Source organism: Streptomyces sp. NPDC002853 (assembly GCF_053591915.1).
The window spans coordinates 168,775-268,510 of sequence record NZ_JBSFUS010000015.1 but is presented as its reverse complement, the minus strand read 5'-3'; the positions used below and the strand labels follow the sequence as shown (position 1 = coordinate 268,510).

Annotated in this window: 100 protein-coding genes and 1 riboswitch (1 of these 101 cut by a window edge); of the genes, 59 read left to right on the top strand and 41 right to left on the bottom strand. The window is 71.3% G+C overall.

Annotation, left to right across the window (positions count from 1 at the left end; genetic code table 11):
• Positions 1–225: 225 nt before the first annotated feature.
• The 10 genes from ACWD02_RS36540 to ACWD02_RS36495 all read left to right on the top strand — a co-directional run bounded on the left by ACWD02_RS36540 (position 226) and on the right by ACWD02_RS36495 (position 10,274).
• Positions 226–834 (top strand): CDP-alcohol phosphatidyltransferase family protein, encoded by a 609-nt coding sequence (locus ACWD02_RS36540; protein WP_363213459.1) that lies wholly within the window; start codon positions 226–228, stop codon positions 832–834.
• A gap of 113 nt (positions 835–947) precedes the next feature.
• Positions 948–3,443, top strand: a complete 2,496-nt coding sequence (locus ACWD02_RS36535; RefSeq protein ID WP_451219159.1) for a sugar phosphate nucleotidyltransferase — start codon at positions 948–950, stop codon at positions 3,441–3,443.
• 88 nt (positions 3,444–3,531) lie between these two features.
• A complete protein-coding gene (locus ACWD02_RS36530; protein WP_451219156.1) occupies positions 3,532–4,431 on the top strand; it encodes a DUF881 domain-containing protein in 900 nt (299 codons plus the stop codon).
• Positions 4,428–4,760 (top strand): small basic family protein, encoded by a 333-nt coding sequence (locus tag ACWD02_RS36525; RefSeq protein WP_030794354.1) that lies wholly within the window; start codon positions 4,428–4,430, stop codon positions 4,758–4,760. Before ACWD02_RS36530 ends, ACWD02_RS36525 begins: the two co-directional genes overlap by 4 nt.
• A gap of 5 nt (positions 4,761–4,765) precedes the next feature.
• Complete coding sequence (locus ACWD02_RS36520; RefSeq protein ID WP_451219196.1) at positions 4,766–5,644, top strand: DUF881 domain-containing protein; 879 nt, start codon at positions 4,766–4,768, stop codon at positions 5,642–5,644.
• Between the two features lie 82 nt (positions 5,645–5,726).
• The gene (locus ACWD02_RS36515) at positions 5,727–6,695 is read left to right on the top strand and encodes an FHA domain-containing protein (protein WP_451219193.1); all 969 of its coding nucleotides are present in this window, start codon (positions 5,727–5,729) and stop codon (positions 6,693–6,695) included.
• Positions 6,696–6,737: 42 nt separating this feature from the next.
• On the top strand, positions 6,738–7,481 hold the full coding sequence (gene ftsR / locus ACWD02_RS36510) for a transcriptional regulator FtsR (RefSeq protein WP_451219153.1): 744 nt from the start codon (positions 6,738–6,740) through the stop codon (positions 7,479–7,481).
• Between the two features lie 53 nt (positions 7,482–7,534).
• Complete coding sequence (locus ACWD02_RS36505; protein WP_006123076.1) at positions 7,535–8,008, top strand: bifunctional nuclease family protein; 474 nt, start codon at positions 7,535–7,537, stop codon at positions 8,006–8,008.
• A gap of 171 nt (positions 8,009–8,179) precedes the next feature.
• Positions 8,180–8,815, top strand: coding sequence for a MerR family transcriptional regulator (locus tag ACWD02_RS36500; RefSeq protein ID WP_451219150.1), 636 nt, complete (start codon positions 8,180–8,182; stop codon positions 8,813–8,815).
• Between the two features lie 37 nt (positions 8,816–8,852).
• Entirely contained in the window at positions 8,853–10,274 is a 1,422-nt protein-coding gene (locus ACWD02_RS36495) for a DNA polymerase IV (RefSeq protein ID WP_451219147.1), read from the top strand.
• Positions 10,275–10,322: 48 nt separating this feature from the next.
• On the opposite strand, the gene ACWD02_RS36490 is transcribed toward ACWD02_RS36495, so the two are convergent.
• Complete coding sequence (locus ACWD02_RS36490; RefSeq protein ID WP_451219144.1) at positions 10,323–10,703, bottom strand: PRC-barrel domain-containing protein; 381 nt, start codon at positions 10,701–10,703, stop codon at positions 10,323–10,325.
• Between the two features lie 144 nt (positions 10,704–10,847).
• Positions 10,848–10,945, top strand: a riboswitch (glycine riboswitch).
• Between the two features lie 197 nt (positions 10,946–11,142).
• On the opposite strand from ACWD02_RS36490, the gene gcvP reads away from it, so the two are divergent.
• Entirely contained in the window at positions 11,143–14,028 is a 2,886-nt protein-coding gene (gene gcvP / locus ACWD02_RS36485) for an aminomethyl-transferring glycine dehydrogenase (RefSeq protein WP_451219141.1), read from the top strand.
• Between the two features lie 101 nt (positions 14,029–14,129).
• Here gcvP and ACWD02_RS36480 read toward each other — a convergent pair whose 3' ends face one another.
• Positions 14,130–14,321 carry a DUF5999 family protein gene (locus tag ACWD02_RS36480; protein WP_363213468.1) on the bottom strand — a complete coding sequence of 64 codons (192 nt, stop codon included), beginning with the start codon at positions 14,319–14,321 and terminating at the stop codon, positions 14,130–14,132.
• Between the two features lie 305 nt (positions 14,322–14,626).
• Entirely contained in the window at positions 14,627–15,211 is a 585-nt protein-coding gene (locus ACWD02_RS36475) for a hypothetical protein (RefSeq protein ID WP_451219138.1), read from the bottom strand.
• Positions 15,212–15,694: 483 nt separating this feature from the next.
• On the opposite strand from ACWD02_RS36475, the gene ACWD02_RS36470 reads away from it, so the two are divergent.
• Positions 15,695–17,212, top strand: coding sequence for a glutamate--cysteine ligase (locus ACWD02_RS36470; protein WP_451219136.1), 1,518 nt, complete (start codon positions 15,695–15,697; stop codon positions 17,210–17,212).
• Positions 17,213–17,230: 18 nt separating this feature from the next.
• Here ACWD02_RS36470 and ACWD02_RS36465 read toward each other — a convergent pair whose 3' ends face one another.
• Entirely contained in the window at positions 17,231–19,003 is a 1,773-nt protein-coding gene (locus ACWD02_RS36465; protein ID WP_451219133.1) for a substrate-binding and VWA domain-containing protein, read from the bottom strand.
• Positions 19,004–19,169: 166 nt separating this feature from the next.
• On the opposite strand from ACWD02_RS36465, the gene ACWD02_RS36460 reads away from it, so the two are divergent.
• A complete protein-coding gene (locus ACWD02_RS36460) occupies positions 19,170–19,970 on the top strand; it encodes a CPBP family intramembrane glutamic endopeptidase (RefSeq protein ID WP_451219130.1) in 801 nt (266 codons plus the stop codon).
• Positions 19,971–20,064: 94 nt separating this feature from the next.
• Here the strand turns inward: ACWD02_RS36460 and ACWD02_RS36455 are convergent, their stop codons facing one another.
• The gene (locus ACWD02_RS36455) at positions 20,065–20,886 is read right to left on the bottom strand and encodes a PhzF family phenazine biosynthesis protein (RefSeq protein ID WP_451219127.1); all 822 of its coding nucleotides are present in this window, start codon (positions 20,884–20,886) and stop codon (positions 20,065–20,067) included.
• A gap of 175 nt (positions 20,887–21,061) precedes the next feature.
• Positions 21,062–21,643, bottom strand: a complete 582-nt coding sequence (locus tag ACWD02_RS36450; RefSeq protein ID WP_451219124.1) for a dihydrofolate reductase family protein — start codon at positions 21,641–21,643, stop codon at positions 21,062–21,064.
• Between the two features lie 202 nt (positions 21,644–21,845).
• Here ACWD02_RS36450 and ACWD02_RS36445 point away from each other — a divergent pair, with 202 nt between their 5' ends.
• Entirely contained in the window at positions 21,846–22,466 is a 621-nt protein-coding gene (locus ACWD02_RS36445; protein ID WP_451219121.1) for a PadR family transcriptional regulator, read from the top strand.
• A 109-nt stretch (positions 22,467–22,575) separates the two neighbouring features.
• Here ACWD02_RS36445 and ACWD02_RS36440 read toward each other — a convergent pair whose 3' ends face one another.
• A complete protein-coding gene (locus ACWD02_RS36440; RefSeq protein WP_451219118.1) occupies positions 22,576–23,004 on the bottom strand; it encodes a type II toxin-antitoxin system Rv0910 family toxin in 429 nt (142 codons plus the stop codon).
• Positions 23,005–23,380: 376 nt separating this feature from the next.
• On the opposite strand from ACWD02_RS36440, the gene ACWD02_RS36435 reads away from it, so the two are divergent.
• On the top strand, positions 23,381–24,160 hold the full coding sequence (locus ACWD02_RS36435; RefSeq protein ID WP_451219115.1) for a putative protein N(5)-glutamine methyltransferase: 780 nt from the start codon (positions 23,381–23,383) through the stop codon (positions 24,158–24,160).
• A gap of 49 nt (positions 24,161–24,209) precedes the next feature.
• Here the strand turns inward: ACWD02_RS36435 and ACWD02_RS36430 are convergent, their stop codons facing one another.
• Positions 24,210–24,398, bottom strand: a complete 189-nt coding sequence (locus ACWD02_RS36430; protein ID WP_363213477.1) for a hypothetical protein — start codon at positions 24,396–24,398, stop codon at positions 24,210–24,212.
• A gap of 197 nt (positions 24,399–24,595) precedes the next feature.
• On the opposite strand from ACWD02_RS36430, the gene ACWD02_RS36425 reads away from it, so the two are divergent.
• The 3 genes from ACWD02_RS36425 to ACWD02_RS36415 all read left to right on the top strand — a co-directional run bounded on the left by ACWD02_RS36425 (position 24,596) and on the right by ACWD02_RS36415 (position 27,431).
• Positions 24,596–25,222, top strand: a complete 627-nt coding sequence (locus ACWD02_RS36425; protein WP_451219112.1) for a Clp protease N-terminal domain-containing protein — start codon at positions 24,596–24,598, stop codon at positions 25,220–25,222.
• Between the two features lie 46 nt (positions 25,223–25,268).
• Positions 25,269–26,291 carry an EamA family transporter gene (locus tag ACWD02_RS36420; protein WP_451219109.1) on the top strand — a complete coding sequence of 341 codons (1,023 nt, stop codon included), beginning with the start codon at positions 25,269–25,271 and terminating at the stop codon, positions 26,289–26,291.
• Positions 26,292–26,453: 162 nt separating this feature from the next.
• Positions 26,454–27,431 carry a DMT family transporter gene (locus ACWD02_RS36415; RefSeq protein ID WP_451219190.1) on the top strand — a complete coding sequence of 326 codons (978 nt, stop codon included), beginning with the start codon at positions 26,454–26,456 and terminating at the stop codon, positions 27,429–27,431.
• 36 nt (positions 27,432–27,467) lie between these two features.
• Here ACWD02_RS36415 and ACWD02_RS36410 read toward each other — a convergent pair whose 3' ends face one another.
• Together ACWD02_RS36410 and ACWD02_RS36405 are read right to left on the bottom strand one after the other, a co-directional pair.
• Complete coding sequence (locus ACWD02_RS36410) at positions 27,468–28,118, bottom strand: FMN-binding negative transcriptional regulator (RefSeq protein ID WP_451219107.1); 651 nt, start codon at positions 28,116–28,118, stop codon at positions 27,468–27,470.
• Complete coding sequence (locus ACWD02_RS36405) at positions 28,118–28,828, bottom strand: pyridoxamine 5'-phosphate oxidase family protein (RefSeq protein WP_451219104.1); 711 nt, start codon at positions 28,826–28,828, stop codon at positions 28,118–28,120. The genes ACWD02_RS36410 and ACWD02_RS36405 overlap by 1 nt, the downstream gene beginning before the upstream one ends.
• 35 nt (positions 28,829–28,863) lie before the next feature.
• Here ACWD02_RS36405 and ACWD02_RS36400 point away from each other — a divergent pair, with 35 nt between their 5' ends.
• A complete protein-coding gene (locus ACWD02_RS36400; protein WP_451219101.1) occupies positions 28,864–30,195 on the top strand; it encodes an aminotransferase class I/II-fold pyridoxal phosphate-dependent enzyme in 1,332 nt (443 codons plus the stop codon).
• On the opposite strand, the gene ACWD02_RS36395 is transcribed toward ACWD02_RS36400, so the two are convergent.
• A complete protein-coding gene (locus tag ACWD02_RS36395; protein ID WP_451219098.1) occupies positions 30,186–31,211 on the bottom strand; it encodes a DMT family transporter in 1,026 nt (341 codons plus the stop codon). The two genes, ACWD02_RS36400 and ACWD02_RS36395, sit on opposite strands and share 10 nt — an antisense overlap.
• A gap of 74 nt (positions 31,212–31,285) precedes the next feature.
• On the opposite strand from ACWD02_RS36395, the gene ACWD02_RS36390 reads away from it, so the two are divergent.
• Positions 31,286–32,188 carry a LysR family transcriptional regulator gene (locus ACWD02_RS36390; protein ID WP_451219095.1) on the top strand — a complete coding sequence of 301 codons (903 nt, stop codon included), beginning with the start codon at positions 31,286–31,288 and terminating at the stop codon, positions 32,186–32,188.
• Between the two features lie 24 nt (positions 32,189–32,212).
• On the opposite strand, the gene ACWD02_RS36385 is transcribed toward ACWD02_RS36390, so the two are convergent.
• Entirely contained in the window at positions 32,213–32,692 is a 480-nt protein-coding gene (locus ACWD02_RS36385) for a pyridoxamine 5'-phosphate oxidase family protein (protein WP_451219092.1), read from the bottom strand.
• A 175-nt stretch (positions 32,693–32,867) separates the two neighbouring features.
• Here ACWD02_RS36385 and ACWD02_RS36380 point away from each other — a divergent pair, with 175 nt between their 5' ends.
• The gene (locus ACWD02_RS36380) at positions 32,868–33,509 is read left to right on the top strand and encodes a cysteine hydrolase (RefSeq protein ID WP_451219089.1); all 642 of its coding nucleotides are present in this window, start codon (positions 32,868–32,870) and stop codon (positions 33,507–33,509) included.
• Positions 33,510–33,519: 10 nt separating this feature from the next.
• On the opposite strand, the gene ACWD02_RS36375 is transcribed toward ACWD02_RS36380, so the two are convergent.
• A complete protein-coding gene (locus ACWD02_RS36375) occupies positions 33,520–33,984 on the bottom strand; it encodes a Rieske (2Fe-2S) protein (protein ID WP_451219086.1) in 465 nt (154 codons plus the stop codon).
• Positions 33,985–34,074: 90 nt separating this feature from the next.
• Between ACWD02_RS36375 and ACWD02_RS36370 the strand changes: the two genes are divergently transcribed.
• The 6 genes from ACWD02_RS36370 to ung all read left to right on the top strand — a co-directional run bounded on the left by ACWD02_RS36370 (position 34,075) and on the right by ung (position 39,501).
• Positions 34,075–34,866, top strand: a complete 792-nt coding sequence (locus tag ACWD02_RS36370; protein ID WP_451219084.1) for a HipA family kinase — start codon at positions 34,075–34,077, stop codon at positions 34,864–34,866.
• Complete coding sequence (locus ACWD02_RS36365; protein ID WP_451219081.1) at positions 34,863–35,258, top strand: DUF3037 domain-containing protein; 396 nt, start codon at positions 34,863–34,865, stop codon at positions 35,256–35,258. The genes ACWD02_RS36370 and ACWD02_RS36365 overlap by 4 nt, the downstream gene beginning before the upstream one ends.
• Before the next feature lie 136 nt (positions 35,259–35,394).
• On the top strand, positions 35,395–36,156 hold the full coding sequence (fabG, locus tag ACWD02_RS36360; protein WP_363213489.1) for a 3-oxoacyl-ACP reductase FabG: 762 nt from the start codon (positions 35,395–35,397) through the stop codon (positions 36,154–36,156).
• Between the two features lie 22 nt (positions 36,157–36,178).
• Positions 36,179–36,934: an SDR family oxidoreductase gene (locus tag ACWD02_RS36355; RefSeq protein ID WP_451219078.1), complete on the top strand. Its 756-nt coding sequence runs from the start codon at positions 36,179–36,181 to the stop codon at positions 36,932–36,934.
• 263 nt (positions 36,935–37,197) lie between these two features.
• Positions 37,198–38,709, top strand: a complete 1,512-nt coding sequence (locus ACWD02_RS36350; protein WP_451219187.1) for an ABC transporter substrate-binding protein — start codon at positions 37,198–37,200, stop codon at positions 38,707–38,709.
• A 108-nt stretch (positions 38,710–38,817) separates the two neighbouring features.
• Positions 38,818–39,501, top strand: coding sequence for a uracil-DNA glycosylase (gene ung, locus ACWD02_RS36345; protein WP_451219075.1), 684 nt, complete (start codon positions 38,818–38,820; stop codon positions 39,499–39,501).
• 34 nt (positions 39,502–39,535) lie between these two features.
• Here the strand turns inward: ung and ACWD02_RS36340 are convergent, their stop codons facing one another.
• Positions 39,536–39,967: a DUF3224 domain-containing protein gene (locus ACWD02_RS36340; RefSeq protein WP_451219072.1), complete on the bottom strand. Its 432-nt coding sequence runs from the start codon at positions 39,965–39,967 to the stop codon at positions 39,536–39,538.
• Between the two features lie 122 nt (positions 39,968–40,089).
• On the opposite strand from ACWD02_RS36340, the gene ACWD02_RS36335 reads away from it, so the two are divergent.
• Entirely contained in the window at positions 40,090–41,052 is a 963-nt protein-coding gene (locus tag ACWD02_RS36335; RefSeq protein WP_451219069.1) for a helix-turn-helix transcriptional regulator, read from the top strand.
• Positions 41,053–41,149: 97 nt separating this feature from the next.
• Positions 41,150–41,638, top strand: coding sequence for a hypothetical protein (locus ACWD02_RS36330; protein WP_451219066.1), 489 nt, complete (start codon positions 41,150–41,152; stop codon positions 41,636–41,638).
• A 26-nt stretch (positions 41,639–41,664) separates the two neighbouring features.
• On the opposite strand, the gene ACWD02_RS36325 is transcribed toward ACWD02_RS36330, so the two are convergent.
• Positions 41,665–42,120 (bottom strand): hypothetical protein, encoded by a 456-nt coding sequence (locus ACWD02_RS36325; protein WP_451219063.1) that lies wholly within the window; start codon positions 42,118–42,120, stop codon positions 41,665–41,667.
• Positions 42,121–42,341: 221 nt separating this feature from the next.
• Complete coding sequence (locus ACWD02_RS36320; RefSeq protein ID WP_451219060.1) at positions 42,342–42,920, bottom strand: TetR/AcrR family transcriptional regulator; 579 nt, start codon at positions 42,918–42,920, stop codon at positions 42,342–42,344.
• Between the two features lie 103 nt (positions 42,921–43,023).
• On the opposite strand from ACWD02_RS36320, the gene ACWD02_RS36315 reads away from it, so the two are divergent.
• Together ACWD02_RS36315 and ACWD02_RS36310 are read left to right on the top strand one after the other, a co-directional pair.
• A complete protein-coding gene (locus ACWD02_RS36315) occupies positions 43,024–44,280 on the top strand; it encodes an FAD-dependent monooxygenase (RefSeq protein ID WP_451219057.1) in 1,257 nt (418 codons plus the stop codon).
• Between the two features lie 35 nt (positions 44,281–44,315).
• Positions 44,316–45,221 carry a Gfo/Idh/MocA family protein gene (locus ACWD02_RS36310; RefSeq protein ID WP_451219055.1) on the top strand — a complete coding sequence of 302 codons (906 nt, stop codon included), beginning with the start codon at positions 44,316–44,318 and terminating at the stop codon, positions 45,219–45,221.
• Here ACWD02_RS36310 and lnt read toward each other — a convergent pair.
• A complete protein-coding gene (gene lnt / locus ACWD02_RS36305; RefSeq protein ID WP_451219052.1) occupies positions 45,145–46,836 on the bottom strand; it encodes an apolipoprotein N-acyltransferase in 1,692 nt (563 codons plus the stop codon). The genes ACWD02_RS36310 and lnt overlap by 77 nt on opposite strands.
• 114 nt (positions 46,837–46,950) lie before the next feature.
• Positions 46,951–47,460 carry a nuclear transport factor 2 family protein gene (locus ACWD02_RS36300; RefSeq protein ID WP_451219049.1) on the bottom strand — a complete coding sequence of 170 codons (510 nt, stop codon included), beginning with the start codon at positions 47,458–47,460 and terminating at the stop codon, positions 46,951–46,953.
• A gap of 354 nt (positions 47,461–47,814) precedes the next feature.
• Between ACWD02_RS36300 and ACWD02_RS36295 the strand changes: the two genes are divergently transcribed.
• Positions 47,815–48,426, top strand: a complete 612-nt coding sequence (locus ACWD02_RS36295) for an HAD family hydrolase (protein WP_451219046.1) — start codon at positions 47,815–47,817, stop codon at positions 48,424–48,426.
• Positions 48,427–48,501: 75 nt separating this feature from the next.
• Here the strand turns inward: ACWD02_RS36295 and ACWD02_RS36290 are convergent, their stop codons facing one another.
• Positions 48,502–48,681: a hypothetical protein gene (locus ACWD02_RS36290; RefSeq protein WP_365822279.1), complete on the bottom strand. Its 180-nt coding sequence runs from the start codon at positions 48,679–48,681 to the stop codon at positions 48,502–48,504.
• A gap of 248 nt (positions 48,682–48,929) precedes the next feature.
• Between ACWD02_RS36290 and ACWD02_RS36285 the strand changes: the two genes are divergently transcribed.
• Positions 48,930–49,751, top strand: coding sequence for a membrane protein (locus ACWD02_RS36285; protein ID WP_451219042.1), 822 nt, complete (start codon positions 48,930–48,932; stop codon positions 49,749–49,751).
• A gap of 12 nt (positions 49,752–49,763) precedes the next feature.
• Here the strand turns inward: ACWD02_RS36285 and ACWD02_RS36280 are convergent, their stop codons facing one another.
• The 4 genes from ACWD02_RS36280 to ACWD02_RS36265 form a co-directional block, all read right to left on the bottom strand.
• Entirely contained in the window at positions 49,764–50,078 is a 315-nt protein-coding gene (locus ACWD02_RS36280; RefSeq protein WP_451219039.1) for a DUF6401 family natural product biosynthesis protein, read from the bottom strand.
• Between the two features lie 71 nt (positions 50,079–50,149).
• Positions 50,150–50,743: a DoxX family protein gene (locus tag ACWD02_RS36275; protein WP_451219036.1), complete on the bottom strand. Its 594-nt coding sequence runs from the start codon at positions 50,741–50,743 to the stop codon at positions 50,150–50,152.
• A gap of 45 nt (positions 50,744–50,788) precedes the next feature.
• Positions 50,789–51,664 carry an undecaprenyl-diphosphate phosphatase gene (locus ACWD02_RS36270; RefSeq protein WP_451219033.1) on the bottom strand — a complete coding sequence of 292 codons (876 nt, stop codon included), beginning with the start codon at positions 51,662–51,664 and terminating at the stop codon, positions 50,789–50,791.
• Positions 51,665–51,836: 172 nt separating this feature from the next.
• Complete coding sequence (locus ACWD02_RS36265) at positions 51,837–52,541, bottom strand: TVP38/TMEM64 family protein (protein WP_451219030.1); 705 nt, start codon at positions 52,539–52,541, stop codon at positions 51,837–51,839.
• Positions 52,542–52,618: 77 nt separating this feature from the next.
• Here ACWD02_RS36265 and ACWD02_RS36260 point away from each other — a divergent pair, with 77 nt between their 5' ends.
• The 3 genes from ACWD02_RS36260 (at position 52,619) to ACWD02_RS36250 (ending at position 55,742) form a co-directional block, all read left to right on the top strand.
• The gene (locus ACWD02_RS36260) at positions 52,619–53,317 is read left to right on the top strand and encodes a DNA alkylation repair protein (protein ID WP_451219027.1); all 699 of its coding nucleotides are present in this window, start codon (positions 52,619–52,621) and stop codon (positions 53,315–53,317) included.
• 331 nt (positions 53,318–53,648) lie between these two features.
• Complete coding sequence (gene tuf, locus ACWD02_RS36255) at positions 53,649–54,818, top strand: elongation factor Tu (RefSeq protein WP_451219024.1); 1,170 nt, start codon at positions 53,649–53,651, stop codon at positions 54,816–54,818.
• A 132-nt stretch (positions 54,819–54,950) separates the two neighbouring features.
• A complete protein-coding gene (locus ACWD02_RS36250) occupies positions 54,951–55,742 on the top strand; it encodes a spermidine synthase (protein WP_451219184.1) in 792 nt (263 codons plus the stop codon).
• A 458-nt stretch (positions 55,743–56,200) separates the two neighbouring features.
• Here the strand turns inward: ACWD02_RS36250 and ACWD02_RS36245 are convergent, their stop codons facing one another.
• The 3 genes from ACWD02_RS36245 to ACWD02_RS36235 all read right to left on the bottom strand — a co-directional run bounded on the left by ACWD02_RS36245 (position 56,201) and on the right by ACWD02_RS36235 (position 59,769).
• Entirely contained in the window at positions 56,201–57,532 is a 1,332-nt protein-coding gene (locus ACWD02_RS36245) for an MFS transporter (protein WP_451219181.1), read from the bottom strand.
• A 78-nt stretch (positions 57,533–57,610) separates the two neighbouring features.
• Positions 57,611–58,651: a hypothetical protein gene (locus tag ACWD02_RS36240; RefSeq protein WP_451219021.1), complete on the bottom strand. Its 1,041-nt coding sequence runs from the start codon at positions 58,649–58,651 to the stop codon at positions 57,611–57,613.
• Between the two features lie 170 nt (positions 58,652–58,821).
• Complete coding sequence (locus ACWD02_RS36235) at positions 58,822–59,769, bottom strand: hypothetical protein (RefSeq protein WP_451219018.1); 948 nt, start codon at positions 59,767–59,769, stop codon at positions 58,822–58,824.
• Positions 59,770–59,865: 96 nt separating this feature from the next.
• Between ACWD02_RS36235 and ACWD02_RS36230 the strand changes: the two genes are divergently transcribed.
• From ACWD02_RS36230 to ACWD02_RS36220, 3 genes are all read left to right on the top strand, one after another.
• The gene (locus tag ACWD02_RS36230; protein WP_363206715.1) at positions 59,866–60,303 is read left to right on the top strand and encodes a DUF4442 domain-containing protein; all 438 of its coding nucleotides are present in this window, start codon (positions 59,866–59,868) and stop codon (positions 60,301–60,303) included.
• Positions 60,304–60,509: 206 nt separating this feature from the next.
• Positions 60,510–62,216, top strand: coding sequence for a carboxylesterase/lipase family protein (locus ACWD02_RS36225; RefSeq protein ID WP_451219015.1), 1,707 nt, complete (start codon positions 60,510–60,512; stop codon positions 62,214–62,216).
• A gap of 82 nt (positions 62,217–62,298) precedes the next feature.
• On the top strand, positions 62,299–62,967 hold the full coding sequence (locus tag ACWD02_RS36220) for a DedA family protein (protein WP_451219012.1): 669 nt from the start codon (positions 62,299–62,301) through the stop codon (positions 62,965–62,967).
• Between the two features lie 2 nt (positions 62,968–62,969).
• On the opposite strand, the gene ACWD02_RS36215 is transcribed toward ACWD02_RS36220, so the two are convergent.
• Complete coding sequence (locus tag ACWD02_RS36215; RefSeq protein ID WP_451219009.1) at positions 62,970–63,500, bottom strand: gamma carbonic anhydrase family protein; 531 nt, start codon at positions 63,498–63,500, stop codon at positions 62,970–62,972.
• Positions 63,501–63,633: 133 nt separating this feature from the next.
• Here ACWD02_RS36215 and ACWD02_RS36210 point away from each other — a divergent pair, with 133 nt between their 5' ends.
• The gene (locus ACWD02_RS36210; RefSeq protein ID WP_451219006.1) at positions 63,634–64,371 is read left to right on the top strand and encodes an acyltransferase; all 738 of its coding nucleotides are present in this window, start codon (positions 63,634–63,636) and stop codon (positions 64,369–64,371) included.
• A 72-nt stretch (positions 64,372–64,443) separates the two neighbouring features.
• Here ACWD02_RS36210 and ACWD02_RS36205 read toward each other — a convergent pair whose 3' ends face one another.
• Entirely contained in the window at positions 64,444–65,307 is an 864-nt protein-coding gene (locus ACWD02_RS36205) for an EamA family transporter (RefSeq protein WP_451219003.1), read from the bottom strand.
• Between the two features lie 94 nt (positions 65,308–65,401).
• On the opposite strand from ACWD02_RS36205, the gene ACWD02_RS36200 reads away from it, so the two are divergent.
• Together ACWD02_RS36200 and ACWD02_RS36195 are read left to right on the top strand one after the other, a co-directional pair.
• Entirely contained in the window at positions 65,402–65,986 is a 585-nt protein-coding gene (locus tag ACWD02_RS36200) for a helix-turn-helix domain-containing protein (protein ID WP_363206611.1), read from the top strand.
• Between the two features lie 29 nt (positions 65,987–66,015).
• Positions 66,016–66,573: a YbaK/EbsC family protein gene (locus ACWD02_RS36195; protein ID WP_451218999.1), complete on the top strand. Its 558-nt coding sequence runs from the start codon at positions 66,016–66,018 to the stop codon at positions 66,571–66,573.
• Between the two features lie 48 nt (positions 66,574–66,621).
• Here ACWD02_RS36195 and ACWD02_RS36190 read toward each other — a convergent pair whose 3' ends face one another.
• From ACWD02_RS36190 to ACWD02_RS36180, 3 genes are read right to left on the bottom strand one after another with little or no spacing between them, the layout of a single operon-like run.
• Positions 66,622–67,839 (bottom strand): CaiB/BaiF CoA transferase family protein, encoded by a 1,218-nt coding sequence (locus tag ACWD02_RS36190; RefSeq protein WP_451218997.1) that lies wholly within the window; start codon positions 67,837–67,839, stop codon positions 66,622–66,624.
• Positions 67,840–67,896: 57 nt separating this feature from the next.
• Positions 67,897–69,489 (bottom strand): sensor histidine kinase, encoded by a 1,593-nt coding sequence (locus ACWD02_RS36185; RefSeq protein ID WP_451218995.1) that lies wholly within the window; start codon positions 69,487–69,489, stop codon positions 67,897–67,899.
• A 38-nt stretch (positions 69,490–69,527) separates the two neighbouring features.
• Positions 69,528–70,184, bottom strand: coding sequence for a response regulator (locus ACWD02_RS36180; RefSeq protein WP_451218992.1), 657 nt, complete (start codon positions 70,182–70,184; stop codon positions 69,528–69,530).
• A 234-nt stretch (positions 70,185–70,418) separates the two neighbouring features.
• On the opposite strand from ACWD02_RS36180, the gene ACWD02_RS36175 reads away from it, so the two are divergent.
• From ACWD02_RS36175 to ACWD02_RS36155, 5 genes are all read left to right on the top strand, one after another.
• Positions 70,419–71,186 carry a GNAT family N-acetyltransferase gene (locus ACWD02_RS36175; protein ID WP_451219177.1) on the top strand — a complete coding sequence of 256 codons (768 nt, stop codon included), beginning with the start codon at positions 70,419–70,421 and terminating at the stop codon, positions 71,184–71,186.
• Positions 71,183–71,974, top strand: a complete 792-nt coding sequence (locus tag ACWD02_RS36170; protein WP_451218989.1) for a lysophospholipid acyltransferase family protein — start codon at positions 71,183–71,185, stop codon at positions 71,972–71,974. Before ACWD02_RS36175 ends, ACWD02_RS36170 begins: the two co-directional genes overlap by 4 nt.
• 166 nt (positions 71,975–72,140) lie before the next feature.
• Positions 72,141–72,404 carry a hypothetical protein gene (locus ACWD02_RS36165; RefSeq protein ID WP_451218986.1) on the top strand — a complete coding sequence of 88 codons (264 nt, stop codon included), beginning with the start codon at positions 72,141–72,143 and terminating at the stop codon, positions 72,402–72,404.
• Positions 72,405–72,471: 67 nt separating this feature from the next.
• Positions 72,472–73,239: a hypothetical protein gene (locus ACWD02_RS36160; protein WP_451218983.1), complete on the top strand. Its 768-nt coding sequence runs from the start codon at positions 72,472–72,474 to the stop codon at positions 73,237–73,239.
• Between the two features lie 162 nt (positions 73,240–73,401).
• Entirely contained in the window at positions 73,402–73,995 is a 594-nt protein-coding gene (locus tag ACWD02_RS36155) for a sigma-70 family RNA polymerase sigma factor (RefSeq protein WP_451218981.1), read from the top strand.
• Between the two features lie 425 nt (positions 73,996–74,420).
• On the opposite strand, the gene ACWD02_RS36150 is transcribed toward ACWD02_RS36155, so the two are convergent.
• Positions 74,421–74,825 (bottom strand): CoA-binding protein, encoded by a 405-nt coding sequence (locus ACWD02_RS36150; protein WP_363313172.1) that lies wholly within the window; start codon positions 74,823–74,825, stop codon positions 74,421–74,423.
• A gap of 38 nt (positions 74,826–74,863) precedes the next feature.
• Positions 74,864–75,439 carry a TerD family protein gene (locus ACWD02_RS36145; RefSeq protein WP_363206712.1) on the bottom strand — a complete coding sequence of 192 codons (576 nt, stop codon included), beginning with the start codon at positions 75,437–75,439 and terminating at the stop codon, positions 74,864–74,866.
• Positions 75,440–75,625: 186 nt separating this feature from the next.
• Here ACWD02_RS36145 and ACWD02_RS36140 point away from each other — a divergent pair, with 186 nt between their 5' ends.
• Complete coding sequence (locus ACWD02_RS36140; RefSeq protein ID WP_451218976.1) at positions 75,626–76,303, top strand: thiaminase II/PqqC family protein; 678 nt, start codon at positions 75,626–75,628, stop codon at positions 76,301–76,303.
• Between the two features lie 14 nt (positions 76,304–76,317).
• Here the strand turns inward: ACWD02_RS36140 and ACWD02_RS36135 are convergent, their stop codons facing one another.
• Positions 76,318–76,962, bottom strand: coding sequence for a TetR/AcrR family transcriptional regulator (locus tag ACWD02_RS36135; RefSeq protein ID WP_451218973.1), 645 nt, complete (start codon positions 76,960–76,962; stop codon positions 76,318–76,320).
• A gap of 181 nt (positions 76,963–77,143) precedes the next feature.
• Here ACWD02_RS36135 and ACWD02_RS36130 point away from each other — a divergent pair, with 181 nt between their 5' ends.
• Entirely contained in the window at positions 77,144–78,592 is a 1,449-nt protein-coding gene (locus ACWD02_RS36130; protein ID WP_451218970.1) for an APC family permease, read from the top strand.
• A gap of 17 nt (positions 78,593–78,609) precedes the next feature.
• Positions 78,610–80,238, top strand: a complete 1,629-nt coding sequence (locus ACWD02_RS36125; protein WP_451218968.1) for an amidohydrolase — start codon at positions 78,610–78,612, stop codon at positions 80,236–80,238.
• On the opposite strand, the gene ACWD02_RS36120 is transcribed toward ACWD02_RS36125, so the two are convergent.
• On the bottom strand, positions 80,213–80,893 hold the full coding sequence (locus ACWD02_RS36120; protein ID WP_451219174.1) for a 4'-phosphopantetheinyl transferase family protein: 681 nt from the start codon (positions 80,891–80,893) through the stop codon (positions 80,213–80,215). The genes ACWD02_RS36125 and ACWD02_RS36120 overlap by 26 nt on opposite strands.
• Before the next feature lie 100 nt (positions 80,894–80,993).
• On the opposite strand from ACWD02_RS36120, the gene ACWD02_RS36115 reads away from it, so the two are divergent.
• Genes ACWD02_RS36115 through ACWD02_RS36100 form a run of 4 tightly spaced genes read left to right on the top strand, consistent with a single transcriptional unit; the run spans position 80,994 to position 86,285 of the window.
• A complete protein-coding gene (locus ACWD02_RS36115; RefSeq protein WP_451218965.1) occupies positions 80,994–81,620 on the top strand; it encodes a YigZ family protein in 627 nt (208 codons plus the stop codon).
• A 57-nt stretch (positions 81,621–81,677) separates the two neighbouring features.
• The gene (locus tag ACWD02_RS36110) at positions 81,678–84,038 is read left to right on the top strand and encodes an FHA domain-containing protein (RefSeq protein ID WP_451218962.1); all 2,361 of its coding nucleotides are present in this window, start codon (positions 81,678–81,680) and stop codon (positions 84,036–84,038) included.
• Positions 84,039–84,087: 49 nt separating this feature from the next.
• Positions 84,088–85,266: a hypothetical protein gene (locus tag ACWD02_RS36105; protein WP_451218960.1), complete on the top strand. Its 1,179-nt coding sequence runs from the start codon at positions 84,088–84,090 to the stop codon at positions 85,264–85,266.
• Positions 85,266–86,285, top strand: a complete 1,020-nt coding sequence (locus ACWD02_RS36100) for a serine/threonine-protein kinase (protein WP_451218957.1) — start codon at positions 85,266–85,268, stop codon at positions 86,283–86,285. Before ACWD02_RS36105 ends, ACWD02_RS36100 begins: the two co-directional genes overlap by 1 nt.
• Here the strand turns inward: ACWD02_RS36100 and ACWD02_RS36095 are convergent.
• Positions 86,282–87,589, bottom strand: a complete 1,308-nt coding sequence (locus tag ACWD02_RS36095; protein WP_451218954.1) for a streptophobe family protein — start codon at positions 87,587–87,589, stop codon at positions 86,282–86,284. The genes ACWD02_RS36100 and ACWD02_RS36095 overlap by 4 nt on opposite strands.
• A gap of 182 nt (positions 87,590–87,771) precedes the next feature.
• Here ACWD02_RS36095 and ACWD02_RS36090 point away from each other — a divergent pair, with 182 nt between their 5' ends.
• The 3 genes from ACWD02_RS36090 to ACWD02_RS36080 all read left to right on the top strand — a co-directional run bounded on the left by ACWD02_RS36090 (position 87,772) and on the right by ACWD02_RS36080 (position 93,290).
• Entirely contained in the window at positions 87,772–88,920 is a 1,149-nt protein-coding gene (locus tag ACWD02_RS36090; protein WP_451218951.1) for a DUF6777 domain-containing protein, read from the top strand.
• Between the two features lie 135 nt (positions 88,921–89,055).
• Positions 89,056–90,219, top strand: a complete 1,164-nt coding sequence (locus ACWD02_RS36085) for an exonuclease SbcCD subunit D (protein ID WP_451218948.1) — start codon at positions 89,056–89,058, stop codon at positions 90,217–90,219.
• Positions 90,216–93,290 (top strand): AAA family ATPase, encoded by a 3,075-nt coding sequence (locus ACWD02_RS36080; protein ID WP_451218945.1) that lies wholly within the window; start codon positions 90,216–90,218, stop codon positions 93,288–93,290. The genes ACWD02_RS36085 and ACWD02_RS36080 overlap by 4 nt, the downstream gene beginning before the upstream one ends.
• A gap of 18 nt (positions 93,291–93,308) precedes the next feature.
• On the opposite strand, the gene ACWD02_RS36075 is transcribed toward ACWD02_RS36080, so the two are convergent.
• A complete protein-coding gene (locus tag ACWD02_RS36075) occupies positions 93,309–93,755 on the bottom strand; it encodes an Lrp/AsnC family transcriptional regulator (protein WP_365822191.1) in 447 nt (148 codons plus the stop codon).
• A 94-nt stretch (positions 93,756–93,849) separates the two neighbouring features.
• Here ACWD02_RS36075 and ACWD02_RS36070 point away from each other — a divergent pair, with 94 nt between their 5' ends.
• Entirely contained in the window at positions 93,850–94,377 is a 528-nt protein-coding gene (locus tag ACWD02_RS36070) for a rhodanese-like domain-containing protein (protein WP_451218941.1), read from the top strand.
• Between the two features lie 7 nt (positions 94,378–94,384).
• On the opposite strand, the gene ACWD02_RS36065 is transcribed toward ACWD02_RS36070, so the two are convergent.
• Positions 94,385–96,103 carry a DUF885 domain-containing protein gene (locus tag ACWD02_RS36065; protein WP_451218939.1) on the bottom strand — a complete coding sequence of 573 codons (1,719 nt, stop codon included), beginning with the start codon at positions 96,101–96,103 and terminating at the stop codon, positions 94,385–94,387.
• A gap of 35 nt (positions 96,104–96,138) precedes the next feature.
• Complete coding sequence (locus tag ACWD02_RS36060; RefSeq protein WP_451218936.1) at positions 96,139–96,651, bottom strand: Lrp/AsnC family transcriptional regulator; 513 nt, start codon at positions 96,649–96,651, stop codon at positions 96,139–96,141.
• A gap of 60 nt (positions 96,652–96,711) precedes the next feature.
• Between ACWD02_RS36060 and ACWD02_RS36055 the strand changes: the two genes are divergently transcribed.
• Positions 96,712–97,953: a trans-sulfuration enzyme family protein gene (locus tag ACWD02_RS36055; protein WP_451218933.1), complete on the top strand. Its 1,242-nt coding sequence runs from the start codon at positions 96,712–96,714 to the stop codon at positions 97,951–97,953.
• On the opposite strand, the gene ACWD02_RS36050 is transcribed toward ACWD02_RS36055, so the two are convergent.
• Positions 97,892–99,337, bottom strand: coding sequence for an N-acetyltransferase family protein (locus ACWD02_RS36050; RefSeq protein ID WP_451219171.1), 1,446 nt, complete (start codon positions 99,335–99,337; stop codon positions 97,892–97,894). The genes ACWD02_RS36055 and ACWD02_RS36050 overlap by 62 nt on opposite strands.
• Before the next feature lie 153 nt (positions 99,338–99,490).
• A protein-coding gene (locus tag ACWD02_RS36045; RefSeq protein ID WP_451218931.1) for an alkaline phosphatase D family protein crosses the window boundary here: on the bottom strand, positions 99,491–99,736 show its 3' end. It continues 1,338 nt past the right edge of the window; the window shows 246 of its 1,584 coding nt (coding positions 1,339–1,584); the start codon falls outside the window, past its right edge; its stop codon occupies positions 99,491–99,493.

Genomic DNA, 99,736 nt, shown 5'->3' with positions numbered 1-99,736 from the left:
AGCGCCGATGGTACTGCAGGGGGGACCCTGTGGGAGAGTAGGACGCCGCCGAACTCAATTTATAGCCGTGGTCCCTGGACTTATTGTCCAGGGACCACGGCTTTTTGTGTTTCTGGGGGCTTTTCCGGGATCGGGTCACCCGGGTCACCCCTCTGCACCGCCGGCTGACAACTGACGGTAAGGTCAGGGGGCATCATCGGCTCGTTTCCCACAGGAGGCCCCCGGGTGGAGGTCCAGGAGACTCGCGTCCAGACGGACCGGGTCCTCACCATCCCGAACATCCTCAGCATGGCGCGCCTCGTCGGCGTACCTCTCTTCCTGTGGTTGATCCTCAGGCCGGAGTTCGGCGGTCCCAAGAGTGACCACTGGGCGCTGCTGGTGCTGATGCTGAGCGGCATCAGCGACTATCTCGACGGCAAGCTGGCCCGTCGCTGGAACCAGATCAGCAACCTCGGGCGGTTGCTCGACCCGGCCGCTGACCGGCTCTACATCCTGTCGACATTGGTCGGGCTGACGTGGCGGGAGATTCTTCCGCTCTGGCTGACCGCGGCGCTGCTGCTGCGTGAGCTGATGCTCCTGGTGATGGTCTGGATCCTCAGGCGTCACGGCTATCCGCCGCCCCAGGTGAACTTCCTCGGCAAGGCCGCCACCTTCAACCTGATGTACGCCTTTCCACTACTGCTCCTCAGTGATGGAAGTGGCTGGATCAACACTCTCGCTGCTATTTTCGGATGGGCGTTCGCAGGATGGGGTACAAGTCTGTACTGGTGGGCAGGGATCCTCTACGTGGTCCAGGTCCGCCGCCTTGTCCGTGCAGACACCACGGCCGATTGAGCTCGCTGATTTAGCAGCTGTAGAGGCTTGCAGTCCCGTGAGCGACATTCACGGGTCTATTTCGGCTGGCTAAGTCGGCTAGATCGTCGTCTATTGAGGAGGACGCTTCCGACATGAAGGCCGTCGTAATGGCCGGAGGCGAAGGCACGCGCCTTCGCCCTATGACCTCGAGCATGCCCAAGCCGCTCCTGCCTGTGGCCAACAGGCCCATCATGGAGCATGTGCTGCGGCTGCTCAAGAGGCATGGGCTCACCGAGACCGTAGTGACAGTCCAGTTCTTGGCCTCGTTGGTCAAGAATTACTTCGGCGATGGTGAAGAGCTCGGGATGGAGCTCACCTATGCCAATGAGGAGAAGCCACTCGGCACTGCCGGGAGTGTGAAGAACGCCGAGGAAGCATTGAAGGACGATGCCTTCCTCGTGATCTCCGGTGATGCATTGACCGATTTCGATCTGACCGAGCTGATCAACTTCCACAAGGAGAAGGGTGCGCTTGTCACCGTCTGTCTGACGCGCGTCCCCAACCCGCTGGAATTCGGCATCACCATCGTGGACGAGGAGGGACAGGTCGAGCGCTTCCTGGAGAAGCCGACCTGGGGGCAGGTCTTCTCCGACACGGTGAACACGGGCATCTACGTCATGGAGCCCGAAGTCTTCGACTACGTCGACGCCGATGTGTCGGTGGACTGGTCCGGCGACGTCTTCCCGCAGCTCATGAAGGAAGGCAAGCCCATCTATGGGTACATCGCCGAGGGCTACTGGGAGGACGTCGGCACACACGAGAGCTACGTCAAGGCTCAGGCGGACGTGCTGGAGCGCAAGGTCGACGTAGAACTCGACGGCTTCGAGATCTCGCCGGGCGTGTGGGTTGCCGAAGGCGCCGAGGTGCATCCCGACGCCACGCTGCGCGGACCGCTCTACATCGGTGACTACGCCAAGGTGGAGGCGGGCGCCGAGATTCGTGAACACACGGTGGTGGGATCGAACGTCGTGGTGAAGGCGGGTGCCTTCCTGCACAAGACGGTGGTCCACGACAACGTCTACATCGGCCAGCACAGCAACCTGCGGGGCTGCGTCGTCGGGCGGAACACCGACATCATGCGGGCCGCCCGCATCGAGGACGGTGCCGTCATCGGCGACGAGTGCCTCGTCGGTGAGGAATCGATTATCCAGGGCAATGTCCGGGTGTACCCGTTCAAGACGATCGAGGCCGGCGCGTTCGTCAATACCTCCGTCATCTGGGAGTCCCGGGGCCAGGCCCATCTCTTCGGGGCGCGCGGTGTCTCCGGGATCTTGAACGTGGAGATCACTCCGGAGCTCGCCGTGCGGCTCGCGGGGGCGTACGCCACGACCCTCAAGAAGGGCTCGACCGTCACCACGGCTCGTGACCACTCGCGAGGCGCGCGGGCGCTGAAGCGAGCGGTGATCTCGGCCTTGCAGGCCAGCGCCATCGACGTACGGGACCTGGAGAACGTACCGCTGCCCGTGGCGCGGCAGCAGACGGCTCGGGGCAGTGCCGGCGGAATCATGATCCGGACGACGCCCGGGGTTCCGGACTCCGTCGACATCATGTTCTTCGACGCGCGTGGGGCCGACCTTTCGCAGGGGAGCCAGCGGAAGCTGGACCGGGTGTACGCGCGCCAGGAGTACCGGCGGGCCTTCCCCGGGGAGATCGGGGATCTGCACTTCCCGTCCAGTGTCTTCGACTCCTACACCGGTTCGTTGCTGCGCAATGTCGACACCACAGGTGTGGCCGAGTCGAATCTGAAGGTCGTCGTCGACGCCTCGAACGGAAGTGCGGGCCTTGTGCTGCCGAGCCTTCTGGGGAGGCTCGGCGTCGACGCGCTGACCATCAACCCGGGACTCGACGAGTCGCGTCCGACCGAGACCCGTGAGGCCCGCAGGTCGGGTCTGGTGCGGCTGGGCGAGATCGTGGCGTCGTCGCGTGCCGACTTCGGTGTGCGCTTCGACCCGGTCGGTGAGCGGCTTTCGCTCGTCGACGAGAAGGGGCGGATCATCGAGGACGACCGGGCGCTTCTCGTCATGCTCGACCTGGTCGCCGCGGAACGCCGCAGTGGTCGGGTCGCGCTGCCGGTCACCACGACGCGCATCGGCGAGCAGGTGGCCGCGTATCACGGGACGCAGGTGGACTGGACGACCACGTCGCCCGACGATCTGACGCGCGTGGGTCGTGACGAGTCGACGATCTTCGGTGGCGACGGGCGGGCCGGGTTCATCATTCCCGAGTTCAGCAGCGTCTTCGACGGTACGGCTGCTTTTGTGCGGCTCATCGGCCTCGTGGCGCGTACGCAGCTCACGCTGAGCCAGATCGACGCGCGTATTCCGCGCGCCCATGTTCTGCGGCGTGACCTCGCCACGCCTTGGGCGGTCAAGGGGCTCGTGATGCGGACCGTGGTGGAGGCCGCTGGGGAGCGTTCGGTGGACACCACCGATGGCGTGCGGGTCGTGGAGTCCGACGGGCGGTGGGTGTTGGTGCTGCCCGACCCGGCGGAGGCCGTCACCCATCTGTGGGCCGAGGGCCCCGACGACGCGTCGGCCCAGGCGCTGCTCGACGAGTGGTCCGCGGTGGTGGACAGCGCCGGTCGCTGACCGCCGGCACCGGCCGGACGGCACCCTGCGAGGTGCCGTCCGGCGCACCGGTGGGGCCATTCGGAGGTAGCGCCCGCGACGTGCGACGATGTGCGGCATGCCGCAGCAGCCCCCCGTTCGGAGCACCCCCTCGCGCCCCCGGCGTCCGGACGCGTCCATGTCGCTGCTGAACACGGTGATGGACCACAGTCTGGACGAGGGTTACGCCGAGGCGGCGGCCCGCAAGAAGGCCGACGGTGCCGGTGGCGTGCCGCGTCCGCTGCGGGCGAAGCTCGGTCTGGCCCTCGGTCTCGTGCTCGCGGCCCTGGTGGTGACGGTGGGTGCCGCGCAGGCGCGGATAGCGGCTCCGGTCGTCGCCAAGGAGCGCGCGGAGCTCATCGACCGCATCGAGTCGGCCACCACGGACGCGGACGAGCTCGAAGGGGACGTCGAGACGCTCCGCGACGACGTGGGTGAGCGGCAGCGCGAGGCGTTGAAGAAACACGGGGGCAGCAAGGGCGAGTTGGTGTCCTTGCTCTCCGGTGCCACCAAGGTCCATGGGACCGGCGTGAAGCTTGTGGTGGACGATGCCAAGGAAGCGGACCAGGGCGGCGGCGGGCCGCGCGAGAGCGCGGGGTTCTCCGACACCGGACGGGTTCGCGACCGTGACATGCAACGGGTCGTCAACGGCCTGTGGCAGTCCGGCGCGGAAGCGATCGCCATCAACGACCAGCGGCTGACGGCGCTGTCGGCGATCAGGGCCGCGGGGGACGCGATACTGGTCGACAACAAGCCGCTGGTGCCGCCGTATACGGTGCTTGCCGTAGGCGACGGACAGCGTTTGAGCACGAGATTCCAGAACAGTCGCGACGGTCAGTATCTGCATGCTCTGCAGGAGAACTTCGGCGTCCGGACCAGCATTTCCGTCCAGGATGATGTCCGACTGCCGGCAGCACCGAGTGTGACCGTACGTACAGCAGAGCCGAAGGCAGGAAAGGGCACATCGTGATCGCCGTACTGGGCCTCGTCGTGGGAGTCGTGGCCGGATTGTTGGTCCGGCCCGAGGTTCCGGCCGTGGTCGAACCGTACCTTCCGATCGCCGTGGTGGCGGCACTCGACGCGGTGTTCGGAGGCCTGCGCGCGATGCTCGACGGCATCTTCGACGACAAGGTCTTCGTGGTGTCGTTCCTGTCGAACGTGGTCGTGGCAGCCCTGATCGTGTTCCTCGGCGACAAGTTGGGCGTGGGCGCCCAGCTGTCCACCGGTGTCGTGGTGGTGCTCGGCATCCGGATCTTCTCCAACGCCGCCGCCATCCGCCGACACATCTTCAGGGCGTGACGCGGATGGGTACGGAGGAGACGCCCGGGGGCGACAACCGGAGCAGGGAGCTGCCCCCGGAGGTGCGGGGCGGGCCCGCGGAGCCCGGGGACGGTGCGGCGCCCGAGCGGGACGAGCAGCAGGACACGCGGCACGACGAGCCGCAGGACGGGAAGGTCCCGCTCAGCGGCCGACAGCGGCTGGCCCAAGGGCTGTGGCCGCCTCGCGTCACGCGTCCGCAACTCATCGTGGCCCTGCTGCTGTTCGTGCTGGGGCTCGGTCTTGCCATCCAGGTGCGCTCCAACAACGACAGCAGTGCGTTGCGCGGGGCACGTCAGGAAGATCTCGTACGCATCCTCGATGAACTCGATGACCGTACACAGCGTCTGGAAGGTGAGAAGCAGCGTCTCGAGGACCAGCGCACCGGGCTTGAGAACAGCTCGGACCAGGCCGAGGAGGCCCGCAAGCAGACGGTCGAGAAGGAGCGTCAACTCGGCATTCTGGCGGGCACCGTGGCGGCGCAGGGTCCTGGTATCACGCTGACCATCGATGACAAGAAGGGGTCGGTCGAGGCGGACATGCTGCTTGACGCCATTCAGGAGTTGCGTGCCGCGGGTGCCGAGGCCATCCAGATCAATGATGTACGCGTAGTGGCCAACACCTATCTTTCGGATACGGACAGTGGTGGTGTCCGGGTGGACGGCCGCAAGGTCGGCAAGCCCTACCGGTTCAAGGTGATCGGCAAGCCGCAGGACCTCGAGCCGGCGCTGAACATCCCAGGTGGAGTGGTGCAGACTCTGGAGAAGGAGCAGGCCACCGCCACCGTGACGCGAGCGGAGAAGATCGTGGTGGACGCCTTGCGAGCGGCGAAGCGGCCTGACTACGCTCGGTCGTCGTCCCAGTGAGGCGGGGCTGCATGGGGGCTGCCGGTCAAGGGCATGAGGTTGCGGGGGGTCGGCGCACCGTAAGCGTGGTGCGTGGTGGAAACTGTTTGGTGGATACGGACGTTGTGAGGATGTCTGTGCTGCCGATGTACGCCGGTGTGTGCAATCAGGGTTCGTCCTGCCCCACGGGCGGGTCTGTTTCGGTCAAGGGGAATCGCCCGTGAAGTTGTTTGCGAAGTTGTTCGGCAAGAGCGCACGTGAGGACAGTGGCAATCCCGCCACCGCCCGGCACCGTGCCCCGCGCCATGGAGATGCCGAGGAGCAGGGCGGCGAGCGCCCGATGTTCCGTGACCAGGTCGGTGGGCCAGGCGGTGACATTTCGGGCGCGCAGGGCGCGTCGTCTGTTGACCCTGCCGGTCCGGGCCGCATAGGTTTCGGAGAACCGTCAACCTCAAGTACGGGTGGAGGGTTTACCCCCGATCCGTACGCATCGAATGCCCCCGCGGGGCAGCCGCGGCAGGAGGATCCGTCCATGGCCCTGGTGTGTACGAGGTGCGGGAACCGCAACGCCGAGGCGAGCCGGTTCTGCTCCAACTGCGGCGCGCCGCTGCGGGCCGGGGCCGCGCCGGAGCGTCCGTCCGAGACGACCTCGACGATCTCCATCTCGGGCCTTGAGGCCTACGACGCGGAGGTGACGGGGCAGACCGCCTCGCCCGCCCTCTCGCCGGAGGCCCAGGCCGCCGTCGACGCACTGCCGCTCGGTTCCGCGCTCCTCGTGGTGCGCCGTGGGCCGAACTCGGGAAGCCGCTTCCTTCTGGACGGCGAGCTGACCACGGCGGGGCGCCACCCGCAGAGCGACATCTTCCTGGACGACGTGACCGTCTCGCGCCGCCACGTGGAGTTCCGTCGCCTCGGGGACGGTTCCTTCACCGTCGCCGACGTGGGCAGCCTCAACGGCACGTACGTCAACCGGGAGCGCATCGACTCGGTCGCGCTGTCGAACGGCGACGAGGTGCAGATCGGCAAGTACCGGCTGGTCTTCTACGCGAGCCAGCGGGGCATCGGTATCTGATCCTCCCCCGGACTGCGTCCGGGGGGACCCCCAGGAAGGTCCATGCTTCAAACACCGAGGGGCGGTGCCGGGAACGGCACCGCCGCCGAGGACCGTCGGATGATGAGCATCGGCGCGGTGCTGAACGCGCTGCGTGACGAGTTCCCCGAGGTCACGATCTCCAAGATCCGGTTCCTGGAGTCGGAAGGGCTCATCGAGCCGGAGCGCACGCCCTCGGGCTACCGCAAGTTCAGCCCCCAGGACGTCGAGCGGCTCGGTCACGTCCTGAGGATGCAGCGGGACCATTATCTGCCGCTCAAGGTGATCCGGGAGCACCTGGATGCCCTGGAGCGCGGAGAGCGGGTCTCTGTGCCCTCCCTGGGGCAGCCTCGCGAGCCCGGTGACGCCTGGGGCGTGAGTGACGCCGTGGAGCCCACCGCGGCCCGTGTGGGCCGTGCGGAGCTTCTTGCCGCCGCCGAGATCGACGCGGAGCAGCTCGCGGACTGGGAGACGTACGGGCTCATCGTTCCCCTGCCGGGCGGCGGTTACGACGCGGAGGCCGTGACGATCGCCGCTCTCGTCGTGGAACTCGGGCGATTCGGCATCGAACCCAGGCATTTGCGCACCATGAAATCTGCGGCCGAACGTGAGGCCGGCCTGGTCGACCAGGTCGTCGCGCCGCTGCGCCGGCACCGCAATCCGCAGACCAGGGCCCATGCGGAAGCCCGTACGAAGGAACTCGCCGGGCTGACCGGAAAGCTGCATTCTGCACTGGTGCAGACGGCGCTCGGGGTCCGGTTGCCCTGACTCAGGGGGTGCCCGACTACCCAAACCGGCCGGGCACGTCCTAGGGTTGCTGTGTGAACGAGCTCGACGTCGTAGGTGTCCGGGTGGAAATGCCCTCCAACCAACCGATCGTGCTCCTGCGTGAAGTGGGAGGCGATCGATACCTCCCCATCTGGATCGGACCAGGGGAGGCGACCGCGATCGCCTTCGCACAGCAGGGGATGGCGCCCGCACGGCCGCTGACCCACGACCTGTTCAAGGACGTGCTGGAGGCGGTGGGTCAGGAGCTCACCGAGGTGCGCATCACGGACCTGCGGGAAGGTGTCTTCTACGCGGAGCTGGTCTTCGCCAGTGGAGTCGAGGTGAGCGCCCGGCCGTCCGACGCCATAGCGCTCGCGCTCCGCACGGGAACGCCGATCTACGGCAGCGACGGTGTCCTCGACGACGCGGGCATCGCCATTCCGGACGAGCAGGAGGACGAGGTGGAGAAGTTCCGCGAGTTCCTCGACCAGATCTCTCCCGAGGACTTCGGCACCAACAGCCAGTAGGCCATCGCCTTCCCGGGCTCCGGCCGACCATTCGGCTAGCCTTTCCCGGCGGTGCGGGACAGCAAACCACTCTTAGGGTGATTATCACTCGGCGTGCCGAGTGTGGCGATCGTTGACGAGCCCCTGGTGACTGCCTACCGTCGAGAAGGCAGGTCAAGGACGGAGGTCGGCGTGAGAAGCAGCGGCGACGGTACGGCGATGGGTGGGCCGTATCCGCTTCACAGCAGCACGGCCGGTCACTCTCCGCAGAGGCCGATGGTGGTTCAGGAGAGCGTTCAGGGGAGCGGGGACGCCACGTCCGGACAGTCCGAACAGGAACAGATCGGTTATCGGGGGCCGACCGCGTGTGCGGCCGCCGGGATCACGTACCGACAGCTCGACTACTGGGCCCGTACGGGCCTCGTCGAGCCCAGTGTGCGGTCCGCGGGCGGTTCGGGGACCCAGCGGCTCTACAGCTTCCGGGACGTCGTCGTCCTGAAGATCGTGCGGCGCTTCCTCGACACGGGTGTGTCCCTGCAGAACATCCGGACCACGGTCCAGCATCTGCGTGACCGCGGTTTCCAGGACCTGGAGCGGATGACGCTCATGAGCGACGGCGCGACGGTCTACGAGTGCACGTCGCCCGACGAGGTCCACGATCTGCTCCAGGGCGGCCAGGGCATCTTCGGGATCGCCGTGGGCGTCGTGTGGCGGGACGTGGAGTCGGCGCTCTCGCAGCTGCACGGGGAGCGGATCGACACCGGGGAGACGCTGGTGCGCCAGAACCCCGCCGATGAGCTCGCGAGGCGGCGCAACAGGGCCGTCTGACGCGGCGTTGTCAGTGGCGTAGGGCAGCATCAGAGATGTGAGAACCGCGCCCACGATCCTGCATCTCGACATGGATGCCTTCTACGCGTCCGCAGAGCAGGCCGCGAAGCCGAGTCTGCGCGGGAAGGCCGTGGTCGTGGGCGGGCTCGGACCGCGGGGCGTGGTGGCCACCGCCTCGTACGAGGCGCGGAAGTTCGGTGTGCACTCGGCGATGCCGATGGGGCAGGCGCGGCGCCTGGCGCCCAATGCCGCCTATCTGGTGCCACGGTTCGGGCTCTACCGCGAGATCAGCGACCAGGTGATGACGCTGCTGCGGGAGCTGTCGCCGCTGGTGGAGCCGCTCAGCCTCGATGAGGCCTTCGTGGACCTGGAGGCAGGCGGGGTGGCCGACGACCGGGCGTCCGCGCTGGAGGTGGGCGAGCGGTTGCGCGCGGACATCAAGGCGGTGACGGGGCTCGCGGGATCGGTCGGGCTCGCCGCGTCCAAGATGCTGGCGAAGATCGCCTCGGAGGAGGCCAAGCCCGACGGGCTGCGGCTGATAGTGCCGGGCACCGAGCGGGACCTGCTCGCGCCGATGTCGGTGCGGACGCTGCCCGGCGTCGGTCCCGCCACCGGGGACCATCTGCGGCGGGGCGGGATCACGACCGTGGGGGAGATCGCGGAGGCGGGCGAGGACGAGCTCGTACGGCTTCTAGGGAAGTCGCACGGCAGCGCGCTGTACGCGATGGCCCTTGCGCGGGACGAGCGGCCCGTGGTGGCGGAGCGGGAATCCAAGTCGGTCAGTGTCGAGGACACGTACGACGTGGACATCCATGACCGGGTCCGGGTCAGGGGCGAGGTCGCGCGGCTCGCCGAGCGCTGTGTGGAGCGGTTGCGGGCGGCCGGGCACTCGGGGCGGACCATCGTCCTGAAGGTGCGTCGGTTCGACTTCTCCACGCTGACGCGCTCCGAGACGCTGCGTGGGCCCACGGACGACCCCGGGGTGGTGCGTGAGGCCGCCGCGCGGCTCCTGGAGTCGGTGGACACCACCGGAGGGGTGCGGCTCCTCGGGGTGGGCGTCACGGGGCTCGCGGACTACACGCAGGAGGACCTCTTCGCGCAAGCGCAGGCCCAGGCGGAGGCCGAGGCTCAGGCCGAGGCCGCACAGGCCCTGGAGACGCAGCAGGAGGCCGAGGAGGAGACGGCCGGGGAGGCCGTGGCGCAGCCCGTGGCCGAGACGGTGGCGGAGCCGGCCGTTCCCGTCGAGCGGCGGTGGGCCGCCGGGCACGATGTGCGGCATGCCGAGTACGGGCACGGGTGGGTGCAGGGCAGTGGCCTGGGGCGGGTCACTGTGCGCTTCGAGACGCCCGAGTCGACGGTGCCGGGGCGGGTGCGGACGTTCCGTACGGATGATCCGGCGCTCGAGCCCGCGGAGCCGTTGCCCCTGGTGGCGGCTCCCGAGGCGGTGGAGCCGCGGTGACGCCGGTGGTGCCTGCCCGCCGGGGTCACCTGGGCTGCCGCGCGGGTGTCAGGGGCTCTCCTGGCCCGCGATGTTGCCGAAGTCCTTGTCCGGCGGTGGTGCGGAGGGCGGGGGCGTGATGTCCAGGCCGTAGTGGTGGTAGAGCTGCAGTTCCTGTTCGGGGGAGAGGTGGCGGCCCACACCGAAATCGGGGGCGTCCTTGATCAGTGAGCGTTCGAAGGGGATGTGCAGGGTGCCGTCGCTCCTGAGCTCGCTCGGTTCCAGGGGGACGAAGGTGTCCCGGCTGAACAGGCCCGTGCGTATGGCCGCCCACTCAGGGGCGCCGGTGGCGTCGTCGAGATAGACCTCGTCGATCGTGCCGATCTTGGCCCCGTTCCGGTCGAACGCCTTCCGGCCGATCAAATTGCGCGGATCGATGTCGGTCTGCACGGGCCCTCCAACTGGTCGAGGCGTGTCGAAGTGGGGCGTAACTCATCCTCGTTCGTTCGCAATCACTACGAAAGAGCACTTCGGGGCAGGTGGCCACTCGAGGGAACGGTCACGGTCCTCGCTGGTAGGCTGGCGCTTGGCTGCTGACCCCGTGCGGGAGAGCTCTCCGGTCGAGACACCGGAGGCGCCGAAGGAGCAACTCCTCCCCGGAATCTCTCAGGCCCCTGTACCGCACGGACGAGGTCACTCTGGAAAGTAGGGCGGGCGTCGGGCGGGCACGTCCGGTCCCCTTCCTCACCGACGGTGAAAGCCGGTGCGTCGCCTCTCGCGGGGCGTGGACCGGTGAAACTCTCAGGTTGAGATGACAGAGGGGGAGGCCGTCCGGGTACCCGCGCCGTGGTGCCCCTCGCAGGTCGCGTCAGACCAGGAGGCCTCCGCAATGACCGCCACACCTCGTATCCCGCTCTCCCAGCTCGAACAGGGCATCCCCTTCGAGCAGCGGCACATCGGTCCCGACGTGGAAGCACGGGCCAAGATGCTCGCGCAGGTCGGGTACGGCTCGCTCGACGAGCTCACCGCGGCCGCCGTGCCGGATGTGATCAAGAACGCCGAGGCGCTGAACCTGCCCGGGGCACGCACCGAGGCCGAGGTGCTCGCCGAGCTGCGCTCCCTCGCCGACCGTAACCAGGTCCTCGATTCCATGATCGGGCTCGGTTACTACGGAACCTTCACGCCGCCGGTGATCCTGCGGAACGTGATGGAGAACCCTGCGTGGTACACCGCCTACACGCCGTACCAGCCCGAGATCTCCCAGGGGCGCCTCGAGGCGCTGCTCAACTTCCAGACCGTCGTCGCCGAGCTGACCGGGCTGCCCACCTCCGGTGCCTCGCTGCTCGATGAGGGGACGGCCGCCGCCGAGGCCATGGCGCTGTCGCGGCGCATGGGCAAGGTCAAGGACGGTGTCTTCCTCGTCGACGCCGACGCGCTGCCGCAGACCATCGCCGTGATCCAGACCCGCGCCGAGCCGACCGGTGTCGAGGTCGTCGTCGCCGATCTGAGCGAGGGCATCCCGGCCGAGGTCGCCGAGCGTGGTGTCGTCGGCGTCCTGATCCAGTACCCCGGCGCCTCCGGTGTCGTACGCGAGATAAAGCCGCTCATCGAGCAGGCGCACGAGCTTGGTGCCATCGTCTCCGTCGCCGCCGACCTGCTCGCCCTGACGCTGCTCACCTCGCCCGGTGAGCTCGGCGCCGACATCGCGGTGGGCACCACCCAGCGTTTCGGCGTCCCGATGGGCTTCGGCGGCCCGCACGCCGGTTACATGGCGGTGCGCGAGAAGTTCGCGCGCAGCCTGCCGGGGCGGCTCGTCGGTGTCTCCGTGGACGCGGACGGCAACAAGGCCTACCGGCTCGCGCTGCAGACCCGTGAGCAGCACATCCGCCGCGAGAAGGCCACCAGCAACATCTGTACCGCTCAGGTGCTGCTCGCCGTGATGGCCGGAATGTACGCGGTCTACCACGGGCCCGAGGGCCTCAAGGCCATCGCGCGGCGTACCCACCGCTACGCGACCGTGCTCGCGGCGGGGCTCACCGGGGGCGGGGTCGAGGTCGTGCACGGCGCGTACTTCGACACGCTGACCGTGCGGGTGCCCGGCAGGGCCGAGGCGCTCGTCGCCGCGGCCCGCGAGGGTGGCGTCAACATCCACCAGGTCGACGCCGACCACGTCTCGCTGGCCTGCGACGAGACCACCACGCGCAAGCAACTGACCGCGATCTGGGGTGCGTTCGGTGTCGAGGCCGACATCGAGGCGCTCGACGCACAGACCGCGGACTCGCTCCCCTCGGGGCTGCTGCGCGAGGACGAGTACCTCACGCATCCGGTCTTCCACCAGTACCGCTCCGAGACCGCCATGCTGCGTTACCTGCGCAAGCTGGCCGACCGCGACTACGCGCTCGACCGCGGCATGATCCCGCTGGGCTCCTGCACCATGAAGCTCAACGCGACCACGGAGATGGAGCCGGTCACCTGGCCCGAGTTCGGGCAGCTGCACCCCTTCGCGCCCGCCCAGCAGGCGCAGGGCTATCTGACGCTCATCCGTGAGCTGGAGGAGCGGCTCGCCGAGGTCACGGGGTACGACAAGGTCTCGCTGCAGCCCAACGCCGGTTCGCAGGGCGAACTGGCCGGACTGCTCGCCGTGCGCGGCTACCACCGCGCCAACGGCGACGAGCAGCGCACCGTCTGCCTCATCCCGTCCTCCGCGCACGGCACGAACGCCGCGAGCGCCGTGATGGCCGGCATGAAGGTCGTCGTCGTGAAGACCAGCGACGACGGTGAGATCGACGTCGAGGACCTGCGCGCCAAGATCGAGAAGCACCGCGACGAGCTGTCCGTGCTCATGATCACCTACCCGTCCACGCACGGTGTGTTCGAGGAGCACGTCGCCGACATCTGCGCCCAGGTGCACGATGCGGGCGGCCAGGTCTACGTCGACGGGGCGAACCTCAACGCCCTGGTGGGCCTCGCCCAGCCCGGCAAGTTCGGCGGCGACGTCTCGCACCTGAACCTGCACAAGACGTTCTGCATCCCGCACGGCGGCGGCGGCCCCGGCGTCGGCCCGGTCGGTGTGCGCGAGCACCTCGCGCCGTACCTGCCCAACCACCCGTTGCAGCCCGCCGCGGGGCCCGAGACCGGTGTCGGTCCGATCTCCGCCGCGCCGTGGGGCTCGGCCGGAATCCTGCCGATCTCCTGGGCGTACGTACGCCTCATGGGCGGCGAGGGCCTCAAGCGCGCCACGCAGGTCGCCGTGCTGTCCGCGAACTACATCGCCAAGCGCCTGGAGCCGCACTACCCGGTGCTCTACACCGGCCCCGGCGGACTCGTCGCGCACGAGTGCATCATCGATCTGCGCCCGCTGAGCAAGGCGACCGGCGTCAGCGTCGACGACATCGCCAAGCGGCTCATCGACTACGGCTTCCACGCTCCGACCATGTCGTTCCCGGTCGCGGGGACGCTGATGATCGAGCCGACCGAGAGTGAGGACCTGGTCGAGATCGACCGGTTCTGCGAGGCGATGATCAGCATTCGTGCGGAGATCGAGAAGGTCGGCGGTGACTGGCCGGCCGATGACAACCCGCTGCGGAACGCCCCGCACACCGCTGCCGCGCTCGGCGGTGAGTGGGAGCACGCGTACAGCCGCGAGGAGGCCGTGTTCCCGGCCGGCGTGGTGGCCGCCGACAAGTACTGGCCGCCGGTGCGCCGCATCGACCAGGCGTACGGCGACCGGAACCTCGTCTGCTCCTGCCCGCCGCTGGATGCGTACGAGGACTGATATCGGGCCTTGAACATGCGTGGGGGCCGGTCCGGAGTTGTGTCTCTCCGGGTCGGCCCCTTTGTTGTCCGTTGCGTTGTCCGTGCCGTGCTGCCGTCGCTTCAGGCCGCGGTCACCAGCGGTCGATGCGGGGCGATGATCTGGCCGTCCGGCAGCAGCTCACCGGTGTCCTCGAAGAGGAGGACGCCGTTGCACAGCAGGCTCCAGCCCTGTTCCGGGTGGCTCGCCATGAGGAGCGCGGCTTCCCGGTCTGCGGAGTCGGCTGTCGGGCACGGTGGTTGGTGCTGGCACATGGATGGGTTCTTTCGCTGCGATGTGATGGCTGTGACGTCTGCCTTGCGGCTCGATGCGGTGTTCATGGCCGCCCCCCGTTGAGTCGGTCCGTTCCCAGTGTTGCCCTACGGGCGTCAATCCGCAGGGATTTAGCGGCAGCGCTCCTTACTGCTTAATGACGTATCACCCGCCCGGACGGTTCAGCCCAACTGCACTGTCTCTTCGGGTGGTTCGGGGTGGTCATACCGGGCTAGTCCGTATGGGCACATCACGCGCCGAGCCCCGCGGCCTGGACGGCGGCGGGGCACGGAGACGTACGGCGAGGTCAGGCGGGCGAGCCGAGCAGTGGTGCCGGGGTCATCCGGTGGGTGAGGACCTTCAGGAGCTCGGCGGCGCGGTGCGGGTGGTGCGCCGCGATGCCCGGGGGCGCGGGCGCAAGGGGCACGAGGACATCCGAGGGCGCGAGATGGCCGTTCGCGCCGTCCGCGGTGCAGTCGCCGTGCAACCAGAGTGTCAGCATGTAAAGCTCGGGTACGGACAACAGTCGTGGTTGGTACGGCATTGGCATCGCTTCGGCATGACGGAGGGCGCGTTCCGTGGACGCTATGTACGGACCTTCGAAGAAGTGCGAGAAGGTCCACCCGTCAGGCGTCAGCATCGTGTCCGCCGCGGCCACGGCTCGCTCGCCCGCGCGGATCAGGAAGCGCCACCCCGCGAGCCGGGTGGGCGCGGTGCCCGACGGAGTGATCCGGTCAAGTACATGGACGGGCAACGGGAGTTCGGGACTCACGGGTCCCTGCGCGGCGCGCAGGGACGGGGTGCGGGCTTCGCGTACGGCGGTGGGTGAACCGAGTGCCGCGAGGACGCTGCGCAGGGCGGGCGCGGGAGCCGGGGGGACTTGCAGCGGCATGGTGGGTCGCCTCTCTCATTCGACAGGCACGGTGGAACGAGGACAGGTGCGGACGTCGCTGTCTGCTCCGGGGCCAGAGGGGCGGGGGCTGGGGACCACGAGCGCCAACTCTCTGCCTCGTTCGCGGAGTTTATACGACACGTGTTCAGGCAGTGTTTCGTCTAACCGCACCCGATATTGCGTGCAAGGCGTTATCCGGTCGCCATTTTGCGGGATTTAACCCGATTCTGGAAAGGTCCGGACGTCTGACCTCGGCCGCCTTCCCGGAAGCGGTCGGCCGATTCTCGTCGGTGTTTTTCACCAGGCGCCGGTGCGAGGATTCCCCGGCGGACCCCATGCCCGGTGAATGTGCCGCTCGGACGTGGCATCGAGCGTACTGGGCCAGGGGCATGTGCGGGGCGTTATCGATCACATTGCAGGGCATCATCCACCGAGACACAGCGGCCGGATCATTGGCTGCCCATCCGAGGAGGGGACGCTTCGATGGGGGAGAAGGTCGTAGCGGGATCGTTTGATCTGGCCGAGCGGCGCCGGTACAGGGACAAGCTCAAGGAGTGCCTGACGGGGCTGCGGAGGCTGCTGGACGAGGAGCGGTTCGACCGGCCCAGGAATCTGATGGGCGTGGAGATCGAACTGAATCTCGCGGGACCGGACGGCATGCCGAGAATGCTGAATGCCGAAGTCCTCGAACGGATCGCGAGCCGGGACTTCCAGACGGAACTCGGAATGTTCAATCTTGAAGTCAATATTGCACCGCACAGATTGGGCGGACGCGTTCTCGACCGCCTTGCCGAAGAGCTGCGCACCGGCCTCGCCTATGCGCACCGAAAAGCCAACGAGGTGAACGCCGGAATCGTGATGATCGGCATTCTGCCGACACTCGCGCACCACGACCTGGTCTCCGGAAACCTCTCCGACGTCGACCGCTACGCGCTGCTCAACGACCAGATCGTCGCCGCGCGCGGCGAGGAGTTCGTCCTGGACATCCAGGGCGTGGAGCGGCTCACCTGCACGTCCGCGTCGATCGCGCCCGAAGCGGCCTGCACCTCGGTGCAGCTGCACCTCCAGGTCACCCCGGGCAGGTTCGCCGACGTGTGGAACGCGGCCCAGGCCGTCGCCGCGGCGCAGGTCGCCGTCGGCGCCAACGCGCCGTTCCTGTTCGGGCGTGAGCTGTGGCGCGAGTCGCGGCCCCCACTGTTCCTGCAGTCCACCGACACCCGCCCGCCCGAACTGCAGGCCCAGGGCGTACGGCCGCGGACCTGGTTCGGCGAGCGCTGGATCAGCGACGCGTACGAGCTCTTCGAGGAGAACCTGCGCTACTTTCCCGCGCTGCTTCCCCTCGTGGACGACGAGGACCCGCTGGCGGTGCTCGACGACGGCCGGGTGCCGCAGCTCGCCGAACTCGTCCTGCACAACGGCACCGTGTACCGCTGGAACCGCCCCGTGTACGGCATCGCGGGCGGCGTCCCGCACCTGCGGGTGGAGAACCGTGTCCTGCCCGCGGGCCCCACCGTCACCGACGTCATCGCCAACGCCGCCTTCTACTACGGCGTCGTACGCGCCCTCGCCGAGGAACCCCGGCCCGTGTGGACCCGGCTGCCCTTCGAGGCCGCGGCCCGCAACTTCGACACCGCGTGCCGCGACGGCATCGAGGCCCGGCTGCAGTGGCCGCGGCGGGGCAGGTCGGGCGGGATCGTGGAGGTGCCCGCGGTGGCTCTCGTACGCGACGAGTTGTTGCCGCTGGCCGCGGCCGGGCTCGACGCGTGGGGCGTGGAGCCCGCCGACCGGGACTTCTACCTCGGGGTCATCGAGGAGCGGTGCAGGCGCCGGGTGAACGGGGCGTCCTGGCAGGCGGCGACGTACCACCAGGCCCTGGAGACCGGGCTCGAACGCGAGGCCGCGCTCGCCGCGACCACCCGGCGCTACGCCGAGCTGATGCACGCGGGCGACCCGGTGCACACCTGGCCGGTGGGGCTGCCGGAACCGGCCGTCCTGAGCTGAGGCGTACGGGGGGCGGGCTCAGCCGTGGCTGCCCGCCTCCATGATGGCCTTGAGGATGACCGCGTGGATCTGCGCCGGGTCGTCGACCTGGTGGCCCGATCCGCCGGTCGCCTCCGCGATCTGCACGACCTCTTCCTTGTCCGCGTTCGGACCGACCGCGATGGCGATGAGCGGCACCGGGCGCTTGGGGTCGGAGAGGTTCTCCAGCTGCGCGATGAGGTTGCTGCGCGCGATGGAGCCGGGGTCTTGGTTCGCGCCGTCCGTGAGGACCACGAGCGCGTTGAACTTGCCGCGCGCGTAGGTGGAGGTGGCTTCCTTGTACGCCGCGAGCGTGGTGTCGTACAGGCCGGTCGCGCCACCCGGGATGGGCGCCAGGTCACCGAAGGCCTTGGAGACCTTGTCCCGCTGGGTGCCGTCGCCCTTCTGGTCGCCCAACCGTTCGGTGGGCACGAGCTTGCGGTAGTCGCGTTCGCCGTCCAGGAGGGTGGCGAACTCCCAGAGGCCGATCTCGTCCTCGTCGGTGAAGCCCGCGAGCGCCTGGAGCAGCGAGGACTTGGTGACCTCCATCCGGGTCTGGCCCCGGCCCGGCACGAACTCGCCCATGGAGTCCGAGACGTCGACGACCGTGCTGATCCGGGCGCTCTGGACGGTGATCGTCCACATGCCGAGCGTCTCCTGGAGGTCCTTCTCGGAGGGCGGCTCGCTCGCCTCGTCGCCGTACGGCTGGGGAGTGCGGCCGCCGGCCGCCGTGACGAGCCTCTCCGAGGGCTCATCGGGGCCGGCCCTGAAGCCGTGCTTCTCCAGGATCGCGCGGCCCGCCTCATCGCTGAACAGGGTCATGAAGCGCAGGGCGGCCCGGCTCTGGTCCGTGGACAGTTCGTCCTCCTGGACCAGGGTGTACGGGTAGTCGAGGCGCGGTGAGCCGTCCTTCGGATAGAACATGTCCAGGCTGTTCTCCTCGCCCGCCGTCGCGTTGTGCTTGAACGCGGCCTGCTCGGAGAGGATCAGCGCGTGGTTGCGGCGCGGGTTGCCCTGTTCGGTGCCGGAGGAGTCGCGGGCCAGGGTGTCGAGGAGCTGGCTGTCGCTGTCGGACGTGCGCGCGGACAGTGCCTTGGCCATCCCGGCCGCCTGGGTGTCGCCGTCCTTGCCGCCCGACTTCTTCGCCGACGTGCTCAGCTTCGTGAGCGCGAGCAGGCCGGTCGCGCTGCGCGCGGGATCGGCGGCGCCGAGCCGCAGCTTGTCGCCTTTCATCGCCGCACCCGTCAACTCGGGCCAGCTGTACGTCTTCTTGGGCCAGCCCAGGGTCTCGGCGGCGGCGGGGACCATGGCCATGCCAACCGGAGAGGAGGCTATGTTCCCCGCGGGCGAGACCCTGTCCTGCTTGCCGCCCAGGCCCACGCGCTGCAGCCACAGTTCGGAGTCCGGCACCCACACGTCGTACGCCGGAGCGCCTTTGCCCGTCCGTAGTTCGTCGGCGACCTTGTACGAATCACGGGCACTCACCCGTACGTCGATACAGGCCCCGTCCGACGTGATCTCCTTCTCGCGCGCGTCGTCGGCGGCCGCGCGGAGGGCGGGGGCGATGTCCGGGGCGGCCACGACGTCCAGTTCCACCGTGTCCTCACGGCACGAACCGCCGAAGCTCAGCAGATCGCTGCGGGCCGCGACCGCCGTGCCCGCCGCGACGGCCAGGACGAGTGCCGTCGCGATGGCCACGGTGCGGCCGCGGGTGCGTGGCCGAGGGCCGGGTGCGTCCGTCCCGTACTCATCGGGCAAGCTGTGACGTCCCATGGCGGTGGTGCCCCTCCTTGAGTGATGAAGCAAGGAAAGAGGGGGCGGCATGACCGCAGTCGGCGTCCGTCCCCCTCGGCCTGTCGCGCACGATCTTCGTAACTTCTTTCGAGACCCTAGCGGGGCGGGGATGGGGATGAGGCGGGATTACTCAACTGGAGGCGGAGTGCAAGCGGAGTCCGGGCCGTTGGCCGGTTCTTTTCGGGGCGAGGGGCCATCGCGACGGATCCTCCGGGACGAGACGCTGCTCGTCCTGGCGCTCTCACTGGGCGCGAGCGGTGTGTCCGCGCTGATCAGCTTTGTCGGTTCGGTCACCAGACCGGGCGGTCTGAAGGATCAGGCGGCGACCATGAACGCGTCGGCCGCTCCGGGGCGGCCGTGGCTTGATCTCGCGTGGCAATTGTTCGGAATCTCGACCGCGTTGGTGCCGGTGGCGCTGGTCGCGCACTTCCTCATCAGGGAGGGCGCCGGGATGCGCACCATCGGCTTCGACCGGAGCCGGCCGTGGCCGGACCTGGGGCGCGGGGCGGCGATCGCCGCGGTGATCGGCAGTACCGGTATCGCGTTCTATCTGGCCGCGCGAGGGCTCGGGTTCAACCTGACGGTGGTGCCGGAGGACCTGCCGGACGTGTGGTGGAAGTACCCGGTGCTCGTGCTGTCCGCGGTGCAGAACGCGGTCCTCGAGGAAGTGATCGTCGTCGGCTATCTGCTGCGCAGGTTCGGGCAGTTGGGATGGACGCCGATGGCCGCGCTGGTCGGCAGCTCGGTGCTGCGCGGCTCCTACCACCTCTATCAGGGCATCGGCGGGTTCATCGGGAACATGGCGATGGGGGTGGTCTTCGTGCTCCTGTACCGGCGGTGGGGGAGGGTCGGGCCCTTGGTGGTGGCCCATTCGCTGCTGGATATCGGCGCGTTCGTGGGGTACTCGCTGCTCGCGGGGAAGGTGGGGTGGCTGCCGACGCCCTAGGGGCGGGCGGTCGGCGGGCCGGTGGGGGCGTACGACGGCTGGGGTCGTACGTCCCCACAGCGCTGTCCGGTCGGGTTCGGCGGGGTCAGGCGCGTCAGGCGTACAGGTCGCCCTCGATGACGGTGACCGCGCGGCCCGTCAGGAGGGTGCGGTCGCCGCGCAGCTCCGTGCGGACGAATCCGCTGCGGGCCGAGGCCTGCAGCCCGGTGAGCCGCGTGCGGCCAAGGCGCTCGGACCAGAAGGGGGCCAGAGCCGTATGGGCGCTGCCGGTCACCGGGTCCTCGTCGATGCCGACGCGCGGGAAGAAGCCGCGGGAGACGAAGTCGTAGCCGCGGGTGGGGTCTTCGGCTTGTGCGGTGGCGATGATGCCGCGCTCGGAGTGCCGGATGAGGGCCTTGTGGTCCGGGGTGAGGGCGCGCACCGTCTTCTCGTCGGCGAGCTCGACCAGCAGGTCACCGAGGCTCGCCCCGGCGTCGAACACCGCGAGCGGCTCGGCGCCGAGTGCCTCCGCCACGCCGTCGGGGATCGCGGCCGGGGTGAGCGGGGCGGTCGGGAAGTCCATGGTGACGGTGCCGTCGGCGTGCGCGGTCGTGGTCAGGACGCCGCTGCGGGTGGCGAACCGTACGGGGCCTTCGGCGGAGCCGGTGACCTGGAGTACGTGGGCGGTGGCGAGCGTGGCGTGGCCGCAGAGGTCGACCTCGGTGGCGGGCGTGAACCACCGCAGCGCCCAGTCGGCTTCGCCGCCCGCGGGGAGGCGGTGGGCGAAGGCGGTCTCGGCGTGATTGACCTCCGTGGCCACGTTCTGCAGCCAGGCGTCGTCGGGGAAGGCGTCGAGGAGGAGGACGCCCGCGGGGTTGCCGGAGAAGGGGCGGTCGGTGAAGGCGTCGACGATGCGGATGCGGTGGGAAGTCGGCATACAGAGGACGCTAGCGGGCCAATGCGGGGGTGGGACAAGGCCAATCGGGGGAGGGTGGACTCGATTCACCGCGGTGGCTTCGCCGGGTGGCTCTGGTGGCTTCGCCGGGTGGCTCTGGTGGCTTCGCCGGATGGTTCCGGTGGCTTCGCCGGGGTGGTCGAAAATTTCGCGCCGGTCAGCGGAGCACGTTGAACCGCAGGTGGGTGGCGTTCGGTGTCTCGATCACCTTCGTGCGCTCCAGCGGGTACTGGCCGCCCAGGTGCTCGAACAGCCGAGTGCCGCCGCCCAGCAGAACCGGGGCCAGATGGATCTGGATCTCGTCAAGGAGCGCGGCCGCGAGGCACTGCTGAACCGCGCTCGCGCCGTGCACGGCGACCGCCTTGCCGCCCGCGGCGGCCTTCGCCCGCGCCACGGCGCTGTGAATGCCGTCCGTGACGAAGGTGAAGACCGACGGGGCCCGCACCGTCTCCCGGGCGGGGGCCTTGTGGGTGAGCACGAAGCACGGCGTCGGTCCGCCGGGCCCGCCGTCGCCCCAGCCCCCGTCGCCCTCCGCCAGGTCGTACGACACCCGGCCCATCAGGATCGCCCCCAGCCCTGCGCGCATCTCGTCCAGCAGGCCGATGTCGCGCGGGTCCGGCTGGTGCAGCCACTGGTGCAGCGGCTGTCCGCCGTCGCCCAGTTGCTGCTCGCGGGAGACATTCGGACCGGCGACGAACCCGTCAAGCGACATCGAGATGCCTGCGACGACCCTGCTCATGGCCTCGTCCCTTCGTTCGGTGCCTTCCTGAGGTGACGTCGGAGCCGTACGCGGGTTCTCGACATCGCGAGGCGGGGCATCCGGCCCCCTCGAGAGGGGGCCTTGCCATAAGACTGTTCGCGATATATCGTTGAGGCATCGCGACTGATCAATGATGGCGCGATAGATCACCTACCAGACACGTACAGAAGGAGTGGTTGTCATGCGTTCCCACGGTTACGAACATGAGCACGGACGAGGAAAGCGCGGCCCCGGTCACGAGGGTCGCGGCGGCTTCGAGGGGCGGCGCGCGGCGTTCGGTCCCTTCGGGCCCGGCTTCGGCGGCCCCGGTGGGCCCGGCGGCCCCTGGGGCGGTCGCGGCGGCAGGGGCGGTCCGCGAGGCAGGGCGAGGCGCGGTGACGTACGCGCGTCGATCCTGGCTCTCCTGAAGGACCGGCCGATGCACGGCTACGAGATGATCCAGGAGATCGCCGAGCGCAGCGGCGGGGCATGGAAGCCCAGCCCCGGTTCGGTCTACCCGACCCTCCAGCTCCTTGAGGACGAGGGGCTGATCAGCAGTGCGAGCGAGGGCGGCAAGAAGCTCTTCTCGCTCACCGACGCCGGTCGCACCGCGGCCGACGAAGGTCCCGACGCGCCCTGGGAAGAGGCCGGGCGCGGGGTCGACTGGGAGGCGCTGAGCGAGATCCGGCAGGCCGGTTTCGGTCTGATGGAGGCGTTCGGCCAGGTCTGGAAGACCGGCAGCAAGGAGCAGCGCGAGAAGGCTGTCACCGTCATCAACGACGCCCGCAAGAAGCTGTACCTGATCCTCGCCGATGAGGACTGAGGTGGTGGGGGTCGATGATCCCCATTGCCGCTGAGGCGCCCCGCACTTCACGTGTGGGGCGCCTTTTCGTGTGCGGGAGGGGCAGGGGAAGTGGGGGTGTCGGGGCGGCTCAGGTCACCAAGCCCGCCAGCTTGCGCAGGGACTCGTTCAGGGCGGCCGTCGCCGAATCCTTGAGTTTGCCGGCCATCAGGGAGACCGCCGCACCCGTGAACTCACCGTCTATGCGTACGTTCGTCGCGTCCCCCTCGGGCGAGAGGGAGTAGCGGGTGCCGACCGTGACGCCCATCGGGCCCTTGCCCTTGATCGCCAGCGTGCGCTCGCTCGTCAGCTCCTCGACCGTCCAGTTGACCTCGGCCGGGAAGCCCATCAGCTTCATGTTCTCCTCGAACGTGCCGCCCTCCTCCAGTGTGGTGGGCGCGCCTTTCGGGAAACTCGTGTGCGTGGCGTTCCATTCGCCGTACGAGGAGAAGTCGGTGAGTTGGGCCCAGACCTTCTCGGTGGGCGCCTCGATCCGTGCTTCCGCGCTGACTTCGGCCATGCGACGACCCCTTTTCTTCGGGCGCTGCGGCGGGGCGCAGCTGCGGTGTCGCGGAACGTAGCCGCAGGGCCCGGAACATTCAATACTGATGAACCGTCAGATGTTGTGCGCATTCCGGCGGCCGCTGTCCGCGACCAGGTCAGGTACTGTGGCCACCCCGCGACGGCCGCGGGAGGACGGACCCAGGAGGTGAGACCCATTACCGCAGCAGCAGGTCGGGTGCTCCCCCTTCGCGACCGCGCGGTTCACCCGGCATAGGTGACCGAGGGAGCCCCATAAGGCGTCCCGAAAGGTTTCTCTTCGCATGTCGGCTTCACCTTCGTCACCTTCCTCGCCCGCGTCACCCGCGTCGTCTTCGTCGAGCGCGTCATCGCCCATGTCGGCTCTCGCCCCTTCCGCCATCGTCACCACGCTGCGCGCCGCCGGCTGTGTCTTCGCCGAGGACGAGGCGGAGTTGCTCGTCGACACCGCGCGCGACCCCGCCGAACTGGCCGCCATGGTGGAGCGGCGCGTCATCGGTCATCCGCTCGAACACGTCCTTGGCTGGGCGGAGTTCCGCGGACTGCGGATCGCCGTGGACGCGGGGGTCTTCGTGCCCCGCAGGCGCACCGAGTTCCTCGTGCGGCAGGCCGCCGCCCTTGCCGGGCCCGGTGCCGTCGTCGTCGACCTGTGCTGCGGCTCGGGGGCGCTCGGGGCCGCGCTTGGCGCCGCGGTCGACGGGATCGAGCTGCATGCCGCCGACATCGACCCCGCCGCCGTGCGGTGTGCGCGGCGCAACGTCACCGACGTGGGGGGACGGGTGTACGAGGGTGATCTATACGAGCCGTTGCCGGACGCCCTCCGCGGCCGTGTCGGCGTACTGCTGGCGAACGTCCCCTACGTACCCACCGAGGAGGTCGGTCTGCTGCCGTCGGAAGCCCGTGTCCACGAGGCGCGCGTGGCGCTCGACGGCGGGGCGGACGGTCTTGATGTGCTGCGGCGGGTGACCGCCGACGCGGCGAGCTGGCTGGCTCCCGGCGGCAGACTGCTGTTCGAGACGAGCGAGCGACAGGTGCCGTACGCGCTGGAAGCGGTCGCCGACGGAGGTCTCGTGCCGCGATCGGTGAGCGACGAGGAGATGCACGCGACGGTCGTCATCGGGACGCGGCCCGCGTAGAGCGCGGCGGCCCCGGTCACGCGGGCGGCGCCCTTCATGCGGGCACGCGTCAGCCCACCCTGCTTATCACCGCCGCGTCGAAGAGATCGCACGCCCTGGGGAACGGACCCTCGTCGTGGCAGTGCCAGGCGTCCCAGAAAAGGTCGGCGGGCAGCGCGTTTTCGGGTGCGTACACCCGGTACACGTACTGCCTGCCGTCTATCGCCGGCAGCGCGACCATCCAGCATCTGCGCTCCATGCCTGAGAGACGAGTGACCGGTGCGCCGTGGTTGCGTGCCCGGCGCGAATCAAGGCGGCGCGCGCCCCTCGGGGAAGAACAGCCAGATCTCATCCGTAAGGAGGAGAAGCCGCTCATGCGTACCCAACCTGTGTCGGACGCGAAGATGCTTCCCGCCGCCGATGACGCCGTACTCGGGGGCTGATGGGGTGGAAGATGTGCAAAGCCGTACCCCGCAGGGCGCCGAGCCCGGCCCGATCCGAGCAGAGACCGACTCCCGACTGAGCGCAGCGCTGACCTCCGTGGTGGCCGGCGCGCGCCGGCGTGCGGTGCGCGACGGGGACCGTCAGATCGACACCGCGCATCTGCTGCACTCCCTTCTGGAGACCGACCCGGAGGTGCGGGCCGCCTTCGAGCAAGGGGCGCAGGTGGTGCGCCTGCTGGGCTATCTCGTCCAGCGCAGCATCGGGTACGGCCTGCGGTGGCAGGGGACGGTCGAGGACTCCGGAACGGTGCCGGTGGTGCGGGAGAGCGACTCCGCCCCCGTGAAGGAGACGGGCTGGTCGCCGTCCGCGAGCGCCGCCATGGAAGCGGCCATCGAGCGGGCGGACCGCCGCGGCGAACCGCAGGCCCTCGGCGTGGACCTCCTGGCGGCCCTCGTCGCCGATCCGGACTGCCGTGCCGTCGAGGTCCTGGGGCGGGCCGGGGTCGAGGCGCAGGGGATACTCCGGCGGATCGAGGCCGATCCGCGCACCGGACCGAGCACCGGGCTGCCGGCCGACGCCTTCGCCGATCGGTACGCGGAGACGTCCGTCGATCCGTACGCGGAGACGTCCGCCGATTGAGACAGGGTCTATCGGGGGTGACGCTCATGACACCTCCTGTCATGATGTGCCGGTGCAAGCGTCTCAGGGGAATCAGACCGGCTCGGGGCCGAGCCGGGGGCGAGGCGTCGGCCTGGGGCTCGCCCTGGGGTCGGCGGTCGCCTTCGGCGGTTCGGGCGTAGCGGCCAAGCCGTTGATCGAGGCGGGCCTGGACCCGCTCCACGTCGTGTGGCTGCGGGTGGCGGGCGCCGCCCTGGTCATGCTGCCGGTCGCCTGGCGCCACCGCGGTCTGCTGCTTCGCAGGCCCGCGCTCCTCCTCGGCTTCGGACTGCTCGCCGTGGCCGGCGTCCAGGCCTGCTACTTCGCGGCGATCTCGCGTATCCCCGTCGGTGTCGCGCTGCTCGTCGAATACCTCGCGCCCGCGCTCGTCCTCGGCTGGGTGCGTTTCGTGCAGCGGAGGCCCGTGACGCGCGCGGCCGCCGTGGGTGTGGTGCTCGCGGTCGGCGGGCTCGCCTGCGTCGTCGAGGTGTGGGCGGGGCTGAGCTTCGACGCCGTGGGGCTGCTCCTCGCGCTGGGCGCCGCGTGCTGTCAGGTCGGCTACTTCGTCCTGTCCGACCAGGGCAGCGACGCGGGCGACGACGCACCTGACCCGCTCGGCGTCATCGCGTACGGACTGCTGATCGGCGCCGTGGTGCTGACTGTCGTGGCGCGCCCCTGGGGCATGGACTGGTCGGTGCTCGCCGGGGACGCGGAGATGGACGGCACGGCCGTGCCCGCGTGGGCGCTCATCGCCTGGATCGTGCTCATCGCGACCGTCGTGGCGTACGTCACCGGGGTGCTCTCGGTGCGTCGGCTCTCCCCGCAGGTGGCGGGCGTCGTGGCCTGTCTGGAAGCGGTCATCGCCACCGTGCTCGCCTGGGTCATGCTGGGTGAACACCTGTCGGCGCCGCAGATCATCGGGGGTGCCGTGGTGCTCGCGGGGGCGTTCATCGCGCAGTCGTCCACGCCGACCAAGCCCCGGGAAGGGCCGACCGCGGGCGGTCGGCCGGGGGCCGAAGAGCGGTTGTCGTCCACCGGTACCGCCGTTTAGGGTGTTGATCATGCATTCACGCGCGCTCGTTCTTCCGCCCCCGGCCGCTTAGGCGCGGGCACTTCCCGGATCACACCCGGCGGTTGCCGGGTGGAACGACGTTGCCCGCAGACGGAGCCAGGGATCTTCTTCTTCTTTCTGCGGAGAATTCACGTGTCGCATGTGTCGACTGCTGTCTCCGGCCTGTCCGTCGGACGAGGCCTCTTCTATCTGATCGTCGCCGGTACGGCCTGGGGCACCGCCGGTGCCGCCGCCGCGCTGGTCTTCGACGCCAGTGACATGGGACCGGTCAGCCTGTCCTTCTGGCGCTGCGCGGGCGGCTTCGTGCTGCTCTTCGCCCTTCGACTGATGCGCTCGCGCCGACGGTCCGCCGCCGGTGCCGCCTCGGGCGCGCGGCCGCGGCGCAGGCTGCCGCGGATCGTGGCGACCGGCGTGGCCCTCGCCGTGTTCCAGACCGCCTACTTCGCGGCCGTCGAGTCGACCGGGCTCGCGGTCGGCACGGTGGTCACGATGGGGGCGGGCCCCGTACTCATCGCGCTCGGGGCGCGGTTCACCATGGGCGAGCGGCTCGGGCTCGGCGGTGTCGTCGCGGTGGCCGGTGCGCTGGCCGGGCTCGTCGTGCTCGTCCTCGGCGGCGGTGGCGCGAGCGTCCGCCCGGTGGGCGTCGGGTGGGGGCTGCTCTCGGCGGCCGCGTACGCCACGATGACGCTGCTCACGCGGTGGTGGGGGCGGGACGGCGGCGCCGACTCGTCCGACACGACGGTCTGGTCGTTCGCCGTGGTGTCCGTGTGCCTGCTGCCGCTCGCCGCGGTGGAGGGCCTCGTCCCGCACACCGCGGAACCGGCGCGGATGGGCCTGTACCTGCTCTACATCGCGGTGATCCCGACGGCGGTCGCCTACGCCCTGTACTTCGCGGGCGCCGCCGTCATCCGCTCCGCGACCGTCTCCGTGATCACGCTCCTCGAACCGCTGAGCGCGGCGGTCATCGCGGTGGTGCTGCTCGGCGAGGAACTGACCGTGTCGACGGTGCTCGGCACCCTGCTGATGCTGGCCGCGGTGACGGGCCTGGCGGTCGCGGAGACGGTTGCCGCGCGGCGGGAGGCGGTGCGGGTGCGGGAGCCGCGGCTGGAGCCGGTGTAACGACGCTCGGGCGACTCCCCGCGCTCCCGGCCGGTCCTACGAGGTCTCGCGGCGGTGCAAGTGGTGGGTGAGGGCCGCCTTGTCGTGTGGTTCCGCTCGGTCCGCGAGGCCCGTCGCTATCCGCTCCTGGACCTCCGGTGGTTTGTGGCTCGCGTACTTGAACTTCGCCCGTACGTCGGTCACTTCGAGGCACAGGGCGCGGATGCCGGAGAGCATGCGGCCGAAGGGGGCCTCGCCCACCGCGGCCGGGGCCGAGCCGCCCTCCGGCTGGAAGTGGGCGACCTGGCGGTTGAGGAGCTCGGCCTTCTCCTGAGGGTCGTCCACGACGCGGGCGGTGCAGCGGAGTTGCACGGCGGCGTAGAAGCTGGTCGGCACGCCGTGCTCGGGCGGGGTGTCCGGGGGCGCCTGCCAGGGGCCCGGCACGTATACGTAGTCGTCCACCACGCTGAGCAGCACCTCGGGGTCGGCTTCGAGCGCGGGCCAGAGCGGGTTGGGGCGCGCCAGGTGGGTGATCACCCTGCCGAGCGGGCCGTGGCCGTGGTCGGCCTCGTAGGCGAAGTGCGCAGGCTGTACGTGCGGGGGCTCTCCGGGGAGGCCGTTCACGGCGAGCTGGCCGAAGTCGTGCGTCGCGAGCCACCGCCGCCACTCGGCGTCGGAGTGCGGTGCGTCCCAGGGGTGGATCAGCATCACAGCTCGATCAGGTAGTCGGGTACGTCGATGCCGGGGGCCAGGTCGGCCGACGGGACGAGCGGGTCGTGGCCCTTGCGCAGCGGGACGACCCCGGCCCAGTGCGGGAGGCCGAGGTCCTCGGGGTCGTCGTTCGGGCCGCCGGTGCGCACCTTGGCGGAGACCGCGGCGAGGTCGAGGCTGAGTACGGCGGTCGCCGCGAGCTCCTTCGCGTTCGCGGGGCGGGAGTCGGCGGATCGGCCCGGCACCACGTGGTCGACGAGCGCGTCGAGGGCGGTGCGCTTCTCCTCGGGGTCCGTGACCTGGTGGGCGGTGCCGTGGATCACCACGGAACGGTAGTTGATCGAGTGGTGGAAGGCCGACCTGGCGAGGACCAGGCCGTCGACGTGAGTGACGGTCAGGCAGACCGCGAGGCCCGGGTCCGCTTCATGGCGGCGGGCGTCGGACGCCATCCGCAGCGGCCGGGAGCCCGTCGAGCCGTGCACATAGAGGCGCTCGCCCACCCGTCCGTACAGCGTCGGCAGGACTACGGGAGCGCCGTCACGCACGAAACCGAGGTGGCAGACGTACGCCTCGTCGAGTATCGCGTGCACCAGTTCCTGGTCGTACGCGGCTCGGTCACGGCCGCGGGTGGGGACGGTGAGGTCGGTCGGCGCGTACGAGGCGGTGTCGGTGGCGGTGGCCGTGCCGGACTCGGCTGCGACGCTCATTGCATTCTCCATTGCACTAGTGCATAATCTCGTTTGTGCTAGGAGAGTATCGGATCGAAGGCCGGCGCGCAGCCGAGATCGCTGCCAGCGTGGAGCGCGCGGTGGGCGGCGGTGACCTGGAACCGGGTCAACTCCTGCCGCCGATGCGCGAGTTGGCGCAGCGGCTCGGGGTGAATCCCAATACGGTGGCCGCCGCCTACCGCACGCTGCGCGAACGCGGCGTCATCGAGACGGCGGGGCGGCGCGGCAGCCGGGTGCGTCCCAAGCCCGCGACGACGGCGCGCGAGCTGATCAGGGTGGACGTGCCGACCGGTGTGCGTGACGTGTCGAACGGCAACCCGGACACGGCTCTGCTGCCGTCGCTCGCCGAGGTGTTCGCGGCGGCTGCCGCGGAGGGCGACCGGCGTCCCGTGCTGTACGGGGAGGAGGCGGTGGACCCCGCGATGGCCCGTCACACGCGCGTGGCTCTCGACGAGGACGGCGTTCCGGACGGCCCCGTGGCCGTCACGTCCGGTTCCCTCGATGCCATCGAGCGTGTGCTGGCCGCCCATCTCAGGCCCGGCGACGCGGTGGCGGTCGAGGATCCCGGCTGGGGCAGCCTGCTCGATCTGATGCCGGTGCTCGGTCTGCGGACGGTCCCGGTGGGCGTCGACGACGAGGGGCCGCTGCCCGCCGACACGGAGAGCGCGTTGCGCGGCGGTGTCCGGGCGCTCATCGTCACCGACCGCGCCCAGAACCCGACGGGCGCCGCGATCAGCGCCCCACGCGCGCGAGCGCTGCGCAAGGTCCTCTCCGCGCACAAGGACGTGCTGCTCGTCGAGGACGACCACGGCCACGCCATCGTCGATCTGCCGCTGCACCCGCTGGCGGGCGTGACCCGCAGCTGGGCGTTCATCCGCTCCACGGCCAAGGCCTACGGCCCCGACCTGCGCCTGGCCCTGCTCACCGGGGACGCCGTCACCGTCGATCGCGTCCAGGGCCGCCAGCGACTCGGCCCCGGGTGGGTCAGCCACATCTCGCAGCGCGCCGTCGTGCGGCTGTGGACGGAAGGGGCGGTGGACACGGGCGAGGTGGCCGCCGCGTACGGAAGGCGGCGTGAAGCCCTGATCGCCGCGCTGGCCCGGCGGGGCGTCGTGGCGCACGGGCGCAGCGGCATGAACGTCTGGGTGCCCGTGCCGGACGAGACCGGGGCGGTCGCCAGGCTGCTGCACGCGGGGTGGGCCGTCGCTCCGGGAGCCCGCTTCCGGATGAGTGCGCGGCCCGGGGTGCGGATCACGGTGTCGACGCTCGGGGACGAGGACATCGAGACGGTGGCGGACGCCGTCGCCTCCGCCACCGGGCCCGCTCCCGCGCGGCGCTACGAGTGAGCGGGCCTTCGCGTGCGATCGCGGGGCTTTGACTGGGTGAGCGCCGCGCCCGCCAGGACGATCAGCGCGCCGACCGGCGTCGACCAGCTCAGGGACTCGCCGAGTACGGCGACGCCCGCCGCGGTGGCGATGACCGGGACGAAGTACGTGACCATCTGGGCCGTCGTCGGACCGACCTCGGCGACCAGGCCGTACTGGATCAGGAAGGCGAGGCCGGTGCCCACGGCACCCAGTGCCACGATCGCGAGGAGCGGCACGACGGGGAAGTGTGTGGGCAGGGACGTGAACAGCGGTGTGACCACGGCCAGTTCGACGGTCGCGACCAGCAGTTGGGCGCCGGTCAGCGACAGGTTCGAGTGGCTGGAGCCGGCCAGGGTGCGGCGCACGTAGATCCAGCCGATCGGGTAGCTCAGCGAGGCGAGCAGCGCCAGTGACGTGCCCCGCAGGTCGAGACCGTTGAAGCCCTGCCAGGCGCCGAGCACCGTGAGCACACCGAGGAACCCGATGCCGAGGCCCGCGACCCTGCGCCGCGTCGGCCGGTCCTCGGAGAGCGCGACCATCGAGAGCGCCATGCCCCACAGGGGCGAGGTCGCGTTGCAGATCCCGGCCAGCGTGGAGGGGATCGTCAGCTCCGCGTACGCGAACAGGGAGAACGGCAGGGCGTTGAGCAGCAGCGCGGAGACGGTGAGGTGAGCCCAGGTCCGCGCCCCGCGCGGGAGCCGTTCGCGCTTGGTGACGAGGACGACCGCGACGACCGCGGTGCCGAACAGGAGCCGCCCCAGGGTGACTTGGAAGGGAGCGTAACCCTCGGTGCCGACCTTGATCAGCAGGAAGCTGAAGCCCCAGATCAGCGAGAGGATGCCGAAGCGGAGACGCCAGCCGAGAGCGCGGCGGCGCTGCGGCTGGGCGGAGCCGGCGGTGGAGGCAGGGCCGGGGTCAATGCCGGAGCCGGAGGTGGAGTCAGTGCCGGAGGGCGAGGTGGCGACGGGGGAGCCGGGAGGGATGGTGACGCGCATGTACGTCACATTGAAGCCTGCGACCTCGTAGAACAAGCGAAATTAGCTGCCCAGTACCGCGTAGCATCGCTTACATGTTGAACCTGGAGCGCCTGCGCACGCTCGACGCACTGGCCCGGCACGGATCGGTCAGCGGCGCCGCGGCCGGGCTGCACGTCACGACGTCGGCCGTCTCGCAGCAGATGACCAAACTGGAGCGCGAGGTGGGCCAGCAGCTCTTGGCCAAGAACGGCCGCGGAGTGCGCCTCACCGACGCCGGACGCCTGCTCGCCGAGCACGCCGCGCGCATCCTCTCCCAGGTGGAACTGGCCCAGTCCGACCTGGAGGAGCAGCGCGGCAAGGCCGTCGGCGAGCTGCGGATCTCCGCGTTCCCCACGGCGATGCGCGGGCTGCTGCCCGCCACGCTCACCGCGCTGCGTGCCGGACACCCCGGCCTGCGCGTCCACTCCCAGGAGATGGAGCCGCAGCACGGGGTGGCCGCCGTGGTGCGCGGCGACATCGACCTCGCGGTCGTCCTCGACTGGTACAACAAGCCGCTGCCGATGCCCGGAGACCTGGTCAAGGCGCCCCTCCTGGACGACCCCGCCGATGTCGCCATGCCCGCGGCGCACCCCCTCGCCGACCGTGCCGAGGTGGACCTGGAGGAGTTCGCGGACGACGAGTGGATCGCCTGGGCCGAGGGGGAGTTCTGCCATGAGTGGCTGATGTTCACGCTGCGCGCCAAGGGCATCGAACCGCGGATCGCGCACCGCGCGGAGGAACACCACACCCAGCTCGCGATGGTGGCCGCGGGTCTCGGCGTGTGCGTGGCACCCCAGTTGGGGCGCGATCCCATGCCGGCCGGGGTCAGGACCGTTCCGGTGCGCCACCGGGTGCGCCGCCATGTGTACGTGGTGTGGCGCGCGGACGCCGACCGCCGCCCCTCGATCAGGGCGGCGGTGGAGGCGCTCCAGGTGGCGGGGGCCGGGCTGCGCTAGCGCCGCGGGGCCGGGCCGATGGGGTCAGGGGCGGGCCGGCAACTCCGCCAGCTTCCGGAAGTCCCAGGACGTGACCGCTTCGGGCGTGAGCCGGATCCAGGCGTGCCTCCCGTCGTACGGCATCTTGTCCATCCCGAAGTACTTCTGGCTGAACAGCCGCTCGGGGGCCTCCAGTTCGGGGCAGGGGTCGCCCATGCGTGGTGACTCCGCGACGAACACCGCCGACCCGGAGAGCTCCACGCCCCGCAGCTCCCCGTACTCCACACCGGAGTCGATCACCACGGCGATCCGCTGATCGCCACGCAAGTCGGCCCAGCGCTTGCTGCGGGTGAGCGAGAACAGCCACAAGGACGTGCCGTCCCAGACGAACCAGAGCGCGCTGACGTGCGGGGCGCCGTCGCCGGACACGGTCGCGACCCGGCAGGTGCGTTCCGCGACGAGGTAGGCGTCGAGCTCCTCCGGCGACATCATGATCCTGCGGCCCCGCCGCTGTGTGACGGCCATCGGTCCTCCCGCGCGTGTGAAAGAAGTGGACGCACGAAGCAAACTGACTGAGCGTCAGTTCTGTCCGTCAGGAAAGCATGCGGTCTCTTCCGCCGTGACGCAATGGCGGCTAACCTCCGCGCATCCCGGGCGCAGCCCGCCTCGACCGGCCCGGACGACCCGGACAGGGGGAGCGATGCCGTCGTACGAACAGCTCAGGGAACTCCTCGATCCCGCCACCACCGTACTGATGACCGTGGAGTGCCAGCAGGGGGTGGTGGGGACGGAGAGCGCGCTGCCCGAACTCGCCGACGAGGCACGCTCGTCGGGCTGCCTCGCCAATGTCGCGCGGCTCGTCTCCGCCGCCCACCTGGCCGGGGTGCAGGTCCTGCACGCCGTCGCCGAACGCCGGCCCGACGGGCGCGGCGCCAACCGCAACGCCCGCCTCTTCCGTGCCGCCGGACGGCTCCCCGTGCAGCAGCTCTCCGGGACCAGGGCCGTGCGGATCGCGCCGCCCGTCGAAGTGGCCGACGAGGACCTCGTCGTACGGCGGCTGCACGGCCTCTCGCCCCTCGCCGGCACGGACGTCGACCCGCTGCTGCGCAACATGGGCTGCCGGACCCTTGTGGTGACCGGCGTGTCGGCGAACGTGGCGATACCGAACGCCGTCTTCGACGCCGTGAACCTCGGCTACACCGCCGTCGTGCCGTCGGACGCCATCGCGGGAGTCCCCTCCGACTATGCACCCGCGATGATCCGCAACACGCTCTCCCTGGTGGCCACCATCGCCACCACCGAGGAAATCCTCGGCACCTGGAAGCGCCCAAGGCCGGTGTGACCGAGACCTCCTACGCCAGAGTGATCGTGTCCCCGTCCACCTTGATCTCGGCGGCGGGCAGCGGTTTCGGTGCCGGCGCTGCCTTCACGCTTCCGTCGGCGATGGAGAACTTGCTGCCGTGGCAGGGGCAGTTGATGGTGCCTCCCTCGACACTCGTCACCGGACACTGTTTATGGGTGCAGCGGTTCGAGAAGGCCTTGAATTCGCCCTCCGTCGGCTGGGTCACCACCACCCCCTCCGCCTTGAAGATCTTGCCGCCGCCCACCGGGATCTCCGACGTCTTGGCGAGCGCGGCCCCGGCGGCGCCCTCTGTGGTCTCGGCCTCGGCGGGCGTCTGCTCGTCGGCCTGGTCGGAGCCGTAACCGTCGTCGCTCTCACCGCAGGCCGCGAGGGCGGCGGCCAGGCTGACGACACCCGCCGCGGCGACGACCGAACGGCGGGAGAGCGGGCCAATGGGTTCCTTCGAAATGGTCATGTCCGGTGGTACGAGGCCACGCGCCCCCGTGTTCAACACCTCAAGCACTTCTTGCGCGAACCGAGTTCGGACCGGCATTAACCTGGGGCAATGCTCACCGAAGTAACCGCGGTCCGCTACGCGACGCCCCTGCGGGAGGGCGGATCGCTCCCCGGCCTCGTCGAGGCCGTCGACGACCGGGGAACGTACGCGCCGTACGTCATGAAGTTCACCGGAGCCGGACAGGGCCGCAAGACGCTGGTCGCCGAAGTGATCTGCGGTCAGCTGGCGCGCGGCCTCGGCTTCCGGGTGCCGAGACTCGCGCAGGTCCGGCTCGACCCCGTGCTCGGCCTGGGCGAGCCCGACCAGCAGGTGCAGGAGCTGCTCAAGGCGAGCGGCGGCCTGAACCTCGGGATGGAGTTCCTCTCGGGCGCGCTCGGCTTCGACTCGCTCGCGTTCGGCGTCGATCCGGCCGAGGCGGGGCGCGTGGTGTGGTTCGACGCGCTCATCAACAACGTCGACCGTTCCTGGCGCAATCCGAACATGCTCATGACCGGCGGCGAGCTGTGGCTCATCGACCACGGCGCGAGCATGATCTGGCACCACAACTGGCGTACCGCCGAGACCGCGGCCACCAAGCCGTACGACGCGTCCGACCACGCCCTCGCCCCCTTCGGGCCCGATGTCGCGTCCGCCGCCGCCGAGCTCGCCCCGCTCGTCACCGAGGAGCTGCTCGCCGCAGCCGCGGCCGACGTGCCCGAGGCCTGGCTCGTGGACGAGCCGGGCTTCGAGGACCCCGACGCCGTGCGCCGCGCCTATGTGGCGGCGCTGCTGCCGCGCGCCAAGACCATTCATGAACGCATCCAGCTGCCCGAGCCGCAGCGGAAGGGCGCCACCTCGTGACCGAGCAGCCGATCCAGCGGGACGTCTTCGAATACGCCCTGGTGCGAGTCGTGCCGCGCATGGAGCGCGGCGAGCAGTTCAACGCGGGCGTGGTCGTCTACTGCCGGGCGCGGTCCTTCGTGGCCGCCCGTACGCATCTCGACGAGGGCAAGCTGCGGGCCCTTGACCCGGAGGCCGACCTCGGCGGCATCAGGGCGGCGCTCGGCGCCGTCGAGCGGATCTGCGCCGGGGGAGAGGCGGCGGGTCAGGCCGCGGGGGACGACGCCGGACGGCGCTTTCGGTGGCTCATCGCGCCGCGCTCGACCGTCGTCCAGCCGGGGCCGGTGCACACGGGACTCACCGCGGATCCTGCCGCAGAGGTGGACCGACTCCTCGACCTCCTGGTGAGGTAAAGAATCACAGGCCTCAGTGTGCCGTTGACACCGGGTGCCAGGGCTTCTAGCGTCTCGTTCAGCTGAAGGTACTAAGCGGTCGCTCACCATCGGGGCGTACCGTAGAGCCGCATCCCACAGGGCGAGGAGAACCAGCATGTCCACCACTGAGCAGCGCGTCGCGGTCGTGACCGGAGCAGCGCGAGGCATCGGCGCGGCGACCGCCGTGCGTCTGGCCGCCGAAGGCCGCGCCGTCGCGGTGATCGACCTCGACGAGGCCGCCTGCAAGGACACCGTCACGCAGATCACCGCTGCCGGTGGCAAGGCGATCGCCGTCGGCTGCGACGTGTCCGACGAGGCTCAGGTCGAGGCGGCCATCGCCCGGATCGCCGACGAGCTCGGCGCGCCCACGATCCTCGTGAACAACGCCGGTGTCCTGCGCGACAACCTCCTCTTCAAGATGAGCGCGAGCGACTGGGACACGGTCATGAACGTGCACCTGCGCGGCGCCTTCCTGATGTCGAAGGCCTGCCAGAAGCACATGGTGGACGCCAAGTTCGGCCGGATCGTGAACCTCTCCTCGTCCTCCGCGCTCGGCAACCGCGGCCAGGTGAACTACGCCGCGGCCAAGGCGGGCCTCCAGGGCTTCACCAAGACCCTCGCCAAGGAGCTCGGCAAGTTCGGCGTCACCGCCAACTCCGTGGCCCCCGGCTTCATCGTCACCGAGATGACCAAGGCCACCGCCGACCGCGTCGGCATGGGCTTCGAGGACTTCCAGGCCGCGGCCGCCACGCAGATCCCCGTGCAGCGCGTCGGCCGCCCCGACGACATCGCCAACGCCATCGCCTTCTTCACGGGCGACGCGGCGGGCTTCGTCTCGGGTCAGGTCATGTACGTGGCCGGCGGCCCGCTCAACTAGTTCTTCCCGGAGGGATGCGGAGATGACTGTGCAGGACAGCGGAAAGGCGGCGCTCATCACGGGCGCCAGCCGCGGCATCGGCTACGGCATCGCGGAGGCGCTCGTCGCCCGCGGCGACCGTGTGTGCATCACCGGACGCAACGAGGACGCGCTGAAGGAGGCCGTCGAGAAGCTCGGCTCCGACCGCGTCATCGGCGTCGCGGGCAAGGCCCACGACGAGGCCCACCAGGCAATCGCCGTCGAGCGCGCCATGGAGGCCTTCGGCCGGGTCGACTTCTTGATCAACAACGCCGGTACGAACCCGGTGTTCGGTCCGATGGCCGAGCTCGACCTCAATGTGGCGCGGAAGGTCTTCGAGACCAACGTGATCTCGGCGCTCGGCTTCGCCCAGCAGACCTGGAAGGCCTGGCAGAGCGAGAACGGCGGCGCGATCGTGAACATCGCATCCGTCGCGGGCGTCGCCCCCTCGCCGTTCATCGGCGCGTACGGCATGAGCAAGGCCGCCATGGTCAACCTCACCCTGCAGCTCGCGCACGAGTTCGCGCCGAAGGTGCGGGTCAACTCGATCGCGCCCGCCGTGGTCAAGACCAAGTTCGCCCAGGCGCTCTACGAGGGCCGTGAGGCGGAGGCCGCGGCCGCGTACCCCCTGGGTCGGCTCGGGGTGCCGGAGGACATCGGGGGCGCGGCCGCGTTCCTCACGTCCGGCCAGTCCGACTGGATCACGGGACAGACACTCGTGGTCGATGGCGGCATCTTCCTCAATGCGGGCGTCAGCTGACGAAGGCCCGGCAATCACCAGGTACGCCATCCAAAAGGGACGTACACCCGCATCAAGTGCCCCGTCGGCGCCGCAAGTTGGCCCGGCGGGGCATTGCGATATTGTCTCCCGACCCATGGCATGGCCGATCGAGGAGCGTGCGCGTGTTCAGTGAAGTTCGCCTGGTGGCGGCGGCGGGTCTCCGTGGCCTGGCCGGGCTGCCCCGCCGGGGCCGTCGGCCGGCCGCGGCGCTGGTCTCCCTGTCTCTGCTCTCGGGATGCGGAATGTTCTCGTCGGACGACTCCGACGAGGAACAGAAGATCACCGTCGGCACCATGAGTGCTCCCAGCACCCTTGATCCGGCCGCCGCCTGGGACAGCTCCTGGGAGCTGTACCGCAATGTCTTCCAGACGCTCCTCAGCTTCCCCAGCGGGGCGGCCGAGCCCGAGCCGGACGCGGCCGAGTCCTGCAAGTTCGCCGACGCGACGAACACCGTCTTCACCTGTGAGCTGCGCGAGGACCTCAAGTTCTCCGACGGCCACGCGCTCGACGCCAAGGCGGTCAAGCACACCTTTGACCGTATGCGGCGCATCGACGTGAAGGGCGGGCCCGCGGGGCTGCTCGGCTCGCTCGACACGGTCGAGACGAAGGGCGACCGCACGGTCACGTTCCGGCTCAAGAAGCCGGACGCCACCTTCCCGTTCGTGCTCTCCACGCCCGCCATGTCGATCGTCGACCCCCGCGAGTACCCGGCGGACAAGCTCCGCGAGGGCTCCTCGATCGCGGGCTCGGGGCCGTACGCCCTGGAGTCGTACAAGGCCGGTGACCGGGCCGAGCTGGTCAAGAACACGAACTACAAGGGTGCGGCCGACCGCAAGAACGACGCCGTCACGATCCGCTACTTCAAGAAGTCGGCCACCATGGTCGAGGCCCTGAAGGACAAGCAGATCGACGTCACCTTCCGCGGCCTCGCGTCCACGGACATCGTCGACATGCAGGCCAACAAGCACGCGCGCGAGGGAATCCAGCTCGTGGAGGGCTCGGGCACCGAGATCCGCTACCTGGTGTTCAACCCCGACGACCCCTGGGCCAGGAAGAAGCCGGTCCGCCAGGCCTTCGCCCAGGTCATCGACCGCCCGGCCATCGCCCACAAGATCTACCAGGACACCGTCGAGCCGCTGTACTCGATGGTCCCCCAGGGGCTCACCGGGCACGGCACGGGCTTCTTCGACGACTACGGGGACCCCAGCAACAGCAAGGCCGCGAACATCCTCAAGGGCGCCGGCATCAACGAACCCGTCCCGCTCACGCTCTGGTACACGACCGACCGCTACGGTTCGGCGACCGCCGGGGAGTTCGAGGAGATCAAGCGGCAGCTGGAGGACTCGGGGCTCTTCAAGATCACGCTCAAGAGCCGCCCCTGGACCGAGTTCGACGCGGGCACCAAGAAGCGCGAGTACCCGGTCTTCGGCCGTGGCTGGTTCCCCGACTTCCCTGACGCGGAGAACTTCATCGCGCCGTTCATCGGCGAGAAGAACGTGCTCAACACGCCCTATCCGGCACCGGAGATCACCGACGAGGTGCTGCCGCGCTCGCGCCGTGAGGCCGACCGGGGCGCGGTGGCCGACGACTTCGAGCGGGCCCAGAAGCTCCTCGTCGACGACGCGCGGCTGCTGCCGCTGTGGCAGGGCAAGCAATACATCATGGCGAGCGAGGAGATCGCGGGCGGCGAGCGTGCCCTGGACCCCTCGGCGATCATGATGATGTGGGAGCTGGAGCGCAAGACCAGCTGGTAGCGGGGTCGCGGGCAGCGAAGGGCCGCGGGTCGCGGGCAGCGGGGTGATTGTCAGTGGTCGCCGGTAGGTTCTGGGGTGAGAAGTGACCGCACACCGGAGGTTGTTGACGTGACCGACATCGCCATGCTGCCCGCGTCCTGGCGCGGAGTCCTCGGCGAGGAGCTGCAGAAGCCCTACTTCAAGGAGCTCACCGAGTTCGTCGAGCAACAGCGGGAGCAGGGCCCCGTCTACCCTCCGCGTGACGAGGTGTTCGCCGCACTCGACGCGACGCCGTACGACCAGGTCAAGGTGCTTGTCCTCGGCCAGGACCCGTATCACGGCGAGGGGCAGGGGCACGGTCTCTGCTTCTCCGTGCGGCCCGGTGTGAAGACCCCGCCCTCGCTGCGGAACATCTACAAGGAGATGAAGGAGGAGCTCGGCCACCCCGTGCCGGACAACGGCTATCTGATGCCGTGGGCCCAGCAGGGCGTCCTGCTCCTGAACGCGGTGCTCACGGTCCGCGCCGGAGAGGCCAACTCCCACAAGGGCAAGGGCTGGGAGAAGTTCACCGACGCGGTGATCCGCGCGGTCGCCGAGCGTCCGGACCCCGCCGTCTTCGTCCTGTGGGGCAATTACGCCCAGAAGAAGCTGCCCCTCATCGATGAGGAGCGGCATGTGGTCGTGAAGGGCGCGCACCCCTCGCCGCTCTCCGCGAAGAAGTTCTTCGGCTCGCGCCCCTTCACACAGATCGACGAGGCGGTGGCCGCGCAGGGTCACGAGCCGATCGACTGGCGGATTCCGAACCTGGGCTGAGCATCTTCCGGGCTGGGCTGGGCCGGGCTGGGCTTCAGCTGATCGTGTACGTGAGGCTGTACGGCACGGTGGACTCACCGTGCCGCGCAGTGAACGCGCCGGTGCCGCTCAGCCTCGTCAACTCGCCTGCCCCTGAACCTGGTTGGACGGTCAGGGTGCAGGTGATCGTGCCGTCGGCGCCGAACGAACCGCGCTGCTCGAGGACGAACGAACCCGCTCGGCCGTCGAGGGTTCCTTCGATGAACTCGTGGCCCACGAAGGCGCCGGTGGTCTCGTCGGTGTAGACGAGCGTGTACTCGCAGGAGGTGCCGGTGGCCTCGATGACGCCGGTGAAGTCGTTGGTGACGGCGGCGTGCGCGATGCGGGAGCCGCCTTCCGCTCCGGCGACGGGCTTCTCGTCCCAGCGGGTGAAGGTGAAGGTACCAGTGGCAGTGACAGAGGTGGTGTCTACGGGCTGCGTGGTCACGGGGTGCCTTTCGTTCTGGCGGTGAGGCGGCTGGGTGGGTGGTCGCCGCGTGTCGGCTTCCGGGATCAGCGTGCCGCTCAGACCTGACACCTTCTGTCAGGTACGGGTGCAGACTTGCTCCCATGCGCGCCGACCGCCTCCTCGCCCTGCTTCTGCTGCTCCAGAACAGAGGGCGCATGACCGCGCCCGAACTCGCCGGGGAACTCGAGGTCTCGGTGCGGACCGTCTACCGGGACGCGGAGGCCCTCGCCGCCTCCGGCGTGCCCGTGTATGCCGAGCGGGGTCCGGCGGGCGGCTTCCGGCTGATGGACGGCTACCGCACCCGGCTGACCGGCCTCACCGACGACGAGGCCGACTCCCTCGCCCTCGCCGGGATGCCGGCCGCCGCGGCTGATCTGGGGCTCGGTGCCGAACTGGTCACCGCGCAGCTCAAGTTGGGGGCGGCGCTGCCGGCCGGGCTCGGTGAGCGGTCACGGCGGATACAGGAGCGTTTCCACCTGGACGCGGAGGGCTGGTTCCGTGCGGCCGATCCGGCGCCGCTGCTGCCCGTGGTCGCCGACGCCGTGTGGCGGCGGCGGGTGCTGCGGGCGCACTACCGGCGGTGGGGCGGCGAAGTGCGGCGCGAACTGCACCCTTTGGGGCTCGTGCTCAAGGCGGGAAACTGGTATCTGGTGGCGGCCGCCGACGGCACCGTACGCACCTACCGGGTCTCACGGTTCCTGGAGGTGACGGCGACGGACGAGGAGTCCGCGCGGCCTGCCGGGTTCGATCTGGCCGCCTACTGGGAGAGCGCCGCGCGCGACCTGCGGGCGCGGGTGCTGCGGGGGACGGCCCGGGTACGGGTGTCGCCGACGGGGCTTCGGCTTTTGCCCGCGCTGTTCGGGGCAGCGGGGACGCGGGCCGTGGAAGCGGCAGGCGAGCCGGACGCGGACGGCCGAAGGGTGGTCGACCTGGAGGTCGAGACACTGCCCGTCGCCGTGAGCGACCTGCTCAGGCTCGGCCTGGAGGCGGAGGTGCTCGGCCCGCCCGAACTGCGCGCGGAGGTGGCACGGACCGTCACCGGGCTGGCCCAGCGGTACGCGTGAGCGCCTCGCGGCCGATCGCGCCTGACCGTGATTGTCAGTGGGGGCGGATAGCGTCGAGAGCGGTTGGCACGATGGGCGTACGAGTGTGGAGGACCCGGTGGCGGAGCAGCAGGAGCAGGCGGCGGAAGACGCCATGATGACCCGGATCGGGCAGGCGGTCATGCTGCACCACGGGGGTGACCGTGAGGAGGCGCGGGACCGCTTCCTCGGTCTGTGGTCGGAGATCGGCGAGGAGGGCGACCCACTGCACCGCTGCACACTGGCGCACTACATGGCGGACACGCAGGAGGACCCCTCGGACGAACTGGCCTGGGATCTGCGGGCGTTGTCGGCTGCGGACGAGCTCACGGACGAGCGCCTGCACGAGCACCACGACTCCATCGCGGTCCGCGGTTTCTACCCCTCGCTGCACCTGAACCTGGCCGCGGACTACGCGAAGCTGGGGCGCCCCGAGGCGGCGCGCAACCACATCCGGCGGGCGCGTGGGGCGGTCGGGGCACTGGGGGACGACGGGTACGGGGACGGGGTCCGGGCGGCCATCGGGAGGCTGGAGCTCCAGTTGGGGGAGGGCAGCGAGGTCGAGTGAGGCGGGGGGCTTCGCTCGCGTGAGGGTCAACGCCCGTAGGTGTCCTGGCAGATGAGTGCCTCGGGGCTGCCCGGCTGCCAGCCGCCGTACTGCTTGCCGAGGGTGCAGAGGTCCGCGATCGAGGGCGCGGAGGTGGGCAGAACGGCCGGTTCGGCGACCTCGGGCCGGGGAGCGCGGCGCTGCGGGGGCGGGTCCGAAGGCCGTGCGGGGGCGGCCGTACGGGGGTGTGCGGTGGGCACGGTCGGGGCGGTGCCGGTGGCGCGGGGCGCCGGGGCCCGCGGTGTCTCGATGAGCTCCAGCGCCTCGCGGGCGGGGGCTTCCACGACGCGCGGGCGGGAGTTGCCGTCGGCGCGGGGGGCCGGGGGCGGGGCGCTCGCGGCGGACGGTCCGGGCGCGGGTTGCCGCTCGACGCTCACACAGCCGGAGAGGGCGGTGACCGCCACGGAGGCCAGGAGTGTGGCGGTGGTCGTGGTTCGGTGCATTCGCGCAACTCTGAGGGGTGGGGGGTGCTTTCGGCGAGGAAACGAGGGGAAGTTGGCCCGCATGGGTGAGTCCGGGCGCCTCCGCCCCCGCCTCCGCCCCCGCACCTGCTGGCCCGCGGTACTTGTCTCCCCGGCGGTGCACCCGTGGGCCCCGCGGTTCCTGGCGCGCTTGATGGGAAGAAGTGGGGGTCCGTGCCGAGCGAGGTGAGGGTGGCCCGGTGTCATGCCCTGGGGAGCATTCCCCGTAGTAGTTCGGTGAGGCCTGTTCGTAGGGCCTGCTTGGTTGGGGGCGGGGTGCGGTACGAGCCTGCCGCGTGGGTGAACAGCAGGCCTTCGGTCCATGCCACCAGCGACAGCGCGTGTCGCTCCGGGGCTGGTGAGTCCAGGGTTCGCATCAGGGTGACCAGGGGCTCCGTGAAGCGTGGTCCCGTGGCGTCGTAGAAGGCGCGTAGTTCTGGTCGGCGGGTTGCCTCCAGGGCCAGTTCGTAGCGGGCGATCAGGAGCGCGCGGTGGTCCGTCAGGTAGCGGTGCAGGGCCTGGGCGAGTGCCGTGATCACGGGCTCGAGCCCGCCCGGCCCCGGATGTGCCGACTCCGGGAGGCCCAGCAATTCGGCCTCCCGATCCGCCAGCCTTCGCACCGCCGCTTCCAGAAGTGCGAGCCGCGTACGCGCGTGGTTTGAGGTCGAGCCCTGCGGGAGCCCCGCGGCCTCGTCCACCGCCCGGTGCGTGAGCCCCCGCATGCCTCGCTCGGCGAGCAGGGCGAGGGCCGTGTCGGCGATCAGTTCGGTGCGTGCGGGCATGCGGACCACCCTAGCCGCCGTCACTACAGGTGTAGTATCTCGGTGTGTCGGCCACTACAGATGTAGTGGCGCGTACGTCAGCTCGAGCACGAGGAGCAGAGTCATGGCACAGCCTCAGCGGCCCCAACAGCCCCCTCGCCCGCATCGGCCCTCCCGGCCCCCCAAGCCCCACGCCGTGATCATCGGCGGAGGCATCGGCGGCCTCACCTCCGCCATCGCCCTGCACCTGTCGGGCTGGCAGGTGACCGTCCTGGAAAGAGCCGCCACCTTGGAGCCCGTCGGCTCCGGGATCGGGCTCGCCCCCAACTCCCAGCGCGCCCTCGACGTCCTGGGGCTCGGTGACCGGATCCGCGCTCTCGCCGCCTGGGAGGGCGGCGGAGGCGTGCGCGCGCAGGACGGGCGCTGGCTCGTGCGGACGTCCGCGGCGGCGACCGCCGCGGAGTTCGGCGGCGCGCTGGTCCTCGTGCATCGCGCCACCCTCGTCGACCTGCTCGTCACCGCACTGCCCGCGGACGCCCTGCGTACCGGGGTGCGCGCCGACCTCGTCGATCCGGGGTCGCGGGACCGCAGGGCCGTCGTCCGTACCGGCGACGGGGACACCATCGAGGCAGATCTCGTGGTCGGCGCCGACGGCATCAACTCGGCCGTGCGCACCGCCCTGTTCCCGGCCCACCCGCAGCCGACGTACGCCGGATTCACCGCCTGGCGCCTCGTGGTCCCCGCTCCGGGCCGCCCCTTCGAACCGCACGAGACCTGGGGCCACGGCGGCGTCTGGGGCACCCATCCGCTCAAGGACGGCAGGATCTACGCGTACGCCACCGCCACCGTCCCCGAAGGCGGCTACAGCCCCGACGGCGAGAAGGCCGAGATGGCGCGCCGCTTCGCCGACTGGCACGACCCGATCCCCGGGATCATCGCCGCCGCGCGCCCCGAGGACATCCTGCGCAACGACGTGCGCCACATGAGCACGCCGCTCGCGCGGTACCACCGCGGCCGGGTCGCCCTCATCGGCGACGCCGCGCACGCCATGGCGCCCACGCTGGCCCAGGGCGGCAACCAGGCCATCGAGGACGCCGTCGTCCTGGCCCACCACGCCGATCCGGGAGGCGACCTGGCCGCCGGGCTCGCCCGCTACAGCGCGGTGAGGGTGCCGCGCACCACGGCGATCGTCCGGCAGGCGGCGCGCGCGGCCCGCATGAACCACCTGACGAGCGCCCCGCTCATCGCCGTACGCAACGAAGTCATGGCCGCCGCTGGGCGCCTCGGCCCGAACCTGATCCTGCGGAGCTTCGCCTCCATCGCCGACTGGCGGCCGCCGCAGCAGCCGTATGCTGCGGGAGCGCGACTCGCACAGAGGTAGCGCGGCACGAGCGGCAGAGGAGACAGGGGACAGTGGTGAAGGTCGGCTGTATCGGACTTGGTGACATCGCGCAGAAGGCGTACCTTCCGGTGCTCACCACCCTGCCCGGGGTCGAGCTGCACCTGCAGACGCGCACGCCCGCGACCCTGGCCCGCGTCGCGGGCACCCACCACATCACCGAGGAGCGCTGCCACACCGACCTGGACGCGCTGCTCGCCCAGGGCATCGACGCCGCCTTCGTGCACGCCTCGACCGCCGCCCACCCGGAGATCGTGACGCGGCTGCTCGAAGCGGGGGTGGCCACCTACGTCGACAAGCCCCTGGCCTACGAACTCGCCGACTCCCAGCGGCTCGTGAGCCTGGCCGAGGAGCGCGGGGTCAGCCTCGCCGTCGGCTTCAACCGCCGCTTCGCGCCCGGCTACGCGCAGTGCGTCGAGCACCCGCGCGAGCTGATCCTCATGCAGAAGAACCGCGTCGGCCTGCCCGAGGACGTGCGCACGCTCGTCCTGGACGACTTCATCCACGTCGTGGACACCCTGCGCTTCCTGGCGCCGGGGCCGATCGACCACGTCGGGGTGCGCGCCCGCGTCCAGGACGGGCTCATGGAACACGTCGTGCTGCAGCTCGCGGGGGACGGGTTCACCGCGCTCGGCGTGATGAACCGGCTGAGCGGTTCCACCGAGGAGATCCTCGAGGTCTCCGGTCAGGACACCAAGCGTCAGGTGATCAACCTCGCCGAGGTCATCGACCACAAGGGCCAGCCCAGCGTGCGGCGGCGCGGTGACTGGGTGCCGGTGGCGCGGCAGCGCGGCATCGAGCAGGTGGTGCACGCCTTCCTCGACGCCGTGCGCGCGGGCAAGGTGCTCAGCGCCCGGGATGCGCTGGCGACCCATGAGCTGTGCGAGCGTGTGGTCCGTGCGGCTCTGGAGCAGGCCGCCTGAGGCGATCTTTCGCGGGCCTTCGCAGGGACCGCAGGCCTTCCGCCGCGCACAGCACCGCGAGCACGGCCAGGGCCGTGTGCACGGGCCAGTCGCCCAGCCTGACGTACGGCGTGACGCCCTCGGCCAGCGGAATGTCGTACGTCGACGTGGCGCTCGCCGAGGTGCCGAGCGGCGCTCCCACCCGCTCGCCGCCCGCGCCGTACACCGCGGAGACGCCGGTGAGCGTGGCGTGCACCATGGGGCGGCCGGTCTCGGCGGCCCGCACCGCCGCGAGCGAGGCGTGCTGCTCGGGCGCCCAACTGGACTGGAAGGTCGAGGTGGACGACTGCGCGAGCAGCAACTGGGCGCCCTCACGCGTCAGATGGCGGCTCATGTCGGGGAACGCCGATTCGAAGCACACCAGCGGGCCGACGTGCAGGCCGTCCCCCACGGACATCACCACCGGACGCTCGCCGCGTCTGCGGTCCTCACCGGCCGCCTTGCCCACGGACGTCGCCCAGCCGAGGAGCGAGCGGGCGGGCACATACTCGCCGAAGGGGACGAGCCGCATCTTGTCGTAGCGGTCGCCGGTCGGGCCCTCGGGGCCCACGAGGACGGAGCTCTTGAAGATGCCGGGCCGGTCGGAGCGGCGCGCGTCCACGTTCACCAGGATGTCGGCGCCGAGCTCCCGGGACAGCGCGGCTATCCGCCGGGCGACGTCGGGGCGCTCCGCGAGGTCGTACCCGACGCTGCTCTCGCCCCAGACGACGAGGTCCAGATCCTGCCCCGCCAGGCCGCGGGTCAGCGTCTCCTCGCGCGCGAACCGCTTCTCGGCACCGCCCACCCCGTCGATGACGCCGGGCTGGACGACGGCCACACGCATCCGGCCCGCGGCTTCGGGCCGCGGCGCCCACGCCCAGGCGGAGGTGGTCACGGCGGCCACGGCCACGAGACCGGCGGTGGCGGGGACTGCGGCCCTGGCGATGGCGGTGCGGGCCGTCCCCGGTGGGCGTACGGCGTGGGCCGGTACAAGCGTCGCCACGAGCGCCGCGACGGCGGTGTTCACGGTCACGAGCAAGGCGCTGACCAGCCACACCCCGCCCACCGACATCAGCCGCAGGGCGGGCTCGACCTGCCACTGACTGGAGCCGAGCAGCCCCCACGGGCCCCCGAGACCCTCCCACGACCTGACCAGTTCCACCATCAGCCAGCCGGACGGCAGGACGACCAGCGCGGCCGCGGTCCGCCCCGGTGTGAGCACCCCGCCCAGCAGACGCCGTACGAGCCAGCCCCACGGCGCCCACAACAGGCCGAGCAGCGCGGCGATGACGAGGGTGAACACGTGCAGGCTCGGCAGCAGCCAGTGATGCACCGCCACCATGAACCCCAGGCCGCCGAGCCACCCGTCGATCGCCGCCCTGCGCCCGGTCCCCGCCGAGCGTGCCAGCAGGATCCAGGGCACGAGCGCGACGTAGGCGAACCACCACAGCGACGGTGCGGGGAAGGCGAGGGCCGGCAGCGCGCCGGCAAAGACGGCGATGGCGCCGCGCCAGCGGGCCGACGCGAGCAGCCCCGCGGCCGAAGCGGCGGTGAGGCGTGGCCGCCGCGGGTCCCGGTCGTCGCAAAGTGGATCCATGCAGCGCCTCCCTCGGTCCCCGACGCCCGGTCGTCCCTCCAGTGTGCGCGCCCCGGACGATCTAGGACAGTGCGTCTGCCACGCGTTTTCCCGACCTTTTCCCGGCCCGTTCCCCTAGCCGGACGGGCGCGTCACGGGCCGCTGCTGCATCTGGCGCCACTTCTCTTGCACGGTCACCTGACTGAGCCGCCAGCCCTGCTGCGTACGCAGAGCCGTGAAGGCGTAGCGGCCGCCGCAGATGAAGTCCGGCGCGGAGGATTCCGCGCCGCCCTCGCCCTTGTGCCCCGCCTCGCCCGAGGCGAAGCGCATGGGGTTCACGTAGTCGGCCTGGACCTGCGCCACGTCACCGATGTCCTGGTCGAGTGTCCCGAACCGTAGCCTCCGGTTGACGATCAGATGCTGCCGCATCGGGAAGAGCCGCATCGTCCCGGCCAGCCATACGGCCACCTCCGCGGCGCCGGCGTCCACACCGCCCGCCGAGCTGTAGTCGGCGCGGCCGTCCGGGGTGAAGAGCCGCTGGTAGGCGTCCCAGTCGCCGTCGTCGACGGTCACTGCGTACTCGGTGATGAGGGAGTCGATGGCCAACCGGTCCATCACGGCGGCCAGTTCCACGCGCTGCGTCATCGGGTCAGTGTTGGGCACGGGGGGAGCGCAGCCAAGAGGCGTGCAGGTACGTGCCGGACCGGGCGCCGGCATGCGATGCGCGTGTTGTGGTCGGAGGGGGGCCGGTTGCGGGGCAACTGCCCTACTATGAACGGCAGTTGAGCAACCGTTCCATGTCGTCGAAGTAAGCAGTCACACTCCGAGCTGGGAGACCCGGTGAAGAACGAGCAGCGCATCGCGGCGTACAAACGGCAGGGCAATCGAACGGAACTGACGGGGCGGCAGAAGCGCCGTGTGGCGCGGAAAGCGCGCCAGGGGAAGGGCTGACGCGGCAACCGTTGACGGCGGGGGCGTGCCGCGGCGACAGTACGGCACATGAGCCCGCGCGCCCGCGCCATTCTGATCGACGTCGGCGGTGTGCTCGTCCGCGAGTATCTGCCCGCCGTCGCGGCGGCCTGGGGCAGGCGGCTCGGCCTCACGGCCACCGCCTTCATGGCCGCCCTGTACGAGGGGAACGATTCCGGGGTCCTCATCGGCCGCGTCAGCGAGGACGCCTGGTGGGAGACCGTCCGAGGGCGGCTCCGCACGGAACCGGACGTGATCGCCGAGCTGCGCCGGGACCTGGCGGGCAGGGAGACCTGGGACGAGGAGCTCGTGGCGTGCCTGCGCGGCCTGCGGAAGCAGGGCGTCCGCACGGCCGTGGTCAGCAATACCTGGCCCGGCCTGCGTGAGCGGATGTCGGACGGCGGCCTGACGGACATCGCCGACCGCCTCGTCCTGTCCTGCGAGGTCGGATGCGCCAAACCGGACCGGCGGATCTACGAGATCGCACTGCGGCTGCTCGCCGTCGAACCCGCGCGGGCGCTGTTCATCGACGACACCTCCGGCAATGTCGCGGCGGCGAGGGCGCTGGGGACGGCAGGCCACGTGCACACCGAAACGGCACAAACCCTCGCTCGTATAAGGGAGTTCACGTCTCAGGGGTGAGGACCTGCCGTGAGGGATGAAGTGAGGACCTGTGGCGAGGGCCTGAGGTCGAAAACCTGATGTCGAAGACCCGAACTAGGCCGCCTTGACGACCTCTTCGCGTACGGCGGCAGCCCACTCGGTCACCAACTGTTCGTACTCCCGGCGCTGTTCGGCCGAGAGACGTCCGCCGGCGCGCATCCACAGGCCGCGGATCCGCTCGTTCAGTTCCGCGGCAGACCGTGCGGAACCAAGGGGCTGAGGGGTTAAGGGCATGAGTCAAGCCTAGGGGATAGCTACGACAATCGGAACTCTCAGCTACCGGGCACATGCCCCAAGTGAGCGGTCGCACAGCGGAGCGGCTCGTCGCACGCCGTCACCCGTACGGCGCATCACCGCACCGCCCCAGGCCGTGGCCCCTGATATCCAGGGGAGAAGGGACGCGCCGGAAGCCGCGCGCCGTGGGGGATTCATCGCCTCGACGCCACTGCGGCGGCCGGGGCCCACCGAGTGGAGGACCACTCATGTCTCAGTACATAAGTCTCTCCGTGGACTTCACCCAAGGCCTCAACGACGCCTGGTCGAAGGTCGCTCAGTTCGTGCCGAAGCTGATCGGCTTCCTGGTCGTCCTGGTCATCGGCTGGTTCGTGTCGAAGCTGATCGCGCGGGTCCTGGACCGGGTCCTGCGCAAGGTCGGCTCGGAGAAGCTCGCCGAACGGGCGGGCGCGTCCCGCATGCTGGCGAACTCCAAGTACGACATGACGGGGATCGTCTGCAAGGTCATCTACTTCGCCCTGCTCCTGATCACCTTGCAGCTGGGCTTCGGTGTCTTCGGCAGCAACCCGGTCTCCTCGATGCTGGACGGCATCGTCTCCTGGATCCCGCGCGGCGTCGTCGCCATCGTCCTGATGGTCGTCGCCATGGCGGTCGCCAACATCGTGCGCGACATCGTCACCAGCGCCCTGTCCTCGATGTCGTACGGGAAGACCGTCGGCACGATCGCGTGGGCCTGCATCGTCGCCCTCGGTGTGTTCGCGGCCCTCGGCCAGGCGGGCATCGCCACCACGGTCACCCAGCCGGTCCTGTACGCCGCGCTCGCGGCCGGTGCCGGCATCCTGATCGTCGGCGTGGGCGGTGGCCTCATCGGCCCGATGCGGCAGCGCTGGGAGCGCTGGCTGAGCACGGCGGAGCAGGAGACGGTCAAGGCCCGCGGCAGCGTCAGCGCCTACCAGGCGGGACGCCAGGACGCGATGACCAACCAGCCCGCGCGGGAACGTACGCGTCAGGACATGGGCAATGACATGGGCAGCCACCTGCGCGACGACGACATGCGCGACGGCATGTGACCGGTCCGGGGCTCAGGCCCCGGAGGACTCCGGCACCAGGTCGTGCCGCCTCACCAGCCAGGAGATGGCGGTGAGGCGGCACACCGCGTAGTCGTGGCCCACCGGCTCCCGCCACCCGTTCTCGGACAGCGCGTCGAGGAACCCCAGGGCGTAGTCCGAGAGGATCTCCGGGTCCGGCGCCGGCGGCACGAGCCCGGCCCCGCCCATCTCCAGCCGGTCCCGCAGCTCCGCCACGTGCTGGTCCACGGCGGCCGTGAAACCGGGCTCGAAGGCGAACTCGGCGAAGCGCGGGGCGTACGAGGCGCTGATGCGGGCGAGGGGCGACATCCCTTCACCGTAGGGCGGCCAAACCCTCCTGAAGAGGGTCTTTCGGCATGCCATTGGTCACAACGTCCTGGTCACGTCCCCGTCACCTTGGTCAGCGCGCCCCTGGCGTCGTTCAGTGCGCCCCTGGCATCGCGCCCGGCGTTGCGGGCGACCCGCCGTCCGGACTCCGCCGCGCCACGTCCGCGATGGGCCCCGGACTTCACGGCGGAGCGGCCGCGGGTGGCGCCGGACTTGGCGGCGCTCCGGCCGCGGTAGGCCAGGGAGGGCTTGCCGTGGGTGTCGGCCGCCGCGATCAGCAGGCCGCCGAGCAGCGAGAGGTTCTTGACGAACTGGGTGCGCTGGGCGGCCCGACGCTCCGGGTCCTCTTCCTTCCACCAGGCGTGCCCGGCCAGCGTGGTGGGCACGAGGGTTCCGGCCAGCGCGAGTGCGGCGAAGCGCGGAACCCGCCCGGTGGCCAGCATCGCGCCGGCACCGAGCTGCACCGCACCGTTGATGCGGACCAGGCGTTCGGGGTCCTCCGGCAGCCGGGGAATCCGGGAGCCCAGCGGAACCGCGACGGGCTCCGCCGCGGCGGCCACGCGCTTGGGGTTCCGGAGGGTACTGAATCCCCCCGACAGGAAGACCGAGGCGAGCAAGGGGCGTGCGCATTTCCTGAGAACAGCCATGCCATCCGGCTTCCCCCGATACGGGCCCTCAGTCAGCGCCCTGCGCTACCCCGCCGACTCGCCCGCGTGCGGGCTCAGCGCACCCGTGCCGACCAGGATGAACAGCACGATGCCGAGCAGGACCCGGTAGTAGACGAACGGCATGAAGCTCTTGGTGGTGATGAACTTCATGAACCACGCGATCACGGCATATCCGACAATGAACGCGACGATCGTCGCGAAGATCGTCGGGCCCCAGGAGACATGGCCGCCCTCGCTCGCGTCCTTGAGCTCGAAGACGCCGGAGGCGAGGACCGCCGGGATGGCCAGCAGGAACGAGTAGCGGGCCGCGGCCTCGCGGGTGTAGCCCATGAGCAGGCCGCCGCTGATGGTGGCGCCGGAGCGGGAGACGCCCGGGATCAGGGCCATCGCCTGGCACATGCCGAAGATCAGGCCGTCGCGGACGCCCAGTTCCCTCAGGCTCTTGCGCTCCTTGACGGCGCGGTGCTTCCCGCCGGCCTCGTCGCGGGCCGCCAGGCGGTCGGCGATGCCGAGGACGATGCCCATCACGATCAGCGTCGTGGCGATGAGCCGCAGGTCGCGGAACGGCCCCTCGATCTGGTCCTTGAACGTGACGCCGAGGACGCCGATCGGGATCGAGCCGACGATGACGAGCCAGCCCATCTGCGCGTCGTGGTCCGAGCGCGGCACCTTGCCGAAGAGCGAGCCGGTCCACGCGGAGATGATCCGTGCGATGTCCTTGCGGAAGTAGATCAGCACGGCGGCCTCGGTGCCGATCTGGGTGATCGCGGTGAACGCGGCCCCCGGATCGTGCCAGCCCGCGAACGCCGCGGTCAGCCGCAGATGCGCGCTGGACGAGATCGGGAGGAACTCGGTCAGTCCCTGGACGAGCCCGAGGATGAAGGATTCAAGCCAAGACATGGAAACTGCGCCGTCCAAGTACGGATCATGGGCTGCGGGTGCGGTCATGTGATGGGACACGGGAGGTGTGCGAGCGAGGGGTGATCACTCCCCTGCCGTGGGGCAGCGTAGCGTCACTTGGTTACGAGACCGCGGGAGGGCCGCCGTCCGGCGCTCGCCGCCTGTCGGCGGCCTACCGGTTTCGCAAGTGGTGGCGCTTGCACCACGCCACGACCGCGCCCGCGAGGCCCGTCACCGCGATGAATCCCATCGCGACGAGGAACACGGGGGACGTCGGCGTCGACGCGCGGGCGCCCGCGATGACGTACGCGGCGGTGTTCGGGATCGATCCCAGGCCGGTGGCGAGCAGAAACGGCAGCCACCCCATGCGGGACACCGAAGCGCAGTAGTTGGCCGCCGCGAACGGCACCCCGGGGAACAGCCGCGCCGCCAGCATCGACCGGAAGCCGTGTCTGCTCAACTGCCCGTCGGCCGCCTTCAGCCAGCGCCCGCGGAGCAGCGGGCGCAGCGCGTCCTGGCCCAGCATCCTGCCGAGCCCGAAGGCGATCCCGGAACCGAGGACCGTGCCCGCGAGTGCCGCGACGAGGCCCGCCTGCGAACCGAACAGGGCGCCCGCCGCCAGATTGAGCAACGGGCGCGGCACGAACGCGGTGGTGCACAGGCCGTAGGCGACGGCGAAGACCAGGACGGCGGCGGCGCCGCCGAGCTGCGCGGGCCAGCCGTCGGACAGGATCCGCTGTGGTTCGAAGAGCAGTACGCACGTTCCGGCGGCCGCGAGCAGTGCCACCAGCAGCGACAGCCGCGACCACGGTGAGAACAACACCCTGGTGCAGCGCTCGGCGAAGCCTTGCGGACGGACGGCAGCGGAGTCGAACATCCGGGGAGACTAACCGACAAATGTGTGTGATCGCCGTATGGGACGTCTCACGGGCGTCACAGTTCTAGGGTGCGTCCATGAGCGTCACCGCCCCGCGCAGCGACTTGGCCGACACCGTCATGGCGCGGCTCACCGCCGCCTACACGGCGCCGGTTGACCCCGAATGGGCCTCGCGGGCACAGGCGTACATGAGGGACGTCGCGCCCTTCCTGGGCTTGCCCACGCCGTTGCGCCGCCAACTGTCCCGCACGGTGCTCGCCGGGCTCCCGCGCCCCGACGAGACCGACTGCGCGGCGATCGCGCTGCGCTGCTGGGAACTTCCGGAACGCGAGTACGCGTACTTCGCCGTGGACTATCTGCGGCGCAACGTGACCCGCCTGCCGTCCGGCTTCCTGCCGGTCGTGCGCCACCTCGTGACGACGGTCCCCTGGTGGGACACGGTCGACGCGCTCGCCGCGCATGTCGTGGGCGGTCTGGTCGCCGCCGACCCGGGGCTCAGGACCGAGATGGACGCCTGGGCCGGGGACGAGAACCTGTGGGTGGCACGCGCCGCCCTCCTGCACCAGCTCCGGTACAAGGACGCCACCGACACGGAACGCCTCTTCGGTTACTGCGTACGCCAATCGGGGCACCCCGACTTCTTCATCCGCAAGGCCATCGGCTGGTGCCTGCGGGAGTACGCCAAGACTGATCCGGACGCCGTACGCGCCTTCGTCGGGCGGGAGCGCGGGCGCCTCGCGCCGCTCTCGGTGCGCGAGGCCCTGAAGAACCTCTGAGCGCACCGGACTTCACGGGCCACTCCCGTCGCGAGCCCGCCGCGAGCCCGGCGAAAACCATTCGACGAACTCCTGCCCGTCGGCAATGATCTGCGACATGTTCCGGTACGCCTTTCACGCAGACACGTCCGCAGTCGCGGACGTCGCGAAGGCTGCCGTTCTCCTCTGCGCCGCATTTCCTGTCGACGGCGCCCGACGCTGACCCTCCCCGGACACTCCGGCGGACCCCATAGGGGGAGGGTCGGTCCGGCCCCGGGGTCCCCGTCCCGAACGCGCACGCGATGACGTGCGCCCAGGACTTCAGCTTTCGAGTTCCGGAGAAGGAACCGCCATGTCCAAGACGGCTTACGTCCGCACGAAACCGCACCTCAACATCGGCACGATGGGCCACGTCGACCACGGCAAGACCACCCTGACCGCCGCCATCACCAAGGTCCTCAGCGAGCGCGGCACCGGCACGTTCGTGCCCTTCGACCGCATCGACCGCGCCCCCGAGGAGGCGCAGCGCGGCATCACCATCAACATCGCGCACGTCGAGTACGAGACCGACACCCGGCACTACGCGCACGTGGACATGCCGGGCCACGCCGACTACATCAAGAACATGGTCACCGGCGCCGCGCAGCTCGACGGGGCGATCCTCGTCGTCTCCGCGCTCGACGGGATCATGCCGCAGACCGCCGAGCACGTCCTGCTCGCCCGGCAGGTCGGCGTCGACCACATCGTCGTCGCGATCAACAAGGCCGACGCGGGTGACGAGGAGCTGACCGACCTCGTCGAGCTGGAGGTGCGCGACCTGCTGTCCGCGCACGGGTACGGGGGCGACTCCGTCCCCGTCGTACGGGTCTCGGGGCTGAAGGCGCTGGAGGGCGACCCGCGGTGGGCCGCGGCCATCGAGGCGCTGCTCGACGCGGTGGACACCTATGTGCCCATGCCCGAGCGGTACGTCGACGCGCCCTTTCTCCTCTCGGTGGAGAACGTGCTCACCATCACCGGACGCGGAACCGTCGTCACCGGGGCCGTCGAGCGCGGCACCGTGCGGATCGGCGACCGGGTGGAGGTGCTCGGCGCTCAGACGGAGACCGTCGTCACCGGCCTGGAGACCTTCGGCAAGCCGATGGAGTCCGCGCAGGCCGGCGACAACGTGGCGCTGCTCCTGCGCGGGGTGCCACGCGACGCCGTACGACGCGGGCATGTCGTCGCCGAGCCGGGCAGCGTCAGTCCGAGCCGCCGCTTCACCGCGCAGGTGTACGTCCTGTCGACCAAGGAGGGTGGCCGGTCGACGCCGATCGTGACCGGCTACCGGCCGCAGTTCTACGTCCGCACCGCGGACGTGGTCGGCGACGTCGACCTCGGCGAGGTTGCCGTCGCCCGGCCCGGCGACACCGTCACGATGACGGTCGAGCTCGGCCGCGACATGCCCTTGGAGACGGGCCTCGGCTTCGCGATCCGCGAGGGCGGCCGCACCGTCGGCGCGGGCACGGTGACCGAGGTCGGCTGACGTCCGGCGCCCGCCTCCCGCGGGGGATCCACCCCCGGGGGAGGCGGGCACAATGGAGCGGTGACTGAGGACGAACACGCGGACGAGGCCAGGGCCGTGATCAAGGCCGTCGACCACGGCACCGCCAAGCTGATGCCGGACGTGGACCGGCCGCGCGCCTGGCTGCTCACGGTCGACGGAGCACCCCAGTCGTACGTCGACCTGGACGCGCCCACCCACCTGGAGTTCGAGTACGCGCAGCGGCTCGCGCACGTCCTGGACACGGCCGACGACCAGGACCGCCCGCTGGATGTGGTCCACCTCGGCGGCGGCGCGCTCACACTGCCCCGCTATGTCGCCGCGACCCGGCCCGGTTCGCGGCAGGACGTGGTGGAGGCGGACCGGGGGCTGCTCGAACTGGTCACCGAGCGGCTGCCGTTGTCCGAGGACTCCGGGATCACCGTGCACGGCGCCGACGCCCGGCAGTGGCTCGAGGCGGCGGCTCCGGACAGCGCCGATGTACTGGTCGCCGATGTGTTCGGCGGCTCGCGGGTGCCCGCCCATCTGACGTCGGTGGCCTACGCGCGTGCCGCGGACCGGGTGCTGCGCGCGGGCGGGCTCTACGCGGCGAACCTCGCCGACGGGGCGCCGTTCGGTTTCCTCCGCTCCCAGCTCGCCACCTTCGCCGAGGTGTTCGGGCAGGTCGCACTGATCGCCGAGCCGTCCGTGCTGCGCGGCCGCCGCTTCGGCAACGCGGTGCTCATCGCCTCGCATGCGGCCATCGAGATCGAGGCACTGGCCCGCCGGACCGCGGCCGACGTCTTCCCGGCACGCGTCGAGCACGGCGCCGCGCTACGCCTGTTCACCGGCGACGCGAAGCCGGTGCGGGACGAGAACGCGGTGGCTTCACCTGAGCCGCCGGGCGGGGCTTTCAGCATTGGGTGAGGTTTGGGTGCGGGGGCTGTCGAGCGTGCGGCCCGGGGGAGTGGCTGACTTGGTGGGATGGGTTGCCGAGGGCGGGCTGCCTCACCTGAGCGTCCGGTGGGGCGTGCAGTTTTGGCTGCGGTTTGGGGCGGGGCTGTCGAGGGCGCCGCTGGGGAGAGTGGCTGCCTTTGCGGGATGGGTGGTCGGGGCGGGCCGAGGACGCGGTGGCTTCACCCGAGCTGCCGGGCGGGGCTTTCAGCCTTGACTGCAGCTTGGTGTGGGGCTGTCGAGGGCGCCGCTGGGGAGCGGCTGCTTCTGGGTGGGAGGGGTGGTCGGGGCCGGATGTGGACGCGGTGGCTTCACCCGAGTCGCCCGACCGGGGCGTGCAGTCTTGGGTGCGGGGGCTGTCGAGCGTGCGGGCGGGGGAGTGGCTGCCTTGGTGGGATGGGTGGGCGGGGTGGGATGTGGGTGCCGTCGCCTTAGCCGAGTCGTCCGACGGGGCCTTCCGCGTCCGCTGGGGGCGTCGCCGGGGAACCGCCCAGGGGAGCGGCCGCCTTGGTGAGGTCCATGGCGACCTCCTTCGACGACGTGCGCCGTGTCAGATTGCGTACGTCCGGGACGAAGAGCACCAGCGCCGTCACCACGACCACGAGGACCGCACAGCCCCACAGCGACGCCGAACGGCCGAAGGCGAGCTCGGCCGGGCCCGCGAGTGCCGTGGCGAGCGGAACCATCGCGACCGAACCGAACCAGTCGTACGCGGCGACCCGCGACAGCTTCTCCTCGGGGATCTCCTGATGCATCGCCGTCATCCACGAGACGCCGAACACCTCGATCGCGACGCCGCTGACGAACATCACCGCCGCGAGCCCCCACACCGGCAGCGGCACCGCGAGCGCCGCCGACGGGGCGGCGAGCGGGAAGACGCACAGGGTGCCCGCGAGCAGCAGACGGCGCGGCTTCCAGCGCATCATCAGGAACGCGCCGCCGACCGTGCCCGCCCCGAACGCGCCCAGCGCGAGACCCCAGGGCCCCGCGCCGCCCAGTTCGTCCTGGGCGACCAGCGGCCCGAAGACCGCCTCGGCCGCGCCCACCACCGCCACCACCACGGAGAACTGCGCGACGATCGCCCACAGCCACGGCCGTCCGGTGAACTCCCGCCAGCCCTCGCGCAGATCGGAGAGCAGCCCACCGCCGGGCGCACGCACCGGGATGTGACTGACGTCGAGGAGTGACCGCAGGGCCGCGGCCACCGCGAACGCTGCCGCGTCCACCGCGAGCACCCAGCCGGGCCCGATCGCGGCGACCATCAGACCGCCGAGCGCCGCGCCGCCGAGGCCCGCGCCCTGCATCGCCATGCGGTACAGCGCGAAGGCGCGGCTCGCCTGTTCGCCGCTGACGGTCGACATCAGCATGCCTTCGGCGGCCGGGCCGAAGAAGGCCTGACCGGTGCCGCCGAGCGCGGTCAGCAGCATCATCGACCAGAGCGGGGGCGTGCCGGAGATGACGAGGACCGCGAAGACCGCCTGCGACACGCAGTTGAGCGCGTTGGCCGCGACCATCACGTGGTGGCGCGGCAGCCGGTCGGCGACGGCGCCGCCGATCAGCAGGAACAGCACGAGCGGCAGCGTGCGCGCCGCCGCCACCAGACCTACGTCCCCGCCGTCACCACCCGAGTCGAGCACAGCGAACGCCGCCGCGATCAGGGCACCGTGGCTGCCCAGATTGGTCACGATCGCGGCGGCGGTCAGCAGGCTGTAGTTGCGGCCGGCCCAGGCGGGGCGGCGCACGGCGGGGGGAGTGGTCACCAGGGGACTATCCACGCCGGGACGCCGACTTGCCAAACCGTTTCCGCGCGGGGGCCGGGACCCCGCGGGCGGCTCAGCGGCTCAGGACTCCTCGGGGTCGCCGTGCAGCCGTACCGTGCTCAGGATCTTCTTCACCGTGGCGTCGGGAATCTCGTCCTTCACACCCTTGGCGCCGTACAGCGACCAGGCGACGTACTCACCGTCGCCGTTCTTGAAGGAGAACGTCGTGGCCTTGCCGTCCGAGTCGCACTTGTCCTCCTTGACGACACCCGACGTCGTGGAGGTGGCGACGCTGCCCTTGACGCCGGACGTGGTGGTGTACGACTCCACCTTGCCGACCTTGATCCGCTTCTTGTCGGCCTTCTTCTGGCCCGTGTACCCGCCGAATACCCACCACGCGGAGTCGTTGCGCGCGACGTCCTTGGTGTTCTTGGCGCCGTTCTGGCCCTTGGTGCCGACCGCACCGAGGGCGACGTCGTCCTTGGTGCCGTCCTTGTCGTCGTCGGACGAGCACCACTTCGACTTGTAGTGCGCGGGCGCGGACATGCCGATGAGCGCGCTGCCGTCGTCCTTCTCCCGGTCCTCGAAGCCGATGAAGGTGCCGGGGGTGTCGACCTCCCAGTCCGCGGGCACGTCGAAGGCCGTGCCCCACTTGGGGTTCACGACGACCTGCCAGCCCTCGATCGTCGGCTTGGGGCCGTTGTCCGTGCCCCGCTCGGAGCCGCCCTCGGTCTCGCCGGTGCTCGGCTTCGGCGAGGCCGACTTGGCCGGCGACTTCTTGTCCGGCTTGCCGTCCGCCTCGTCGTCCTTGTCGCCGCCGAGCACCAGGAAGCCCGTGACACCGGCGGCGACCAGGACGGCGAGTGCCGCGACGATCGCGGTGATCTTCGTCTTGTTTCCGTCCCCGCCCTGCCCGCCGCCCGGCTGGGGCGGCATCGGCGGTGGGGTGGGCGCCGCCCACTGCGGCTGCTCCGGCTGCGAGTAGGAGCCGGAGTGCGGCTGCTGCTGGTACCCGGGCTGCTGGTAAGGGTTCGGCTGCTGGTACCCCGGCTGCTGGTACGGATTGGAGTTCTGGTCCTGCGGGTTCTGCTCGCCCCCGGGCGGCTGCTGTCCTGGCCACATGGGCAGTAACCATAGAGGGGCTTGTGGCCTGATGTCATCGCTGCCCCCGCGGCGGGGACGGCGCGTCGGGCCATATCCCCCCGCGGGGTACGAAACGCCTCGCGACTGCGTGGGGTCCGGCGGACAGTCGAACTGGTCCTGCGGGTTCTGCTCGCCCCTGGGGCGCCCGTTCAGGGCTTCGGCTTCGGCCGCGCCTTGATCTCGCGCACCGTACCGAGCATCTTCTTGACCGTGGCGTCCGGGACTTCGTCCCCCACGCGCTGAGCGCCGAAGAACGACCACGAGACGAGTTTCCCCTCGGAGTCCTCGAAGCCGAAGGTGGTCGCCTTGCCGGCCGTCCGGCATTTGTCGTCGTTCTCGATGCCGGAGACCGAGGACGTGGCCAGGCTGCCGGTGATGCCGGACCTGGTGGTGTACGACTCCACCGCGCTGGTCTTGATCTTCTTCCGGTCGGGCTGCGCGTACACGCCGTACACCCACATCGCCGAGTCCTTCCTGGCGATCTCCTCGGCGCTCTTCGCGCCGCGGTTGCCCCGGCTGCCCGCCTCCGCGAGAGGCGTGTAGTCCTTGGTGCCGTCCCGGTCGGAATCGCTCCCGCACCACTGTTTCTTGAGCACGGCGGGCGCCGCCATCCCGATCAGGACGCTGTCGGGGTCGTCGCCCTCCCCGACGGCCGTGACCCAGTCGGGCGACCTGAGTTCCCAGTCCGGGGGGACGTCGAAGGCGATTTTGCGCTCGCCGTTCACGACCGTGCGCCAGCCGGGCACCGTCGGCTTCGGCCCCCGGTCGTTGCCGCGGGAGTCGGAGCCGTCGGACCCCGCCGTACTCGCGGCCGCGGACGAGGACTTCGCGGGGTCCGGCTTCGCGCCGTCGTCCTTGTCACCGCCGAGTACCAGGAAGCCGGTGACGCCCGCGGCCACCACGACCGCCGCCGCGGTGACGACGGCGATGACCTTGGTCCTGCTGCCGCCCCCGCCGCCCCCTCCGCTCTGCGGTGGCCGGGGTGTGCCACCGGGGACGGTGGGCGCGTTCCACGGTGCGGGTTGCTGATATCCCGGCTGGTGGTACGGGTTCGGCTGGTTCGGCCCGGCCCCGGGCTGCTGCTCTCCTGGCCACATGCGCAGCAACGATAGGTGACCGTGATCCAGCCCGGGCAGGCTCCTGGTCAAAGAACGCTACTGATGGGTAACATCCCGGCCATGAGCACTGACCAGATGTCGATAGGCGAGATGCTCGCCGCCACCGTGCCGATGGCCCGGACGCTGAACCTCGAGTTCCGCGAGACCACCCCCGAGAAGGCCGTGGTCGCCCTGCCCGACCAGGCCGAGTACCACAACCACGTCGGCGGCCCGCACGCCGGAGCCATGTTCACGCTGGGGGAATCGGCGAGCGGCGCCATCGTGCTCGCCGCGTTCGGCGACCAGCTCTCGCGCGCCGTGCCGCTCGCCGTGAGCGCCGACATCGCGTACAAGAAGCTCGCCATGGGGCCGGTGACCGCCACCGCCACCCTCGGCCGCCCGGCCGCCGAGGTCGTCGCCGAGCTGGACGCGGGGCAGCGCCCCGAGTTCCCGGTGGCGATCGCGATCCAGCGCGAGGACGGCGCGGTGACCGGCGAGATGACCGTCGTCTGGACGCTGCGCCCCAATAACTGAGTCGCGTACGGGCGTTCGCTTCCGTACGTTCGTTGAACACGGCGGCGTCGCGTCGGCCGGGCCACGGGGGTCCCGACCGGCGCGGCGCCGTTCGTCCTGACACCATCGAGCCGTTTCGGCCGGCTTTCCGTGCAACTCATTGACACGAGTCAGCAGCGGTCATAGTTTCCGGCCGCCAGGGTTGACGTCGTCAGGGGAGTCGCCGCATGAGACGCACGGGGCGCACGGGACGCACGGGGCGCACGGGACGCACGGGACGCACGGGACGCACGGGACGCACGGGACGCACGGGACGCAAGCGAACCATCCTCACGGTCATTGCCGCCGCGGCGGCGCTGCTCGCCCCGCACGCCGCGCAGGCCACCCCCGCGGACGCGCCCCGAACCGGCGGCAGCACGCTCGTCCGCACGGACGCGGGGTGGCTGCGCGGTGAATCCACGGCCGAGGGGCGGCAGTTCCTCGGCATCCCGTACGCCCGGCAGCCCGTCGGCGACCTCCGCTGGAAGGAGCCGCGTCCCGCCAAGTCCTGGCAGGGCGTGCGCGGGGCGACCTCCTTCGGCAACCGCTGTGTCCAGACGGCGAGTTGGGACCCCGGGTACGAGAACCCCAGCCACACGGAGGACTGCCTCGACCTCAACGTCTACGTGCCCAAGGGGCGGCACGGGCCGCAGGAGCAGCGCCCGGTCATGGTCTGGCTGCACGGCGGCGGGCTCACCGCGGGCGCGGGCGAGGACGTCGTGCCCGACACCTTCGCCCGGCGTACCGGCACCGTCGTGGTGACCGTCAACTACCGCCTCGGTGCCTTGGGTTTCCTCGCCGGCGAGGGCCTCGACCCGGAGGCGTCCGACCAGGTCTCGGGCAACTACGGCCTGCTCGACCAGCAGGCCGCGCTGCGCTGGGTGCGCGCCAACATCGGCTCGTTCGGCGGTGACCGGCGGCGCGTCACCATCGCGGGCGAGTCCGCGGGCGGCCGCTCGGTCTGCACCCAGCTGGCCTCGCCCACAGCCAAGGGCCTCTTCCGCGCGGGCATCGTGCAGAGCGGGGCCTATGGGGACTGCGCCGCCCGCGAGCGCGACGACGCACTCACGCAGGGTGCGGCGTTCGCGAAGAAGGCGGGCTGCCCCGACCCGGCTACCGCCGTCGCGTGTCTGCGCGAGAAGCCCGCCGAGAAGATCCTCGCCGCGCAGGCCGGGTTCGACTGGGGCCCGGTGGCCGGCGGCGACTTCCTGCCGGTCCAGCCGGAGGAGGCGTACGAGAACGGGAGCGCCTCCCGGGTGCCGGTCCTGAACGGCGCGAACAGCGACGAGGGGCGCCTCTTCGCCTACGGCCAGTTCGACGGGCAGGGCAAGCCGCTGACCGAGGAGCAGTACCCGGGCGCGCTCACCCGGACGTACGGCGCGGAGCTGGGCGCCGAGGTCCTCGATCGCTATCCGCTCGCCGGGCACGCCTCGCCGACGCACGCGTACGCGGCCGCTCAGGGCGACCAGATGTTCGCCTGCCCGGCGCTGCGCATGGACAGGTCGCTCGCGGGCCGGGGCCCGGTCTACGCCTATGAGTTCGCCGACCGCACCTCGCCGCCCTTCGCCTCGATCCGGGAGGCGGGCAGGACGTTCGACTTCGGGGCGACCCATGTCAACGAAGTGCAATATCTCTTCAAGCACTTCGGGCTCGCGTCACCCCTCGACGCGGAACAGCGGGTTCTTGCCCGGCAGATGGTCCAGTACTGGGGTTCGTTCATCCACGGCGGTGTGCCGCGCGCCGAGGGCCAGCCCACGGCGCCCGACCAGCGGACGCAGCCGGGCCAGGTGCTCTCGCTGCGCACCGCCTCCGCGGGCGGGAACGAGCTGAGCGGCACGGTGGGCCGTGCGCACCGGTGTGACCTCTGGGACGCCGCCCCGGCCGAGGCCGGGTGAGCGGGTAGGCTGCCCGGCGTGCGCGATCTTGGGGGGAGCGCGCACGCCGGGTACACGCACATCAGCACAGGAGGAACCGGCGTTGCACGTCCAGGAATGGCTGGAGACCGTACCGGCCGTCAGTATCTACGCGCTGGTGGGCGTGGTCATCGGTCTGGAGAGCCTGGGCATTCCGCTGCCGGGTGAGATCGTCCTCGTCTCCGCGGCGCTGCTCTCCTCGCAGCACGGCGAGCTGGACCCCGTCATCCTGGGGATCTGCGCCACCGCGGGCGCCATCATCGGCGACTCCATCGGGTACGCGATCGGGCGCAAGGGCGGTCGGCCGCTTCTCGCCTGGCTCGAACGCAAGTTCCCCAAGCACTTCAGCGCCGCGAACGTCGGCAGCGCCGAGCGGTCGTTCCAGAAGTGGGGCATGTGGGCGGTCTTCTTCGGCCGCTTCGTCGCGCTGCTCCGGATCTTCGCCGGACCCCTCGCGGGCGTTCTTCGCATGCCGTACTGGAAGTTCCTGATCGCCAACGTGCTCGGCGGCATCGTCTGGGCGGGCGGTACCACCGCCGTCATCTACTACATCGGTGTCGTCGCCGAGGACTGGCTCAAGCGGTTCTCGTACTTCGGCCTGGCCATCGCCGTGCTGATCGGCGTCGGCTCGATGCTGTTCGTCAAGCGCCGCGCCAAGAAGTCGGCGGAGCGCGCCGAGGCCGAGACCGCTGTGCCGGTGGCCGAGCCCGTTCCGGTCCCGGCCACCGACTGACGTCACTTCGCGTGGGCGTCCTTGTGGGCCTTGGCCAGCTCGACGTACATCGTGCCGTTGAGGGTGACGCCCGCGCGCTCCTCGTCGGTGAGCGGGCGGCGCACCTTGGCGGGAACGCCCGCCACCAGTGAGCCGGGCGGCACGACCATCCCCTGCGGCACGAGGGCCTGCGCCGCGACCAGCGAACCGGCGCCGATCACCGCGCCGTTGAGGACCGTCGCCCCCATGCCGATCAGGCAGTCGTCCTCGACGGTGCAGCCGTGCAGGACGGCGTTGTGGCCGACCGAGACCCGCTCGCCGATCGTCATCGGGAAGCCCAGGTCGACGTGCAGGCTGCAGTTGTCCTGGATGTTGCTGTCGGCGCCGACGACGATGGGTCCGCCGTCCGCGCGGAGCACCGCCCCGTACCAGGCGCTCGCACCGGCGCGCAGCGTCACCTCGCCGATGATGACCGAGGTGGGCGCGGTGAAGGCGTCCTGGTCGATCTGCGGGTCCTTGCCGCCGAACCCGGTGATGAGTGCCTCGTGGCTCATCGGAACTCTCCATTCGTACGTGTCTCGCGCCTGGCGGAACCGTACGGGACGGGGTGGGGTCCACAGCCCTGTGGGGTGAAGATCACAGGGGTCCGGGCTCACCGGGCCGCGCGCGGCTGAGTAACGTGAGCGCGTGCCGAAGAACAGGAACACGTTCTCATCCGCGGTCGCCGACTGGCGGCGCCGCGCGACCCAGCGCGCCGTCCACGCGGGCTGGGCCTGGGTGCAGCGGACGGGTGCCGTCACCGCGCAGCGGCCGGGCAGGCTGCGGTTCGGCGCGATCGGCCACGGCACGAAGCTGTCCTTCCCGCAGGGGACCGTCTTCGGCGAGCCGTGGATCCGCATCGGTGACCACTGCATCATCGGCGAGCAGGTCACCCTGACCGCCGGGATGATGCCCGACCTTGACCTCGGCCCCGACCCGATCCTGCGCATCGGCAACGGCGTCGTGCTGGGCCGCGGCAGCCACGTCATCGCCGACACGACGGTGACGATCGGCGACGACTGCTACTTCGGGCCCACGGTGTACGTGACGTCCACGAACCACTCGTACGACGATCCGCACACGCCCATCGGCAAGCAGTGGCCGCGCATGGAGCCGGTCGAGATCGGCCCCGGTTGCTGGATCGGCACGAACGCGGTGATCCTGCCGGGCGCGAGGATCGGGCGCAATGTCGTGGTGGCCGCGGGAGCCGTTGTGCGGGGCTCCGTGCCCGACCACTCCGTGGTGGCCGGGGCGCCTGCCCGCGTCGTGCGTACGTGGGATGCGGAGGCGGGATGGCAGCCGCCCCTTCGGACGCCTGCGCCTGTTCCTATTCCTGACGGGGTCACGCCTGAACAGCTGCTTGCTCTGGGGGAGTTGGAGGGGTAGTCCGCTGCCTTGCTCGGCTGCGGGTGCGCTGTGCTCGCTCGCGCAGTTCCCCGCGCCCCTGAAGGGCGCGTTTCAGCTGGCCAGCAGTACCGTTCCCACCAAAGCCAGGCCCGCCCCCGCTGCCTGCACGCCCCGCAGTCGTTCCTTCAGTACCGCCCGTGCCGCCAGCGCGGTGATCACCGGGTACGTCGACGAGAGCACCGCGGCCAGGGTGACCGGGCCGTTCTGGGCGGCGATCGAATACGTGCCGTTGGCCGCTACGTCGGCCAGGCCGACGAAGGCGAGTGCCGGGAGCGCCGCCCAGAGCAGCCGCATGCCCGTGCCCTCGGGCAGCGCGACGCCGCCACGCTTCACGGAGACGAACAGCGCGGCCCCGCCCGCGGCCACATTCGTCACGCGCTGCACGAACAGGGCGAGGAACAGCCCGGTCAGGTTGCTGGATGCCTCGGAGATCAGGGCGAGGACCGCGCCGAAGCCGAAGGCCGCGAGGAGAGTGAGCAGTACCGCCTGCCGCTGCACGGGGGCGCCGCGCAGCTCGGGACCGCCCGCGAGCACGATCCCCACGATGGCGACGGTGAGCCCGGCGAACTGCGGGACCCCTGGCCGCTCGCCCATGAACAGCCCCACCGCCACCGGCACGACGACGCCCACGGAGGCGAGCGGGGAGACGACGCTCATCGGGCCGATGGCCAGGGCCTTGTAGAAGGCGAGCATCGCCACCGGGCCGAGCAGGCCCGCCGCCACCGCGAACCACAGCTGCGGCCCCCACTCCGTCCAACCGCCCGTGGTGACCACGATCACGCCGAGGACGATCACGGCGATGGTCTGCGAGGCGACGACGACGGTGAGCGCGGGGATGCGTCGCGTCAGCAGTCCGCCGCCGAAGTCGGCCAACCCGTACATCAGGCTGGTGGCCAGAGCGAACAGTGCTGTCATCGAAGATCCTCGCAGTACAGTGTGGTGAACCCTTAGGTGCACCACACCGTAGTTCAATATCCTAAACTCTGTCATCCAAAATATTGGACGGAATGTGTCGGACCTCGATCAGCTCACCCAGTCCCTCGCCCGCAACCTCAAGCGCTGGCGCTCGGAACGGGGCTTCACGCTCGATGCGCTCGCGGCCCGCGCGGGCGTCAGCCGCGGCATGATCATCCAGATCGAGCAGGCCAGGACCAACCCCAGCGTCGGCATCACGGTGAAACTCGCCGACGCCCTGGGCGTCAGCATCACCACGCTCCTCGACTACGAACAGGGATCGCACGTACGGCTCGTGCCGCCGGAGCAGGCGGTGCGCATGTGGTCCACGGAGGCGGGCAGCAGCACGACACTCCTGGTCGGGACCGAGGCGCGCGGGCCCTTCGAGCTGTGGGCGTGGACGCTGATGCCCGGTGACGGCAGCGACTCCGACGCGCACCCGCCGGGGACGATGGAGCTGCTGCACGTCGCCGCTGGCGAACTGACCCTCCTCGTGGACGGCGTGGAGCATCTCGTGCCCGCGGGGTCGGCCGCGTCCTTCGAGGCGAACGTGGCGCACGGCTATCACAACAAGGGCGCCGAGCCGGTCGAGATGACCATGTCGGTGTCGGTGCCCCCGGCGCACGCCTCGTCGTACTGAGCCGCGAGGCGGCCTGTTAGCGTGCGGCCATGCGTGCACCCATGGGAGATTTCGACGACGTCCGACCCGCGCCCGAGGCTCTTGAACTCCTCGTCGCACCCGTCGCGGAGGCCGTGCGCGGATGGAGCGGGAGCGTCCCCGCCGAGCAGGTCCTCCATGTCGACACCGACCCGCGGTGGGCCGACACCGCCACCTTCGTGGAGCACTACGGCCAGGACATCCTGGAGCGGTCCGCGAATTGCGTCGTCGTCGCGGGCAAGCGCGGCGGCGAGACCTCGCTCGCCGCGTGCCTGGTCCTCTCCACGACCCGCGTCGACGTCAATGGCGTCGTGCGCCGCCAACTCGGCGCCCGCAAGGCCTCGTTCGCGCCGATGGACACGGCGACCGTCGAGACCGGCATGGAGTACGGCGGCATCACGCCGGTCGGCCTGCCCGCCGCCTGGCCGTTGCTCGTGGACGCCGCCGTCGTCGACCTCCCCTACGTCCTGATCGGCAGCGGCAGCCGCCGGGGCAAGCTCATCGTGCCCGGCAAGGCGTTCGCCGAGCTGCCCAACGCGGTGGTGCTCGAAGGGCTCGGCGTCGCCTGACACGGGACCGGTGCACCCCGCCCGGCACGGGCGGGGTGCACGCCCCGCTCATCCGCACACCCCTTCCGCGCGCAGCCGCGAGATGTCGTCCGGCCCACGCCCCAGCTCCCCGAGGATCCGGTCGGTGTGCTCGCCCGCTGCCGGCACCGGGTCCATGCGCGGGGCCACGCCCTTCAGGTCCGCGGGCGGCACCAGCGCCTGTACGGGGGACGGGCTCCCCGGAATGGCGACCTCCCGCCAGCGGTCGCGCTCGACGAGCGCGGGGTGCTCCAGGAACTCGGCGACCGAATTCACGCCCGCGTTGGCGATGTTGGCACGGTCGAGGAGCTCCATCGCCTCGTCACTGCCGAGCCGGGCGAACCGCGCGGAGATGATCGCGTCGAGTTCGTCGCGGTGCGCGACCCGGTCGGAGCCGGTGGCGAACCGCGGGTCGTCGGTCAACTCGGGCTGCCCGATGACCTGTTCACACAGGGCGGCCCACTCGCGCTCGTTCTGCACGGACAGCAGCACGTCCTTGCCGTCGGATGCGGTGAACGGGCCGTAGGGCGCCACCGTCGCGTGCCGGGCGCCCACGCGCGGCGGCTGCGTACCGCCGTACCGCGTGTAGTACGCGGGCTGGCCCATCCACTCGCCGAGCGCGTCGAAGAGGGAGACCTCGACGGCCGGTCCGCGCCCGGTGGTGGCACGGGTGAAGAGCGAGGTGAGGATGCCGCTGTAGGCGTACATCCCGCCCGCGATGTCCGCGACGGTGATCCCCGCCCGGACCGCCTCGTCGGGCGTTCCGGTCAGCGACAGCAGCCCGGTCTGGCACTGCACGAGCAGGTCGTACGCCTTCCGCTGCGACCAGGAGCCGCTGGTGCCGTACCCGCTGACGGTGCAGGGGATCAACGAGGGGTAACGGGCCTGGAGTTCGTCCGCGCCCAGGCCGAGACGGTCCGCGGCACCCGGGGCGAGGTTCTGCACGAACACATCGGCGCCCGCGAGGAGTTCGTGCAGGATCGCCCTGCCCTCCTCGGACTTGAGGTCCAGGGTGAGGGATTCCTTGGAGCGGTTGAGCCAGACGAAATAGCTGGCCTGGCCGTGCACCGTGGTGTCGTAGCGCCGGGCGAAGTCTCCGCCCCCGGGGCGCTCGACCTTGATGACGCGGGCACCGAGGTCGGCGAGCTGGCGGGTGGCGAAGGGAGCGGCGACGGCCTGCTCGAGGCTGACGACGGTGATGCCCTCCAAAGGGAGGTGACCTGCCGGTTCGTGGTGCGTCGTCGCCATGACTGCCTTTCGTTCGCGGGTGCGTCGTGAGTCTGTACGGTCACACAGGACGCCGCTTCAGTGGCCCTCGCCCACGACCGACTTGGACACGAGCCGCCCGTCGTCGAAGCAGAGGCGGTAGCCCTCGCCCGACATGAAGCGGGTGCTGTAGTACGCGCAGTCCTGGCCGCGCGGTGTCGCGGGCGCGCCGTCGGGCGGTCCGTCCATGGTGAAGTCCGGCAGCCGGGACTCCACTTCGTCGCGCGGCTGCCCGGCCCGCAGGCCGTCGTACACCTCCCGGTCGAGGACCGAGAAGACGGAGCTGATCAGGCTGAGGGGGATCATGAGCAGCAGGATTGCGGCCAGGACCGCGAGCGGGGTCAGGACCGTCTGGGCCAGCCGCCGTCTGATCTGCCGCCTGGCCAGCTCCAGTTCCCGGGCGGAGGTGGAGGGCCGGGGGGCGTCGGTGGTGCGTGGGGCGGCCCCGGCCGCGGGCAGTTCTGCGGTCACGCCGAAGCCGCCGTCGTCCGTGGGGTCCGCGCGCAGGGTTCCGCCCGCCAGGCGCACCCGCTCGTCGAGGCCGACGAGTCCGCTGCCGCCCGACGCCACTCCGGGCAGGCGGCCCGCCGGGGCCGGGTCGTTCACCACCGTCAGGCGCAGCGCGTCGCCGTCCCGCGTGATGCGGACCCGGACCGCGGCGCCGGGCGCGTGTTTGGCGGCGTTCGTCAGGGACTCCTGGAGCACACGGTGGACGGCGAGAGCGACCATCGGCGCCAGGTCCCCGGTGGCCCCCAGCCGTTCGAGCGTGACGTCGACCCCGGAGGCCCGCGCGCGCTCGACCACGGCTTCCGGGCTCTCCTCCGACGGCGCCCTTGGCGGCACCTCGTCGTCGGCCCGGAGCACGCCGATGATCTCCCGAAGCCGTTCGGTCGCCGCGCCCGCGGCCTCGCGCAGCTCGCCGACGGCCGCCTGCCGGCGGGCGTCGAGGGCGGGATCGACCTCGAGGACGCCCGCCTTGACGGCGATGAGCGTCAGGTCGTGGCCGAGCGAGTCGTGCATGTCGCCCGCGATCCGTGCCCGTTCGCGGATACGGGCGCGGTCCGCGACAGCCTGCTGCTCGCGTTCCATGCGCTCGGCGAGCCGCCAGCCGCTGGCCGTCAACTCGGCGTACTGACGGCGGTAGCGGCCGAGAAGCCAGGGCAGCACCACGCCGATCAGGAAGGTCAGGAGCATCGTGGGCCAGCTCCACAGATCGCTCGCCACGAACCCGCACAGCACAAGGGCGGCCACGGCGACCGCCCCGAAGAACCACAGCGCCGGACGCACCGCGACCGTACGACTGCCGGCGAGATACCCGAAGAGGGCGAGCGCCGCCCAGTACTCGGGCGTCAGCATCCCCGGATCCGCCAACAGGCTCAGCGCGACGGGTATGGCGAGCGCGGCGAGCGGCCACCGCCTGCCGAAGACCACGGCGCCCCCGAGCAGCGGAACACCCACGGCCGCGACGACGGCGTCACGCCCGTCGGGGCCGAGGGCGGCCGAGAACGGCGGCGCGCACACCACGAGCCCCAGCGCGAGGTCGAAGAGCCGGGGAAGGAGGGGTGAGAGCCGGGGAAGGAGCGGGAAGGACTGGGGAAGGAGCCGGGAGAGCCAGCCGTTTGCGCCGCGCATCCGCCAAGCATCGCCGATCCTCCCGGACCCCGGGGCGCTCATTCCTCGCCGACGAGCCCCGCCTCGTACGCCAGGATCGCGGCCTGCACCCGGTTCTTGAAGCCGAGGCGGGCCAGGACCTGGCTGACGTACGCCTTCACCGTGCCCTCGACGACGTGCAGCCGCCCGGCGATCTCCGCGTTCGACAGACCGGCCCCGACCAGCGCGAGCACCTCACGCTCGCGCGCCGTCAGCTCCTCTACGCGGGCCCGCGCGGTGGCCTGTTTGCCGAGCTGCCCCGCGCCGAGACGGGAGATGACCCGCCGCGCGATCGACGGAGAGAGATACGCGCCGCCCTCGGCGACGGCCCGTACCCCGGCGATCAGTTCGCGCGGAGCGCCGGACTTGAGGAGGAAACCGGCGGCCCCGGAGCCGAGCGCGCTCGCGATGTACTCGTCCTCGGAGAACGTGGTGAGCATCGCCACCGCCGTATCGGGCGCGAGCTCGTTCAGCTCGGCCGCGGCCCGCAGGCCGTCGAGCCGCGGCATCCGGATGTCGAGGAGGCAGACGTCCGGACGGTGCGCGAGTGCCAGGTCGACCGCCTCGCGCCCGTCGGCCGCCTCGGCGACGACCTCGATGTCCTCGGCGGTGCCGAGGATCGCCCCGATCCCGGCCCTGATCATCGCCTCGTCGTCGGCAAGCAGCACTCGGATCATGTGCGCACGCTACCCCGGCCGTTGATGACCTCACGAAAGTGTTGACGACCTCACGAAAGTGCGTGGCAGGTGTTTGCGCTCGCCGTTCACCTGATGCTCACGCGTGTCCTGACCGTCGGCCTCGCGGCCATCGTGCGCAGTTCAGCCGGGGCCATCACCGTGCTGTTCGTGCTGCTGCTCGTCGTGCCGACGAGCTCCCCGCACGACCCTCCCCGAACGGAGACCGGATCTGTCATGCCCTCGGCATCCGCTACCCCTCTGACGCCCACCGCTCCCGCCGTCACCCGTGCGTACCTCACCTCCGTCGCCGACTCCCAAGAGCAGATCCGGGCCGCGCAGCGGCTGCGGTACCGCGTCTTCGGCGAGGAGATGGGTGCCACGCTCCACACCTCCCTGCCCGGCCACGACGTGGACCCCTTCGACGACATCGCGGACCACCTGATCGTCACCGACACCACCACCGGCGAGGTCGTCGGCACCTACCGCCTGATGCCGCCGGGACGGGCCGAGAAGTCCTACTCCGACAGCGAGTTCGACCTGCGCGCCCTGGAAGGACTGCGGTCCTCCACGATCGAGGCCGGCCGCTCCTGCGTGCACCCCGACCACCGCTCCGGCGCGGTGATCAACCTGATGTGGTCGGCCCTCGCCCGCTACGTCCTGCTCTCCGGCCACCGCTATCTGGCGGGCTGCGCCTCGGTGCCGCTGTCCGACGGCGGCAGGGCGGCGTCGAGCGCCTGGCTGCTCGGCACGTCGCGGCACGCGTCGCCGCCCGAGCTGCGGGTGCAGCCCCGGCGCCCCTGGGTGCCCACCGCGCCGCCCGTGGAGCGGCCCGCCTACACCGATCTGCCGCCGCTGCTGCGGGGCTACCTCCGTCTGGGGGCGTGGATGTGCGGGGCGCCCACGCACGACCCCGAGTTCGACGTCGCCGACTTCTTCGTCCTCCTGGACATGGACCGGCTCGGCGACCGCTACCGCCGCTATTTCCTGGGGGAGACGCAATGAGCCCCGCGCGAACCCCCGCGGCGCTGTGCACCCCGGCCTGCGTCACCCGCTCGGCGCCGGAGGCGCCGCCCGCCGAACTGGCCCGCCGTTACGCGGCATTGGCGTACGAGATCGGCGTCGGCGTGACGCAGGGCGCACGGCTCGCCGAGCCGCGGGCGCTGCGGGCGCGGGCGCATGGGATTCTGGGCGCCCTGGGCATACGGCTCGAGGCTGGGCCGGAGCGGCTGACGGTGACAGGTTCCCGGCCCGGCACCCTGATCGTCGCCAACCACATCTCCTGGCTCGACGTCGTCAGCCTGCTCGCCGTCGAACCGGTGACCGTCCTGGCCAAGCGGGAGGTGGGCCGGTGGCCGGTGATCGGGTCGCTCGCCCGGCGGGCCGGAAGTCAATTCATCGACCGCGACGGGATACGCCAACTCCCCTATGTGGTGGCTGAGTTGGCGTCGAACCTGCGCTCGGGCCGCTCCGTCCTCGTCTTCCCGCAGGCCACCACCTGGTGTTCCGTGGCCGGTGGCCGCTTCCGCCGGGCCACGTTCCAGGCGGCGGCCGACGCGGGCGCCCCCGTTCGGCCGGTCACCATCCGCTACTACCGGCACGGCACGCGCAGCACCACGGCGGCCTTCCTCGGCGACGAGTCCTTCGGGGCCTCACTGCACCGCGTGGCCCGCGCCCGTGGCCTGACCGTCCGGGTCACCGCGCACTCCCCACTGCGCGGCTCCGACCGCCGGGAACTGGCCGCCGCGGCCCAAGCGGTCATCGGCGCCCATGAGATGCCCGCTCATGTGTGAGCCGCCCCGAAGGAGGCCCAGCCGTGCCGGATCATCCCCTCCGAGGATGAGCGGGTGGAACCCCTGCTCACATCACGGGAACTCGGGCCCCCGCGCGGCCGACTCCTGAACAGGCGCGGGCGCGACGGTTCCGCGCTGTCGCGTCACGAGTGTCAGGAGAGCGGCGATGAGCGACCGCCCCCAGTTGTCCCTGCTCTGCGGTTTCCTCGCGCTGCTCGCGGTGATCTTCGCGGTGTCGTACGCCGTGGGGTCGGCCGTCGGGCCGGGCGCCCCCGGCACACAGCGGACCGAGACCGAGAGCGGGACCGAGGGCGGGACGGACAAGAAACCCGGCGGTGACGGTGGCGGCGGGACGCATGAGGGAGACATGGGGGGCATGCACTCCGGCGACGACATGGGGGACATGCGTTCCGGCGACCCCGGCCGGTGAACGCGGCGGGGGCATTTCGCGTACCCGTCCGTGAAAGGAGGGGCGCGAATGCAAGGATGGCCCCGCCATGACTGCTGGATGGTGTTCTCGCGCGGTACGGGCTGCGGTGTTCGCGGCCGCCTGCGTGCTGCTCGCTGCCCTGGGGCACGTCATGATGTCGGGGGCCTCGGTCCCCTGGTGGACGTTGGGAGCCGGCGCCGTCGGAGTCGGCGGCACGGCGTGGCTGCTGGCCGGGCGCGAACGGGGGCTGCCCCTGGTCGTGTCCGTGGCGGTGGCCGCTCAGGCCGCGCTGCACTCGGGGTTCTCGCTGGCCCAGGCCGTCGCGCAGCCGTCGGCCGGAGCGCCGCTCGTGCGGCGCTGGGTGCAGCACATGCTCTGCGCCGCACCGATGGGCGCCGACTCCACGGGGTCCATGGGAAGGGCACAGGGCTCGGCCCTGTCGGCGCCGATGCCCGACCCGGGGACGACGCCCATGCCCGCAATGCCCGGCATGTCGGCGTCGTCGACGAGCTCAGCCATGGAGCACATGGATCACATGGGCGGCGGCCACGACATGAGCGGCATGTCGCCGACCGGCATGCTTGCCGCCCACCTTCTCGCCGCGCTCCTCTGCGGCCTCTGGCTCGCGCACGGCGAACGCGCGGCCTTCCGTGTCGCGCGTGCCTGCGCCGGGTGGCTCGTCGCCCCGCTGCGGGTGCCACTCGCGCTGCCCACACCCGCACACCGGCCCCGCATCCGGCTCCATCGCCACCGTGCGGCGGGCCGGCCGCGGCCGCTGCTCCTCGTCCACGCCATCACTTCTCGGGGTCCGCCCGCGGGGACCGCTGTCGCCTGACAGCTGGTTCCCCGACGCCGTTCCATGCCGCGCCACCTCGCGCGGCCTGACGGCTCGGGCATCGGTCGAACGCACTCTCGCGCGGCCGTACCCCCTCACCGGACCCGCCGGACGCACGCACGCACGGCGTGTCCGGGTCCCGGATCCCGAGAAGGACACCAGGTGATCATTCCTGCCCTGCCCAGCTCACCCGACGAGTCGATAACGGCCTGGGCGCTCGCCGCCCGCGCCGGAGACCCCGAAGCGGTCGAGCACTTCGTACGCGCCCTCCACCGGGACGTCCGCCGGTACGTGACGTATCTCGGCGGCGACCCGCAGGCCGCCGACGACCTGACGCAGGACACGTTCCTGCGGGCCCTCGGCAGCCTGCACCGGTTCGAAGGGCGCTCGTCCGCCCGCACGTGGCTGCTCTCCATCGCCCGGCGGGCGGTGATCGACAGCTTGCGGTACGCCGCGGCCAGGCCCCGCCTCTGCGACACGGACGACTGGCAGTCCGCCGCGGAGCGGGCCCAGCCCAGGGGCCTGCCGGGCTTCGACGACGGCGTGGTCCTCGCCGACCTGCTCGCGACGCTGCCCGACGAACGGCGTGAGGCCTTCGTCCTCACCCAGCTCCTCGGACTGCCCTACGCGGAGGCCGCGTTGCTCACCGGCTGTCCGGTGGGCACGGTCCGCTCGCGGGTGGCGCGGGCCCGCATCGCGCTGATGGAGCGCGTGCGGGAAGCCGAGCGCCCCGCCCTGGTGGGCGCCGCGGCCTGACCCGCCACGGTGCCCGGGGGGTGGCCGTGTCCAGGCACGGCCACCCCCCCCCAGGCCCTGAGCTGTGCCGGAGTGAGGCGGTCCGTTCCGGCGCAGCCCAGGGCTACGGCCACGCGGACCGACAGCCGGCCCAGTGAGGTGGCCAGTTGGGCGACCGCCGGCGAGTGCGCGTGCCGCTGCGCGCGACCAGTACAAGTACGGTCAGCGCGTCCCCGACGGGTCCGGAACCACCGGCTCATGTCGTGGCTGCTCAGGCATGCCCCATCTACCGGCCGGCCCTCGGCGCACTGTCCGGCACCGGGAAAGGGCCCCGCGGCGGGTGGGCCGAGGAGCAGCGCTCCCGCGCTCTGTCAGGGGGCGCCGGGGGAACTGCGTGGCCAGCCCCGCCGGGCCCGCAGGGTGATCCCCGCAGACCCGGTGAAGCGTCAGAGCATCGGCAGTTCGATCGCCGGGCAACGGTCCATCACCATCTCGAGGCCCGCGGCCCGAGTCCGCTCGTACGCCGCCTCGTCGATCACGCCCAGCTGGAACCAGACCGCCTGCGCGCCGATCGCGACGGCCTCCTCGGCGGCCTGGCCCGCGAGGGCGCTGTTGAGGAAGACGTCGACGACGTCGATCTTGAAGGGCACCGCGGAGAGGGACGGATATCCCTTCTCGCCGTGCACCGTCTCGGCCTTGGGGTGGATCGGGACGACCCGCTTCCCGTACCGCTGCAGGACACCGGCGACCCCGTACGCCGCTCGCTCCTCGTTCGTGGACAGGCCCACGACCGCCCAGGTGTCCCCGAGTTCCGTCAGGATCTTGCGCACTGTTGCCGGATCGCCGTACACGTCCCGCTCCTTCTGTTGAGGTTGGTCAGGCGCGAACGTCAGACGTTCACGCCGAAGTCCGACGCGATGCCGCGCAGCCCACTGGCGTAACCCTGGCCGACCGCGCGGAATTTCCACTCCGCGCCATGGCGGTAGAGCTCGCCGAAGACCATGGCGGTCTCCGTCGACGCGTCCTCGGAGAGGTCGTAGCGGGCGATCTCCACGTTGTCGGCCTGGTTGACGACGCGGATGAAGGCGTTGCGGACCTGGCCGAAACTCTGGCCGCGGTTCTCGGCGTCGTGGATGGACACCGGGAAGACGATCTTCGTGATCTCGGCGGGCACCTGCGCGAGGTTCACCTTCACCGCCTCGTCGTCGCCCTCGCCCTCGCCCGTGAGGTTGTCGCCGGTGTGCTCGACCGAACCGTCGGGACTCTTGAGCTGGTTGTAGAAGATGAAGTGCTGGTCGGAGACGACCTTCCCCGAGTCGTCGCAGAGCAGGGCGCTGGCGTCCAGGTCGTAGTCCGTGCCGGTGGTCGTGCGGACGTCCCAGCCCAGGCCGACCAGGACGGCGGTGAGGCCGGGGGCCTCCTTGCTGAGCGAGACATTGCCGCCCTTGGCCAGGGAAACTCCCACGATGTCCTCCTGAAGTCCTGAGGTGAAGTGCGTACCCGGCCGTGGTCAGGGCCGGGACCTAAAAACTACAACACTGTAGAAAGAGGCGGGATGGCCTGCCCCCTCGTGCCGCGTCCCGTTACGATGTGGCGCTCCTTGAGGGGCCGTCAAGAGAGCCGGTTCTGCCGAAGGCGGGAAGGACGGACGATGACACGGACCGCACAGGAACTGCTCGACGACGTGGTGGCGCGGCTCGCGCCCGATCCGGCGGCCAACCCGCTCGTCCCACGCCTCGCGGACGGCACCGCGAACCGTTCCGCGATCACCGCTCTCGCCCTGGAGCAGCGCTCCGTGATCCCCGCCGACCGCCGCTCCTTCCTGCACCTGGCCGCACGCTCGGCCGACACGGGCGAAACCGAGTGCGAGGCGTTCTTCCGCACCCTCGCCGAGGGGGAGACGCTCGCCTTCGACCGGCTCGGCAGCCTGATCGCGGCATGCGGCGTGGACAAATCCGACGCCGAGGCGTACGAGCCGCGGGCGGGCTGCCAGGCCTATCCGGCGTACGTGGCCTGGCTCGCCCTGAACGGCACCCCCGTCGACGTGGTCCTCGCCCTGACCGCCAACTTCGCGTCCTGGGGGGCCTATTGCGCGACGCTCACCGACGCCCTGCCGGCGCACTACGGCTTCGGCGAGGAGGCCTGCGGCTTCTTCGCCCTCTTCGCCGGGCCCGCGCCCGACCTGGAGCGGCAGGCGCTGGCCGCGGTGCGTGCGGGCATGGACCGTGGTCTCGACGCGACGGGATCCGCCCTGCGTCACGGGAAGCTCCTCCAGCGCTACGAGGCGATGTTCTGGGAGACGCTCGCCGACCCGGCGCGCGGCCTCTGACCGTCTCGGCCGGCCTACGCCGGGCGCACATCCGCCAGTTGAGCCACCAGCCCTCGGATCAGCGCGTCCAGTCCCGACGCGAAGGCGTCCTCGGCCCGCCCCGCCTTGTCGCCCCCGACGGCACTCTCCAGGGCTGCCGCCAGGACGGGCACCCGTGGCGCGTGCCCGGCCGGGTCGATCATCATCGGCGGCGCCACGAGGTCGAGCGCCGAGCCGAGCAGGAAGGACTCGACGCTGGTCATCGCCGCGACCAGCCGCTCCTGCGGCCAGCCGCCACGGGCCAGGGCCGTCACGACCGCCTCGTACATGCCGAGCGTGGCCGGTGAGCTGATGGTGGTGGTGGCCAGCAGGCCGATGGAGTGCGGGTGCCTCGCGAAGGCGTCGCGGTACGAACGGGCCCACGCGGCAAGGGCCTCGGGCCACGGCAGCGTGTCGAAGGCGGAGACGTCCATCTCCTCGACGATCAGCCGCCGTACGCCCTCGATGACCTCGGCGCGGCCATTGAGATGGTTGTAGAGCGAGGCGGTCCGCACCCCGAGGCGCGCAGCGAGGCGGGGCAGGCTGAACGCGTCGGCCCCCTCGGCGTCGATCAGCGCGAGGGCCTCCCGCGCTATCAGATCCGCGTCGAGCACCGGTATGCGCGGTCTCCCTCTGCCCATGGCCCGGCAACTCCCGTCTCTGCGTGGGGCCTTCCCCCCGGGCTGTCCCCGGGCTGTCCCCGGGCTGTCCCCGGAGTCCTCCTGTGGACGGGGTCTTCACAGCCGCCCGTGTGCAGAGTACGGTCCTGCCCAGCCCGAACTAAAGGCTTTAGTTTATTCCTCTTGCTGCCCGGGAGCCCGCGTGACCGCACCCCCCTCCCACGCCGACAAGGGCCTCAGCGGCGGCGCCGTCGGCACCGGCGATCTCGTCTTCTTCGTCGTGGCCGCCGCGGCGCCGCTGACCGTGATGGCTGGAGTGGCCCCGCTGGCGATCGGCATGGCGGGCCGGGCGGCGCCCCTCGGTTACCTGATATCGGGGCTGCTGCTCATCGTCTTCGCGGCCGGATTCACGGCGATGAGCCGCTTCGTGCGCAACGCGGGCGCCTTCTACGCCTACATCGGGCGCGGGCTCGGGCGCCCCGCCGGCGCCGGGTCCGCGTACGTCGCGCTGTTCTCGTACAACGCCATCGAGGTCGGACTGCTCGTCGCCTTCGGCTGGTTCACCGAGTCCGGGTTCGACGACCTGACCGGGGTCCGCGTGGCCTGGTGGATCTGGGCGCTCGCCGGGCTCGTCGCGATCGGTGTGCTCGGCTATCTGAAGGTCACGTTCAGCGCCAAGGTGCTCGGTGTCGCCCTGGTCCTCGAAGTGCTCGTGCTGCTCGTCCTCGAAGCCGGCTTGTTCGCGCACGGCGGCGGTCCGCAGGGCTTCGACCTCGGCACACTCTCACCCCAGCACCTGGACGGGCCGGGCGTCGGCGGCATGTTCGTGCTCGCCGTCGGTGCGTTCGTCGGGTTCGAGGCGACGGCCATCTACGCGGAGGAGGCGCGGGAGCCCGCACGCACGGTGCCGCGCGCCACCTACATCGCCGTGGCCTTCCTCGCGCTCTTCTACACCTTCACGGTGTGGACGATCATCAACGCGTACGGTTCCGACCGCGCGCAGGCCGTCGCCAAGGGCGAGGGCGGCGCCGACATGGTGTTCGCGGCCACCGAACGGTTCGCGGGGGCCTGGGCCGCCGACTCCATGCACGTGCTGATCATCACCAGCGCCTTCGCCGCGACCCTCGCCTTCCACAACGGCGCCGCCCGCTACTTCTACGCCCTGGGCCGCGAGGGGCTGTTGCCGCGCCGTCTCGCCGCCGTGTCCCCGAAGACGCGGGCACCGGTCGCGGCGGTCGTGGCGCAGTCGGGGCTCGCGCTGGCCGTGGTCGCCGTGACCGTCGTCAGCGGCGCCGATCCGTACACCGTCACGTTCCTGTGGAGCAACGGCTCCGGCATCCTCGGCGTGATGCTGATGCAGGCGCTCGCCGCGCTCGCGGTGTACGGCTTCTTCCGGCGCGATCGCCGGGGCATGCCCGCCTGGCGGGTTCGCGCGGCCCCGGTGGTCGCGTGCGCGGGCCTGGCGGTGCTGATCGCCCTGGTGTGCGCCAACCTCGATCTCCTGACGGGCGCTTCGGGCGGCGTCAACGCGGCCCTGATCGCGCCGCTGCCCGTGCTGTTCGTGGCGGGAGCGGCACTGGCCCTGCGAATCCGACGGCGCGATCCGCGGGCGTACGAACGACTGACGACAGTGGACGCGGAGAGCGTGTGATGGAGGAGCGGAACAGCATGGCGGACGAGACGGTGACGTGGGTCTTCCTGGGGGCGGTCCGCACCGGAAGCGATGCCCACGCGGACACCACGGCGCTCGCCGTACGCGACGGACGCGTCGTCGCGCTCGGGGACGAGGCGCACGACCTGGCCGAAGTGGCCGACGAGGTCGTCGAGTTGGGGGACGGGCTGCTCCTGCCCGCGTTCGGGGACGGCCACGCCCACCCGCTGTTCGGCGGCCTGGAGAGCTTCGGCCCGCAGATCAAGGACCTCACCTCGGTCGCCGCGATCGTCGCGGAGGTCGGGCGGTGGGCCGCCGCGCACCCGGACGCGGAGTGGATCGTCGGCGCGTCCTACGACCCGGCGCTCGCGCCCGACGGCGAGTTCGACGCCCGGTGGCTCGACGCGGCGGTGAGCGAACGGCCCGTCGTGCTGCGGGCCCACGACTATCACACGGTGTGGTGCAACTCGGAGGCGCTGCGCAGGGCCGGGGTGCGGGACTCGACGCCCGATCCGCGGCTCGGCTGGATCGTCCGGCGCGCCGACGGCTCGCCGATGGGCACCCTGCGGGAGTGGCACGCCTGTGACCTGGTGCTCGACCAGGTGCCCGCGCGCGAGGAGGCCGAACTGGTCGAAGCGGTGCGCCGCGCGGGCCGGGCGTACGCGCGAGCGGGCATCACCTGGGTGCAGGACGCCTGGGTGGAGCCGGAGATGGTGAAGGCCTATCTCGCGGCGGCCCGGCAGGGTGCGCTGAGCGTGCGCGTGGACCTGGCCCAGCGCGCCGACCCCGACCGCTGGCGCGAGCAGCGCAAGCAGTTCGACGCGGCGCGGGCACGGGTGAACGCCGAGGGCGGCCCGATGCTGTCCGCGCGCACGGTGAAGTACTTCAGCGACGGCGTGATCGAAGGCGGTACGGCCGCCCTGCTCGACCCCTATCTGGACGCGCCGCACAGCTGCGGCATGCCCGTGTGGGAGCCGGGCGCGCTCACCGAAGCGGTCCGCGCGTTCGACGCCGACGGCTTCCAGACGCACATCCACGCCATCGGCGACGCGGGCGTACGGGCCGCGCTCGACGCGGTGGAGGCCGCGGTCCACGCCAATCCCGGCTGGGACCGGCGGCCCGTGATCACCCACGTCCAGCTCGTCGACCCGGCCGACCTGCCGCGCTTCGCCGCACTCGGCGTCATCGCCAACTTCGAGCCCCTGTGGGCGCAGCCCGACCCGCTCCAGACCGATCTCTCCATGCCGCGGATCGGCGCCGAACGCTCCGACCGGCAGTACCCGATGGGGGAGTTGGCCCGCGACGGGGTACGGCTCTCGTTCGGCAGCGACTGGCCCGTCAGTTCGTACGAGCCGCTCGAAGGCATCCAAGTCGCGGTCACCAGGCGCACGTTCGACGGGCTGCCCGAGGAGGGCTGGACCCCGCACCAGCGGCTCACCGTGGAGCAGGCGCTCACGGCGGCCACCAGCGGCGTAGCCCACCAGGCCGGTGCGGACGACCGCGGCGCGCTCGTGCCCGGCGCGCCCGCGGACCTGGTCAGGCTCTCCGCCGATCCGCGTGCCGTCGATCCGATGGCCATCCGGCAGGTGCAGGTGCTCGGCACCTGGCTCGGCGGGGTGCCTACCTTCCGGGCGGAGCAGGAGTGAGCGGCAGGACGATGGCGGTGACCGCCACGCCGTCACGTATCAGCCAGGTGCCCGCGAAGCCGGTCAGCTCGCGCCCCGCCACCGTCGGCCCGGGGACGAGGAGCGCCGCGGTGAACGTGCCGTCCGGGGCCAGGTCAAGGCGCGCGTCCTCGAAGCCGAGCCAGCGGCCGGTGAGCGGGAACCACGTCTTGTAGACGGATTCCTTGGCGCTGAAGAGCAGCCGGTCCCAGGGCACGTCCGGGTGCCGGACGCCCAGCTCGGCGAGGGCCGCGCGCTCCGACTCGTCCGACACCAGCTTCAGGACGTCGGCGTCGGCGAGCGGAGCTGCCGGCTCCGCGTCGATGCCGACGGACAGGACCGCGGAGGCGCGGGCCACGGCGGCGGCGCGGTAACCCGCGCAGTGCGTCATGCTGCCGACGATGCCGTCGGGCCAGCGCGGCGCGCCCTTGGGCCCCGGCAGGATCGGCACGGGCGGCACGCCGAGCTCGGCCAGCGCGGTACGGGCGCAACCGCGGACCGTGGCGAACTCGCGGCGCCGCTTGTCCACGGCCCGCGCCACGACGTCCGCCTCCTCGGGAAAAAGGAAGGGATCGGCCGGGTCCTCGCGGGTCTCCGCGACGGTGACCGGAGCGGCGGCGAGCAGTGTCCCCAACACGTCAGTGGCGCGGGGGACTTGGCGTACGGGATTCGAAGGTGACGTCACAACGGGTCACCGTACCGGGGCCGCTCCCCGAGCGGGGGCCTACGCTGGCGGGATGCACGACGAGTACCGCACAGTGGCCCGCGAGGCCGTGCACGAGACCGAGGTCAACCGCTCGCGCTTCCTGTGCGCCCTCGCGCCCGCGGCCACCGAGGAGGAGGCCCAGGCGTTCGTCGCGCGTATCCGCAAGGAGCACCCGTCCGCTTCGCACAACTGCTTCGCGTACGTCATCGGTGCCGACGCCGGGGTGCAGAAGGCCGGCGACGACGGGGAGCCCGGCGGCACGGCCGGTGTGCCGATGCTCCAGATGCTGCTGCGCCGCGACATGCGGTACGTCATCGCCGTCGTGACCCGCTACTACGGCGGGGTCAAGCTCGGCGCCGGAGGACTGATCAGGGCCTATGGAGGCGCTGTCGGCGAGGCGCTCGACGCGGTCGGCACGCTGACCCGCAGGCGCTTCAGGCTCGCCACCGTCACGGTCGACCACCAGCGCGCGGGCAAGATCCAGAACGATCTGCGGTCGGCGGGGCGCGAGGTGCGTGACGTGCGCTACGGGGACGCGGTGACCATCGAGATCGGTCTTCCCGACGCCGACGTCGAGGCGTTCAGGGCCTGGCTGGCGGACGCGACCGCGGGCGCCGCGGTCTTCGAGCCCGGGGGAGAGGCGTACGGGGACGTCTGACGCCCGGCGGGTGCCCGAGCCCAGGCATGGATGCGTGCGAATGGGTAGAATTCGGGCATGGGAGAGCGGTCCGCAGCACCGACTGCGCCCGAACTCGTCCTGGAGACCGACACCGGCTCCACGGTGATGAGTCCGAGCCGGGACTATCACGTGGGACGCGACCCGTTGAGCGACGTCGTCATCGACGACGCCCGCGTCTCCTGGCACCACGCCGTCCTGCACGCCGAGCGCGACCACTGGACGATCGAGGACGAGCACAGCACGAACGGCACCTACGCCGACGGGCAGCGCGTCCAGGAGTGGGACGTCGGCGCCGGCAGCGTCCTGCGCTTCGGCAGCGTCACCGACGGCCCGCGCGCGGTACTCGTCGGCCGTACGCCGCCCCCGCCCGCCGCGCCCGAGCGCCCCTCCGCCGTCCGCACCCCCTCGGCGGCCACCGGCACCTTCCGGCAGCCGACGACCGTGCGCCCACTGCCCGCCCGCACCGTCCGCATCGGCCGAGCCGCCGACAACGACCTGGTCATCGACGACCTCGTCGTCTCGCGCCGGCACGCCGAGCTGCGGGTGCTCGCGGACGGCACCTACGAGATCGTCGACCTCGGCAGCCACAACGGCACCTATCTCAACGGCCAGCCGGTCGGCCGCGCCCCGGTCGCGGCCGGGGACATCGTCGGCGTCGGCCACCGCGCGTACTGCCTGGTCGGCGACCAGCTCCAGGAGTACGTCGACACCGGCGAGGTCTCGCTCGACGTCCAGGAGCTGACGGTCGCCGTCGACAAGGGCCGCAAGACGCTTCTGGACCGGGTCTCCTTCCCCGTCGGCGAGAAGTGCCTGCTGGCCGTGGTCGGCCCCAGCGGCGCGGGGAAGTCCACCCTCCTCAACGCCCTCACCGGGCTGCGCCCCGCCGACGACGGCACGGTCCTCTACGACGGCCGCGACCTCTACCGCGACTACGCCGAACTCCGTCAGCGCATCGGACTCGTGCCGCAGGACGACATCCTGCACGCGCAGCTCACCGTGCGCCGCGCCCTGGGATACGCCGCCGAGCTGCGCTTCCCCCAGGACACCGAGAAAGCCGAACGCCGGGCCAGGGTCGATGAGGTCATCCGCGAGCTCGGCCTCGAGCAGCGCGTCGACCAGCCCATCCACAGCCTCTCCGGCGGACAGCGCAAGCGCGTGAGCGTCGCCCTCGAACTCCTGACGAAACCGTCCCTGCTCTTCCTCGACGAACCGACGTCCGGGCTCGACCCGGGCATGGACCGCTCGGTGATGCACATGCTGCGCGGCCTCGCCGACGACGGCCGGACGGTCATCGTCGTCACGCACAGCGTGCTCAGCCTCGACGGCTGCGACCGGCTCCTCGTGCTCGCCGCGGGCGGCAGGATCGCCTACTACGGGCCTCCGAAGGACGCACTCCCGTTCTTCGGCTTCGATGAGTGGCCCGAGGCGTTCGAGGCCTTCGAGGGTGACCGCGACCGGGACTGGGCGGGGGAGTACCGGCACTCGCCCCTGCACCAGCGGTACATCGTCAACTCCTCGGCGCAGCCGCCGATGCCGCAGAGCGGGGCGGGCCCGGTCGCCGCGTTCGCACCGCCGCCCAAGGCGCAGAGCTGGGGCTCCCAACTCCGGACACTGGTACGGCGGTACACGGCCGCGCTCGGCGCCGACCGGACCTTCCTCGCGATCATGATCGCGCTGCCGTTCGTGATGGGCGCCATGGCCCGCGCGCTGTCCGGGAGCAAGCTGACGCAGGAGACGGCCATGAACGCGCTGCTCATCCTCTGCGTCGGCGGAGTCCTGACCGGTGCGGCCAACGCCGTGCGGGAACTGGTCAAGGAGCGTGTCATCTACCGGCGCGAGAGAGCGGTCGGGCTCTCCAGATCGGCGTACCTGATGTCCAAGGTCGTCGTACTGGGGACGATCACCGTCCTCCAGGCCGTCGTGCTGACCTTGGTGGCGCTGCTCGGCGTCGACCTCAACGCGCCCGGCGGCGAGGGCGTGCTGCTGCCACCCCTGGTCGAGATCACCGTGGCGGTGGCGATGCTGGCGTTCACGGCGATGATGCTGGGGCTCCTGGTCTCGGCGCTCGTGCGCAAGGAAGAAGTGACGATGCCGCTGCTCGTGCTGCTCGCCATCGTGCAGGTGGTGTTCTGCGGCGCCCTCCTGAAACTGCACGGGGTGCCCGGTGTGGAGCAGCTCGCGTGGCTCGTGCCGTCGCGGTGGGCGCTGGGTGCGATGGCGGGGACGATCGGGCTCGGCAGGATCGTGCCGGGGGAGCTGACCTCCGATCCCCTCTTCCGGCACTCGGCGGGCGTCTGGCTGCTCAACATGGGCATGTTGGTGGCCCTCTCGGTCGTGTTCGGTTACCTGGTGGCGCGGCTGCTGAGACGGCATGAGCCCGCGGTGATGCGGAAGTAGCGAGTGGTGAGTGGGAGCGGATTCGGGCAAGGGTGCAGGAGTGGACGACATGACCACAGCGGACTTCCGCCCCACACACGTCGTCCCCCAGGACGGGCTCTCCGCCTGGGAGGCGCCGGACGTGAACCGTCCGACGACCCCGCTCGACGCGCTCCTGCCCGTCCAACTGGTCGACCGGCTCGGTGACTGGGCCCGGATCGTCTGCGCGAACGACTGGTCGGCCTGGGTCGACGGCCGCCTCCTCATCGCGGTCCCTGCGGACCCACCCGCCGCCGGCCACCCCTTGACCCGTACGGCGGACCCGGCCCCGCTCCTCGCACGCACCGAGGCGGCACTGACCGACTTCCGCCGCGCGACGCGGGACCTGGCGGCCGGCGAGACCGACGCCGACACCTTCCGGCAACGGACCCGTGGACTGAGGGTGGGCGTGGTCGTGGACGGCGACGCGATGTGGCTCTACGACGCCGAACACGAGCGGTGGGTGTATTGCGACGGGGCCCGGCTCAGCACGTACGCGGTGGGGGAGACGCCGAGCGTCGACGGCAACGGGGCTGACGGTGTGTCGCCGAGCGGCGCGAGGAGGAACGGCCCGGAGCCGACGCAGGTGGTGGCTGCGGCGGATTCGGGGTGGGTGCGTGCTCCGGAGGGTCAGGACGGCGCTCGCGCAGTGCCGCGCGGGAGTGGCGGGGGGATGCCGAGTGGTGGCGGGGCAGGGCCGGAGCCGACGCAGGTGGTGGCTGCGGCCGATCCGGGGTCGGTGCGCGTGCCGGGCGGTCAGGACGGTGCCCGGCGAGAGCCGCCTGGGAGTGGCGTGGGGTTGCGCTCCGTTGGAGGGGCGGGCCCGGAGCCGACGCAGGTGGTGGCTGCGGCCGATCCGGGGTCGGTGCGCGTGCCGGACGGTCAGGACGGTGCCAGGCGAGAGCCGCCTGGGAGTGGCGTGGGGATGCGTTCCGGTGGTGCGGTGGGGCCGGAGGCGACGCAGGTGGTGGCTGCGGCCGATCCGGGGTCGGTGCGCGTGCCGGGCGGTCAGGACGGTGCCCGGCGAGAGCCGCCAGGGAGTGGCGTGGGGATGCGTTCCGGTGGTGCGGTGGGGCCGGAGGCGACGCAGGTGGTGGAGGACGCTTCGGGTGCGGGGTCCGAGCCTGGTCCGTACGCGGAGGAAGCCACCCGTCGCATTCCTCCCGGCACGGCCGACCCCGGCCCGCCGGTTCGGTCCGGTGACGTGTGATGGAGGCCGTGCCGCGCGACGACGTGTCGGCGGGCCCGAGTGCCCACTCCGGGCGTCCCTCCGAGCTGGTCGGGCAGCAGATCGCCGGATATCGGGTCGAGTCCGAGATCGGGCGTGGCGGAATGGCCGTCGTCTACCGTGCCAAGGATTTGCGCCTTGACCGGACCGTCGCCCTGAAGCTGCTCGCCCCAGAGCTGGCGCGCAACGACACCTTCCGGCAGCGCTTCACGCACGAGTCACGCGTGGCCGCCGCGATCGAGCATCCGCACATCGTGCCGGTCTTCGAGGCGGGCGAGACGGACGGCGTGCTCTACATCGCCATGCGGTACGTCCCTGGGCTCGACCTGCGGCACCTGCTCGACGACTCGGGCCCCCTCCCCGTCGGCGCGGCCCTCCGCATCGCCGCGCAGGTCGCCTCCGCGCTCGACGCGGCGCACGACCACGGCCTGGTCCACCGCGACGTCAAACCCGGCAACATCCTCGTGGCCAAGGGCACGGACAGCGACCATCCGGAGCACGTCTACCTCACGGACTTCGGTCTGACGAAGAAATCACTGTCGCTCACCGGCTTCACGACCGTCGGCCAGTTCGTGGGGACCCTCGACTATGTAGCGCCCGAGCAGATATCCGGCCGGCCCGTGGACGGCCGGTGCGACGTCTACAGCCTCGCCTGCGTCGTGCACGAGACCATGGCCGGCGGGCCGCCCTTCCAGCGCGACGACGACATGGCGCTGCTCTGGGCCCACCAGTACGACCAGCCGCCCCGCCTCACGGAGATGCGCCCCGAGGTCCCCGCCGCTCTCGACGGCGTCCTGGTGAAGGCGCTGGCCAAGCGGCCGGACGACCGGTACGGCTCCTGCCTCGAATTCGCGGCCGCACTGCGCGCCGCGGCCACCGGAAGCGCCGAGGGCCATGCCCCCACCCAGGTGGACCTCCGGGTCGTCGGAGCCCCGGCGGACCCGGGAGCGCCCCCGGAACCGCCGGCCTGGGCGCGCCCGGTCTTCCGGCGGTTGCCCTAGCGCCCGCCGCCTCCCTGCTCCACCTCACCGCGCCGGTGCACCCCGCGCGCCAGCAGGCCGCCGACGAAACCGGTGACCAGGCCCCATGCCACCGCGAGGACCAGCGCGGTCCCCAGATTCGGGTCCAGCTTCACCAGGCCCGAAAGGCCGCCGCCCAGATCGCCGATGCCCAGGAGCGACAGGCCGTAGTGGGCGGACACGCGGGCGAGCAGACAGACGGCGAGCACGGTCAGGGTCAGCGCCACCGCCATGTGCACGGCGTGCTGCCAGGCCCGCATCCGGGCCGGCGAGCGCGCCGCCATCAGGAACGCGGCGCCGAGCACCAGGACCGCCGCGACCACGAGCAGCCACCACACCCGCCCGTCGTGGTCGGCGAGGGTCCGCAGACTGAGCGTGGAGTCGGCCGGCGTACGCAGTGCGTCGTCCAGGACCTTCGGCATGGGCAGCCCGAAAGGACCGTCCACGCGGCCCTCCCAGGACGCGCCGAGCCCGATGGTGAAGGCGAGCCAGACGAGGTTGGGAAGACCGAGCAGCAGCACGGCGAACGTCTCGGCCGTGTGCCCCTTGGTCACCGCCACGACCAGGCCGGCCACGATCCCCAGGGCGACGTACGCGAGGAGCAGGACGACCATGGCGTGCGCCGCGGGACGCACCGACTCCTGGAAGCGCACCAGGCGGCCCGGCAGCGGCGCCCCGCGCGAGACGAGCAGCGCCACCAGGAGGACGCCCGCGAGCCACAGCAGCCCGAAGAGGATGGTCAGCGGCACATCCGTCTCGAAGCCGACCTTGGGTGAGGCGTCAAGCAGATCGCCGATGTCGGCCGCGGGCCCCTCCCCGAGTGTGAGGGTGAACCGGTGGCGGGCCAGCAGGCCGAGTCCGACGAGGAGCAGCACCCACAGCACGGCGAACCGCGCGGCCCAGCCGGCCAGTTCCCGGGTGTCGGCGACGGCCCGGTGCCGCAGCGGCCTGAGGAACCCGGCGGCGATCACCAGAGCCCCGGTGAGGGTGACCGAGAGGGGCAGCACGGAGAGCCCCGCGTTCGTCTCGGCGATGGCCCCGGCGTCACCGGAGAGCCCGACGGAGCCGCCGACCGCCATCACGACGACGGCCGCGACGACACGGGGGAACGCCCCGCCGGGCAGGTCCGATGCCCCGGCGGCCCACAGGCCGAGCGTGGCGACGACGGCCATGGCCACCAGCGCGGCGAGCACCGCGAGGAGGGCCTGGACCCAGCCGTGGGGGGCCCGCCTGTTCTCGGACGCGCGCTGCGCGCCTGCCCGCTCGGGCGGTGTCTGGTCGCTCACGTTGTCACGCTAAGCAGCGCCGCCGGGGTCCGCCCCTCGGGAGGGCCGACCGCGTCGGCTTGCGGGCCCCCGGGAAGCGGGACACACAATGGGCGCGTAAAGGAATTAGGCGTGCGGATCGGGCAAAGCGTATGTGATCGGGTCTGGGCGCCATACATCCCCTACGCAGGGAAGAAGTGCTCATGAGCGCCGAACCGCCGTCGTCAGGACGCCCCACAGGACCCCCGTCCGGCCCGCTCTCGGGCCCTTCGCAGCCAGGCCCTCCGCAGCCTGGTGGCACCTCGGGCGGCCCACCGGATCATCCGGGCCCCCCGCCGGGTGGCGCGAGCCCCGAACCCGCCCCCGGCGGGGGCCCGGCGCCGGACCGCCCCTGGTGGAAGTCGGCGCCGCGCGTGGCGGCGATCTCCCTCGCGCTGGTGGCCGCCGTGGTGCTGACCGTCGTCCTCACGCGTCCGGACGGCACCTCGGAGTCCGGCGGCGAGGTCGCCCTCCAGCCCGCGGGGAAGCAAGGCCCCGACCCGTTCACCGAGTCGACGGCCCGGGACGACTCCACGCCGGCGTCCCCGAGCGCCCTGCCGAGCTCCTCGGCTTCGGCCAACGTGACGCGCGGCGTCGACGGCGCAGCTCCCGGCCTCTACGGCGGGACGCGCAAGGTCGGCAGCTGTGACGTGGAGAAGCAGGTCGGCGCCCTGCGGAAGGACCCGGCGAAGAACAAGGCGTTCGCCTCGGTCCTCGGCATCGACGCGTCCGGCGTACCCGCGTACCTGCGCTCGCTCACCCCCGTACAGCTGCGCATGGACACCCGCGTCACCAACCACGGTTACCGCGACGGCGCCCCCACCGCCTATCAGGCGGTCCTCCAGGCCGGGACCGCCGTGCTCGTCGACGACCGGGGCGTGCCCCGCGTGCGCTGCGCCTGCGGCAACCCGCTGCTGCCCCCCGTCGCGCAGAAGAGCACCCCGAAGCCGAAGGGTGACGCGTGGCCCGGCTATCGGTCGTCGAACGTGGTGGTCGTGGCGCCGGCCACCGAGGTCGTGAACGCATTCGTCATGTACGACCCGAAGAGCGGCGACTGGTTCGAACGTGACAAGGGCGACACGGGCGCCGGTGACACGACGACCGAGCCGCCGGTGAACCAGCCGTCCGCGTCGCCGTCCCCGTCCTCTTCGCCCTCGTCGAGCTCGCCCTCTTCGTCCCCTTCATCCTCTTCGCCCTCCTCCGAACCCCCTTCCTCCGAGGAACCCTCCTCACCGTCCGCCCCGCTGACGCCCTCCTCGGAGCAGGAGCAGCCGCCCGCGTCGCAGCCCGCGCAGCCGCCGTCCTCTCCGTGACACATCGACGTTCGTGATGGAGCAGGTGCCGACAGGCGCTAGCGTGGTGGGTGCTGTCGGCGAGGCCCGTGCTGGGGCGGTCCTCGATCCGGGGCGTTGGAGGGGTTGAGTGAGCATGCGGGCCGGAGTGGCGTCTTGAGAATTCTGCACACGTCCGACTGGCATCTGGGGCGGGCGTTCCACCGCGTGAACATGCTCGACGCCCAAGCCGCGTTCATCGGCCACCTCGTCACCACCGCGCGTGAGCGCGAGGCGGACGCCGTCGTCGTGTCCGGCGACGTGTACGACAGGGCGGTCCCGCCGCTCGCGGCCGTCGAGCTCTTCGACGACGCGCTGCACCGGCTCGCGGACCTGGGCGTCCCGACGGTGATGATCTCCGGCAACCACGACTCGGCGCGCCGCCTGGGTGTCGGTGCCGGGCTCATCGGCCGCGCGGGCATACATCTGCGCACCGCGCCGGCCGCCTGCGCGGACCCGGTGGTCCTGGCCGACGGTCACGGGGACGTGGCGTTCTACGGACTTCCCTACCTCGAGCCTGCCCTGGTCAAGGACGAGTTCGCGGTGCCGAGGGCCGGTCATGAGGCGGTGCTCGGCGCCGCCATGGACCGGATCCGCGCCGACCTGGCGGGCCGGATGCCGGGCACCCGTTCCGTCGTCCTCGCCCACGCCTTCGTCACCGGCGGCGAGGCGAGCGACAGCGAGCGGGACATCACCGTCGGCGGGGTCGCCGCCGTGCCGTCCGGCGTCTTCGACGGCGTCGACTACGTGGCGCTCGGCCATCTGCACGGCAGCCAGGCCATCAGTGAGCGCGTGCGCTACTCGGGCTCCCCGCTGCCGTACTCGTTCTCCGAGTCCACGCACCGCAAGAGCATGTGGCTCGTGGACCTCGGACCGGCGGGGGAGATCGCGGCCGAGCGGATCGACTGCCCGGTGCCGCGCCCGCTCGCCCGCATCCGCGGAGAACTCGAGACGCTGCTCGCCGACCCGGAGCTCGCCCGCCACGAGGACGCCTGGGTCGAGGCGACGCTCACCGACCCGGTGCGCCCCGACGATCCCATGGCCCGCGTCAGCGAGCGCTTCCCGCACACCCTCAGCCTCGTCTTCGACCCCGAACGCGCCCCCGAGGACCCGGACATCTCGTACGCCCAGCGCCTGAAGGGCCGCAGTGACCAGCAGATCGCGGAGGACTTCGTGACCCATGTGCGGGGCGCGGGACCCGACGTACCCGAGCAGGCGGTGCTGCGGGCGGCGTTCGACACCGTCCGTGCCGACGACACACTGCGCGAGGTGGCCCGATGAGGCTGCACCGGCTGCGGATCACCGCGTTCGGCCCCTTCGGCACCACCCAGGACATCGACTTCGACGACCTCTCCGCCGCCGGGCTCTTCCTGCTGCACGGACCGACCGGCGCGGGCAAGACATCCGTCCTGGACGCCGTCTGCTACGGCCTGTACGGCTCGGTGCCCGGACCCCGGCAGGGCAGCGGCCAGGGCGTGACGCTGCGCAGCGACCACGCGCAGCCCGGCGTGCGGACGGAGGTGTGCCTCGAACTCACCGTCGCCGGACGCCGGTTGGAGGTCACCCGGCAGCCGCCGTGGGAGCGTCCGAAGAAGCGCGGCACCGGCACCACCATGGAGAAGGCGCAGAGCTGGCTCCGGGAGCACGAGGCCGGGGAAGCCGGTGATGCCGGCGCGTGGAAGGACCTCAGCCGCTCCCACCAGGAGATCGGTGAGGAGATCACGCAGCTGCTCGGCATGAGCAAGGAGCAGTTCTGCCAGGTCGTGCTGCTGCCGCAGGGCGACTTCGCGCGCTTCCTGCGGGCCGACGCCGAAGCCCGCGGCAAACTCCTCGGGCGCCTCTTCGACACGCGCAGGTTCGCGGCGGTCGAGCAACGCCTCGCCGAGCAGCGGCGCGAGGCCGAGGGTGCGGTACGGGAAGGCGACAGGGAGCTCCTAGCCGACGCGCACCGCATGCAGCAGGCCGCCGGGGGCGGCCTGGAGGAGGCCGAGTCGCCGCTGCCCGAGCTTTCGCCCGGCGACCCGGGGCTCGCCGAATCGGTGCTGACCTGGGCCGCCGTCGCCCGCACCACCGCCCGTGAGCGCCGCACGGTCGCCGAGTGCGCGCTCGTTGCCGCCGAGTCCGCACAGGCGGCCTCGGGGCGCCGCCTCGATGACGTACGCGAACTCGACCGGCTGCAGGCGCGGTTCGCCCAGGCGCGTGAGCGGGCCGGGCGGCTTCAGGAGCGGGCCGAGGAGCACCGGGAGCGACTGGACCGGATGGAGCGCGCCCGCAAGGCCGAGCGGGTCGCCCCCGCGCTCGGCCTGCGCCGGGCCACCGAGGACGAACACCGCCGTGCGAGCGCCGAGGACACCCGGGCGAGGGGACAACTGCCCGCCACGTTCGCCGACTCCGGCGCGGCGGGACTCGCGGCCGCCGCGCGCAAGGTCACCGAGGAACTCGGCGGCCTCGAATCCGCCCGGCGCGCCGAGCGCCGCCTGACCGAACTCGGCGCCGAGCGGACTTCGTTGGAGCGCGAGGAACGTGCCGACGAAGACCTCCTGCGCGAGGCCGCGGGCTGGCTCGACGGCTGGGAGGCGACCAGAGCCACGCTCCAGGCGCGCATCGAGTCCGCCCAGGAAGCGGCGACGCGCGCGGAGCACCTCGCGGGTCAACTGGAGCCCACGCAGGGCAGGTTGGACGCGGCGTGCCGTCGCGACCGGCTCACCGGGGAAGCGACCGCCGCGCACGAACGAACGCTCGCGGCCCGGGAGCGCGCCACCACGGCCCACGAACACTGGCTCGCCCTGAAGGAACAGCGCCTCACCGGCATCGCGGCGGAACTGGCCGCCGGGCTGGCCGACGGCGCCCCCTGCGCGGTCTGCGGAGCCACCGAACACCCCGCGCCCGCACCGCGGAGCGCGGGTCACGTCGACCGCGCCACGGAGGAGTCGGCGCTCGCCGCCTACCGGCAGGCGGAGGAGGCACGCACGCAGGAGGAACGGCACCTGGGCGAGGTGCGCGAGTCGCTGGCGGCGGCCGGGGCGGCGGCCCTCGGCTCGTCCGGCGCGGAGAGCGGCAGCGAAGAGCCGGAGGCCGCGCCCCAGGGGCCGTCGGTCGACCAACTCGCCGCACTCGTCGAGGAGTTGCGCAGGGAGCACGCCGAGGCGCGAGACCGCGCCTCCGGGCTGCACGCGGCAAGGGAATCCCTCGCCCAAGCCGAGCGCGAGCACGACCGCAGGGTCGCCGCGCGGCAGGAAGCCGTCGTGCGGTCCGCGTCCCGCGCCACCCTGCGGGACACCCTGGAGCGCGAACAGGTGGCGCTGGAGGCCGAGTTGACCCGCGCGCGGGGAGCCAGCGGCAGCGTCGCCGCCCGGGCCGCCCAGCTGGAGCGGCAGGCCGCGCTCCTGACCGAGGCCGCGGAGGCCGTGCGCGCCGCCGACGACACCGCCCAGCGGCTCAAGGACGCCGACGCGCGACTCGCCGACGCCGCCTTCCGTGCCGGGTTCGACACGCCGGGGGACGCGGCCGAAGCCCTGCTCGACGACACGGGCCACCGGGAGCTGCAGCGCCGCATCGACGCGTGGCAGAACGAAGAGGCGGCGGTGCGTTCCCTCCTCGCCGAGCCGGACGCGGCCGCCGCCGCCGAGGAGCCGCAGGCCGACGTCCCGGCCGCCCAGGAAGCCGCCGAGCACGCCGACCAGCGGGCCCGGGCGGCGGCATCCGCGCTCGACGCGGCCACCCGGCGGTGCGCCGAACTCGACCGGCTCTCCGAGCGGTCGGCCGCCGGAGCCCGGCGGCTCGCGCCGCTGCGCGCCGACCACGACCGCGTGGCGCGCCTCGCGGGCCTCGCCGCGGGCACGTCGGCGGACAACGAACGCAAGATGCGCCTGGAGTCCTACGTCCTCGCGGCCCGCCTCGAACAGGTCGCGGCCGCGGCGACCGCGCGGCTGCGTCGCATGTCGTCGGGCCGCTACACCCTCGTGCACTCCGACGACCGTACGGGGCGCGGCCGTTCGGGGCTCGGGCTGCACGTGGTCGACGCGTGGACGGGCCGGGAGCGCGACACGTCCACCCTCTCGGGCGGTGAGACCTTCTTCGCCTCGCTCGCCCTCGCGCTCGGCCTCGCGGACGTCGTCACCGACGAGGCCGGCGGCGTACGGCTCGACACGCTCTTCATCGACGAGGGCTTCGGCAGCCTCGACGACCAGACGCTCGACGAGGTCCTCGATGTCCTGGACTCCCTGCGCGAGCGGGACCGCAGCGTCGGCATCGTGAGCCACGTCGCGGACCTGCGGCGCCGCGTCCACGCGCAGCTGGAGGTCGAGAAGGGGCGCGCGGGTTCGGTCGTGCGGCAGCGCGGCGGGGTGTGAGGGACCCCGGCGGGCGGCTCAGCGGCCCAGCGGGCGCCTCGGCAGGGGGGAGGAGTAGACGATGCTGGTGGTCACCGAACCCAGCGCGCCGATCTTCCCCGCGACTTCCTCCAGGTGACCCATGGAGCGCGCGGCGACCTTGATCACGAAGCAGTCGTCGCCGGTGACGTGGTGTGCCTCCAGGATCTCGGGGGTCACCTCGACCAGGTCGTGGAACGGCTTGTAATGGCCGTTGGGGTAGCGCAGGCGCACGAACGCCAGGATGGGCAGGCCAAGACGCTCCGGGTCGACCACGGCCGCGTACCCCTGGATCACGCCCGCCTCCTCCAGGCGGCGGACCCGTTCGGTGACGGCGCTCGGGGACATGGCGACGGCGCGGGCCAGCTCGGCGTAGCTGGCGCGGCCCTCGCGCTGGAGGACATCGAGGATGCGCCAGTCGGTGGCGTCCGTGGAATAACCGGTCATGCCTGAGAGGTAACAGGGGAATCCCCGGCCGATCAAGAGGTACGCCGGTGATCGTCCCTTCTGGGTCGGTGGCTTCCCCCGTAGATTTTCGGCCATGAGCACAGTGACGAACACCGGAACGACGACCGCCACGAGCACCCCGGCCGCAGCGTCTGCCGCCCCGAACTCCGTCCTGCGGGTGCCTCCCGCGTCCCCCGCGGCGGCCGCCGCCTACTTCGGCGCGAGCCTCGCCTTCCACGCCGACGTGTCCGACGTGGCCTCGGCGCTGGCCGCCGAGGGTGACCCCGGCTTCGTCGTGGTCGACTCCCGCTCGACGGCGTCCTGGGACCAGGGCCACATCCCCGGCGCGATCCACCTTCCCACCGCCCTCATCCCCGAGCAGGCGGCGCAACTCCTCGACAAGTCCGTCCCGGTCGTCACGTACTGCTGGGGCCCCGGCTGCAACGGCGCGACCCGCGCCGCCCTGGCCCTCGCCCAACTCGGCTTCCAGGTCAAGGAGATGCTGGGCGGCTTCGAGTACTGGGCCCGTGAGGGCTTCGGGTACGAGACCTGGGAGGGCGCCGAGCGGCGTACGCCCGACGCCCTGACGGCCCCGGTGGACGCGGAGGACTGCGGTTGCTGAAAGAGCTCTAGAGCGCGGACAACTCGTCCACCAGATCGTCGAGCCCCAGCGACCCCTGCGACAGCGCGGCCATGTGCCACGCCTTCGCGTCGAACGCCTCGCCGTGCCGCCGCCGCGCGTTCTCGCGGCCGAGGAGCCAGGCCCGCTCGCCCAGCTTGTAGCCGATGGCCTGGCCGGGGATCGAGAGGTAGCGGGTCATCTCGCTCGCCACGTAATCCGTGGGCCGGCTGCAGTGCGCGTCGTAGAACTCCTGCGCGAGATCGGGTGTCCAGCGCTCACCCGGGCGGAAGGGCGAGTCCGCCGGGATCTCCAACTCGAGATGCATGCCGATGTCGACGATGACGCGCAGCGCCCGCATCATCTGGGCGTCCAGATAACCGAGCCTGCGCTCGGCGTCCTTGAGGAAGCCGAGCTCGTCCATCAGCCGCTCCGCGTACAGCGCCCAGCCCTCCGCGTTGGCGCTGACGATGCCGATGGTCGCCTGGTAGCGGGAGAGGTTCTCCGCGACGTGCGCCCACTGAGCCAGCTGGAGGTGATGCCCGGGCACGCCCTCGTGGTACCAGGTGGAGACCAGGTCGTATACGGGGAAGCGGGTCTCGCCCATTGTCGGCAGCCACGTCCGGCCGGGGCGTGAGAAGTCCTCCGAGGGGCCCGAGTAGTACGGGGCCGCCGCGCCGCCCGGCGGGGCGATGTGGGACTCCACCTTCTGGACCCGCTCGGCGAGTTCGAAGTGCGTGCCGTTCAGCGCCTCGATCGCCTCGTCCATCAGCTCCTGCAGCCAGACCCGCACCTCCTCCACGCCCTCGATGTGCGTGCCGTGCTCGTCGAGATGGGCGAGCGCCACCCACGGCGTCTCGGCGCCGGGCAGGATCTTCTCGGCCTCGGTGCGCATCTCGCCGAGCAGCCGGTGGAACTCGGACCAGCCGTACGCGTACGCCTCGTCGAGGTCCAGGTCCGTGCCGTTGAAGTAGCGCGACCAGCGGGCGTAGCGCTCGCGGCCCACCGTCTCGGGGGCGCCCTCGATCGCGGGCGCGTACACGTCACGCATCCAGTCGCGCAGAGCCACGACCGAAGCGGTGGCGGCGCGGGCCGCGGCGTCCAGCTCGGCTCTCAGCGAGTCGGGCCCGTCCGCGGCGAACTCCTCGAACCAGCCGCGGCCCTCGTCGCCGCCGGGGCCCGCCCACTCGCCGAGCTGCCCGATGAAGACGGCCGTCGGCCGGGGAGCCGCGAACAGCTTGCGCTCCAGGCCGAGTTCGAGCGACGCGCGATATCCCTCGTAGGCGGCGGGCACGGCACGCAGCCGTTCGGCGATCGCCGCCCAGTCCTCGTCCGTCTCCATCGGCGTCATGGTGAAGACCTCGCGCACCGCGTGCGGAATCGTGTGCAGATTGCCGACCGCGCGCAGTCCCTCGTCGGCCTCGTGCACGGCGAGTTCGGCGGTCAGGCGCTCCCGCAGCAGCCGGGCGCACCGGCGTTCGGCCGCACTGTCCGCGCCGGGCCTGCGCTCGGCGTCGTCGAGCCGGGCGAGCGTCGTGCGGGCAAGCTCCGCGACGGCTTCCTGACCCGCCGGCGAGGTGTCGGGGAGCTTGCTGTGGCTGGCCTTGACGCCGAGGAACGTGCCGTTGACGGGGTCGAGGACGATGAGCTCGTCGACGTAGGCGTCGGCGACCTGGCGAGGCAGCGGGCCGCCGCTCTCGCTCGTGTTCGGGATCTTCGTGTCTGACATGCGGACATCCTCGTACGCGGGACACCTCGCCGTCATCACGATTGGCCGGAGGTCTCCCCTTGGTCATCGGCCCCCGGGCCGGGCGGAAGGAGCGGGCCGCACTCCCACTGCTGGAAGATCAACCGTGTCTCCACCCGCGCCACTTCGCGACGCGCAGTGAACTCGTCGAGGACCAGTCGCTGGAGGTCCGCCGTGTCGGCCACCGCCACGTGGACCAGATAGTCGTCCGGGCCCGCGAGATGGAACACCGACCGGGACTCGGGCAGGGCCCTGATCCGCTCCACGAACGGCCCGACGAGCTCACGCCGATGGGGTCGCACCTGTACGGAGAGCAGTGCCTCGAGGCCGCGTCCGAGTTTCGCCGGGTCGAGCCGCAGCTGGTGTCCGAGAATCACCCCGGAGCGGCGCAACCGGGAGATACGGTCAAGGCAGGTCGACGGCGCGACGCCGACCTGGGCCGCGAGATCGCGGTAGGTGATCCGGGCATCGTTCTGCAGCAGCCGCAGGATGCGGAGATCCACCGGGTCGAGTACGACAGAATCAGCCACTTGCCGAACGTAGCACGGGCTTCAACTAACGGTCACCGGCCTTTGTTCAGGCTGTCCGGCATGGACACGAACACGGAGACCCCCGCACCCAGGGCCCTGGCCACCGAGGCGGTGCACGCCGGACGCGACGACCTCGCCGGACTCGGCCTGCACGCCGCCCCGATCGACCTGTCCACCACCTACCCCTCGTACGACACCCGCGGCGAGGCCGCCCGCATCGACGCCTTCGCCGCCGACGGCGCCCTGGACGAGGGACCGCCCGTCTACGCCCGCCTCGCGAACCCCACCGTCGCCCGCTTCGAGACCGCCCTGGCCAGGCTCGAGGGCACCGAGAGCGCGGTCGCCTTCGCCAGCGGCATGGCGGCGCTGACCGCGGTCCTTCTCGTACGAGGAGCGGCGGGCCTGCGCCATGTCGTCGCGGTCCGCCCGCTGTACGGCTGCAGCGACCACCTCCTGACGGCGGGGCTCCTCGGCTCCGAGGTGACCTGGGTCGACCCCGCCGGGATCGCCGACGCCATACGCCCCGACACGGGCCTGGTCCTCGTAGAGTCGCCCGCCAACCCGACCCTGGCCGAACTCGATCTGCGTGCGGTGGCCCACGCCTGCGGGACGGTGCCGCTGCTCGCCGACAACACCTTCGCGACGCCCGTCCTGCAACGGCCCGTCGAGAGCGGCGCGCGGCTCGTGCTGCACAGCGCCACCAAGTACCTTGGCGGCCACGGCGACGTCCTCGGCGGAGTGGTCGCGTGTGACGAGGAGTTCGCGCGGCAGCTGCGGCAGGTCCGGTTCGCCACCGGCGGGGTGCTGCATCCGCTCGCGGGGTATCTGCTGCTGCGCGGGCTCTCCACCCTCCTGGTGCGGGTGCGCGCCGCATCCGCGAACGCGGCGGAGCTCGCGCGGCGCCTGGCCGCCGACCCGCGTGTGAGCCGGGTGCACTATCCGCGGCTCGGCGGCGCCATGGTCGCCTTCGAGGTCGTCGGCGACCCGCACGAGGTGACCGCCGGGGTGCGGCTGATCACCCCGGCGGTCAGCCTCGGCAGTGTCGACTCGCTCATCCAGCATCCGGCATCCATCAGCCACCGGGTCGTGGACCCGGCGGACCGGCACTCGTCGGGCGTCAGCGACAAGCTGCTGCGGCTTTCGGCCGGGCTCGAGGACGTCGAGGACCTGTGGCAGGACCTCGACCGCGCCCTCGGCCCGCAGCCGTCCGGCACCGGCGCGTCAGCAGGGGCGCACCGGGTCAGTGCCGCTCGGCCCGCCCCTGCGGCTGGTCGTAGGGCAGCCGCGAACTCACCGGCGTAGCTTCGAGACGCGCGGTGATCACCAGCGTGCCCTCCTCGATCTGGTAGTCGAGGGGCAGCCCGAGGCCGCGCATCGCGGCGACCATGCCGGTGTTGGACGCCTGCGTCACCGCGTACACGCTCTCGCAGCCCGCCTCGACCGCCATCGCCACCAGGCGGCCCAGCAGTTCGCTGCCGATGCCGCGGCGCTGCCAGTCGTCCTCGACGAGCAGCGCGATCTCGGTCTCGTCCCCGTCCCAGAGCAGATGGCCGATGCCGACGACGCGCCCGGACGCGGTCTGCACCGCCAGGGTGCGGCCGAACCGCGGGCTGAGCAGGTGGGTGAGATAGCGGTCGGCGTCCCGTACGGGACCGTGGTAGCGCATGCCGAGGGTCCGCTGCGAGCAGCGGTCGTGCATGGCCTTGGCCGCTTCGACGTCGGCGGTGTCGGCCCGGCGCACGGTGATGGAGTTGCCCTCGGCGAGGGTCAGTACGTCCTGGCCGTGCGGGATGCGCGGGCCGAGCCGGGTGTCGAGCTCGACCAGGGCACGCGCGCGGGCGAACTCGGTCGGTGTGAACGGCAGATACGGCCGCTCCACGGTGATCACTTCCCCCTCGGGGGCCCGCAGCCGCAGCACGGTCCCTTCGAGCGCGCCCTCGACGGGGGCGCCGAGGGCGGTGCCGTCGGCGGGCTCGTCCGCCCGCGGTCCGGACACGGCCCGCGCCTTCGCGCTCGCGGGCAGCGACCGGATGGTGCACCGGCCGAGCAACTGCCGCAGTGCGAGCGGGAGTTCGGCCGCGTCCAGGGCGGTGCGGGTGGCCAGGCCGAGGATGCGGGTGGGGGCGTCCACCAGGTCGTGGGCGTCCGCCCGCTCGATCCAGGTCTCCGACCCGCCCGCGTGCGCGACGCCCCGGGTGATCTCCGCCGCGAGCAGGCCGGCGGGGGAGCGGAGCAGGAACTCGTCGACGGTGCCTTCGGCCAGCGGGTGCGCCTGAAGGCTCAGGATGTCGACCCCGGCGTGGGCCAGGGCCGTGCACAGGGCGGCGAGCGCGCCGGGCTCGTCCCGCACGGTGGTGCGCATCCGCCACAGCGTCGTCTCGCCCGCGGGGGACTCGGTCGCGGTGCTCCCGGTCGGCTGCCCGGCGGGGTGCGGCCGGGCGTCGGTATCGTCCGCCGTCGGGGGCGCGTGGTTGTGGCGGCGTGCCCACCATGTGTGGAACCCGACCGTGGCGAGCAGCGCCACGGCCGAGATCACGAGCAGGGCGGGGCCGTCGGGGCCGTGCCCGATCATGTTCGCCACCGCGTCCGCCACGGCCACGGCCGTGAAGAGGGCGGCGAGTTCCACCAGGTCGCGCCGCCAGTGGTGCACGGGGCGGCCGTGTTTGGTTCGCGTCACATCAGACATGTCAGCACTCATGCAGTCACTGTGGAGGAAGGGTGTTGCGTGATCACGAACGTTTTGTGACTGATGAGTTAAGACGCGTTCTGTCCGTTTGGTTCAACTTTGGTCTTTACCTAAGTGCGGACGCGACCTTTCGTTGCGCGTTCGGTGGCGAAATCACTGCTGCCCCACCCGCCCCGGTTGCAGCACCTTCGTGAACAGCACTCCGCCGCCCTCCTGGCGCAGCCGCACGGTCAGCTCCCCGCTGCCGCCGTCGATGTCGATCTCGCCGAAGTACTGCGGGGTCTCGGCCGGAGAGGTGTTCGAGCGGTTCGGCGCCTTGACGAAGCGCTGCTCGGCGCCGAACGTCCCGTCGAGCTTGAGGGCCTGGAAGCCGCCCGCCGCCAGCGGTCCCGACACGAA

What these genes read in the sequence shown, in the direction of transcription:
- ACWD02_RS36235 (WP_451219018.1), bottom strand. Translation starts at nt 59,769, where the DNA reads ATGTGGCCAGGAGAGCAGCAGCCCGGGGCCGGGCCGAACCAGCCGAAC.
- ACWD02_RS36440 (WP_451219118.1), bottom strand. Translation starts at nt 23,004, where the DNA reads ATGGCCGAAGTCAGCGCGGAAGCACGGATCGAGGCGCCCACCGAGAAG.
- ACWD02_RS36530 (WP_451219156.1), top strand. Translation starts at nt 3,532, where the DNA reads ATGTGCGGCATGCCGCAGCAGCCCCCCGTTCGGAGCACCCCCTCGCGC.
- ACWD02_RS36290 (WP_365822279.1), bottom strand. Translation starts at nt 48,681, where the DNA reads ATGCCCTTAACCCCTCAGCCCCTTGGTTCCGCACGGTCTGCCGCGGAA.
- ACWD02_RS36410 (WP_451219107.1), bottom strand. Translation starts at nt 28,118, where the DNA reads ATGCTGATCCACCCCTGGGACGCACCGCACTCCGACGCCGAGTGGCGG.
- ACWD02_RS36250 (WP_451219184.1), top strand. Translation starts at nt 54,951, where the DNA reads ATGCCGGACGTGGACCGGCCGCGCGCCTGGCTGCTCACGGTCGACGGA.
- ACWD02_RS36100 (WP_451218957.1), top strand. Translation starts at nt 85,266, where the DNA reads ATGGAGGCCGTGCCGCGCGACGACGTGTCGGCGGGCCCGAGTGCCCAC.
- ACWD02_RS36140 (WP_451218976.1), top strand. Translation starts at nt 75,626, where the DNA reads ATGACACGGACCGCACAGGAACTGCTCGACGACGTGGTGGCGCGGCTC.
- ACWD02_RS36430 (WP_363213477.1), bottom strand. Translation starts at nt 24,398, where the DNA reads ATGGAGCGCAGATGCTGGATGGTCGCGCTGCCGGCGATAGACGGCAGG.
- ACWD02_RS36405 (WP_451219104.1), bottom strand. Translation starts at nt 28,828, where the DNA reads ATGAGCGTCGCAGCCGAGTCCGGCACGGCCACCGCCACCGACACCGCC.
- ACWD02_RS36350 (WP_451219187.1), top strand. Translation starts at nt 37,198, where the DNA reads ATGTTCTCGTCGGACGACTCCGACGAGGAACAGAAGATCACCGTCGGC.
- ACWD02_RS36335 (WP_451219069.1), top strand. Translation starts at nt 40,090, where the DNA reads ATGCGCGCCGACCGCCTCCTCGCCCTGCTTCTGCTGCTCCAGAACAGA.
- ACWD02_RS36135 (WP_451218973.1), bottom strand. Translation starts at nt 76,962, where the DNA reads ATGGGCAGAGGGAGACCGCGCATACCGGTGCTCGACGCGGATCTGATA.
- ACWD02_RS36270 (WP_451219033.1), bottom strand. Translation starts at nt 51,664, where the DNA reads ATGTCTTGGCTTGAATCCTTCATCCTCGGGCTCGTCCAGGGACTGACC.
- gcvP (WP_451219141.1), top strand. Translation starts at nt 11,143, where the DNA reads ATGACCGCCACACCTCGTATCCCGCTCTCCCAGCTCGAACAGGGCATC.
- ACWD02_RS36475 (WP_451219138.1), bottom strand. Translation starts at nt 15,211, where the DNA reads ATGCCGCTGCAAGTCCCCCCGGCTCCCGCGCCCGCCCTGCGCAGCGTC.
- ACWD02_RS36110 (WP_451218962.1), top strand. Translation starts at nt 81,678, where the DNA reads ATGGGAGAGCGGTCCGCAGCACCGACTGCGCCCGAACTCGTCCTGGAG.
- ACWD02_RS36090 (WP_451218951.1), top strand. Translation starts at nt 87,772, where the DNA reads ATGAGCGCCGAACCGCCGTCGTCAGGACGCCCCACAGGACCCCCGTCC.
- ACWD02_RS36450 (WP_451219124.1), bottom strand. Translation starts at nt 21,643, where the DNA reads ATGAGCAGGGTCGTCGCAGGCATCTCGATGTCGCTTGACGGGTTCGTC.
- ACWD02_RS36080 (WP_451218945.1), top strand. Translation starts at nt 90,216, where the DNA reads ATGAGGCTGCACCGGCTGCGGATCACCGCGTTCGGCCCCTTCGGCACC.
- ACWD02_RS36185 (WP_451218995.1), bottom strand. Translation starts at nt 69,489, where the DNA reads ATGCGCGGCGCAAACGGCTGGCTCTCCCGGCTCCTTCCCCAGTCCTTC.
- ACWD02_RS36175 (WP_451219177.1), top strand. Translation starts at nt 70,419, where the DNA reads ATGCCCTCGGCATCCGCTACCCCTCTGACGCCCACCGCTCCCGCCGTC.
- ACWD02_RS36465 (WP_451219133.1), bottom strand. Translation starts at nt 19,003, where the DNA reads ATGGGACGTCACAGCTTGCCCGATGAGTACGGGACGGACGCACCCGGC.
- ACWD02_RS36380 (WP_451219089.1), top strand. Translation starts at nt 32,868, where the DNA reads ATGCCGTCGTACGAACAGCTCAGGGAACTCCTCGATCCCGCCACCACC.
- ACWD02_RS36070 (WP_451218941.1), top strand. Translation starts at nt 93,850, where the DNA reads ATGAGCACAGTGACGAACACCGGAACGACGACCGCCACGAGCACCCCG.
- ACWD02_RS36390 (WP_451219095.1), top strand. Translation starts at nt 31,286, where the DNA reads ATGTTGAACCTGGAGCGCCTGCGCACGCTCGACGCACTGGCCCGGCAC.
- ACWD02_RS36050 (WP_451219171.1), bottom strand. Translation starts at nt 99,337, where the DNA reads ATGTCTGATGTGACGCGAACCAAACACGGCCGCCCCGTGCACCACTGG.
- ACWD02_RS36295 (WP_451219046.1), top strand. Translation starts at nt 47,815, where the DNA reads ATGAGCCCGCGCGCCCGCGCCATTCTGATCGACGTCGGCGGTGTGCTC.
- ACWD02_RS36215 (WP_451219009.1), bottom strand. Translation starts at nt 63,500, where the DNA reads ATGAGCCACGAGGCACTCATCACCGGGTTCGGCGGCAAGGACCCGCAG.
- ACWD02_RS36285 (WP_451219042.1), top strand. Translation starts at nt 48,930, where the DNA reads ATGTCTCAGTACATAAGTCTCTCCGTGGACTTCACCCAAGGCCTCAAC.
- ACWD02_RS36225 (WP_451219015.1), top strand. Translation starts at nt 60,510, where the DNA reads ATGAGACGCACGGGGCGCACGGGACGCACGGGGCGCACGGGACGCACG.
- ACWD02_RS36195 (WP_451218999.1), top strand. Translation starts at nt 66,016, where the DNA reads ATGCGTGCACCCATGGGAGATTTCGACGACGTCCGACCCGCGCCCGAG.
- ACWD02_RS36105 (WP_451218960.1), top strand. Translation starts at nt 84,088, where the DNA reads ATGACCACAGCGGACTTCCGCCCCACACACGTCGTCCCCCAGGACGGG.
- lnt (WP_451219052.1), bottom strand. Translation starts at nt 46,836, where the DNA reads ATGGATCCACTTTGCGACGACCGGGACCCGCGGCGGCCACGCCTCACC.
- ACWD02_RS36520 (WP_451219196.1), top strand. Translation starts at nt 4,766, where the DNA reads ATGGGTACGGAGGAGACGCCCGGGGGCGACAACCGGAGCAGGGAGCTG.
- ACWD02_RS36470 (WP_451219136.1), top strand. Translation starts at nt 15,695, where the DNA reads ATGGGGGAGAAGGTCGTAGCGGGATCGTTTGATCTGGCCGAGCGGCGC.
- ACWD02_RS36320 (WP_451219060.1), bottom strand. Translation starts at nt 42,920, where the DNA reads ATGCCCGCACGCACCGAACTGATCGCCGACACGGCCCTCGCCCTGCTC.
- ACWD02_RS36300 (WP_451219049.1), bottom strand. Translation starts at nt 47,460, where the DNA reads ATGACGCAGCGCGTGGAACTGGCCGCCGTGATGGACCGGTTGGCCATC.
- ACWD02_RS36445 (WP_451219121.1), top strand. Translation starts at nt 21,846, where the DNA reads ATGCGTTCCCACGGTTACGAACATGAGCACGGACGAGGAAAGCGCGGC.
- ACWD02_RS36240 (WP_451219021.1), bottom strand. Translation starts at nt 58,651, where the DNA reads ATGTGGCCAGGACAGCAGCCGCCCGGGGGCGAGCAGAACCCGCAGGAC.
- ACWD02_RS36435 (WP_451219115.1), top strand. Translation starts at nt 23,381, where the DNA reads ATGTCGGCTCTCGCCCCTTCCGCCATCGTCACCACGCTGCGCGCCGCC.
- ACWD02_RS36265 (WP_451219030.1), bottom strand. Translation starts at nt 52,541, where the DNA reads ATGTTCGACTCCGCTGCCGTCCGTCCGCAAGGCTTCGCCGAGCGCTGC.
- ACWD02_RS36205 (WP_451219003.1), bottom strand. Translation starts at nt 65,307, where the DNA reads ATGACAGCACTGTTCGCTCTGGCCACCAGCCTGATGTACGGGTTGGCC.
- ACWD02_RS36180 (WP_451218992.1), bottom strand. Translation starts at nt 70,184, where the DNA reads ATGATCCGAGTGCTGCTTGCCGACGACGAGGCGATGATCAGGGCCGGG.
- ACWD02_RS36370 (WP_451219084.1), top strand. Translation starts at nt 34,075, where the DNA reads ATGCTCACCGAAGTAACCGCGGTCCGCTACGCGACGCCCCTGCGGGAG.
- ACWD02_RS36395 (WP_451219098.1), bottom strand. Translation starts at nt 31,211, where the DNA reads ATGCGCGTCACCATCCCTCCCGGCTCCCCCGTCGCCACCTCGCCCTCC.
- ACWD02_RS36455 (WP_451219127.1), bottom strand. Translation starts at nt 20,886, where the DNA reads ATGCCGACTTCCCACCGCATCCGCATCGTCGACGCCTTCACCGACCGC.
- tuf (WP_451219024.1), top strand. Translation starts at nt 53,649, where the DNA reads ATGTCCAAGACGGCTTACGTCCGCACGAAACCGCACCTCAACATCGGC.
- ACWD02_RS36125 (WP_451218968.1), top strand. Translation starts at nt 78,610, where the DNA reads ATGGCGGACGAGACGGTGACGTGGGTCTTCCTGGGGGCGGTCCGCACC.
- ACWD02_RS36230 (WP_363206715.1), top strand. Translation starts at nt 59,866, where the DNA reads ATGTCGATAGGCGAGATGCTCGCCGCCACCGTGCCGATGGCCCGGACG.
- ACWD02_RS36280 (WP_451219039.1), bottom strand. Translation starts at nt 50,078, where the DNA reads ATGTCGCCCCTCGCCCGCATCAGCGCCTCGTACGCCCCGCGCTTCGCC.
- ACWD02_RS36385 (WP_451219092.1), bottom strand. Translation starts at nt 32,692, where the DNA reads ATGGCCGTCACACAGCGGCGGGGCCGCAGGATCATGATGTCGCCGGAG.
- ACWD02_RS36325 (WP_451219063.1), bottom strand. Translation starts at nt 42,120, where the DNA reads ATGCACCGAACCACGACCACCGCCACACTCCTGGCCTCCGTGGCGGTC.
- ACWD02_RS36165 (WP_451218986.1), top strand. Translation starts at nt 72,141, where the DNA reads ATGAGCGACCGCCCCCAGTTGTCCCTGCTCTGCGGTTTCCTCGCGCTG.
- ACWD02_RS36115 (WP_451218965.1), top strand. Translation starts at nt 80,994, where the DNA reads ATGCACGACGAGTACCGCACAGTGGCCCGCGAGGCCGTGCACGAGACC.
- ACWD02_RS36535 (WP_451219159.1), top strand. Translation starts at nt 948, where the DNA reads ATGAAGGCCGTCGTAATGGCCGGAGGCGAAGGCACGCGCCTTCGCCCT.
- ACWD02_RS36260 (WP_451219027.1), top strand. Translation starts at nt 52,619, where the DNA reads ATGAGCGTCACCGCCCCGCGCAGCGACTTGGCCGACACCGTCATGGCG.
- ACWD02_RS36055 (WP_451218933.1), top strand. Translation starts at nt 96,712, where the DNA reads ATGGACACGAACACGGAGACCCCCGCACCCAGGGCCCTGGCCACCGAG.
- ACWD02_RS36315 (WP_451219057.1), top strand. Translation starts at nt 43,024, where the DNA reads ATGGCACAGCCTCAGCGGCCCCAACAGCCCCCTCGCCCGCATCGGCCC.
- ACWD02_RS36170 (WP_451218989.1), top strand. Translation starts at nt 71,183, where the DNA reads ATGAGCCCCGCGCGAACCCCCGCGGCGCTGTGCACCCCGGCCTGCGTC.
- ACWD02_RS36375 (WP_451219086.1), bottom strand. Translation starts at nt 33,984, where the DNA reads ATGACCATTTCGAAGGAACCCATTGGCCCGCTCTCCCGCCGTTCGGTC.
- ACWD02_RS36065 (WP_451218939.1), bottom strand. Translation starts at nt 96,103, where the DNA reads ATGTCAGACACGAAGATCCCGAACACGAGCGAGAGCGGCGGCCCGCTG.
- ACWD02_RS36355 (WP_451219078.1), top strand. Translation starts at nt 36,179, where the DNA reads ATGACTGTGCAGGACAGCGGAAAGGCGGCGCTCATCACGGGCGCCAGC.
- ACWD02_RS36075 (WP_365822191.1), bottom strand. Translation starts at nt 93,755, where the DNA reads ATGACCGGTTATTCCACGGACGCCACCGACTGGCGCATCCTCGATGTC.
- ACWD02_RS36190 (WP_451218997.1), bottom strand. Translation starts at nt 67,839, where the DNA reads ATGGCGACGACGCACCACGAACCGGCAGGTCACCTCCCTTTGGAGGGC.
- ftsR (WP_451219153.1), top strand. Translation starts at nt 6,738, where the DNA reads ATGCTTCAAACACCGAGGGGCGGTGCCGGGAACGGCACCGCCGCCGAG.
- fabG (WP_363213489.1), top strand. Translation starts at nt 35,395, where the DNA reads ATGTCCACCACTGAGCAGCGCGTCGCGGTCGTGACCGGAGCAGCGCGA.
- ACWD02_RS36160 (WP_451218983.1), top strand. Translation starts at nt 72,472, where the DNA reads ATGACTGCTGGATGGTGTTCTCGCGCGGTACGGGCTGCGGTGTTCGCG.
- ACWD02_RS36275 (WP_451219036.1), bottom strand. Translation starts at nt 50,743, where the DNA reads ATGGCTGTTCTCAGGAAATGCGCACGCCCCTTGCTCGCCTCGGTCTTC.
- ACWD02_RS36480 (WP_363213468.1), bottom strand. Translation starts at nt 14,321, where the DNA reads ATGTGCCAGCACCAACCACCGTGCCCGACAGCCGACTCCGCAGACCGG.